Consider the following 112,823-nt stretch of genomic DNA (forward strand, 5'->3'; position numbering starts at 1 on the left):
CCAGCTCGCAGGCGGCGAGGCACTCGGGGGCGTAGGTCGCCGGGACCGACTCCACAGCGGCCGTCAGCTCGGCGGCGGGCAGGTCGGGGGAGAAACAGGTGCCTTCGGGAAGCGCGTCGGCGATGTCCTCGACACGTGTGAGGCGCTCCAGCTGGCGCCGGGTCACCGAGCACTGCTTGCGGACGTCCACGGCCGACGCGGTGGGCAGGTTGGAGAAGTCCTTCGGGCAGACCAGCAGCACCGTGTGATGGACGTCGGGCGCGGGATCGAGCCGGGCCGCGACCTCCTCCAGCGCCAGTACGTACACCGCGGACTGGCGGGCCGCCGCGCCCACCTTGGCAGCGTCCGCCGAACCGTCCAGCATCGGGAAGGACTTGATCTCGACGACCGTCCAGCCGCCGTCGGGGTGCACGACGACCGCGTCCGGCTCCAGGAAGGCGGGGGAGCCCGCCACCTCCAGCGCGAGCAACGGGTGGTCGAGCAGCGTCCAGCCGCCCACCGCGGTGGCCTCGCGCAGCGCCAGTGCCGTACGGGCCGTGCGCCCCTCGGGGCCGACCGCGGAGAGGTCGGGAACGGCGCCGCCCGCGGGCGGCTCGGCAGCCGCGTCCAGCTTCTCGTGCACGAGCCGCAGCAGCTCCGCGCCCCCGTCGGCCTTGACCCGCGCCTCGAAGGCGTTGCCCCGCATGAACGCGAACTGCGACTGGCCGAAGGCCGACGGCGAGCCGAGCGCGCTCGCCAGCACCGCCTTGTTCACGCCCGCGCCGTCGAGGATCGCGCGCCTGCGGCATCCCGGGTTCGCCGCGAGCGCCGCGAGGGCGCGCGCGTCCAGCGGCTGCGGCGGGACGGCCGCGCCGCGCAGCTCAGCGAGCCGGTGCCGGAGTCTCGTCCCCCGCGTCGGCGGGACTGACTGCCGGTTCGGCTCCCGGCTCGGCGGTACCCGGGGTGGCTGGGACCTTGCGCTGTCGGGGAAGTCGCTCACCCGGGGCAGTCTGGCACCCTGCACTGACAATTGAGGAACCTGTGTCGTGCGAGGCGGCCGGGGCGACGACCGGGGGACTCCCGAGGGCCGGTGCGAAGGGCCGGATCCCGTACCGCGCCCGGACCTTGTCCGCGAGCCGCAGCACCGGCCGCGTGAGCAGGAACCCGGCGCCCATGACGACGAAGCCCGCGACCGCGTCGAGGAAGTAGTGGTTGGCGGTGCCCATCACCACGATGGTGGTGATCAGCGGATACAGGACCGCGGCGACCTTGGTGAGCCGGGTGCCGCCGTACATCCACAGCATCACGCCGCACCACAGGGCCCAGCCGCAGTGCAGGCTCGGCATCGCCGCGTACTGGTTCGTCATGCCGCCGAGTCCGCGCGGCGCGCTCGCCTCGCCGCCCCACCAGCCGTAGTCGCTGTACTGGGCCATCGTGTCGACGAATCCGTGGCTCGCCGACAGCAGCCGCGGCGGGCAGGTCGGCAGCAGGGTGAAACCGATCAGGCCCATGAACGTGGACGTCATGAGCCAGGTCCGGGCGGCCCGGTAGCGCACCGCACGGGACCGGAACAGCCAGACCAGGACGGCGGGCGTGACCATGTAGTGCAGCGACGCGTACCAGAAGTCCGCCGGGATGCCGAGCCAGGGCTCACGGGTGAACAGGCGGTTCAGCGGGTGCTCGGCGTTCAGGAAGAAGAACTTCTCCACCCGCAGGATCGCCAGGCCGTGGTCGACCGCATGGGTCACATCCCCGCGCGCGAGCAGCCGTCCCGCTGAGTACGCCCCGTACACCAGCAGGATCAGGGGCAGCTCGGTCCACCAACGGAGGCGGGTTCGTGGTGCCGCCTCGCTGACTGGTGCATCGGTCCGCAGCATCCGATTCCTCCCCCTCCTGCTCCCCCGCCCGCAGTGCCGCGGACCAATGTACGGTCTGTGCGCTTCCCCTGTGGGAGCGCCCCCGGTGCTCGAAGACGCTGAGATCGCCCCTCAGGTTGCCTCTCGCGCACGTGCGCGATGATGGAGTGATCCATTGAGTGACCATTCAGTGCTTCATCCAGTGATCCATCTTTCGTTCTTCTGCGGTTCACCGCTCGAGTTTCCCGGAAAGGCCCTTTCATGGCACCGCGCATCCTGCTGGCCCGGCACGGACAGACCGAATGGTCGCTGTCCGGAAAGCACACCGGCAGGACCGACATCCCTCTCCTGGACGAGGGCAGACGCGGCGCCGAGCTGCTGGGCGAGCGCCTGCGCCGCGCACCGCTGGGCGGGCTCCCCGGGGTGGAGATCCGCACCAGTCCGCTGGCACGCGCGCGTGAGACGTGTGACATCGCCGGCTTCGGCGACCGGGCGGCCCCCTGGGACGCGCTCATGGAGTGGGACTACGGCGCGTACGAGGGCATGACCCCCGAGGAGATCCGGGCCGACCGCCCCGACTGGCTGATCTGGCGGGACGGAGTGCCCCGGGGCGAGACCCTCGCCGAGGTCTCCGCGCGCGCGGACGAGGTCGTCGAGTGGGTCCGTTCCGAGGAGCGTGACGTGCTGGTCTTCGCCCACGGCCACATCCTGCGTTCGATCGGTGCCCGCTGGCTCGGCCTGGACATCGACTTCGCGGCCCGCGTCCGCCTCAACCCCACGTCCCTCTCGGTCCTGGGCTGGGCCTACGGGGAGCCCGCGATCGAGACCTGGAACGACTGCGGCCACCTGACCTCGTAGCCAGGGCGGATCCGGAATGAGCGCCCCGTGCGCTTCCGGCAGGTTCTAGGCCGGCCGCGGCAGCGCGGCGTGCCGTTCCAGGAAGTCCGACACCCCTGAGGCGCGGCGGTGCGGCAGCAGGACCCTGGCCGTCCCCGCCAGCATCGTCTGCACCCGGGACGACTGGACCTCGTCCAGCAGGTCCAGGACGCGCAGCCCGGCCGAGGCGGCCTCGTCGGGGTGACCGGCGCGGGCCAGGTCGTCGGCGAGTTCGGCCGTGTAGAGCGCGAGGTTGCGGGCGAAGTGCGGGTCCTGGAGGAGCCGGGTCGCCCGGCGTGCCTGGTGGGCCGCGCGCTGCCAGTCGCCGAGCGTCGACCAGCACTGCGCCTCCAGGCCGGCCAGTTCGGCGTCTCCGTAGAAGCTCATCCACTCCGGATCGGCGTCACAGGGACCCCGCCCGTAGAGGGCCTGCGCCCGTGCCAGTGCCTGTTCGCAGCCCGTGCGGTCGGCCAGCCCCGCCCAGCCGCCCGCCTCGCGCAGCGCGAGCAGCGACAGGAGCCTGGCCGAGCCCAGAGGGCGCGCCGCGTACTGCGCCGCCTGGGCCGCCCGTACCGCCTCGCGTGGCCGTCCCGCGTCCCGGGCGAGGAAGGACGTGTTGCAGAAGGCGTGCGCCTCCAGGGCCGGGTCTCTGGCCACCCGGGCCGTCGCGAGCGCCTCCGCGTAGTGCGAGCGGGCGTCGTCGAACCGCCCCGAGTCGTGCGCCAGCCAGCCGACCGAGATGGCCAGTTCACCGGCGCCCGTGTGCAGCCGCTCCGTGGTCGCCTGCCGCGCCGCACCGGCGTCCAGCAGGGCGTACGCGGCCCGCAGCGGAGCCGCCGCCCTCCGGTACAGCCCGTCGGCGCCGTGCCGGTCGTCCAGCAGCCGGATCTTGCGGACGGCCTCTTCCAGCGCCCCCGCCTCGGCTTCGCCGGCGCGGCGCACGGAACGCGGCGCGGCCTCGGCCGTGCCGCCGAACGCGAGCCCCCAGGGGCCCAGCGAGGCGGCCGCCACCGTGGCGGTACCGCCGCTCATGAATGCGCGACGTTGCACGTCGCTCTCCTCGTGGTTCTGATCGTCGATCTCATGCGGGTCGTACGGGTCGTACGGGGTGTGTGGGTCGTACGGGTTCTGCGGGTGGTGCGGGTGGTGCGGGTGGTCGGGGTCGTGCGTGCCGTGTGTCGTCAGATACGGCTCGCACGCCCCGTCCGTCTCATGCGGGGCGGACGGCGGGCTCGTGGTGTGTGGAGCGGGCGCCCCACCGGCGGTGCGCGCCCCCCGTCCGCGCACCGCCGAACGGGGCACGAACCCCAGGTCGGTCAGTGTCCGACCGGGGAACATGTGCAGGAACACACGCTCGTACGCGTAGTTGGGACAGCGGATCTCGCCCGCCTCGACCCGCCCGATGTAGCGCGCGTCGCAGCTGACCCGTTCGTCGATCTCCCGGGCCGCCCGCCGCACCGCGGCGGCGAACTCGCCGGGCGAGCGCTGTCCGCGCAGCCGCCGGAAGGCGAGATTCGGCCGTGGCGGCCGAGGTGACTGGGACGACGAGGTCATCGGTGACGACGCCATGGCCGGGCCCTCTCTCGCGAACCGTCGAACCACGCCGGAAACGGGGCGAGTTGATCATGTGGTTGATCGATCCGCACCTGTGTTCCGGCGGGCACGAACGTACCCGCTGTGACGAGCCCACCACGCGGGGTTTGGCTACAAAACGGATATCTCATCCCTGATCCGCCATGAACTGCCATCCTTTGCGGCCGAGTTTCGCCGTAGCCGTTGACGAGGTACAGCGTTGAACCATGTGGTGTGCTCGATCGAGGAGGGGTTCCGTGGTGGAGGCCAGGATGGAAGCCAGGATGGAGATCAGGCAGAGCATCGATTCCTGTTCACCGCCGATGCTGTCCGGTGGTGAGCGGGGTGAGGGCCCCGAGGACCCGTGCGATCTCGTCACGGTGCCGGCCCGGCAGGGGCTGGAGGCCGTCGACATCCTGCGCCGGGGCGCCGCGGCCGAGGCGGTCGGGCCCGTTCTGCACGACGACAACTGCGACACCCTCGGGTTCCTGGTGCCGCCCGGCACGGCTTCCGCCTGGGACGTCCCGGGCAGTACGTGCACCGCGACCGACGGGCGGGGGGTGCGGTTGGCGCCCGAGCCGCCTGTCGAGGGGTCGGACTGGCTGCTGCCGCCGGGGGAGGCGGACCTCGCGACGGATCCTGCGGTGCTGCGGGCGGCGTTGGGGGAGGCGGCTCGGCTGATCGAGGCCGCGGACAACTGCCGTTGAGGTGGGCGGGGGGTGCGCTTGGGCTTGGTGTCGTGATGTCGGCTGCGGGTTCGCTGTGGCTGGTCGCGCCGTTCCCCGCGCCCCTAAAGGCAAAAGATTGCGCCGTTCCCCGCGCCCCTGGGGTGGGCTGGTGCTGAGGCGGTCTTCTCCGTGCGGCCGATAATGGGGGGATGGGTAAGGGTAAGAACCGGCGTGTGGCGAGTGAAGCCGTTGTCGAGAGCGTTGATGGTGGGCTCGCCGAGCTGCTGCCCGACCGGGAGCGCGCGCGGGCGTGGACCCTGCTCATCGACGGGGCCCCGCAGTCCCACGTCGACCTCGACGATCCGGCGTATCTGAGCTTCGAGTACCAGCGCCGCCTCGGACACGTCATCGACCTGGTCGCCCCGCCCGGCAAGCCCGTGCACGCCGTGCACCTCGGCGGCGGCGCCCTCACCCTCGCCCGCTACGTGGCCGCGACCCGCCCCCGCTCCACCCAGCAGGTCGTCGAACGGGACGCGGCGCTCGTCCAACTGGTCCGGCGCGAGCTGCCGTTGGACCCGAACGCCCGGATCAGGGTGCGCTCCGTCGACGCGCGCGAGGGGCTCGCCAAGGTGCCGGACGGCTGGGCGGACCTGGTCATCGCGGACGTGTTCAGCGGGGCGCGCACGCCCGCGCATCTGACGTCCGGCGAATTCCTCACCGACGTACGCAGGGTCGTCAAGGCCGGTGGACTGTACGCCGCCAACCTCGCCGACGGCCCGCCCCTGGCGCACCTGCGCGCCCAGATCGCCACCGCGGCCGGTGTCTTCCCCGAACTCGCCCTCGTCGCCGACCCGACGGTCCTGCGCGGCAAACGCTTCGGCAACGCCGTCCTGGTGGCCTCCGACCAGCCACTCCCCGTACCGGAACTGACCCGCCGAGCGGCCTCCGACGCCCACCCGGCCAGAGTCGAACACGGCAAGGCGCTGAGGGACTTCACCGGCGGAGCGACCCCGGTGACGGACGAGTCGGCGGTGGCGTCCCCGGCACCCCCACCCTCCGTTTTCCGGTAGGGGATACCGCGTGGCCCATATCGGCCCGGGCGACAGCAGGCCCGCTGCTTCTAGGGGCGCGGGGCCTCGACATTGCGCGGCTCCGCCGCGTGGACGCGACAAGCCCCCACCGGCCCGTGAAGAACAGCGACCCACCCCTCCCGGGGCGCTCAGTAGTCGTTGACTTCGACCCGCGGCGCGGAGTCGTGCCACGTACAGAACACCGAAACCCGATCGGCCCCGGACGAGAACTCCACCCGGATCCACGTCTCCGTCTTCCACACCTGCATCGACCACCCCGACGCGGGCGTGGCGGACACCAGCGACGCGGACGTCTTCCCGAGGTCGAAGACGGCCCGCCCTCCGTCGGTGTCGTAACTCTTCACCTCGCCGGAGGCCCCCGCGTCGGGAGCCGGACTCACCGGCTTGGAGCGCGACGGCGACGGCGACGGCGAGGGCACGGCCGAAGGCGAATGGCTCGCCTCCGGCGACCTGCTCTTCGACGGCGAGGCCGTCGGTCCCGCCGGGGACTCCGGCCGGCTCGTCGAGGACGACAGCGGCTTCGCCCCCTGCGCGGCGTCCGCCGCGATCGGCAGGGCCCGCGGCGGATCGTAGGCCGTCCCGGTCATGACGGTGTGCACACCCCACCACGACAGCGTGACCGCCGCGCCCGTGGCGAGCGACCAAGCCAGTACGTGTACGAGTCCTCTGCGCATCGCGGGCCATCCTGCCCCACGAGCCCCGTGTGTGTCCCGTGTGCCCGTCGTCCTGGCAGTTGTCCACAGGTCCCGGACCCGGTCCCGCGTATTGGCGTACGGTGCGGGCCATGGCAAGTGTGCTCGTGGTCGAGGACGACCAGTTCGTACGCTCCGCCCTCATCCGGCATCTGACCGAGGCCGCGCACACGGTGCGCAGTGTCGGTACGGCCCTTGAGGCGTTGCGCGAGGTCGCCCATTTCCGTTTCGACGTCGTGATCCTGGATCTCGGCCTGCCCGACCTGGACGGGTCGGAGGCGCTGAAGATGCTGCGCGGCATCACCGACGTGCCCGTGATCGTGGCGACCGCGCGGGACGACGAGACGGAGATCGTCCGGCTGCTGAATGACGGCGCGGACGACTACCTGACCAAGCCGTTCTCGGTCGAGCACCTGTCGGCGAGGATGGCGGCGGTCCTGCGCCGCGCCCGCTCCTCGGCCGGCGAGCCGCCGCCCTCGCCGCAGCTGCGGGTCGGCGGCCTCACCATCGACCCGCTGCGCCGCCAGGCCGAACTGGACGGCGTACGACTCGATCTGACCCGGCGCGAGTTCGACCTGCTGGCCTTCCTCGCCGGGCGGCCGGGTGTCGTCGTGGCGCGCAAGGAACTGCTGGCCGAGGTGTGGCAGCAGTCCTACGGGGACGACCAGACGATCGACGTCCATCTGTCCTGGCTGCGGCGGAAGCTGGGCGAGACGGCGGCCCGGCCGCGCTATCTGCACACCCTGCGCGGGGTCGGCGTGAAGCTGGAGCCCCCGGGGCAGGGCGGGTTGCGTGGGCCCTCGGGCACGGAGCCGGCGCGATGAGGTGGGCGCTGGTCAAGGTCTGTGTGGCCGTCACCACGATGGTCGTGGTGGCCTTCGCGGTCCCGCTCGGCCTGGTGATCAGGGAGATGGCCAGGGACCGGGCGTTCTCGAACGCCGAGCGGGAGGCGGCGGCCATCGCCCCCGCGCTCTCGATCACCACCGACCGGGACGAGTTGGAGAAGGTCGTCGCCTCGGCGGCCTCGGACTCGGGAATGGCGGTGCACATACCCGCGAGCGGCGGCGCTGACGACGACAGCGGTGGCAGCGGTAAAGCCGGTGGCAGCGGCGCCGGTGCGGAGCAGCAGGCGGTCGACATCGGCAGACAGCGGGCCGCCGGCAAGGACATCGCCACGACCCGGAAGCTGGGCCGGGCCTCCACCACCGAAGTGCCGGGCGGCTCCACGCTGTTGCAGCCGGTCGCGCTCAGCTCGGGCGAGATCGCGGTCGTCGAGGTGTACGTCCCCGAGGCGGAGGTCACCAACGGGTTGGGCACGGCCTGGGCCGTCCTCGCCGGGGTCGGTGTCGCGCTCATCGTCGGCTCGGTCGCGGTGGCCGACCGGCTCGGCGTGCGGATGGTGCAGCCCGCGCAGCGACTGGTGGAGAGCGCGCACGAGCTGGGGGAGGGGAAGCTGGGCGCCCGGGTGCCCGAGGAGGGGCCGACCGAGCTGCGGCTCGCGGCGGTCGCCTTCAATTCCATGGCCGACCAGGTCGTCCAACTCCTGGCGAACGAGCGGGAGCTGGCAGCCGACCTCTCGCACCGGCTGCGTACGCCGCTCACCGTGCTGCGGCTGAACGCGGCCTCGCTCGGCGACGGGCCGGCCGCCGAGCAGACCAGGGCAGCGGTCGCCCAGCTGGAGCGCGAGGTCGACACGATCATCCGCACGGCCCGGGACGCCAAGCCGCAGACCGCGGCGGCCGGTGTGGGCGTCGGATGCGACGCGGCCGAGGTCGTCCGGGAGCGCATGGACTTCTGGTCGGCGCTCGCGGAGGACGAGGGACGCAAGGTGCGGGTGGCCGGGGTCGACCGGCCCGTACGGATACCCGTGGCCCGCGCCGACCTGGTCGCGGCGCTCGACGCGCTGCTGGGGAACGTGTTCCGGCACACGGCCGAGGGCACGGCGTTCGCGGTCGACGTGCACAACGGCGAGGACGCGGTGATCGTCCTCGTCTCGGACGCGGGCCCGGGGATAGCCGACCCGCAGGCGGCGATGGCCCGCGGCCGTGGATCCGGCGCCGACGGCTCGACCGGGCTCGGCCTCGACATCGTCAGCCGGCTCGCGGAGTCGACCGGCGGGGACGTGCGGATCGGCCGTTCCGTGCTGGGCGGCACCGAGGTCAGGATCTGGATCCAGCTGGACGGACGGGAGCCGGAGCGGCGAGGTCACCGGGGCTCGGTGCGACGGCGCAGACCCGCCAAATTGGTCTCGACCTTTAACCGTCCCCGATCCCTTCCTTAAGCGCACCCTAAGAACCGCAGGTCCCGTCCGGATCAGGCGTTTTGCCTGGTTCCGGCTCGCTAGCGTGCTGCCGCACCCCACCCTCGGTCCCGTCCACGGGAATCCGCAGCAGACCGAGGCCCCCGTGAACAGCGAAGGCAGGCACGCGATGAGCACGCACCGGCGCATGGCCAGTGGCAGGAACAAGGCGATAGGCGGCGTGGTCGCGGCGGCCGTGGTCGGCGGCGGGGCCCTCGTGTTCTCCGGTACGGCACAGGCGGCGGGCGTCGGCGCCGCGTACACCCGGACCAGCGACTGGTCGACGGGCTACACCGCCCAGTACGCCGTGACGAACGACAGCGCCGGTACGAAGAAGGACTGGACGCTGGAGTTCGACCTGCCGTCCGGCGCGAAGCTCAGCTCGCTGTGGAACGCCGAGTCGAAGGTCAGCGGCCGGCACGTCACCGTGAAGCCCCCGTCCTGGGACCAGGACGGGCTCGGCAAGGGCGAGACGGTGACCGTCGGCTTCGTGGTCGGGGGCTCCGGCGACCCGACCGGCTGTCTCGTCGACGGCACCAAGTGCTCGGTGGACGACGGCGCGACCCCGGAACCCACGGGCCGTCCGACGCAGACCTCGTCCCCTTCACCGGAGCCGACGAAGGCCACCGAGACCCCGAAGGCCACTCCGACCGCCACCGCCACCAAGACCCCGACCCCCTCCGGGACCACCGGCAGCGGTACGGCCGCGGGCGCCGGCTTCGCCCCCTACGTCGACACCTCCCTCTACCCCGCCTTCGACCTGCTCGCCCACTCCGCGGCCACCGGGGTGAAGGACTACAACCTGGCCTTCGTCACGGACGGCGGCGGCTGCACCCCCAAGTGGGGCGGTGTGACGGACCTCGGCAGCGACGCGGTCGCCGCGCAGATCGGCAAGCTGCGTGCCGGGGGAGGGGACGTGCGGGTCTCCTTCGGCGGCGCCTCCGGCTCCGAACTGGCGCTGAACTGCTCGTCGGCGGACACCCTCGCGGCGGCGTACGGCAAGGCCGTGGACGCGTACAAGCTGACGAAGGTCGACTTCGACGTGGAGGGCGGGGCGCTCCCGGACACGGCGGCGAACACCCGCAGGGCGAAGGCGATAGCGAAACTCCAGAGCGAACACCCCGGCCTGGACGTCTCGTTCACCCTCCCCGTGATGCCCGAGGGCCTCACCCAGGACGGTGTGAGCCTGCTCGCCGACGCCAAGTCGAACGGCGTCGCCATCAACACGGTCAACATCATGGCGATGGACTACGGACCGGCGTACAGCGGTGACATGGGCACCTACGCCGAGCAGGCCGCCACCGCGACCCAGGCGCAGATCAAGGCAGTCCTCGGGCTCTCCGACCCGGCCGCCTGGAAGGCGGTCGCCGTCACCCCGATGATCGGCGTCAACGACGTGGTGACGGAGATCTTCAAGGTCGAGGACGCCACCCAGCTCGTGGCCTTCGCCAAGTCGAAGGGGCTCGGCTGGCTCTCCCTGTGGTCCGCCACCCGCGACAAGCAGTGCCCCGGCGGCACCAAGCCCACCGCCGACGCGACCTGCAGCTCGGTCCTCCAGGACGCGGGCGCCTTCTCGAAGGCCTTCGCCGCCTACAAGTAGCCCCGGTCGGGCCGCCCACGGGCAGCCCCTGACCGGCAGCCCCGAACGCCCCCGCAGGAGGTCATGCCCGCGCGGGGGTCGCGCGCCCCGGCCGGCCTTCCCCCCCACCCGGCCGGGGCGCGCGCACGCGTACGCGGGGCGCGGCACTCCCCTCGCCATGTGCCGCGCCCCGCCCCCGCCCGCTTCCCCCAGGAGGGGCGTCTACTCGATCGGGTTCACCGGCGGCAGCTCGCCGGTGCGGGCCGCCTCGCGGTACCAGAGGGCGCTCGACTTCGGTGTGCGGGCCTGCGTCGCGTAGTCCACGTACACCGCGCCGAAGCGCTTGCCGTAGCCGTACGCCCACTCGAAGTTGTCCATCAGGGACCAGAGGTAGTAGCCGCGCACGTCCGCGCCGTCGGCGATCGCACGGCGGACCGCGCGCAGGTGTCCGTGCAGGTAGGCGATGCGCTCCGGGTCGTGGACGCGGCCGTCCGGGTCCGGCTTGTCGTCGTACGCGGCGCCGTTCTCCGTGATGTACAGCGGCAGGCCCGGCACCTCGCGGGTGTAGCGCATGATCAGGTCCTGCAGGCCCGACGGGTCGATCGTCCAGCCCATCTCGGTGCGCTCACCGGGGGTCTGGTGGAAGGCCACGTCGTCCGCGCCCGGCCAGGGGGAGAACTCACTCGCGCCGTGGCCGTCCGAGCGGGGGCCCGCCGCGTCCGCCGGGGCGGCCGACACCAGCGTCGGCGTGTAGTAGTTCAGGCCGAGCGCGTCCAACGGCTGCTTGATCAGGGCGAGATCGCCGTCCTGCACGTACGACCAGTCCGTCACCGAGGCCGTCGCCGCGAGGAGGGTCTCCGGGTACGCGCCGTGCAGCATCGGGCCGTGGAAGATCCCGTTGGCGAGGTCGTCGATGCGCTGGACCGCCGCCAGGTCGGCGGGGTCCTGGGTCAGCGGCCTGACCACCGAGGAGTTGAGGCTCACCGCGATGCTGTTACGGGCGGGCATCACGGCGCGCAGGGCCTTGGTGCCGAGACCGTGCGCCAGGTTGAGGTGGTGCGCCGCCCGCAGGGACGCCTCGTGGTCGGTGCGGCCCGGGGCGTGCACACCGGACGCGTAACCGAGGAACGCGCTGCACCAGGGCTCGTTGAGCGTGATCCACTGCTCGACGCGGTCCCCGAGTGCCTCGCCGACGATCTGCGCGTACTCGGCGAAGCGCAGTGCCGTGTCGCGCTCCGGCCAGCCGCCCGCGTCCTCCAGCTCCTGGGGGAGGTCCCAGTGGTAGAGGGTGACCGCGGGCTTGATGCCGTGGGAGAGCAGCTCGTCGACCAGCCGGCGGTAGAAGTCGAGCCCGCGCTGGACGGCGGGGCCGCGGCCCGTCGGCTGCACCCGGGACCAGGACACCGAGAAGCGGTACGCGGTCAGCCCCAGGTCCGCCATCATCGCCACGTCGTCGCGGTACCGGTGGTAGTGGTCGTTGGCGACGTCGCCGTTCTCACCCCCGGCCGTCTTGCCGGGCGTATGGCTGAAGGTGTCCCAGATCGAGGGCGTACGGCCGTCCTCCCGCACCGCCCCCTCGATCTGGTACGCGGAGGTCGCGGAGCCCCAGAGGAATGCGGGCGGGAAGGTCACGGGCGTTTCGGGCTCGGGCATGGAAGCGCTCCCATGGGAGGAAGGTCGTATGGGACCAGGGATATGGGGTCGGAGGAGGGAGGGGTCGAGGCGCCGGCGGCTCGACCCCCGTCGGCAGGGCACGGCGGCTCGGCCCCGTCCGGTCGGGCACGGCGGGGCCGGGTCCGGCGGGCAGGAGCGCGGGGCTCAGCCCTTGATCGCGCCCTGCATGATCCCGCCCACGATCTGCTTGCCGAACAGCAGGAAGGCGATGAGCAGCGGCAGGGTGCCGAGGAGCGCACCCGCCATGATCACCGACTGGTCGGGGATGTAGCCCGTGCCGAGCGAGTTGAGGGCGACCTGCACGGTGGGGTTCTGCTGGTTGAGCGCGATGATCGGCCACAGGAAGTCGTTCCAGGCCATCACGAAGGTCAGCAGTCCGAGCACGGCCATCGCCGGCCGCGCCGCCGGGAAGACGACGTGCCACACGACGCGCAGACTGCTCGCGCCGTCGACCCGCGCTGCCTCGATCAGCTCGCTGGGCAGCGCCTGCACCAGGTACTGCCGCATGAAGAACGTGCCGAAGGCGCTGACCACGGTCGGCAGAATGACCGTCTGCAGCTGGTTGGACCAGCCCAGCTCGCTCATCCACAGGTACAGCGGGACGATCGCCAGCTGCGGCGGGATCATCATCGTGCCGATGGTCAGCAGCAGCAGGACGTTGGAGAACTTGAAGCGCAGTTTGGCGAAGGCGAACCCGGCGAGCGTGGAGAACAGGACCGTGCCGACGGTGATGGTCCCGGCGACGATCACGCTGTTGAGCATCGCGGTGCCGAGACTGACCTCGGTCCACGCGGTCTCAAGGTTCTTGAACAGGTTCCCGCCGACCCACAGGGGCGGTGGCGTCTCGGCGAGCCGCTGGTTGGTGCGCGAGGCCGCGACCACCGTCCACAGCAGTGGCGCCACCGAGATGAAGGCGAGGACGGACAGGACGACATAGGTGAGCGGCCCCGCGTGCAGCTGCTTGCCCGCGCCCATCAGCCGGCGGCGCCCGGAACCGGTCCGGCCGACCTTCTCCGCCGCGCTCGCCTGTGCCTGAGGAGGCGTCAGTTCACGTGTGGTCATTGGGACTTCCTCAGCCGTCGGGTGATCAGCAGGTTGATCGCGGCGACGATCAGCAGGATCAGGAACATCGTCCAGGCGATCGCGGACGCCTTGCCGAGGTTGCCGATGATCCAGCCCTGGTCGTACATGTACAGGCCGAGCGTCTGGTAATCGTGCCCGGAGCCGCCCTTGGAGCCGCTGACCCCGCCGAACAGCAGCGGTTCGCCGAACAGCTGCGTCGCGCCGATCGTGGAGACGACCACCGTGAACAGGATCGTCGGCCGCAGCATCGGGATCGTCACATGGCGGAACTGCTGCCAGCGGCCCGCGCCGTCCAGGGACGCCGACTCGTACAGGTCGGCGGGGATCGCCTGCATCGCCGCGAGGTAGATCAGGGCGTTGTAGCCGGTCCACCGCCAGATCACGATCGAGGAGACGGCGAACTGCGAACCCCAGGTCGACTCACGCCAGTTGATCGGGTCCACCCCGACGAAGTGCAGCAGCCAGTTGATCATGCCGCCGTCCCACGAGTACAGCAGGACGAACACCAGGGTCGCGGCCGCCACCGAGGTGGCGTACGGGGTGAGCATCACGACGCGCCATATGGTCGAGCCGCGCAGTTTGTAGTTGAGCAGGTGCGCGATTCCGATCGCCATCATCAGCTGCGGCACGGTCGAGATCAGACCGATGGTGAAGGTGTTCTGCAGCGCGTTCCAGAAGAAGTCCGAGGACAGCAGGTTCTGGTAGTTGTCCAGGCCCACCCAGGTCTGCTGGTCCAGGTTGTTCAGCTGCACGTTGTGCAGGGAGTACCAGGCCGTGTAGAGCAGCGGGACGAGCCCGAAGGCACCGAAGAAGATGAAGAAGGGGGCGATGAACGCGTACGGCGACGCCTTCATGTCCCAGCGGTACAGCCGGCTGCGCCAGGAACCGGGGCCCGGCGGCGGTGTACCGCGACCATGAGCACGGCGCGCCGCGCCCGGCTGGGAGCCGGGCGCGGCGTCGGCGCTCGGCGCGGATCGCGCGAGAGCCTGCTTGGAGCTGGTCACTGGCCGAGCACGTCCTTGATCTCCGAGGTGGCCGCGTCCCAGCCCTGGTCCGGGGTCTTGCCCTTCTGCTCGACCTGCAGGATGCCGATGTCCGAGATGGCGGTGTTGATCGGCTGGTCCTTGATGCCGAAGATCTGCGTCGGGATGGTCTTCGCCGAGTCGGAGAAGATCTGCGTGATCGGTGCGCCCGAGAAGAACGCCGTGGTGGCGGCCTGAGGCTTCAGGCTCGCGTACGCCGACGGGGCCGACGGGAAGCTCGCCTGCTTGGCGAAGACCTTCGCCTGCTGCTCGGGTGCGGTCAGCCACTTCGCCAGCTTGACGGCCTCCTTCTGGTGCTTGCCCGCCGTGGGCACACCGATGAACGAGCCGCCCCAGTTGGCCGCGGTGGGCGCCGCCGCCACGTCCCAGTTGCCCTTGCCGGAGTCACCGGACTTCTCCTGGATGTAGCCCAGCATCCACGCGGGGCAGGCCACCGTGGCGAATCCGCCGTTGGCGAAGGCCTGGTCCCACGGCTTGTCGAACTGCTTCAGCTTCGCCGACATGTTGCTGGTCGCCACCTCCATCGAGGTGTCCCAGGCCTTCTCGACTCCGGAGGACTTGTCCCAGATGACGTTGCCGTCCTTGTCGTAGTACCGCTCGCTCTCGCCGCCGAGAGCCGCGTTGTAGACCGACGAGGCGGAGTCCACGAACTTGGTGCCCTTGGGCGCCTTCTTCATGTAGTCCTTGCCGACGTCCACGTACTTCGACCAGTCGCCCTTCCACTGCTCGGCGAGCTTGACGCGGTCCGTCTCGAGGCCCGCCTTCTTGAAGAGGTCCTTGCGGTAGCAGACCGCCATCGGACCGACGTCCGTGCCGAGTCCGATGGTCTTGCCGTCCTTGGTGGTGGCCTGTGCGGTCTTCCAGTCCAGCCACTGGGACTTGTCGACGTCCTTGCCGAGGTCGACGAACTTGTCGCCCTGCGTCTGTACGGCCTCGGCGACGTTGCCGACCTCGATCGCCTGGATGTCGTCGGTACCGGCACCGGCCTGCAGACGGGTGAGCGTCTTCGGCCAGTACACGTCCGTACGAGTGGTGACGTTCTCCTTGATCGTGATGTCCGGGTTCTGCTTCATGTACTCGTCGTAGAGGCCGGCCTGCTTGTAGCCGAAGACCCCGAAAGTGCCGATGGTCAGCGTGGTCTTGCCACCGCCGCTGCCACCGTCCGAGTCCGACGACCCGTCGTCCGAGTCCTCGGCGCAGCCGGCGAGCAGCCCCGTCGTCAGCGCGGCTACGGCCGCGAGGGCCATCAGCCTGCGGGACCCGCGGGTACTCGTGCGCATTGCGTCCTCCTGTTGCCTGACGTGCCGACCCCCCGGCCAACTGCGTTGTTGGGCCCGTTAGTTCATGCTGCGGCTCGGGCGGGGAACGTGCGGGATGTGTATGTGTCAGGTACTGTGGGAGCGCTCCCACAGGTGATGTGTTGAAGGTTCGTCGCTCGGCGCGGGGGTGTCAAGGGAGAGGACGCAGAGACATGTCTTCAGTTATCGGCCTGTTAGCTAACTCGGTCGGAGACCGGGAGAGTAGTTCTTGGACGATTGCAGGACGGCTTCGGGAAGGCTCCGGATCGGCCTCGGAGTGACCCCCCGGACGCCGGCAGGGGACGGCCGGTAAGTGGAGGCACTCTCTCCGCGAGCCCGGCCCCGATCACGGCTGTTAGATTCCAGGCCAAACGCGGTGGTGACCGCGTCGGACGGGAGGCGGACCATGGCAGTCCACGGAGCGAGGAGCCGGAGCGGCGGGAGGCCGACCCTCGAAGAGGTCGCCGCGCGCGCCGGTGTGGGCCGCGGCACGGTTTCCCGCGTGATCAACGGCTCGCCACGGGTCAGCGACGCCACCCGGGCGGCCGTGGAGGCGGCCGTCGCGGAACTGGGGTACGTGCCGAACACGGCGGCCCGGGCCCTCGCGGCCAACCGCACCGACGCGATCGCCCTGGTCGTCCCCGAGCCCGAGACCCGCTTCTTCGCGGAGCCGTACTTCTCCGACATGCTGCGGGGCGTGGGCGCGGCGCTCTCCGACACCGAGATGCAGCTGCTGCTGATCTTCGCGGGCAGTGACCGGGAGCGGGCCCGGCTGGCCCAGTACCTGGCGGCGCACCGGGTGGACGGGGTCCTGCTGGTCTCGGTCCACGCGGACGACCCGCTGCCCGATCTGCTGGCCCAGCTGGAGATCCCGGCGGTGATCAGCGGTCGCAGGTCGGCGGACGAGACGCTGCCGTCCGTGGACTCGGACAACTTCGGCGGCGGCCGGTTCGCCGTCGAGCACCTCATCGCCCAGGGCCGGCGCACCATAGCCCACCTGGCCGGACGCCTCGACGTGTTCGGCGCCCAGCGCCGCGTGGACGGCTACCGCGCCGCACTGCGTGACGCGGGCCACGAGGTCGACGAACGCCTCATCGTGCCGGGGGACTTCACCGAGGAGGGCGGCCGTCGCGCGATGACGGAACTGCTCGCCGTCTGCCCGACCCTGGACGCGGTCTTCGCCGGGTCGGACGTGATGGCGGCCGGCGCCCGGCAGGTCCTGCGCGAGGTGGGCCGCCGCATACCCGAGGACGTGGCCCTCGTCGGCTACGACGACTCGGCGATCGCCCGCCACATGGACCCGCCCCTGACGAGCGTGCGCCAGCCGATCGAGGACATGGGCCGCGCGATGCTCGGCCTGCTGATGGACGAGATCGCGGACCGCCGCCCCGCGGTCTCCCGGGGCCTGGAGCGACGGCAGCTGGTCCTTCCCACGGAGCTGGTGGCGCGGCGCTCGTCGTAGACGCGGGCGCGGGGGTGACGGCCGTCGTCCCTGGCGAGCGTCCGGAAAGCGTCAGAGGCCCGAACCGCTTTCGCGGTTCGGGCCTCTGATCATTCAGGGTGAGTGACGGGACTTGAACCCGCGGCATCCTGGACCACAACCAGGTGCTCTACCAGCTGAGCTACACCCACCATGACCGGCGATTCTGCGTGTGGTTCACCAAAAGTGGTTCACCGACCGGCCGAGAAAAAGTGTACAGGGTCCGAAGGGGTGCTCGCTCCCGCCTTTACGGCGGGGACTACCGCGCAGGCAGGACGTGCTTCGAGGCGATGGAGCGGGCCGTGTCCGAGTCGGGTCCGGGCTGCGGGACGAAGATCGCCTCGCGGTAGTAGCGGAGCTCGGCGATCGACTCGCGGATGTCGGCCAGCGCGCGGTGGTTGCCGTTCTTGTCGGGACTGTTGAAGTACGCCCGGGGGTACCAGCGGCGGGCCAGCTCCTTGACGGAGGAGACGTCCACGATGCGGTAGTGGAGGTAGCTCTCCAGGGTCGGCATGTCCCGGAGGATGAAGCCCCGGTCCGTGCCCACCGAGTTCCCGCACAGCGGGGCCTTGCCCGGTTCCTTGACGTGCTCACGGATATAGGAGAGGACCTCCTCCTCGGCGGCGGCCAGGGTCGTGCCCGCGGCCAGCTCGTCGAGGAGACCGGAGGACGTGTGCATGGTGCGCACCACCTCCGGCATCGTCTCCAGCGCGGCGTCCGGCGGACGGATCACGATGTCCACCCCCTCGCCCAGCACGTTGAGCTCCGAGTCCGTCACCAGCGCGGCCACCTCGATGAGCGCGTCGTCCGACAGCGAGAGACCGGTCATCTCGCAGTCGATCCACACCATGCGATCGTTCATGGGCTCACCCTACGGCCCGCTCACCCGCCCGGGCAGGCCCGGGACCTCGGCAGTCGCGACCGGCGGTGCCTCGGAGCCGCGACCCGCGAGGCGCGGCCCCGCGAAACCAGGGTCCGGGAACGGCGCCGGCCCCGGACCGCAGCGGGTCCGGGGCCGGCGCGCAACGCCACTGCACGGTGCTACGGCGCGCTCCGCTGGCCAGGCAGGCTGTGCCGCCCGGCCACGTACAGCTCCGCGCCCGGCCGTCCCGCGTCCGTGGAGAGGGACGACGTCGCCGGGCCGACCGCGTGGGCGGCCGCCGTACGACGGGTCTGGAACGGTACGGGCGGCTCGTGCTGGGGCACCGGCGGCGGTGGTGGCGGCGAGCCGTCCGGGTCGGTCTGCTTCTCACCCTGCGGGCGGCGCGCCCGGTACGCGGCACGGTACGCCGCGGGGGAGGAGCCGAGCTGGCGGCGGAAGTGCCCGCGCAGCGCCACCGGCGAACGGAACCCGCAGCGGCCCGCGACCTCGTCCACCGAGTAGTCGGACGTCTCCAGGAGCCGCTGCGCCTGGAGCACCCGCTGCGTGATCAGCCACTGCAGGGGAGCGCTCCCGGTGAGCGAGCGGAACCGGCGGTCGAACGTACGCCTGCTCATGTACGCGCGTGCCGCCAGCGTCTCCACGTCGAACTGCTCGTGGAGGTGCTCCAGTGCCCAGGCGACGACCTCCGCGAGCGGGTCGGCGCCGATCTCCTCCGGTAAAGACCGATCGAGATAGCGCTCCTGGCCGCCACTGCGCCGGGGTGGCACCACCAGACGGCGGGCCAGCGCTCCGGCCGCCTCGTTCCCGTGGTCCGTCCGCACTATGTGCAGACAGAGGTCGATCCCGGCCGCGGTGCCCGCCGACGTCAGCACGTCGCCGTCGTCCACGAACAGCTCACGGGGATCGACGTGCACCGACGGATAGCGCTTGGCCAGCGTCGGTGCGTACATCCAGTGTGTCGTCGCGGGACGGCCGTCCAGCAGTCCCGCCGCGGCGAGCACGAAGGCGCCGGTGCACAGCCCGACTATGCGGGCGCCCTCCTCATGTGCCCGACGCAGTGCGTCGAGTGCCTCCTCCGGTGGCGGTGAGGTGATCGACCGCCAGGCGGGCACGACAACGGTGCCTGCCCGGGAGATCGCCTCCAGCCCGTTGGGCGCGGTGAGTTCGAGGCCTCCTGTGGTCCGCAGTGGGCCTTCCTCACCGGCGCACACCAGTAGTCGATACCGCGGCACGCCGGCGTCCTGGCGGTCGATACCGAACACCGACAGCGGTATGGAACTCTCGAAGATGGGGCCGCCGCTGAACAGCAGCACCGCGACGATCTCCTTGCGGCGTCGCCCGGAAAGTTTCCGGGCCGCGGCTTCCGGCGCGGCAGTGGAGTCGTGGCTCATCCTGCTAAGCCCCCCTCGGTGGTCGCGGCTCCTCGGTTGTGTCGCTCCTGCACGTTTCCCCTCGGTCCTGCACGAGTCCCCCGCCGTAAGACGTCAAGATCGAATCTACTGTGTCGTGTGGTGCCGAGGTGGCCAGTTCAGCACTCGGCAGATTGTCGACATGGCAACTTGGCGTGAAGCATTCGATCACGAAGCGTTGCACTCGTGGGCCGCACAGGGAAGTGCGCCTCGTCCCCGTGGCCGGTCCCAGTAGGGTGCGGGCACCCTACTGGACCCTTTCGGTGCAGGTCGAACGGGGGTTGGGGGCCTGTTCGGCCAAGGGATGCGCAGGGCATAGAAGTTGGCTGAAAAGCAGCGGGCGCGTGCGCACAAACCGGTCAGTCAACCGGCGTATTTCCACCGGCGTGACGGCCTCCGCGACGGTCAACGGCACCGGCCCCGTCGTGCTGCACGTGCAGCACATGATGCGGTGTCGGCTCCGCGGTGCGCAGGGGCGCCGCGCCGCGCTCGGACCGGCGCAGCAGCACCCGGCAGGCGCCCGTCACCGCGGCGAGGCCCAGGGCCGTGCCGGCCGCGCCCGCCAAGGAGGCCCCGTACCCCACGAGGATCACCGGAACCAGGACACAGCTGAAGGCCGCCCAGCGGACCAGGTCGGTCACCGTGTCCTGCGCGGTGCCCTTGCCGGCGGGAGGGTGGGGTGCGGTCGTGGGGCGTCCGGGCACGGTGGGGCTCCTCCCTGAGCGGTGGCTTACCGGGGTTCAACGCGTGTTCGAGCGGGCGGTCACGGGGGGCGTCCCGGGGGTGTGCCCGGAGCTTTCCGGGCACACCCCCGGGACGCCCCCGGGGGGTGTGTCTCGGGGCGTCCCGGTGGGGGCTGGTCGCGCCGTTCCCCGTGCCCCTTCGGGGGCTGCGCCGCCCAAAGGATTGCGCCGTTCCCCGCGCCCCTTCGGCGGTTGCGCGGCCCAAAGGATTGCGCCGTTCCCCGCGCCCCTTCGGCGGTTGCGCGGCCTGTTGCGTCGTCCCTGTGACCCTTGAGGGCTGTGCCCCCTCGAACGGGGGAGGCTGTGCAAAACGGCTGTACGGGGCAGCAACCATTGCGTTATGGGCGTCCTCTCGGGCATGCTCCGGGGAACCCTCCCGCGTCGAGAGCGGGATCTGGGCAGAGGAGGCGTGCCGCCGTACCCTTGGGGGTATGGGGTTGGGAAGATGATTCCCGGACACAGCTCCGCAGCTCCTGTCGGCCCACCCAAGAGGATCCGAACGCCGAGACACCCATGGCCGGTCACGAATTCGAACCCGCGGACCGCAAGCGCCCCGTCGCCGATCCCACGGCGGCCGAGCCCTTGGCGGCGGAAGAGGCACGCCAGTCCTGCGACCCGGCGTTCAAGCACGGTGTCGTCGTGGGCTTCGACGGCTCGACATCGAGCGAGCGCGCCCTCGCGTACGCGATCGGCATGGCCTGCCGCTCCGGATCGGGCCTGATCATCGTGCACGTCGCGAACCGGCTGCCCACCACGGTGTGGGCCGGCTGCGAGCCCCCGGTCTTCGTCGACGTGCCGGACCACCGCACCGAGGTGCTCGGGCTGGAGCTCGCCTGCGCGGAATACCTGGCCGAGGTCCCCTGGATCCTCGTCGAGCGCGGCGGCGACATCTGCCACGAACTCGAAGAGGTGGGGCGGGAGTACGAGGCCGACGCGATCGTGGTGGGGTCGACCCACGGGATCGTCGGGCGCATCTTCGGCTCGGTCGCGGGGCGGCTGGCCAAGCGGGCGCAGCGGCCTGTGGTCGTCATTCCGTAACCTGGTCCGCGGCTCGGTTCCGTCCCAGGTGGAGTGTGTGCCGGGGCGTGCCCAACTCCCTTTCCCGGCACGGGAAAACTACTCGTGCGTAGATGTGTTCGTGTACTTGTGAAGGGCATATAGGGGGCAGGTTTGCCGTCGCAGGACGGCATGCTGCCGGCCGGAGCGTGACGGTTACCGGTAGTTGGCAGCCGGCCGGGGTTTTGGGCGGCCCCGGTGAATGAACGGACCCCCGCGTGTCTGGTGGCTACACGTGGGGGTCCGTTCTGTTGCGGTGCCTCTGCGGGTGGGTGGGGGCTGGTCGCGCAGTTCCCCGCGCCCCTGGAGGCAAAAGACCGCGCCGTTCCCCGCGGCCCTGATGGGGCCTATTCCACTGTTACCGACTTCGCGAGGTTGCGGGGCTTGTCGATGTCCCTGCCCAGGGCCAAAGCCGTGTGGTAGGCGAGGAGTTGGAGGGGGATGCCCATCAGGATCGGGTCCAGTTCGTCCTCGTTCTTGGGGACGAGGATCGTCTGGTCGGCCTTCTCCTGGTGCTGGTGGGCCACGGCGAGGATCTTGCCGCTGCGGGCCTTGATCTCCTCCAGGGCCGCGCGGTTCTTCTCCAGCAGGTCGTCGTCCGGGACGATCGCGACCGTCGGCAGCGCGGGCTCGATCAGCGCGAGCGGGCCGTGCTTCAGCTCGGAGGCGGGGTAGGCCTCGGCGTGGATGTACGAGACCTCCTTGAGCTTCAGCGAGGCCTCACGGGCCACCGGGTAGCCGCGTACCCGGCCGATGAAGAGCATCGAGCGGGCCTCGGCGTACTGCTCGGCCAGCTTCTTGATCTCGTCCTCCTGGTCGAGGATCTCCGTGATCTGGCCGGGCAGCTTGCGCAGGCCCTCGATGATCCGCTTGCCGTCGGAGACCGACAGGTCGCGGGTGCGGCCCAGGTGCAGGGCGAGCAGCGCGAAGGCGACCGTGGTGTTCGTGAAGCACTTGGTGGAGACCACGCACACCTCGGGCCCGGCGTGCACGTACATGCCGCCGTCGGCCTCGCGGGCGATGGCGGAGCCGACGACGTTCACGATGCCGAGGACCCGGGCGCCCTTGCGCTTCAGCTCCTGCACGGCGGCCAGCACGTCGTACGTCTCACCGGACTGGGACACCGCCACGTACAGCGTGTCGGGGTCGACGACGGCGTTGCGGTAGCGGAACTCCGAGGCGGGCTCGGCGTCCGCGGGGATACGGGCCAGCTCCTCTATCATCTGGGCGCCGATCATGCCCGCGTGGTACGAGGTGCCGCAGCCGAGGATCTTCACGCGGCGGATCTTGCGCGCCTCGCGGGCGTCCAGGTTCAGCCCGCCGAGGTGCACGGTCGAGAACCGGTCGTCGATCCGGCCGCGCAGCACCCGGTCCACGGCCTCGGCCTGCTCGTGGATCTCCTTGTGCATGTACGTGTCGTGGCCGCCCATGTCGTAGGAGGCGGCCTCCCACTCCACGGTGGTCGGCTCGGCCGTCGTACGGGTGCCCTCGGTGGTGTACGTACGGAAGTCGTCGGCCTTCAGCGTCGCCATCTCGCCGTCGTCGAGCGTGACGATCTGACGGGTGTGGGTGACGAGCGCGGCGATGTCCGAGGCGACGAACATCTCCTTCTCGCCGATGCCGAGGACGACCGGGGAGCCGTTGCGCGCGACCACGATGCGGTCCGCGTGGTCGGCGTGCATCACGGCGATGCCGTACGTGCCCTCGATCAGCCGGAGGGTCTCGCGGACCTTGTCCTCCAGCTTCTCGGCCGGGGAGCGGGCGATGAGGTGCGTGAGAACCTCGGTGTCGGTCTCCGAGAGGAACTCGACGCCCTCCGCCTCCAGCTTCTTGCGCAGGTCGGAGGCGTTGTCGATGATGCCGTTGTGGACGACCGCGACCTTGTTGTCGGCCGACATGTGCGGGTGCGCGTTCTCGTCGGAGGGGGCGCCGTGGGTGGCCCAGCGGGTGTGCGCGATGCCCGTGGTGCCGGCGAAGCGCTTGGGGACGCGGGCCTCCAGGTCACGGACGCGGCCCTTGGCCTTGACCATCTTCAGACCGGCCGTCTTCGGCGACGTCACGACGAGACCGGCCGAGTCGTAGCCGCGGTACTCCAGGCGCTGCAGGCCTTCCAGGAGAAGCGGCGCCACGTCGCGCCTGCCGATGTATCCCACGATTCCGCACATACAGAAAAGTTCCTAGCCGTAGACGATGCGGCGTACCTGCCGGAGCGTGAGCTCCGGCGGTGCGACCGCGCGGTATTTGAGATCCGCCGTGATCCGTTCGAAGATCGCCGAGTTGACCAGGCCCTGTGCCTGGAGCTCCCGGTGGCGGCGACGGACGTAGTCCTCCGTCGTCTCGTCGAAGTAGGCGAGCACGTCCTGGATCACCCGCAGCGCCTCGCCCCGGCTGAGCGCCGAGGAACGCGTGAGATGGTCAACAAGGTCGTCGTGCACCCGTTGATCCTGAGGTAAAGCGCGGGCAATCGCAAGAATCCTGCCCGATTTCGGGCAAGGGGCTGTTGAAACTCTTATGGGAGCCTGTTCGGGGCCTGTTCACCCTGCGGCCCGCGGACAGATGGTTGCCGGGAGCACCTTTCAAGCCATGGACATTCCACGTATGGGGATCCCGGAGCAGCTCGCCGAGCGGATGAGCATGGCCGAGCAGCACGAGTATCTGCACTCCAGATTCTCCCGGCGCACGATGATCAGAGGCGGGGCCGTCACGATGGGCGCCGTCGTGGGTGGCGCGTTTCTGCCGGGGGTGAGTGCGCAGGCGGCCGGCCGCAGCGTTGTCACTGCGCCCGCTTCCGCCGCGGAGAGGGTCGACGGGGCGCTGGTCGCACCGTTCGGCCGCCACCTCGCGTACGGGGCCGACGCGCGGACCGAGATGACCGTCTCCTGGCAGGTCCCGGTCGCGGTGCGGAAGCCCTACATCCGGATCGGTGCGCACCCCTGGGACCTGTCGCGGAAGATCGAGGCCGAGGTGCGTACCCTCTTCACCCCGGCCGGGGTGGGGGCGAGCGGCGACCACACGCAGTACTACCTGCACGCCGAGCTGAGCCGGCTGCGGCCCGGGCGCACGTACTACTACGGTGTCGGGCACGAGGGCTTCGACCCGGCGGAGCCGCGGTTCGCGGGCACGATCGGGACCTTCACCACCGCGCCCGACCGCGCCGAGCCGTTCACCTTCACCGCCTTCGGCGACCAGGGCGTCAGCTATCACGGGCTCGCCAACGACAGCCTGATCCTGGCGCAGGGGCCCGCCTTCCACCTGCACGCCGGGGACATCGCGTACGCGGACCCCGTCGGCATGGGGAAGAAGGAGGACACCGGGTTCGACTCGCGTGTCTGGGACCAGTTCCTCGCGCAGACCGAGTCGGTCGCCAAGCAGGTGCCGTGGATGGTGTCGTACGGCAACCACGACATGGAGGCCTGGTACTCGCCGAACGGCTACGGCGGCGAGGAGGCCCGCTGGCGGCTCCCCGGGAACGGGCCCGACAAGAAGAACCTGCCGGGCGTCTACACCTTCGTGCACGGCAACACGGCGGTCATCTCGCTGGACGCCAACGACATCTCCTTCGAGATCCCGGCCAACCTCGGGATCTCCGGCGGCACGCAGAGCAAATGGCTGGAGGCGCAGCTCAAGAAGTACCGGGCCACGAAGGGGATCGACTTCGTCGTCGTCTTCTTCCACCACTGCGCGTACTGCACGTCGACGGCGCACGCGTCCGAGGGCGGGGTGCGGCAGGAGTGGGTGCCGCTGTTCGAGAAGTACACCGTCGATCTGGTGATCAACGGGCACAACCATGTGTACGAGCGGACCGATGTGCTCAAGGGCAACAAGGTCGCCAGGGAGTTGCCGATCGGGGGGACGGCGTATCCCGAGACGGACGGTGTCGTGTACGTGACCGCGGGGGCGGCGGGGCGGAGTCTGTACGCGTTCAGTGCGGACGAGTCGTACGAGGGGCATGAGAAGGAGAACGACTCGGTGTCGTCGTTCGTGTGCCTCGCGGACGGGGGGCGGGAGACGGAAACCGTCGCGTGGTCGCGGGTTCGGTACTTGGACTACTCGTTCCTGAGGGTGGATGTCGTGCCGGCTGCCAGGGGGCGGCTTGCGACGCTCAAGGTCACGGGGATCGCCGAGACCGGGGAGGAAGTGGATCGGTTCACTGTGGCGCGACGGGTTCGCTCCGCGGGGTGAGGCTGATTGTGGGGTGCGGGTGGGTGGGGGCTGGCCGCGCCGTTCCCCGCGCCCCTGGGGGGTGGGGGCCGAGGTGTGATGTCATCCGTACCCCCCGACCCAAGAGCAGGGGCGCAGCCCCGCTTTCGAGGGGCGCGGGGAACGGCGCAGTCTTTTGTCTTTGGGGGCGCGGGGAACGGCGCGGCCCGCCCTCACCGGCCCGCACCCAGCTGGTCTTCAGGGGCGCGGGGAACTGCGCAGGCAGCCCCCGCCGGGCCGCGCCCCGCCCCGCCTACATGCCCCGTAGGATCGCCTGCTTGGCGAGGGTGAACTCCTCGTCCGTCAGGACGCCCGCGCTGCGTAGGTCGCCCAGTTCGCGGAGGCGGCGGAGCAGGGCGTCGTGGTCCGGCGAAGGGGGCGCCGCGAGTCGGGGCGTCTCCGCCGGAGTCGCGGGCGGGGACGACGGGTGGGGAAGGCGGGCCTGGACCGCCGCCGCGACGAGCGCCATCAGCGGGTCCTTCTTGAAGCCCCACAGCTCAATGGCGTTCGGGTCGTACTTCGGCGGGGCTTTCGTCGGTGCGCCCCGGACGGCGAAGCGCAGATGCCCGTTCTCCAGGCCCACCGCCGGCTGCCACTCCACCGACTGGATGTCGGCCAGCGCGAGCGTGCGGGCGCCCGCCGCCGACTTCGCCTCCTCCGTCTTCCAGTTCCACTCCAGCCGCACATGCTCCCCGTCGAAGCTCGCGGTGCCGTCACCGGCGGAGACCGACAGGGGCACGGCCGGCCCCGGCAGCAGATAGCGGTCGACCGCGGTGGCCGGTACCTCGTCCAGGAGCAGCGCGTTGCGGATCTCGTCCACGAAGTACTCGGCGACGCCGTACCGGTCCGAGTCGACGGTCAGCTGGTAGGGATCGGAGGAGTCCGTGAGCCGCCCGCCGGTCGCGTGCAGCAGCGGGTCGGCGCCGTCCCGCAGCCGCATCCTGAGCCGGCCCGACTTCTTGCCCTGCTCGAACGAGATGCCCGCCAACGCCCCCAGCGGCACCGCCAGTTCACCCAGGGACTTGCGCAGTACGCCCACGTTCTTGTCGCGGCCCGGCACCAGCCGCAGGGCGTCGCCGTCGAAGGTCCACGTGCCGTCCCGTTGGATGATTTCCGCCATGAGGGGGATTGTTTCACCGCCTCTGCGGGAGAGTGGTCTATACCCATTCGAAGGGAGCGCATGTGAGACAGCACAGAACGCCCCGTCTGCTCGGTACGCTGCTGCTCGTGGCAGCCGCCGGCATCTCCGCGGTCGGCGCGGCACCGTCCGCGCCCGACCGACCCGACCGAACAGTCACTCCGCTGAACCAGGTCGTACCGGCCCCCGCCTCGGTCGACCCGGGCGGCGCCCCGTACCGGATCACGAGCGGTACGCGTATCCGCGTGGACCGGTCGAAGGGGGTCCATGACGTCGGCTCGTATCTCGCCGACGTGCTGCGGCCGTCGACCGGTTACCGGCTCCCCGTCACCGGCGACCCGGGCGGCGACGGCATCCGGCTCCGGATCAGCGACAAGGGCACCGGCAGCCTCGGCGCCGAGGGCTACCGGCTGACCAGCGGCAAGGGTGCTGTCACCATCACCGCCCGCGCGCCCGCCGGGCTCTTCCACGGCGTGCAGACCCTGCGCCAGCTGCTGCCCGCCGCCGTCGAGAAGGACTCGAAGCAGCCGGGCCCCTGGGCGGTCGCCGGGGGCACCATCACGGACACCCCCCGCTACGGCTACCGCGGCGCGATGCTGGACGTCTCCCGGCACTTCTTCACCGTGGACAAGGTGAAGCGCTACATCGACCAGCTGGCGCTCTACAAGATCAACACCCTGCACCTGCACCTCAGCGACGACCAGGGCTGGCGCATCGCCATCGACTCCTGGCCGCGCCTCGCCACGTACGGCGGCTCCACGCAGGTCGGCGGCGGGAGCGGGGGCCATTACACGAAGGCCCAGTACAAGGACCTCGTCCGGTACGCCGCCTCGCGTCATCTGGAGGTCGTGCCCGAGATCGACATGCCCGGGCACACCAACGCGGCGCTCGCCTCGTACGCGGAGCTGAACTGCGACGGTGTCGCCCCGCCGCTCTACACCGGCACCGAGGTCGGCTTCAGTTCGCTGTGCGTCGACAAGCCGGTGACGTACGACTTCGTGGACGACGTGATCCGGGAACTGGCCGCGCTCACACCGGGCAGGTACCTCCACATCGGCGGCGACGAGGCGCACTCGACGAGCCATGAGGACTACGTGGCCTTCATGGAGAAGGTCCAGCCGATCGTCGCCGAGTACGGGAAGAGCGTGATGGGCTGGCACCAGCTGACCGGGGCGACTCCGGCGAAGGGCGCGCTGGCCCAGTACTGGGGCCTGGACGGCACGAGTGCCGCCGAGAAGGAGCAGGTCGCGGCGGCGGCCCGGAACGGCACCGGGATCGTCCTCTCACCGGCCGACCGGGTGTACCTCGACATGAAGTACACCGCCGACACGCCCCTCGGCCAGGCCTGGGCAGGGCTGGTCGAGGTGAAGCGGTCGTACGACTGGGATCCGGGCAACTACCTTCCCGGTACGCCGAGTTCGGCCGTGCGGGGGGTCGAGGCGCCGCTGTGGACGGAGACCCTGTCGACCTCGCGGCACATCGAGTACATGGCGTTCCCGCGGCTGCCGGGCGTGGCCGAGCTGGGCTGGTCGCCGGCCTCGACGCACGACTGGGACACCTACAAGGTGCGGCTCGCGGCGCAGGCAGCCCGGTGGGACGCGCTGGGCATCGACTACTACCGGTCGCCGCAAGTGCCTTGGCCCGCGCGGTAGTCACTGATCACGGCTGAGTACGACGGCGGGCGCCCCCTGGGACCGTACATAGGGGACGCCCGCCTGCTGGTGGGGCCGTGCGACCGGTGTTCGTGCGAACCGGCGACTACAGCCCGACTATGGGGTTCTTCAGGGTGCCGACGAGCTGGAGGGCCCCGGCGGGATCGGAGAGGTCGACCATCTGCTCGTTGTCGCGCAGCTGGAGCCGGTTGAGGCAGGACAGCGCGAACTCGGGCGCGAACATGTCGTACTGCCGGAACTTGTCCGCGAGTTCGGGCGCGGACGCCTGATAGTCGCGTACGCAGTCGGCGACGGTCCGCCAGAAGTCGTCCTCCTCGATGACGCCCTCGCCCGCCAGGTTCGCCGCCAGGAAGCGGAAGAAGCAGTCGAAGACGTCCGTGAAGATCGACAGGAGTTTTTTGTCCTCGGGGACGTCCACGCGCAGCCGCTCGACCGTCGGCGGGAGCACCGCGTCCGGGTCCATGACGGCGATCTCCTCGGCGATGTCCTTGTAGATCGCCCGCTCGACCACCCCGTCCTTGAGGACGAGGATGACGTTCTCGCCGTGCGGCATGAACACCAGGTCGTACGCGTAGAAGCTGTGCAGCAGCGGGGTGAAGTAGGCCCGGAGGTAGCGGCGGAGCCACTCGGCCGGCGTCAGGCCCGAGCGCTCGATCAGGGAGGCCGCGATCGAGGAGCCGTCGTGGTCCACGTGGACGAGCGAGGCCATGGTGGCCAGGGACTCGCCGTCCTGGAGCGAGGGGACGGGGCTCTCGCGCCACAGGGCGGCGAGCATTTTCCGGTACGGGGAGTAGCGGTCGGTGGCGGCCTCGTACTCCAGGTGCCGGTAGCCGACGGCCGCCCGCTCGCGGATGATCGACAGGCCGGTCGACTTCAACAGCGGGTCGTTGTCGATGAGTTGGGCGAGCCAGTCGTTGATGGCCGGGGTCGCCTCCATGTACGCGGCGGACAGGCCGCGCATGAAGCCCATGTTGATGACCGACAGGGCGGTCTTCACATAGTGCTTCTGGGGCTCGCTCTTGTTGAAGAACGTCCGGATCGACTGCTGGGCCAGGTACTCGTCGTCGCCCTCGCCCAGGCACACGAGGTGTTGCCGGGCGATCTCGGCGGCGAAGGTGACCGTCAGTTTGTTCCACCACTGCCAGGGGTGGACCGGGATGAAGAGGTAGTCGGCCGGGTCGAGGCCCTGGTCGCGGAGCGTGCCGTGGAAGCGGTCCACGGTCTCCTTGCCCAGCTCGTCCCGCAGGAACGACTCGTACTCGATGCCCACGCCCGCCGTGAACGCGGCCCGCGAGCGGTGCGCGGCCAGCCAGATGAGCCGTACCGGGCTCGCGGTCTCGGGCGCGTACGAGAGGTACTCGTGGATGCCGAAGCCGAGCCGGCCGTTGTTGGCGACGAAGCAGGGGTGGCCCTCGGTCATCCCCGTCTCGATCTCCTGGAAGCCGCTTCTCGCGAGTTCGGGGGAGGTGAGCTGGGGCTTGGTGAGCTTGTAGCAGGTGCCGGAGAGGGTGGAGGAGATCTCCTCCAGGTAGACCGGCAGCACCTGGTCGCTCAGGCCGAGTGATTTTTTCAGCTCGATGAAGAAGTCCAGTGCGGCGAGCGGGAGTTCGGCGCCGTCGCGGCTGCGGGTGATCGACTCGGCGTCGACCTGCCAGTGGTCGAGGGCGCGGCGGGTGGCGGTGAAGCGGTAGCGGGTCAGGCCGTCGTCGCTGCGGACGGCGTACTCACCTTTTTTGCCGCTGAGGCCGCCGTTGCCGTCCTGGCCGCCGTCGCCGTCGACCGTCTCGGGGGTGATGAGGCGTTCGTGGGCGAACTCGGCGAGGGCTTTGCGGATGAGGAGGCGGTTGGCCCGGGCCCAGCGGTGGGGGGACAGATGCGCCACGGCGTCGGACAGGGTCACAGGGAAACTCCTCGGGTGGCCGAACTGTGCCGGTTCAGGAACTGCTCGCGCGTGCAGAAGGACAGCAGCGCGCGCTTCTCCGGCTTCTCGATCTCGCGCTCCGGGACGAAGCCGACGGCCTCGTTCAGCGCGTGTACCGCCTCGTTGGTGACATCGGGCTCGACGACGACCCGGCGGGTGCGGGGGTCGGCGAACAGCTCGGTCATCACGGCGGTGATGACGGCCCGGGTGAAGCCGTGCACGGGCCGGTCGGTGGGGGCGACCAGGAAGTGCATGCCGACGTCACCGGGCTCGGGCTCGTACAGCCCGACCAGCTCGATGTACCGGGGGTCGTACTTCTCCATCAGGAACGCGGGCCGGCCGTCGTGCAGGCCGAGATACGCGTGGTGGTGCTCGTTGGCCGCGATGGCCATGTACTCGCGCTCCACGTCCTGGAGTTTCGCGTCCTGCATCATCCAGAACGCGGCCTTGGGGTCGGTCACCCAGGAGTGCAGCAGCTCGGCGTCCTTGAGGGGGTCGAGCGGGCGGACGGTGAGGACACCGACCTCGCTCCCGGCCCCCGTGGAGGCTCCGGCGGCGCTCATACGGCGAACTCCTGGAACGCGATGGACTTCTCCACCGGGTAGTACTCGGTGCCGAGCAGTTCCCGGATGATGTACGCGTTGCGGTACGCGCCCATGCCGAGGTCCGGTGACGTGATCGAGTGGGTGTGGACGCCGGCGTTCTGCAGGAAGATCCCGCGGCCGGTGGTGTCGATGGCGTAGTTGCGCGCCACGTCGTGGTTGCCCTGCTCGTCGTAGCGGATCCGGTCGCGCACGGGCTTCAGGAACTCCGGCTCCACGTACTGGTAGCCGGTCGCCAGGATCAGGCCCTCGGACTGCAGCTCGTAGTCCGTCTCCTGCTCCTCCTGACGCAGCCCCAGGGTGTACGTGCCGTTCTCGTAACTCGCCTCTTTCAGGGCCGAGTTGGAGAGCAGGCGGGTGGGGACCGGGCCGCCGAGGTTCTTCTGGTAGAGCAGGTCGAAGATCGAGTCGATCAGCTCCCCGTCGATGCCCTTGAACAGGCCCTTCTGCTCCGTCCGGAGGCGGTAGCGGGTCCGCTCGGGCAGCGCGTGGAAGTAGTCGATGTACTCCGGGGAGGTCATCTCCAGCGTGAGCTTGGTGTACTCCAGCGGGAAGAACCGCGGGGAGCGCGTGACCCAGTTCAGCCGGTAGCCGTGGACATCGATCTCGCTCAGCAGGTCGTAGTAGATCTCGGCGGCTGACTGCCCGCTGCCGACCAGCGTGATCGACTTCTTGGCCTGCAGCTCCCGCTTGTGCTGCTGGTAGCGGGAGTTGTGGATGAAGTCCCCGCCGAGGTCCGCGCAGGCCTCCGGGATGTACGGGGGAGTGCCGGTGCCCAGGACGAGGTGCCGGGCACGGTACTCGTCACCGGCGGTGGTCCGGACGACGTACACCTCGTTCCCGTCCTCGTACGTCACCTCCGCGACCGTCGTGCTGAAGCGGACGCTGGAGAGTTTCGAGGCGGCCCAGCGGCAGTAGTCGTCGTACTCGACGCGCAGCGGGTAGAAGTTCTCGCGTATGTAGAACGAGTACAGACGGCCCGATTCCTTCAGGTAGTTGAGGAAGGAGTACGGGGACGTCGGGTCGGCCAGGGTGACCAGGTCCGACATGAACGGGGTCTGGAGGTGCGCGCCCTCCAGGAACATCCCGGAGTGCCATTCGAAGTCCGGCTTGGACTCCAGGAAGACACCGTCGAGTTCGTCGATCGGCTCGGTGAGGCAGGCGAGGCCGAGGTTGAAGGGGCCCAGCCCGATGCCGATGAAATCGTGCGTCCGCGAGAGGGAATCAGAGGCCTCGACGGACTCAGCGGGTTCAGGAAGCGCGGTCAAGGGACTCTCCAAGGTACTGCTCGGCGTGGCCGGCGATCAGGTCGAGCACGGCGGAGATGTCGTCCGTCGTGGTCTCGGGGTTGAGCAGGGTGAACTTCAGGAAGTGACGGCCGCCGACCTTCGTACCCGCGACCACCGCGTCGCCGGAGGCGAACAGCGCCTTGCGGGCGTACAGGTTGGCGCGGTCGATCTCGGCCGGGTCGGTGACGGCGGCCGGGATGTAGCGGAAGACGAGGGTGGAGAGGGACGGCGCGACCACCACGTCGTACCGCGGGTCGGCGGCGAGCAGCTTCCAGCCCTCCTCCGCCAGGTCGCAGACCTCGTCGAAGAGCTGGCCGATGCCGTCGGCGCCCATCACCCGCAGCGTCATCCACAGCTTGAGGGCATCGAAACGGCGGGTGGTCTGCAGGGACTTGTCGACCTGGTTGGGGATGCGCTCCTGCACCATGCGCTGCGGGTTGAGGTACTCCGCGTAGTAGGTGGCGTGGCGCAGAGTGGCCGCGTCGCGGACCAGGACGGCGGACGAACTCACCGGCTGGAAGAAGGACTTGTGGTAGTCCACGGTCACGGAGTCGGCGCGCTCGATGCCGTCGATACGGTCCCGGTTCTTCAGGGACGCGAGCAGCCCGCAGCCGTACGCCGCGTCCACGTGCAGCCAGGCGCCGAACTGCTCGCACAGCTCGGCGATCTCGGGCAGCGGGTCGATGGAACCGAAGTCGGTGGTGCCGGCGGTGGCGACGACGGCCATCGGGACCAGGCCGTCGCGCCTGCAGCGCTCCAGCTCGTGGGCGAGCGCGACCGTCTGCATGCGCTTGTCGCTGCCGACGGGGACGGTGACCACGGAGTCCTGGCTCAGGCCGAGGAGTTTCGCCGACTTCTTGACGCTGAAGTGGCTCGCCTCGGAGGCGAAGATGCGCAGTTTGGCGAACGAGTCGGTCTTCGCCTCCTCGCGGGCGAGCAGCAGCGCCTGGAGGTTGGACTGCGAACCGCCGGAGGTGAACACGCCGTCGGCGGAGCAGCCGAACCCGATGCGCTCGTTGGTCCAGTCGATGAGCCTGCGCTCGATGAGGGTGCCGCCGGCCGACTGGTCCCAGGTGTCGAGGGAGGAGTTGACGGCGGAGAGGACCGCCTCGCCGACCACCGCGGGTATGACCACCGGGCAGTTGAGGTGGGCGAGGTAGCGGGGGTGGTGGAAGTAGATCGCGTCCCGGAGGTAGACGTCCTCCAGCTCGTCGAGCACCGCGCTGGTGTCGTGCAGCGGCTTGTCGAGGTCGATCCGGTCGATGCGGGGGGCGAGGGTGTCGACCGTGACACCGGTGAACGGACGGTCGGTGGTGGCGAGTTTGGCCGCCACCCGCTCTATTCCTTCGGTCACGGAACGGCGGTACCGATCCGCGGTCGTGTCATTGAGCAGGTGCGAGCGCATGGGGGAGTCCTCCGGGGGCAGGAGAGGGACGGGCGCAGACGGGAGACGTGGGGGGCTGCGATGAACTTAGGTTAGCCTAACCTAAGTTCCTGTGTGAACCCTGCCCCCACTCGTCACTCTGTGACGCATACCTCTCTCTGAGTCACGCGGCTCCGCGTCGTGCGGCTCTGCCTCATGCGGATGCGCGCTGCCCGTCGGTGTGTCACACGAGGGCTAGGCGGCCTGTGCGCGCAGTTGCTCCTCGCTGAGCCCGCGCCGCCAGTAGCCGACGAACGTGACCCGCGTGCGGTCGAACTCCCGCTCCCGTACGAGGTGGCGCCGCAGCTCCTTCACGCAGCCTGCCTCGCCCGCGATCCAGGCGTACGGGGCGTCGGCCGCGGGGAGTCGGGCGGCGCGGATGGCCTCCACCGCGCTGGGGGCGCCCTCGTCGCGTACGAGCCAGGTGATCTCGGCGTCGACCCCGGCGGGGGGGCGCGTGGCGGTCGCCCGCGTGCGGGACCTCCAGCCAGACGCGGGCCCTCGTCCCGGCCGGCAGGGTCTCCAGGATGGCCGAGGCGGCGGGCAGGGCCGTCTCGTCGGCCCAGAGGAGGACGAGGTCGGCGTCGGCGGGCGGGCGGAAGCGGATGGCTCCGTTGTCGGCGACGGAGGGGCCGAGTAGTACGGCCCGGTCGCCGGGGCCCGCGTCGGCCGCCCAGCGTGAGGCCGGGCCCGCGGGGGTGGCGGCGCCGGGCTCCGTGCCGTGCAGGACGAAGTCGATGTCGACCTCGGTGGTGGTTCCGTGGGCGTCCTGGCGCAGAGCGCGGAGCGTGTACGAGCGCATGACCGCGCGGATGTCTTCGGGGGTGTCGATCCAGGCCTGGCGCCAGCCGTCGCCGTACTCCACGGGAGGCATGACGGGCTCGGTCTGCCCCGGGCGGGGGAGGAAGAGGGTGAGGCTCTGGTCGCGGCCGTCCGAGGCGAAGGCACTCAGCTCCGGGCCGGTGAAGGTGACGCGGAGGAGGGAGGGGGTCAGGCGCCTCGTCCTTGCCACCTGGAGGGTGAACATGCGGTATGGGGTGGCTGTGGCCGTGGGCATGCGTACTCCTTCGCTCCGCGGGGGGTGGGGTTTGGGGGCGCGGGGTGCGTTGCTCGGCTGCGGACCGGTGAGGGCTGGTCGCGCCGTTCCCCGCGCCCCTGCGGGCTGCGCCCCCTAAAGGCGAAAGACAAAAGATTGCGCCGTTCCCCGCGCCCCTGAAAGCTGAAAGGCAAAAGATTGCGCCGTTCCCCGCGCCCCCAAAAAAAAGGGACTCAGGCGACCTTCTTGGCCTTTTCTATGGCCTCGGCGAGGTTGTTGAGCATGGGGGTGCACTTGGCGTAGGAGAGGATCGGCTCGGGGGTGCGGCCGATGACCTGGCCGGCCTTCACGGCGGGCAGCTTCTTCCAGGTCGCCTCGGTGATGTCGGCGGGCTGGATGGTCGCGGTGCGGTCGTCCATGATGATGATGTCGGCCGGGTACTTGTCGACGTTCTCCCAGCTCAGGTTCTCGAACCAACCGCCGCTGGCCTTGAGGACCTTGGCCGGCGGCTCGACGATGTTCACCCCGAGGGCCTTGAAGTACTCCAGGTCGATGGAGAGGTTCGAGCCGGACACGTAGAAGATGTCCTGGCTGGCGGAACCGGCGAGAACCTTGATCTCCGGGCGGGCCTTGGCGGCGGCGCGCAGACGCTCGGCGGCCTTCTCGAAGTTCTTCTTCGCCTCGACGGTCTTGGCGGCCTTCACATCGGCGCCCAGCGACTCGGCGAGCGCGTACATGCGCTCCAGCGGCTTCGGCAGCTGGCGGTCGTAGACGGAGATGCCGACGCTCGGGGCGAGCTTCGCGATTTTGTCCTTGGACTCGGCGGGGACGTACCAGAGGGTGCCGGCGTCGTCGAACATCGTGGTGAGCAGGACGTCCGGGGCCAGCGTCGCGTACTTCTCGACGTTGAACGCGCCGTACACGTTGCCGAGGACCGTCAGCTTGCTGACGTCCATGTCGCCGGCCTGGACGTCAGCCTTGCCGTCCTCGGTCTTGGTCGGGCCGAAGACGCCCTTGACCTCGATGCCGTAGTCGAAGAGGGCGGCGGCGACACCGGTGAACGCGACGATGTTCGCCGGGATCTTGTCGAGCTTCACGGTCTCGTCGCGGTCGTCCTTGAACGTCCAGGGACCGGACTCGGCGGCCTTCGTCCCGTCCGCCGAGCCACCGCTTTTCGCGTCGTCGTCACCGCAGGCGGCGAGAACGGCACCGAGGCCGAGGGCGCCGCCGGCGGCGAGGATGCCGCGGCGGGAGAGACGGGTGGCACGGGCGTTGGACATGGCGTGGCTGCTTTCGAACAGGGCGGATGACCCACCGGGACAGGTGCGAAGGTAGGTTAGCCTAACCTTTGTCTATGTCCAGGAGGTGGGGTTCCACCTGCAGAAACGCCTGCGCGGCTCGCGGGAGTTGCCTATGAGCGGGCTGTGCGAACCGGGATGGGGGAGCTGCGCCATCCCTGCCGGCTTCGGCGGCTACATGTCCGCGAACAGCTCTTCCATGCCGGTGGCTGTGACCGCCCGGTCGAACCAGACGCCGAGGGTCTCCAGATCGGTGCAGCCGGTGATGCGCTCGTGGGCGGCCTCGGGGACGTCGATGCCGCGGAGGGTGAGGAGACGGAGGATGTCCTCGGTCCGGCTCTGAGCCACCCCTTTGTTGATGGACTCCTCAATGATGGTTCCGCTGCCGGGGAAGCGACTGGTGTATGTGGCCATCAAGTTCCTCCATAGTGCGCGCGTCCGGGGGTCGCCCAGACCGATCTCGATGAATTCCGCCCAGTCCTTCGCGGCTTGGCCGCCGGTGTCGACGAGTGCCGTCGCCAGAGCGTCCAGTATCGCAGGGAGAGCGGGATCCTTGGCGTGGGTAGTACTGAGAAGGCCGAGAGGCCGAGGTCTTGTGCCGCCTCGTCCGGGTCGATGATCGCGGGGAGGTTGTCAGGCCCCAGGACCAGTGGGAAGACAGCGATGCTGGTGTGAGTGGACGGGCCGATACGGATGGGCTCGGCCGCCCAGGATGCGGTGGACTTGTCTTGGCAGATGACAAGGAGGACCGGGGGCAGCTCGTACTTGGCGTATAGATGTGCCAGGTAGTACGTCCAGCTGTTGAGCTTGTCCGGGTCCCGGCGTCCCTGCATCTCGATGGCGAGCAGGTAGCTTCCGCTGTTCGCCGTGTCGACCCGTAACAGGGTGTCCACGCGTCGTTCGAGCGGCCTGATCTCGGTGAGATCGGTGTCCAGGAGCTGGACGTCCGTGGGTTCGGGGAGAGTGATGCCGGCCTTCGGGAGGGCCCGGGCGAACAGCCGGGGGTCCTCCCTGAAGATCTGATGCAACGCCTCATGTGGTGAGCTGACCATGCGACGGAACGTAGCGAGCTGCGCTGCCGGCGGACGGGTGAATGGCGTGCGTTCAGTCGTACGCGTGATTTTGCCTCTGGCCTATGCCAAGCATGCGTATCAGGGCGGCGAGCTGGCGGGGGCCGGTGGTGAGGATGGTTTCCGGGTCGTCGCTCTCCCGGAGGAGGATCGTTCCGGTGGTGGGGGTGGCCAGGTAGACACAGGAGGACCCCGTCTCGCTGTACGTGGACTTCTGCCATTGCGGGGTGGACACGGGGCGACTTCGAGCTGGACACGTCCGGGTTCTTCGTCCGCGCGGCCGACGGGAACGCGGAAGGCGCGCGGGGCGCGTGAAGGCCGGGTGCCGACGGTCCGCGTAGGAGATCGACGCGGACCGAGTGGGACGGGTCAGCCCGTCAGGCCCAGCTCCCTTGCGATCAGCATGCGCTGGACCTCGCTCGTGCCCTCGCCGATTTCCAGGATCTTGGAGTCGCGCCACATGCGGGCCACCGGGTACTCGTTCATGAAGCCGTAGCCGCCGTGGATTTGGGTGGCGTCACGGGCGTTGTCGACGGCGATCGTGGAGGAGTGGAGCTTGGCCAGGGCCGCCTCCTTCTTGAAGGGCTCGCCCGCCACCAGGCGGGAGGCCGCGTCGCGCCAGGCCAGGCGGGCCGTGTACGCCCGCATCTCCATGTCCGCGATCTTGAACTGGATCGCCTGGTTCGCGCCGATCGGGCGGCCGAAGGCGTGGCGTTCTTTTGCGTATTTCACCGACTCGTCCACGCAGCCCTGGGCCAGGCCTGTCGCGAGCGCCGCGATGGCGATGCGGCCCTCGTCCAGGATGCGGAGGAACTGCGCGTAACCGCGACCCTCTTCGCCGAGCAGGTTCGCGGCCGGGACGCGGACGTCCGCGAAGGACAGTTCGCGGGTGTCCGAGGCGTTCCAGCCGACCTTGGAGTAGGGGGCGGCCACCGTGAAGCCCGGGGTGCCGGACGGGACGATGATCGAGGAGATCCGCGGCCCCCCGTCGGGCTTGCGGCCCGTCACCGCCGTGACCGTCACCAGGCCCGTGATGTCCGTGCCCGAGTTGGTGATGAAGCACTTGGAGCCGTTGATCACCCATTCGTTCGTCGCCTCGTCCAGGCGGGCCGTCGTGCGCGTCGCGCCCGCGTCCGAGCCGCCGTCCGGCTCGGTCAGGCCGAACGCGCCCAGCAACTCGCCCGAGCAGAGGCGGGGCAGCCACTCCGCCTTCTGTTCCGGGGTCCCGAAGAGGTGGATCGGCATCGCGCCGAGCGAGACCCCCGCCTCCAGGGTGATCGCCACCGAGGAGTCCACGCGGGCCAGTTCTTCCAGGACGATGCCCAGCGCCAGGTAGTCGCCGCCCATGCCGCCGTACTCCTCCGGGAACGGCAGCCCGAACAGGCCCATCCGGCCCATCTCACGGACGATCTCGTACGGGAACTCGTGCCGCTCGTAGAAGTCCCCGATCTTCGGTGCCACGACATCGCGGGCGAACTCGGCGACCGTGCGCCGCAGTTCGTCGAGTTCGGGGGAGAGGCGGTGGTCCAGAGGCATGGTGGTCACTCCTTGTGGGAGAGGGCGCGGACGGTGCGGGACGGGCTGGGTCGGCCCAGTCGTTCGGCCATCCACACGCTTGTGGCGGTGAGGAGGGCGAGGTCGACCCCGGTGTCGATGCCGAGGCCCGTCAGCATCCATACGAGGTCTTCGGTGGCGAGGTTGCCGGTGGCGCTCTTCGCATACGGGCAGCCGCCGAGGCCGCCCGCGGAGGCGTCCACGGTCGTCACGCCGTGCTGGAGCGCGGCCAGGGTGTTGGAGAGGGCCTGGCCGTAGGTGTCGTGGAAGTGCACGCCGAGGGAAGGGGTGGGGATGTTCTCTTCGTTGAGCGCCGTCAGGAGCGCGGTCACGTGTCCCGGCGTCGCCACGCCGATCGTGTCGCCGAGGCTCAGCTCGTCACAGCCCAAGTCGAGCAGGGCCCGGCAGACCCGTACCACCTGGGCGACCGGCACCGGGCCCTCCCACGGGTCCCCGAAGCACATGGAGAGGTAGCCGCGCACGTGGGCGTCCTGCGCCTTGGCCCGGGTCACCACCGGCTCGAACATCGCCAGTGCCTCGTCGACGGTCCGGTTGAGGTTGGCCTTGGCGAAGGACTCCGTGGCGCTGGCGAAGACCGCGATACGGGTCGCGCCGAGAGCCAGGGCGCGGTCCAGGCCGCGTTCGTTCGGTACGAGGACGGGGAGGTGCGGGGCCGCCTCCTTCACGAGGGGGAAGAGCTGCTCCGCGTCCGCCAGTTGGGGCACCCACTTGGGGTGGACGAAGCTCGTCGCCTCGATGGTGGTGAGGCCCGCGGCGGCAAGGCGGTGGATGAACTCCGCCTTCGTCTCCGTCGGGACGGTCGCCTTCTCGTTCTGCAGGCCGTCGCGGGCGCCGACCTCGTGGATACGGACCCTGGCGGGCAGGCCTTCGGCGGGTACGGCCATGGGCAGGCCGAGTTCGGGGGTCGTCATGCCCGCTCCTCCTGCGATGCCGCCGGTTCCTGCGATGTCGCCGGTTCCCGCGGCGCGATCACGGCCAGGACCTGGTCCATGGCGACCGTCGTGCCCGGGGTGACGTCCAGCTCGGTGACGGTGCCCGCGTGCGGGGCGGAGATGACGTGCTCCATCTTCATCGCCTCCACCACCAACAGGCTCTGCCCGGCGCTCACTTCGTCCCCGACGGTGACCTTCACGACGGTCACCGTGCCGGGCATGGGGGCGGTGAGGGAGTCCGCGCCGGCGTGCGCCGCACCGGTGAGGGAGGCGGCGACGGGGTCGTGGTCCTGCACGTTCCACGCGTCGCCTTCACGGCCGATCCAGGTGTCGGAGTGGTGGAAGGTGTGGGTCTGGCCGTCCAGGTGCAGGGTGAGGGTGGAGGGGCTTTTTTCTTCCCCAGCCCCGCCCCTTCCCGAAACCGGGGGCAAGCCCCCGGACCTCCAAAGAGCTTGGGCTGCGCCGCCCGTCACCCAGTGGGTATCGGCTGCGGTCGCAGCCCCGCCGATCGGCCCCGCCGCGTCGCCGGTGCCCGCGCTGTCCAGTCTGACCTCTGTGCCGGCCCCCGTGCTTCGTACTCTGACCGTCACCGGGTCATGCCCAGGCACCCGTACATGGTGCACCGTCCAGGCCGCCTCGCCGCCCAGGCGCCAGCCGCTCGGCACGGAGAACGGATCGGTCCACCCATCCAGCCCGTCCGGCGTTTGAGGACGAGGCCGTTCAGGCCGAAGGGGGGTCCGGGGGCGCAGCCCCTGGTTTCGGGAAGGGGCGGGGCTGGGGAAGAGAGCCGCCTGCCGCAGCAACCCACCCGCCACGTACACCTCACCGGGGACCGACGCCGAGACCAGCCCCTCCACCTCCCGCTCCACCAGCCCGGTGTCCAGCTCGCCCGCCACCACCGCCGGATGCGCCAGCAGCCTCCGAAGGAACCCCGCGTTCGTCTGGACGCCCAGCGTCACCGTCCGCGCCAGGGCCGCGCGGAGGCGGCGCAGGGCCGTCGCCCGGTCCGGCCCGTACGCGATGACCTTGGACAGCATCGGGTCGTACAGCGAGCCGACCTCCGTGCCCTCGGTGAGGCCCGAGTCGGTGCGGACGCCGTCGCCCTGGGGCTCGTACAGGCGCAGGACCGTGCCGCCGGACGGCAGGAAGCCCCGCGCGGGGTCCTCCGCGCAGATGCGGGCCTCCACCGCGTGCCCGGTGAACGTCACGTCCTCCTGGGCGAAACCGAGCCGCTCGCCCGCCGCCACTCGCAACTGCCACTCCACCAGGTCGATCCCCGTGATCAGCTCGGTCACCGGGTGCTCGACCTGGAGGCGGGTGTTCATCTCCATGAAGTAGTAGGAAGCCGGGTCGTTGCCGGGGACGATGAACTCCACCGTGCCCGCGCCCGAGTAGCCGCAGGAGCGGGCCGCCTGGACGGCCGCCTCGCCCATCGCGGCACGGGTCTTCTCGTCGAGGAACACGCTCGGCGCCTCCTCGATGATCTTCTGGTGCCGGCGCTGGAGGGAGCACTCGCGCTCGCCCAGGTGCACCACGTTCCCGTGGCCGTCCGCCAGGACCTGGATCTCGATGTGCCGGGGGCGGTCGACCCACCGTTCGACGAGGAGGGTGTCGTCGCCGAAGGAGGCGCGGGCCTCGCGGCGCGCGGCGGCGATCTCGTCCGCGAGCAGGGCGGCGTCCCGCACCAGGCGCATGCCCTTGCCGCCACCGCCCGCCGACGGCTTCAGCAGGACCGGCATGCCGATCTCCCGCGCGGAGTCGGCCAGTTCGGCGTCCGTGAGCCCGCTGCCCGACGAGCCCGGTACCACCGGGACCCCGGCCGCCCGCACCGTCTCCTTGGCGCGGATCTTGTCGCCCATGAGCGAGATCGCGTCCGTCGGGGGGCCGATGAAGACCAGGCCCGCTTCCGTGCAGGCCCGTGCGAAGTCCGCGTTCTCCGCGAGGAAGCCGTAGCCCGGGTGCACCGCCTGGGCGCCCGAGCGCGCGGCGGCCTCCAGCAGGCGCTCCGCCGACAGATAGCTCTCGGCGGCCGGGGCCGGGCCGATCCGTACCGCCGTGTCCGCCTCGCGCACGTGCCGGGCGTCGGCGTCCGCGTCGGAGAAGACGGCCACCGAGCGCACGCCCAGCGACCGCAGTGTCCGGATGACCCGGACGGCGATCTCGCCCCGATTGGCCACAAGCACCGTGTCGAACATCGTCGCGGGTCCCCTCATATCCGTACCCATCCGTCCCCTCACATCCGGAACACGCCGAACTGGGGGTCACCCAGCGGCGCGTTCGCACAGGCGGTCAGGGCGAGTCCCAGTACCTGCCGGGTCTCCATCGGGTCGATCACACCGTCGTCCCAGAGCCGGGCCGTCGCGTAGTAGGCGTTGCCCTGGGTCTCGTACTGGTCGCGGATCGGGGCCTTGAAGGCCTCTTCCTCGTCCGCCGGCCAGGACTCGCCCCGGCCCTCCAGCTGGTCGCGCTTGACCGTCGCGAGGACGGAGGCGGCCTGCTCGCCGCCCATCACGGAGATCTTGGCGTTCGGCCACATCCACAGGAAGCGGGGCGAGTACGCCCGGCCGCACATCGAGTAGTTGCCCGCGCCGTACGAGCCGCCGACCACGACCGTCAGCTTCGGTACGCGCGTGCAGGCCACCGCGGTGACCATCTTCGCGCCGTGCTTGGCGATGCCCCCGGCCTCGTACTGGCGGCCCACCATGAAGCCCGAGATGTTCTGCAGGAAGACGAGAGGGATGCCGCGCTGGTCGCACAGCTCGATGAAGTGGGCGCCCTTCTGGGCGGACTCGGAGAACAGGATGCCGTTGTTGGCGACGATCCCGACCGGGTGCCCGTGGATGTGGGCGAAGCCGGTGACGAGCGTCTGGCCGAACTCCGACTTGAACTCCGCGAAGCGTGAGCCGTCCACCACGCGCGCGATGACCTCGCGTACGTCGTAGGGGGTGCGGGAGTCGACCGGCACCGCGCCGTACAGCCCGGCAGGGTCCACCTTCGGCTCGACGCCCTGGGTGACCGACCAGGGCAGGGGGCCTCGGTCGGGGAGGGTGGAGACGATCGTGCGGACGATGCGCAACGCGTGCGCGTCGTCCTCCGCCAGGTGGTCCGTGACGCCGGAGATCCGCGAGTGGACCTCGCCGCCGCCCAGCTCCTCCGCCGTGACGACCTCGCCGGTCGCGGCCTTCACGAGAGGCGGCCCGCCCAGGAAGATCGTGCCCTGGCCCCGCACGATGACGGCCTCGTCGCTCATCGCCGGGACGTACGCCCCGCCGGCCGTGCACGAGCCGAGGACCGCCGCGATCTGGGGAATGCCCGCGCCCGACATCCGGGCCTGGTTGTAGAAGATCCGGCCGAAGTGCTCGCGGTCGGGGAAGACCTCGTCCTGCATGGGGAGGAAGGCGCCGCCCGAGTCCACCAGATAGACGCAGGGGAGGCGGTTCTCCAGCGCCACCTCCTGGGCGCGCAGGTGCTTCTTCACCGTCATCGGGTAGTACGTGCCGCCCTTGACCGTGGCGTCGTTGGCGACCACCACGCACTCGCGGCCCGCGACCCGGCCGATACCGGCGATGACGCCCGCCGCCGGGGCCTGCCCCTCGTAGAGCCCGTCGGCCGCCAGCGGGGCCAGCTCCAGGAACGGTGAGCCGGGGTCCAGCAGTGTGTCCACGCGGTCGCGCGGCAGCAGCTTGCCGCGGGCGGTGTGCCGGGCGCGGGCCCGCTCACCCCCGCCGAGCCGGGCCGCGGCGAGCTTGTGGCGCAGCTCGTCGACGAGCGCCCGATGTGCCGCCTCGTTGCCCCGCCAGGCCTCCGACGCGGGATCGGCCGCGCTGTGGAGCTCCGGTGCCTCGTGCATCCTGCGGTCCCCTCACCCGGTGGTCACCGGTCACTGAACCAAGTCGGATCGAAATCGTCTGAACGGTCGCCGCCGCAAGTTAATGAGCGTTAACGCGTTTCGTTCAGGTTAACGAGCGCTAACCGTCCTGTCTAGAATTGCCTCCATGGCCACAAGAACCGACGCCCCCACCCGCCGCGAGCAGATCCTCAAGGAAGCCGCCCGGCTCTTCGCCGAACGCGGCTTCCACGGGGTCGGTGTCGACGAGATAGGTGCGGCGGTCGGCATCAGCGGGCCCGGCCTGTACCGCCATTTCGCGGGCAAGGACGCGATGCTCGCCGAGCTGCTGGTGGGGATCAGCGAGCAGCTGCTGACCGGCGGCAAGCGCCGGGTGGCGGAGTCCGACGGGAGCCCCGAAGCGCTCCTCGACTCGCTCATCGAGGGACACATCGACTTCGCGCTGGACGACCGCCCGCTGATCACCCTGCACGACCGTGAGCTGGACCGCCTGCGGGACAGCGACCGCAAACTCGTACGGCAGCTGCAGCGCCAGTACGTCGAGCTGTGGGTGGCGGTCGTGCGCGAGATCCACCCCGCGCTGGCCGAACCGGGGGCCCGCTCTGCCGTGCACTCGGTCTTCGGGCTCCTGAACTCCACCCCGCACCTGGGGCGGCCCGGCGCGCTCCCCGGACGGGCGGGCACGGCGGAACTGTTGCACCGTATGGCGAGGGGCGCCTTCGCGGCGGCCGGTGCGGATGGTGCCGCCGGGCCGGGCCGGGCGTGACGAGCGTCTCGGGCCGCTTGCGGGTCCTGGTCTGGACGATCGTCGTGACCGGCCGGTAACGTAGGCCTGAGCAAGCGCTTAGGTATGCGCTCGGACAGAGAAACTTGAGCCAGGCGGAGGTGGCGGCGGTGCGCCGTACGGTGTTCAGCGAGGATCACGAGGCGTTCCGGGAGACCCTGCGCGCCTTCATCGAGGCCGAGGTCGTACCGGTCTACGACGAGTGGTTCGCGGCAGGCCAGGCGCCCCGCGACTTCTACTACAAGCTCGCCGAGCTGGGTGTCTTCGGCATCCGCGTGGACGAGGAGTTCGGCGGCGCCGGCATAGATTCGTACAAGTTCGAGGCCGTGATGTACGAGGAGACCGCCCGCGCGGGCGTGTCCTTCGGCGGCTCCGGTGTGCACGTGCTGCTGGGCCTGCCCTACATCAAGGCGCTCGCCACCGACGAGCAGAAGAAGCGCTTCCTGCCGAAGTTCGTCTCCGGTGAGGAGATGTGGGCCCTCGCGATGACCGAGCCGGGCACCGGCTCCGACCTCGCGGGCATGAAGACCACCGCGAAGCTCTCCGAGGACGGCACGTACTACGTCCTCAACGGCGCCAAGACGTTCATCACCGGTGGCGTGCACGCCGACCGCGTCATCGTCTGCGCCCGCACCTCCCCGTCCACGGCCGAGGACCGCCGCTTCGGCATCTCCCTCTTCGCCGTCGACACCAAGGCCGAGGGCTACTCGGTGGGCCGCAAGCTCGACAAGCTCGGCCTGAAGACCTCCGACACCGCCGAGCTGGCGTTCGTCGACGTGAAGGTCCCCGTCGAGGACCTCCTCGGCGAGGAGAACAAGGGCTTCTACTACCTCGGCGGCAACCTGCCCTCCGAGCGCTGGGGCATCGCGTTCGGCGCGTACGCCCAGGCCGCGGCGGCCGTCCGCTTCGCCAAGGAGTACGTGCTTGAGCGCACGGTCTTCGGCAAGCCGGTCTCGCACTTCCAGAACACCAAGTTCGAGCTGGCCGCCTGTCAGGCCGAGGTGGACGCCGCCCAGGCGGTCGCCGACCGTGCCCTGGAGGCCCTCGACCAGGGCGAGCTGTCGGCGGCCGAGGCCGCGTCCGCGAAGCTGTTCTGCACCGAGGTCGCGCACCGCGTCATCGACCGCTGCCTCCAGCTGCACGGCGGCTACGGCTTCATGAACGAGTACCCGATCGCCCGCCTGTACGCGGACAACCGCGTCAACCGCATCTACGGCGGCACCAGCGAGATCATGAAGTCGATCATCGCCAAGAACATGGGCCTCTGAGGCCCGGGAAAACCTCCGGGAAACGACTGCACGGTACAACTGACGCATGAGTCAGGCACTTGAGGGCCTGCTCGATCTGCTCGATCTTGAGCGGATCGAGCAGGACATCTTCCGCGGTCAGTCACGCTTCGCCGTCGTCCCGCGCGTCTTCGGCGGGCAGGTCGCGGCGCAGGCACTGGTCGCCGCGGGTCGCACGGTCCCCGCGGACCGGCTCGCCCACTCCCTGCACGCCTACTTCCTGCGCGCCGGGGACGCGGGCGCGCCCATCGTCTACACCGTCGACCGGATCCGCGACGGGCGTTCCTTCACGACCCGCCGGGTGGTCGCCGTCCAGCACGGACAGCCGATCTTCCATCTCTCCGCGTCGTTCCAGACGTACGAGGAGGGCATGGACCACCAGGCCGACATGCCGCCCGCGCCCGACCCGGAGACCCTGCAGACGACCGCGGAGATGCTGCCGTGATACCTGGAGGCGTACGGGGACGAAGGCGTCGCCCAGCGGATGCTGGAAGCCCGCGCCGCGGTCGACCTCCGTTACGTCGACGCGCCGCCGTTCGCCAGCGTGGGGAAGCCGCGGGAACCCCGCTCGCAGGTGTGGTTCCGCACCAACGGCAAGCTCGACGGCGCCATCGACGAGCCGCTGCTGCACGTCTGCCTCGCCACCTACGTCTCCGACATGACGCTCCTGGACTCCGTGCTGCTCGCCCACGGGCGCGGCGGCTGGGTCACCGGGGACGTCGTCGGGGCCTCCCTGGACCACGCGATGTGGTTCCACCGGCCGTTCCGCGCCGACGAATGGCTGCTGTACGACCAGGAGTCGCCGTCCGCGTCCGGCGGGCGGGGCCTTGGGCAGGCCCGTATCTACACACGGGACGGGCGACTGGCGATCACGGTCATCCAGGAGGGCGTGGTCCGCATCCCGCGGGACTAGGCACTCACTCGTTGCCGGTCAGGCCGGCCGCGTCCAGCAGGTAAGCCGTCATCGGGTCGTAGTGGCGGGGGCTCGTGACGTGGTCGTCCATGGGGACGGTCACCTGGACGGTGCCCTCGGACTCGGCGAGGAACAGGGCCGGGTCGTTGCAGTCCGCGTAGCCCACGGAGTCCACGCCCAGCTGGCCCGCGCAGCCCGCCCAGCCGTGGTCCGCGACGACCAGGTCGGGCAGCGGGCGGCCCTCGCCCTCCAGGCCCTTCAGGATCGCCCGCATCGGCTCGCCCGAGTGGGTGTGCCACAGGGTCGCGCCGTGCTCCAGGACCGCGACGTCGGCGAACTGGAAGACGTACCCCTCGTCCGTGGTCAGCCCGTCCGGGATCACCACGATCTCGCAGCCGGCCGCGCGCAGGGCGGCGGCGGTGGCGCGGTGCACGTCGAGGAGCCCACCGGGGTGGCCCGTCGCGAACAGCACGCGCTGTCTGCCGGCGGCGGCCTTGCGGAGGCGGCCCGCCATCCGCTCCAGCGCGTCGACGGTCAGCTCCGGGTCGATGGTGTCCTGGCCGTACCGGTACTCCGGGTCGTCGTTCACGCCGCACCGCTCGGCCATCACCGCGAGGACGTCCTGCTCGTCGGTCCAGCGGTCGCCGAGCTCCAGGCCGAGCCAGTAGTTGCGGTCGCCGTTGGCCAGCTTGCGGTAGTGGGAGAGGTTGTTCTCGCGGGGGGTGGCCACGTTGCCCGCGATACGCGTCTGTACGAGGTGGTCGAGGAGGTCGGCGCGGCTGGGGGTCCCGGGTATCGGCATACCCCCATTCTGCCGGTGCGCTCCGCCGGGTGGCGCCGGGTATCGAACCGTGGGATTTGAGTCACTCGGGGGTTTGGGGGCGGGGTGCGGTTTTTGTCGGCCGAAGGCCGACGGGGTCTTGCCGCGCAGTTCCCCGCGCCCCTATGGGACGGGGCTGCGCCCCGGGCCCGGCGGGTGGGTCGGCCGGCGGCGGGTGGGTGGCTGGTTGCGCAGTTCCCCGCGCCCCTGGGGGGGGGTGGGGGTGGGCCCGGGTGTCGGGTGCGGGCCGTGTGTGGGGCCGTCGCGAAGTTCCCCGCGCCCCTGTCGCGCTTGCGCGCTCGTCCTCAAACGCCGGACGGGCTGAAACGTATTCAGCCCGTCCGGCGTTTGAGGACCGGGGGTTCGGGGGCCGGCCCCCGAGTCAGTGACGGGACGGGTAGGGGCGGCGGGGGCGAGGAAAGGCTTACGCGTGACGTAGGGCGAACCACAGCTCCATGCGGACGTCCGGGTCGTCCAGATCCACGTCCAGGAGGACCCCGCAGCGGGCCACCCGTTGCCGGACCGTGTTGCGGTGGACGGAGAGGGCCACCGCCGTACGGTCCCAACTCCCGTGCAGGGAGAGCCAGGTGCGAAGCGTCTCCGTGAGGGCGGAGTTCCCGGCGACGGGCGCCAGGACCGCCCGGGCGTGCGCCGCCGCCTCGGCCGACGGCACGAGACCGGCCAGCCCCGGCCGCTCACCGTGACGGACCAGATCCGCACGGGTGGCCCGCGCCCGCGACAGCGCACGAGCGGCCTGCGTGTCGGCCACCCCCCACTCACCCGGCACGACGGCCGCGCTCACCCCGCACGTCCACCCGGGCTGGGCGACGGGTTCACGGTGACCGGCGGGGACGAGGACCCGTACGACGTCACCGTGCACGTCGACCAGCGGGGAGCCGAGCGCCGCCCCGAGCGCGGACGCGGCGACGGCGTCGGGCGCGGGCCCGTCCGGCCGCGCGTGCACGACGACCCACAGCTCGCCGGCGTCCAGCAGCGGAGCGACCTCCTCCGGCGCGGCCCCCAGCAGCATGCGTACGAGCGCCGAGGAGCGGGCCGCGCCCGTGCTGCTCTGGTGCTCCCCGGTGAGCAGGGAGAGCAGGACCGCGCCGACGGAGGCGATCGTGTGGTCGCCCGGGTCCCGGCGCGGCGCCGCAACGCCCAGCACGAAGCCCTGCCCGGTGCCGAGGGCGTACGCGGCGAGATGGACGCCGGCCACCGTGTCACTCGCGGAGGACGGAGTGGGTCCGCCGGAGCCGCCGTCGGCGGGCCGCACCACGCCCGCCAGCCCGGCCAGCGCCGCGCCCACCTCCGCTCCCGCCCCGGGGCCCGGCAGCCGCCCCGCCGATGCGACCTCGCCGCCGTCCGGGGCGTACAGCGCGGCGCGTCCGCCCACCCGCTGGGCGAGCTGCCGCAGGACCGAGGGGACCGGGTCCGGGCGGGCCGCGGCGGCGGCCAGGCTCTGCTGGGCCTCCGTGACGCGGCGCAGCTCGGTGTGCCGGGCCTGCGCCATGAGCTGCCAGACCGCCCGGGCCACCCCTGAGAAGGTGGTGCGGGGCGGCACCTCCACGAGCGGCAGCCCGTAGTGGTCGCAGGCCTCGACCAGGGCCCGTGGAACCGTGTCGTGCACCGGCGCCACCCCGAAGCCGAGCGCGGAGCCCCCCGCCTCGACGATTCGGGACACATAGGCGTCGAAGTACGTGCCGGACCCGGCGGCCTCCGGAATGTGCACCCCCGCCGTCAGCAGCAGCTCCCCGCCCAGCAGGTACGGGTACGGGTCCGCCATCTCCGAGGTGTGCGCCCAGTGGATCACCGTGGCCGATTCCCGGGGTCCCGCGATCTGCCGCAGCCCGAGGTCCTCCCGGGCCAGCAGGGCGGCGAGGGGCACCGGCGGGGTGGGCGGGACGGCAGGGGTGGCTGGGGCGACAGCGTCCGGCATGGTGGACGTTTCCTCCATCAGATCCGGTGGCAATGGATGAAACGTACACTTCAGCGTTGCTTTCCGGCCACCTAGTGTCATGGCGACCGAAGGCCGCGGGTACGGGCGGATGTCCCCGCGGACCGCATGTGAAGCAGCCATCGGCGACACCGACCGGCGACACCCATCGGCGACAGCCGTCGGTGATCGGCCGAGCACCCCGCACGACACGCCACCGACAGCGCGAAGGAGGGCCTCATGGCCGTCGACTACACAGTGATCGTCGTCTACCTCGCCGGGATGCTGGCCATGGGCTGGTGGGGCATGCGCCGCGCCAAGTCCAAGAGCGACTTCCTGGTCGCCGGACGGCGGCTCGGCCCGACGATGTACTCCGGCACGATGGCCGCGATCGTCCTCGGCGGCGCGTCCACCATCGGCGGTGTCGGCCTCGGCTACCAGTACGGGCTCTCCGGCGCCTGGATGGTCTTCACCATCGGCCTCGGACTCCTCGCCCTGTCCCTCTTCTTCTCGGCGCGCATCGCCCGGCTGAAGGTCTACACGGTCTCCGAGATGCTCGACCTGCGCTACGGCGGACGGGCCGGAGTGATCTCGGGCCTGGTCATGTGGGCGTACACCCTCATGCTCGCGGTGACGTCGACCATCGCGTACGCCACGATCTTCGACGTCCTCTTCGACATGAACCGCACGATCGCGATCGTCCTCGGCGGCTCGATCGTCGTCGCGTACTCGACGCTCGGCGGCATGTGGTCGATCACCCTCACCGACATGGTGCAGTTCGTCGTGAAGACGATCGGTGTGCTGCTGCTCCTGCTGCCCATCGCCGTCGTCAAGGCCGGCGGGTTCAGCGAGATGAAGGCGCAGCTGCCCACCGAGTACTTCGACCCGCTCGGCATCGGCGGCGAGACGATCTTCACCTATGTGCTGATCTACACGTTCGGCATGCTGATCGGGCAGGACATCTGGCAGCGCGTCTTCACCGCGGGCAGCGACCGCACCGCCAAGTGGGGCGGCACCGTCGCGGGCACCTACTGCCTGGTGTACGCGCTGGCCGGCGCCGTCATCGGCACGGCGGCCAAGGTCCTCTACCCGAAGCTGGCCAGCCCGGACGACGCCTTCGCCACCATCGTGAAGGACGAACTGCCCGTCGGTGTACGGGGACTGGTGCTCGCCGCCGCCCTGGCCGCCGTGATGTCCACGTCCTCCGGCGCCCTCATCGCCTGCGCGACCGTCGCCAACAACGACATCTGGTCGCGGCTGCGCGGAGCCGTGCGCCCCGGGAGCGACGGGGGCGAGGGGAGCGGTGACGGCGGTGCCAAGGACCATGACGAGGTCAGGGGCAACCGCATCTTCATCCTCGTCATGGGGATCGCCGTGATCTGTACGGCCATCGTGCTGAACAACGTCGTCGAGGCCCTGACCGTCGCCTACAACCTGCTCGTCGGCGGCCTCCTCGTGCCCATCCTCGGCGGCCTGCTCTGGAAGCGCGGCACCGCCCAGGGTGCCCTCGCCGCCGTCGCGGTCGGCGGCCTCGCGGTCGTCGGACTGATGGCCACGTACGGAATCCTCGCGAACGAGCCCATCTACTACGGGCTCCTCGCCTCCCTCGCCGTGTACGTGATCGTCTCCCTCGCCACGCCCGCGACCGACGCGGCGGTCCTCGCCGCCTGGCGCGAACGGCTCGCGGGCCGCGGCTCCGGCCCGGCGGCCGACTCCGCGGACGGGACCACATCCGGGACCGTTCCCGCCCACCAGTAAGGTCGGAAGAAGACGTACATACGCGATGAAGCGTGTGAACCGTAGGAAAGAGAGCGCTACCCGATGAACAGCAACGAGACGCCCCGCGGACCCGTCGACTCGTCCCGCATACCGCGGTACGCGGGACCGGCGACCTTCGCCCGGCTGCCCCGCCTCGACGAGGTCGGCACCACCGATGTCGCCGTGGTCGGTGTGCCGTTCGACGCGGGCGTCTCGTACCGGCCCGGGGCCCGCTTCGGCGGGAACGCGATCCGCGAGGCGAGCAGGCTGCTCCGGCCGTACAACCCGGCGCAGGACGCCTCGCCCTTCGCCCTCGCGCAGGTCGCGGACGCCGGTGACATCGCCGCGAACCCGTTCGACATCCACGAGGCCGTGGAGACCATCGAGGGCGCCGCCGACCAGCTGCTCGGCACCGGCGCCCGGCTGATGACCCTCGGCGGCGACCACACCATCGCGCTGCCCCTGCTGCGCGCGGTCGCCCGCAAGCACGGCCCGGTCGCGCTGCTCCACTTCGACGCGCACCTCGACACCTGGGACACGTACTTCGGGGCCGAGTACACGCACGGCACCCCGTTCCGCCGGGCCGTCGAGGAAGGCATCCTCGACACCGAGGCGCTCTCCCACGTCGGCACCCGCGGCCCGCTGTACGGCCGCCAGGACCTCACCGACGACGAGAAGCTGGGCTTCGGCATCGTCACCTCCGCCGACATCTACCGGAGGGGCGCCGACGAGGTCGCCGACCAGCTGCGCCAGCGCATCGGCGACCGCCCGCTGTACATCTCCATCGACATCGACTGCCTCGACCCGGCCCACGCGCCCGGCACCGGCACCCCCGAGGCCGGCGGCATGACCTCCCGCGAACTGCTGGAGATCCTGCGCGGCCTGGCCTCCTGCAACCTGGTCTCCGCCGACGTCGTCGAGGTCGCCCCCGCGTACGATCACGCCGAGATCACCTCCGTCGCCGCGTCCCACACGGCGTACGAGCTGACGACCATCATGTCCCGCCAGATCGCACAGGCCCGCGTCGACGCTGCCCGGGCGCCCGAGGAGGCCGACGCCAAGTGACCCACGACCACGACCTCGTGCTCCGCCCGACCGCCGAGCAGACGAAGGCCGCGCTCGACCCGCCGCCCGGCCGCAACGGCGGAGACCTGGTCGTGGAGACCCTCACCGGTCTCGGCGCGACCACCGTCTTCGGCCTGCCGGGACAGCACGCGCTCGGCATGTTCGACGCGCTGCGCCGCTCCGACCTCGCGTACATCGGCCTGCGGGTCGAGAACAACGCCGGATTCGCGGCGGACGCGTACGGCCGCGTCACCGGCGAGGCGGCCCCGCTGCTGCTGTCGACCGGCCCTGGCGCCCTGACCTCGCTGGCCGCGCTCCAGGAGGCGGCGGCGGCGAGCGCCCCCGTCCTCGCCATCAGCAGCCAGATCCCCACCGCGGGACTCGGCGGCGGCCGGCACGGCTACCTGCACGAACTCCCGGACCAGCAGGCCTCGTTCAGGGGTGTGGTGAAGTCCGTCCACACCGTTCGTACGCAGTCGCAGATCCCCTCCGCGATCGCCGAGGCCTGGGAGTCGGCGCTCACCGCCCCGCACGGGCCGGTGTGGGTGGAGATCCCGCAGGACGTGCTGCTCGCCGAGACGGCCCTGCCCGCCGTCACGGCCGTGGACGCGGCGCCCCACGACCTGCCCCCGCGGCCCGAACTGACCGCCGTGGCCGCCGACCTGCTCGCGAACGCGGCCCGCCCGGTGATCATCGCGGGCGGCGGAGTCGTACGCGCCGACGCGTCGGGCAAACTGAAGCAGCTCGCCGAACGGCTGAACGCGCCCGTCGTCACCACCTTCGGCGGCAAGGGCGCCTTCCCCTGGAACCACCCGCTCTCGCTGCAGTCCTGGCTGGAGGACCGGCACACCACGGACTTCCTGGAGGACGCCGACGTGCTGCTCGTCGTCGGCTCGGGGCTCGGCGAACTCTCCTCGAACTACTACACGTTCAAGCCCCGCGGCCGGGTCGTCCAGATCGAGGCCGACCTCGGCAAGCTGGAGTCCAACCACCCGGCCCTCGGCATCCACGCGGACGCCCGCCTCGCCCTGTCGGCGCTTCTCGAAACGCTGCCGGAGACCGTCCCGGAACGGCAGGACACGACCGCCGCCGAGCGCGTACGGGCCGTGCTCGACCTCGTCCAAGAGCGGATCGACGGCCAGGAACTCACCCTGGAACAGCAGGTGCTGGCGGCCGTCCGGGAAGCCCTGCCGGACCGGTCGGCCAGCTTCTGGGACATGACGATCCTCGCCTACTGGGCCTGGTCCGCCTTCGACGCCCGGCGCCCCAACACCATGCACTCCGCGCAGGGTTCGGGCGGCCTCGGCTACGCCTTCCCGGCGGCCATCGGCGGCGCGGTCGCCGACCCCACCCACCCGGTCCTCGCGGTCTCCGGCGACGGCGGCGCGCTCTACTCCATCGCCGAACTGGCCACCGCCAGGCAGCACGACCTCGACGTGACCTGGCTCATCGTCGACGACGGCGGCTACGGCATCCTGCGCGAGTACATGACGGACGCCTTCGGCGAGGCCACCGCCACGGAACTGTCCCGGCCGGACTACGTGGCGCTCGCGGAGTCCTTCGGCGTGCCCGGCGTACGGACCACGGCGGACACCCTCGCCGCCGACCTCGCCAAGGCCCTCGCCACGCCCGGCCCTTCGGTGGTCGTGCTGCCGGCCCTGCTGCGGATGTTCGCGCCGACGCACCTGGACTGAACCGACTCCGACCTGGAGATCTGGCCCGGACATGAGGGTGGGGCGGCACCTGGCCGCCCCACCCTCATGTCCGTGGACCCATTGCTCAGCGCAGGTACGCGCCGAAGTGGGCGACCGTGGCGGGGGCGCCGAGGGTGCCCGCGCCGAACGCGAACGACGAGGTGGCGGTGAGGCCGCTCGCCGTGCCGTTCAGGATCCAGACCGCGCCGTTCTGCTCGTTCTCGGCGGTGGAACCGGCCGCGAGGTCGCGGTGGCCGTCACCGTTGAGGTCGAGCAGGGCGGTGGTCACACCGAACTCGTCGCTGTTCTCGGCGACTCCGGGGACACCGGCGGTGTTCTGGTGGAAGACCTGCGTCCCGGCGCCCGTGGCACCGGAGGCGCTGCCGGGGACGAGGGCGACCGAGCCCGTGTCGTAGATGTCGCCGACGTCCTCGCCCGGGATGCCGAGCGCGATGTCGGCGAAGCCGTCACCGTTGACGTCCCCGACCGAGACCGACCCGCCGATCTCGTCCTCTTCCTCCTCGGCACCGGGGAACCCGGGCGAGTCCTGGTTGAAGGTCTGGACGCGGTCCTCGGACAGGCCGGTGGCCGAACCGAGGGCGACCTTGACCTTGCCGCTGCCCCAGTCGTTGCCGACCACGACGTCGTCGAAGCCGTCCTTGTTGACGTCCCCGACGCCGGTGCCGGTCCTGTTGCCGGCGGCCTCACCGGGGACCCAGCCGCTCTTGAAGCCGGTGCTGCCGCCGCCGAGGAGCAGGCGGTTGCCGTAGACGCCGTCGCCCTTGTACTCCCAGACGACGATGTCGTCCTTGCCGTCACCGTTGACGTCACCGGTCTCGGCGGAGGTGTAGGGACCGCTGATGGAGTCGGCGTCCTCCTCGCAGCCGCCGTTGGTGGCGCAGGAGGCGTCGTCGGCGTCGTAGCCCCACCACAGGGACTTGTCCAGGACGGGCAGGACGGCGGCGGGCGTGCCGGTCCGCGAGATCGGGCCCTTCCACACGGCGGCGGCGCTGCTGGGGGCCTCGTCGCCGAAGGAGGTCACCTGCTCGAACAGCGCGAGGTCCGTCTTGCCGTCGCCGTCGAAGTCACCGGTGGTGGGGGTCTGGCCGTATCCGGGTATCGCCGTGCCGCCGGTGAGTCCGGAGGTGGAGCCCCACAGGACGACGGAGCCGGCCTTGCCGCCCGAGATGACCAGGTCGGTGAAGCCGTCGCCGTCCAGGTCGCCCTTGGAGAAGTTGGCCCCGAAGTACTGGCTCGCGGTGGCGGAGCCGGGAACGCCGCTGGTGGAGCGGCTGATGAGCTTCTTGTTGGAGGCGGAGACGCCACTGGCGGAGCCGTACGTGACGGCCACGTAGCCCGCCTTGGCCTTGCTCGAAATCGTGGCGTTCGGGGCGCCCACGACCAGGTCGGCGTAGCCGTCGCCGTTGAAGTCGTCCTGCGCGTCCGCGGACCCGGTGGCCGCCTGCGCCGAGGCCCCGGTGAGGGCCATGGCGCCGAATCCCCCGGCGAGCAGCACCGCGGCTGCCAGGGGTGCGGTGAGCGCGGTACGAGTTCTGCGGTGTGCTCGGGACATACGTGAGCCTTTCGAGTCGGTCGTCTGTCATCGGATTCCGCTTCTGCGTGCGGAACGCCGCGTTCACAGAGTTCGACTCGATCGGGGCGCCCCCGGTTGTGCGCCCCAATGTCATGGATTCGTAACCGAGGAGACAGGTGTGGCGCTGAACTCCCCTTTGGTGACTGGGGGTTCAGCGCCACTCACTGTCGGTCCAGTGCTGCCCGTGCGGGCCTACCAGATCGCCTCGACCCACTCCGGGTGGTCGATGAACGGGTTCCGGTTGTGCTGGTAGTTGCTGTAGATCAGTTCGTTGCGGCGGGTCTCGGAGGTGCTGGGCGGGTCCTCGTCGTTCCACTGCTTCAGCACCGAGAGACGGCCGTGGTACGGGACGCTGCCGTTGGTGACGGCGTCGTTGGGCTCCAGGTCGGGCCAGGAGTCGTCGCCCTCGTAACGGACGGCCATGTAGAGGATCATCCGGGCCACGTCGCCCTTGACGGCGTCGCGCGGCTCGAAGGAGTTCGAGTCGGTGAGGCTGCCGCCGCTGTTGGTGAAGCTGCTGCCGCCGTTGTCGAAGTCCTTGTTGCCGCGGATGCTGTTGACCTGGACGTCCTCGGGCCGCAGGTGGTGCAGGTCGGTGCCGGGGCCCGCGGAGGTGCCGAAGTCGCCGTGGGACTGGGCCCAGGTGTGCTCGCGGTTCCAGTTGCCGGTGCTGCCGCCGTTGAGCGTCTTGCTGCGGGAGATGCCGGAGTAGAGCAGGACCACGTTGCTGCTGTTGTTCGGGTCCTGGTCGGTGACCTTGAGCGCCTCCCAGACGGCGGAGTACGAGATCTTCGTCTGGCTGCTGATGATCGTGTGCAGCGAGCCCTTCAGGGCCGTGCCGGTCTTGCCGATCGCGTTGGCGTAGTACGTGTCGTCGTACGCGGTGGTGGTGGCCGCGGCGGGGGTCGCGGCGACCGTCGGGAGGGTGAGGCCGACGAGGACGGCGGAAACGCCGGCCGCCAGCACCTTCCACTTGCCTGCGTGCGTTACGGACATGGGGGTGCCCTTTCCCGAGAACGGCACGCGCCGGGACGCGGGGCCCGGAGCAACGAGCCCGCGTTCTACGCGTGTTGACACTTCGGTCAATCGGGAGAGTGGCATGGACATGAGGTCTGTCTGGTGACGATGAGGAGTCGGTTGTGTGACGTTCTCGCATACGACGCAACCCCCGGCCGTTTCCGGTCCAGGGGCTGCGAAGCGCCAGGGTTTTCCCCAACTGGCTTAGGGGAGGCCCTAGTTGACGTCGGAAGCGTCGAGGCGGTAGAGCGACTGGGTGTTCTGCGAGTCGGCGGAGTCGGTGGACTTGGAGGAGCCGGAGGACCCCGAGGACTTGGCGGAGCCCGAGGATGCCGACGAGTCGTTGCTGTACTCGCTCGCCTTCACCGCCGTCGCGTGCTTCTGCACCCAGGCGGTCACCTCGGCGCTGACGCTGTCGGAGTCGCCGCCGCCCATGCCGCCGCCTCCGCCCATGCCTCCGCCGCCGAGCACGATGTAGTGCAGCTCGCCCTTCTTCACGAGCTCCTTCAGCTTGGCGAGGGTCATGGCCTTGTCGCTGCCGGACCAGCCCCACATGGAGATGACGGGCTGCTTCGTGCTGACGATCATCTGGGCGGCGCTCTGCGAACTGGACACCGCGACGAACCACTTGGCGCCGTCCCGGTGCTTCTCCAGATAGGAGGTCATGGCGCTGTCGGCGCCGCCACCCATGCCACCGCCGCCCATACCGCCGCCCGCGCCGCTCGGCGGGGTGTCGGTCTGACCGCCCTGCTCCTGGCCGGTCGGGGCGCCGCTGGGGGCTCCGCCGGGAGGTGTGCCCATCTGGCCGCCGCCCGGGGCCTCGCCACCGGCTTCCGCACCGCCCTGCTGGGCACCCTGCTGGCCGCCCTGTTGCTGGCCCCCGGGGGCCTGGCCGCCGCCGGGGAATCCACCCCGGCCGCCACCGCCACCGCCCCCTCCACCGGGTCCGCCGCCCATGCCGCCACCGGTGGTGGGGCCGGCCGTCGGGTTCGTACCGCTCATGCCGCCGCCCGAACTCGCGGGCACCGAGGCGGCGTAGGCCGCGGGCCCGGCGAGGGAGGCGACGACGGCCGCGGCCACGGCGCCGGTGAGGAAGCGCGCCCGGCGCCCGGAGCGGAAGAGGAACAGCCCGGCGATCGCCAGGACCATCACCACCGCGACGGCCGGCCACAGCCAGGTGTTCCAGCCGGTGGCGCGCCGCAGCAGGACGACGGCCCATACGCCGGTGGCGGCGAACGCCACGGGCAGCACCCAGGACCAGACCCCGGACCGGCGCTTGGCGTCACCCGTGCGGAAGGCGCGCAGCAGCATCGCCCCGCCGCCTCCGCACAGTGCCGCGATGCCGGGCGCGAGCGCGGTCGTGTAGTACGGGTGCATGGTGCCTTCGGCGAGGCTGAAGGTGAGGTAGTGCAGCACGGTCCAGCCGCCCCACAGGACCAGCGCGGCGCGCGTGAGATCCGTACGGGGGGCGCGTCCGCGCAGGACGAGGCCGCCGACGAGGGCGATTCCGGCGAAGGGCAGCAGCCAGGAGATCTGGCCGCCCAGCACCTCGTTGAACATCCGGCCGATCCCGGCGGTGCCGGAGAAGCCGCCTCCGCCGCCACCGCCTCCGCCACCGTTGCCGTCGCCGCCGAGGACCCGGCCGAGGCCGTTGTAGCCCATGATCAGGTCCCAGGCGCTGCCGTCCGTGGACCCGCCGATGTACGGGCGCTCGGAGGCGGGCACGAACGACACGGCGGCGGCCCACCAGAAGCTGGAGATCGCGAGGGCGACGGCGGCGACGGCGAGGTTGCGTACGCGACGGAGGAGGCCGCCCTGGGCCGCGTACAGGTACACGGCGAAGACGGCGGGCAGGGCGATGTAGCCCTGGAGCATCTTGGTGTTGAAGGCGAACCCGAAGCACACGGCCGCGCCGACGAGCGGCAGCAGCTTGCCGTTGCGGACGGCGCGCAGGGCGAGGGCGGCACCCCCGACCATGAGCAGGACCAGGAGGGTGTCGGGGTTGTTGTCGCGGTTGATGGCGACGGTGATCGGGGTGAGCGCGAGGACGAGCGCGGCGACGGCGGCCGGGCCGTGTCCCCAGAAGCGCTTGACCGAGGAGTGCAGGATCCAGATCGTGCCGAGGGCGGCGGCGACCAGCGGCAGCATCATCTGCCAGGTGCCGTACCCGAAGACGCGGCAGGACAGGCCCATCACCATCAGTACGAAGGGTGGCTTGTCCACGGTCATGAAGTTCCCGGCGTCCAGCGAGCCGAAGAACCAGGCCTTCCAGCTCTGCGTGCCGCTGAACACGGCGGCGCTGTAGAAGCTGTTCAGGCTGGACGAGGAGAGGTTCCAGGAGTACAGCACGCCGGCCAGGACGAGGATCGCGGCCAGCACGGGCAGCGACCAGCGGGGCGCCTTGTCCGGCCGCGCGACCGGCTCGGCGGGCTGCGGCGAGGCGATGGCCTCGGGGGCGTGGGGGTAGGGATCGGTGGCAGATGTCACGAGGTCATCGTGCGCGGCCGGATTTGGCGCGGGCTGTGCCCAACCTGGGCCTCACCTGTGAGCGGGGAAGCCTCCGGCTTTGACGGAGGTGATGAACGAGGCCCATCCGGGCGCCGGGATGAGCAGCACGGGCCCGTACGGGTTCTTGGAGTCCCGCACGGGAACCCCGGCCGGGTGGCCGTCGAGCACTTCCAGGCAACTGCCTGCCTCGGGGCCGCTGTAGGACGACTTGCGCCAGCTGTTCGCTATGACGCCGTCGGGAATGCTCTGGTCAGGCATCGTGTCCGAATTCCTTCGCTACCGCTTTCAGCACGGCGAGAGACTCCTTCAGTGACAGCGCGTCGCTCAGGGCCAGATGGTAGGCGCTCTGGAGCCGGGTGACCACGGTGGGAGAGTCGTGCAGTTTGCCCACCTGGACGCCTTCCGAGTACGCCACCGGCGGTTGGTCCTCGAACCACAACAGCGTGAGCATGCCCTGAAGCAACTGGTAGGCGCCGGCTCCGTACGGGACGACATGCACGCGTACTCGCCCGCTTTCCACCAGGCGGACCAGGTGGGTGAGTTGCTCCGCCATGACGTCCGGGCTGCCTACGACCCGGCGTAGGACCGCCTCGTCCAACAGCGCCCACACCGCCGGGGTCACCGGATCGTCGAGGATTTTCGCCCGCTCAAGGCGTGTGACAAGGCGCCTGTCACATTCCTTTTCACCCACCGGAGGGAACGACGTGCCCAGAACCGCACGTGCGTACCTTTCCGTCTGGAGGATGCCCGGGACGAACGACAGGGCGAACTCGCGGATCATCACCGCCTGTTGTTCGAGCAGGCGCGCCGCCTCGAAGTAGTCGGCGACCGCCGCGTCCTCCGCGGGCAAGAAGCTGCTCAGTACATTTCCCGTGTTCAGGACCCTGTCCAGGCGCCGCGCGTCCTCCTTCGACGGGATGCGGCGCCCCGCCTCGATGTGCGAGATGTGCGAACGCGTCATGACCGCCGCGTCCGCCAACTCCTGCTGCGTCAGCCCCGCCGTCTCGCGCTGCTGCTTGAGCCAGTCACCGTACGTGCTGGTCATGGCCACTCCTTTGTGACAAATGCCTGGTCACATCGCACCCCCTGGCGAGGCTAGCCGAGCACACGTCACGCTGTGACGAGTTCGCTACACACAGCGATACCCCCGCGGCCGAGCGACCGGTCCGGGGGCGTGGTCACCAACCGGCACAAGGAAGTTGATGACATGAAGCACCGTATCGGCCGGATCGTCGAGCCGCTGCTGCGATGGCTTTTTCCCGGCTCGGGGCGGCACCGGCTGGTAGCAGTCCAGGCGGCGTCCCGGCGCGGGCGGCATCGCGCCTCCGCAGGCGCGCAAGGGGCGACCACCCATCGCACCGGCTGCCCCCCTCTGCATGGCGAGGACCACGTGATGGTCCGCCCCTACCTCGTGGAGCACGAGCAGCATGTGCGCCGCGAGGAAGCGCGGCGGCAGCGGGCCCGCCGACGTGCCCTGTGGCTCGCCACGCGCGGCGTCGACATCGGGCCCCGGCTGATCCACGGCGTGGAGGTGTCCGCGTGACCGGCGACCGGACCGGAACGACCCCGTCGATGCGGCTGCTGCCGTGGGCCGGTGAGGAGGGCAAGCCCTGTTACCTCGTCGGGGACGGGACGGGCCCGCTCTCCCGGGCAGCCGACCGCATCGAGAGCGTGCAACTGGGGATGGCGGCCGAAATCCTCACCCACGCGGCCGATCTGCTCGCCGACCGCAGGGCCACCGCGGACCAACTCCGTTACCTGGCCGCCCGCTTGGCCGAAGCGCTGACAGACGTGCACCGCATCGCGGAGAGCCGGGGCGCCCGCCTCCCCGCACCCGTCCACGAGGATGCGTACAACTTCCAGCCACCCCGGTGAGTCAAGGGTGGCGAGTGCGCCGGGGGCGCACTCGCGCGTACTCAACGGGGATGGGAAGAATTCATGACTCACCGGATATCGCGGCGCAGCCGTGTGCTCTGCGCGGGCCTGGGCGCAGGCGTGCTCGTACCGCTGGCGGTGGCCGCGACACCGGCCGCCGCGGCCACGACTCCGCAGGTCACCTGCACGTCCAGCAAACCGGCCCTGGCGGTCAAGCTCCAGAAGGACATCACCACGGCCCTCGCGAACCGCAGAGGCGCGGTCGCCGTCGGCCTCCACGACCGTACGACCGACACCACCTGCACCCTGAGTCCGACCAAGGCCTACGATTCGGCCAGCGTCGTCAAGGTGACCGTCCTCGCCACGCTGCTCCGGGACGCCAAGAAGCACAACCGCTATCTCACCCAGCGCGAGGCCGACCTCTCCACGGCCATGATCACCAAGTCGGACAACGCGGCCACGACCAAGCTGTGGAACCAGCTCGGCGTCACCAAGATCAAGGGCTTCCTCGCCGCGGCCGGCATGACGCAGACCAAGCCGGGCGCGGACGGCTACTGGGGCCTCACCCAGATCACCGTCCGGGACGAGCAGAAGCTCCTCTCGCTCCTCACCGCCAAGAACACGGTCCTGAGCGACAACTCCCGCGCGTACGTGCTGAAGCTGATGAACAAGGTCATCTCCTCCCAGCGCTGGGGCACCCCCGCGGGAGCCCCCGCCTCCGTCTCGGTGCACGTCAAGAACGGCTGGCTCTCCCGCTCCACCCACGGCTGGCGCGTGCACAGCGTCGGCACCTTCAAGGGCGGCGGCCACGACTACACGATCTCGGTCCTCACCCAGGACAACAGCACGATGAACTACGGCGTCACCACGATCCAGGCCGTGGCCCGCGCCATCCACAAGGACCTCGTGCCGACCGCCGCTCGGCGCTACACGCCGACGACCACGCCGAAGGAGGCGTTCCCGGCGGTCCCGCCCGCCTGACCCGCCGGCCCGACCCCTCCTCCGGCGCTCACCGAAGAGGGCCGGAGGAGCCGCTGTCCGGAATTCACGGCCCGTACCCTCCCCCTCAACCGGCGTCCCCCTACCGTGACGCCATGCGTCTGAGATCCGTACTCGCCACCCTCACCGCCGGCCTGGCGGCAGCCACGTGTGTCACTGCCGCCGGGCCCGCCGGCGCCCTGAGCGGGACCGCCGACTCCCGCGGCGCCAACGCCTGTTCCCCCGCCGTCTCCATCGAGAGCTTCTCCGACGCCCTCGACAAGACGACGTACGAGGGCGCGTTCGTCGGCAACTTCTCCGCGCTGGCCGTGGACCGCGACGGGGCGATCGCCGCCCTGTCCGACCGGTCCTCCCTCTTCACCCTCGACCCGAAGACCCTGAGCCCGCGCTCCACGGTGCCGCTGGCCGACGAGAGCGGCGCCGCGCTGGACTCCGAGGGGCTCGTCGTCGACCGCGACAGCACCCGGCTGGTGTCGTCCGAGACCGAGCCGTCGGTACGCCGGTACGGCCGCGACGGCACCCTCCTCGGCCGCCTCCCCGTGCCGGACGCCCTGCGCGTCGCCCCGGCCGGCCGCGCCGCCTCGAACCAGACCTTCGAGGCGCTGACCCTCCTCCCCGGCGGCCGTACCCTGCTGGCAGGCATGGAGGGCTCCCTGTCCGGCGACACGGCGGGCATCGTGCGCCTCCAGACCTGGCAGCGCCAGAGCGGTCGGAGCAGCCGGAGCGACCAGCACAGCCATGGCCGCCGCGACTTCCGGCTCGGCGCCCAGTACGGGTACCGCACCGACACCGGCCTCGGGCTCGTCGAGGCCGCCGCGACCCCCGACGGCCGCCTCCTCGTCCTGGAGCGCGGCTTCACGGCGGGCGTCGGCAACACCGTCCGCCTCTATCTGGCCGACCTCCGCCACGCCACCGACACCACCCGCGTCGACACCCTGACCGGCCAGGACGGCGTACGCCTCGTCCGTAAGACCCTCCTCGCCGACATCGCGGACTGCCCCTCCCTCGGCGCCACCGCCAAGCAGCCCCAGCCCAATCCCCTCCTCGACAACATCGAGGGCATGGCCGTCACCGGCACCACCCGGGGCGCCCTGCGCGTCCTCCTCGTCAGCGACGACAACCAGGGCGCCACCCAGACCACCCGCTTCTACTCCCTCCGGGTGCGCCCCTGATTGTTGCGGAGGGATGAAATCCGGTTCCATCCGTGTTGGTGCCTTCCGGACGATCAGGACCGGCTGAGCGGCCGACGGACGGGAAGGCACCAGGAGTGACAACGCAGCGGGGATGGGCACGGCGGCTGGCCGGGTACGCGTGGCGGTACCCGAAGGACGTCGTGCTCTCACTGGGCGCCTCGCTCGCCGGCATGGCCGTCATGGCCCTCGTCCCCCTGATCACCAAGGTGATCATCGACGACGTGGTGGGGGACCACACCCGCGACATGGGCCCCTGGGCCGGCGCGCTCATCGGCGCCGGTGTCCTCGTCTACGTCCTCACCTACATCCGCCGCTACTACGGCGGACGTCTCGCGCTCGACGTCCAGCACGACCTGCGTACGGACATGTACGAGACGATCGTCCGCCTCGACGGCAGGCGCCAGGACGAGCTGTCGACCGGGCAGGTGGTGGGCCGCGCGACCAGCGACCTCCAGCTCATCCAGGGCCTGCTCTTCATGCTCCCGATGACCGTCGGCAACGTCCTGCTCTTCCTGATCTCGCTGGGGATCATGGCCTGGCTGTCGCTCCCGCTCACCCTGGTCGCGCTGGCCGTGGCCCCCGCCCTCTGGTTCATCGCCCGGCGCAGCCGCTCCAAGCTCCACCCGGCGACCTGGTACGCGCAGGCGCAGGCCGCCGCGGTGGCCGGTGTCGTCGACGGCGCCGTCAGCGGCGTACGGGTGGTGAAGGGCTTCGGGCAGGAGGACCAGGAGACCGGGAAGCTCCGGGAGATCGGGCGCCGCCTCTTCGCGGGGCGGATGCGGACCATCCGGCTCAATTCCAAGTACACGCCCGCGCTGCAGGCCGTTCCGGCGCTCGGCCAGGTCGCCATGCTGGCGCTCGGCGGCTGGCTCGCGGTGAAGGGCGAGGTCACCCTCGGTACGTTCGTCGCCTTCTCCTCCTATCTCGCCCAGCTCGTGGGGCCCGTGCGGATGCTCGCCATGGTCCTCACCGTCGGCCAGCAGGCCCGGGCCGGCGCCGAACGCGTCCTGGAGCTGATCGACACCCGGCCGTCGATGGAGGACGGCACCAAGGACCTCCCGGCCGACGCGCCCGCGACCGTCGAGTTCGACGGCGTGTCCTTCGGCTACGACGACGACCGCCCGGTCCTGGACGGCCTCAGCTTCGAGATCCGCTCCGGCGAGACCCTCGCCGTCGTCGGCTCCTCCGGCTCGGGAAAGTCCACGGTCTCGCTGCTCCTGCCCCGCTTCTACGACGTGTCCGGCGGCGCGGTCCTCATCGGCGGCCTCGACGTGCGCGAGCTGACCCTCGACTCGCTGCGGGCCGCGATCGGACTCGTACCCGAGGACTCCTTCCTCTTCTCCGACACCGTCGAGTCCAACATCGCGTACGGCCGCCCCGAGGCCACCCGCGAGGAGATCGAGACCGCCGCCCGGGCCGCCCAGGCGCACGGCTTCATCTCCGCGCTGCCCGACGGCTACGACACCAAGGTCGGCGAGCACGGCCTCACCCTCTCCGGCGGCCAGCGCCAGCGCGTCGCCCTGGCCCGCGCGATCCTCACCGACCCGCGCCTGCTGGTCCTCGACGACGCCACCTCCGCGGTCGACGCCGGCGTCGAGCACGAGATCCACGAGGCCCTGCGCGGTGTCATGGCGGGCCGCACCACCCTCCTCATCGCCCACCGCCGCTCCACCCTGAACCTCGCCGACCGCATCGCCGTCCTCGAAGACGGCCGCCTCGCCGACATCGGCACGCACGAGGAGCTGACCGAGCGCTCACCGCTCTACCGCCGCCTGCTCACCGACCCGGACGAGCTGGGCGGCACCTCGCCCGGCCACACCCCGCCGGTGTATCCGGCACAGGACACGTCCGTACGGGACGAGCTGGACGCGGAGTTCGACGCCGAGCGCGGGGTCACCCCGCACCTGTGGACCGGCGACCGCGAGCCCAAGGACACCGCGCTGGCCGGCATGCCCGCGACCCCCGGGCTCCTCGCCCAGGTCGAGGCACTGCCGCCCGCCACCGACACCCCCGCCATCGACGAGGCGCGCGCGGTCACCCCGGAGGAGTCCTACGGGCTGCGGCGCCTGCTGCGGGGCTTCGGGCTCCCGCTGCTCGTCAGCCTCGGTCTGGTCGCCGTCGACGCGGGCATGGGTCTGCTGCTGCCGGTCCTGATCCGGCACGGCATCGACGAGGGCGTCTCCGAGATGGCGATCGGCGGTGTGTGGGCGGCCTCGGTGATCGCCCTGATCAGCGTGTTCGTCCAGTGGGCGGCGCAGGTCGGCGAGACCCGGATGACCGGCCGCACGGGCGAACGGGTCCTGTACTCGCTCCGGCTGAAGATCTTCGCGCAGCTCCAGCGGCTCGGGCTCGACTACTACGAGCGCGAGCTGACCGGCCGGATCATGACCCGGATGACGACGGACGTGGACGCGCTGTCCACCTTCCTCCAGACCGGCCTGGTCACCGCCTTCGTCTCGGTCGTCACCTTCTTCGGCATCATGGCCGCGCTGCTCGTGATCGACGTACAGCTCGCGCTCGTCGTCTTCCTCACGCTGCCGCCGCTGATCATCGGCACGTTCTTCTTCCGCAGGTCCAGCGTGAAGGCGTACGAACTGGCCCGTGAGCGGGTGTCCGTGGTGAACGCGGACCTCCAGGAGTCGGTGTCGGGGCTGCGGATCCTCCAGGCGTTCCGCCGCGAGGGCTCGGGCGGCCGGCGCTTCGCGGAGGGCAGCGACAGCTACCGCCAGGCGCGCATCCGCGGGCAGTGGCTGATCTCGATCTACTTCCCGTTCGTACAGCTGCTGTCCTCGGTGGCCGCCGCCTCCGTGCTCGTCGTGGGCGCCGGGCGGGTCGACGCGGGCACCCTCACCACCGGCGCGCTGGTCGCGTACCTCCTCTACATCGACCTGTTCTTCGCCCCCGTGCAACAGCTCTCGCAGGTCTTCGACGGCTACCAGCAGGCGACCGTCTCCCTCGGCCGGATCCAGGAGCTGCTCCAGGAACCGACGTCGACGAAGGCCGCCGCCGAGCCCCTCGAGGTGCTCTCCCTGCGGGGCGAGATCGCCTTCGAGGACGTCGACTTCGCGTACGGCGGCTCCGGCGACCCGGACGCCGAGGCGGAGGAGGCGCTCAGTGCGGTGCGGCTGAGCATCCCCGCCGGGCAGACCGTCGCGTTCGTCGGCGAGACCGGCGCGGGCAAGTCGACCCTCGTCAAGCTGGTGGCCCGCTTCTACGACCCGACCGGCGGCCGGGTCACGGTCGACGGCACGGATCTGCGCTCGCTCGACCTGACCTCGTACCGGCACCGGCTCGGTGTCGTCCCGCAGGAGGCGTACCTCTTCCAGGGCACCGTCCGGGACGCCATCGCCTACGGCCGCCCCGACGCCACCGACGCCCAGGTGGAGGCGGCGGCCCGCGCGGTCGGCGCCCACGACATGATCGCCACCCTGGACGGCGGCTACCTCCACGAGGTCGCCGAGCGCGGCCGCAACCTCTCCGCCGGACAGCGCCAGCTGATCGCGCTGGCCCGCGCCGAGCTGGTCGACCCGGACATCCTGCTCCTCGACGAGGCCACCGCGGCGCTCGACCTGGCCACCGAGGGCCTGGTCAACCAGGCCACCGACCGCATCGCGGGCCGCCGCACCACCCTGGTCGTCGCCCACCGGCTGACCACGGCCGCCCGGGCGGACCGGGTCGTGGTGATGGCCGACGGCCGGGTCGCGGAGGACGGCACGCACGACGAACTGCTCGCACGGGACGGCCGGTACGCGCGGCTGTGGCGGACGTTCGCGGGGGAGCCGGACCCGGTCCGCAGCGTGACCTGACGGCCCCGGCCGCACTTCGAACACGCTCCGACCGCACTCCGACACGGCCCGGGTACGCCACGAACACGCAGAAAAGCCGCAACCGACGGGTAGGGCAACCGTTCGACGTACGCCATGCGTCCGTACAGCAGTACGTCGAAGCAGTACGTCAGTCGCCGGGGCCGTGGAGGGACACCAGTGGACATGGGTGCGATACGCCGACGCCTCACGCTCGGTACGGCCGTGCTGACGGCGTCCGGGCTGCTGGTGCTCGCGGGCCCGGTGGGCGAGGCCTCGGCGGGGGCGCCGTGCGCCGGGCGGAAGGTACGCACACTGCCCTTCTCCACCGGTCATGTGGACGTCCACAAGAAGAGCGGTTACGTGTGCGCGGTGACCTATGCCAAGAAGGTGGGCGCCCGCCGCTACATGATGGTGAGCGTGCAGGCCCGGGGGAGCGAGCGGGTGCCGAACGCGGGCCGGTTCGTGCGGTACGCGGGTCCGGTGCGGGTGCACGCCGGCCATCGCTGCGTACGGATCAAGGGGGCCGTCGGCTCGGGCTCGGTCAGCACGGGCTGGATCCTCTGCTGAACCCCCGAGTCGTGCAGTCTTCGTACCGACCTGACGGTAATGTCCACAACATCCCCTGGTGCGACAGCTGTTGCTCCGCTAGGTTCCGGCGGACATCTGCGTATTCAGGGGAGAACGCATGCGCAAGACGCTCAGATGGCTGTTGTCTCTCACGGTGCTCATAGGCACCGTGAGCACGGCCGGGGCGGCCACCGCCGCCCAGCCGGACGCCACCGGCACCATCACCGGATCCACACTCGTCACGGACGAGGCCGCGGACATCAAGGACCGGCTCCTCGCGATACCGGGCATGAGCCTGATCGAGGAGAAGCCCTACACGGGCTACCGCTTCTTCGTCCTCAACTACACCCAGCCGGTCGACCACCGGCACCCGTCCAAGGGCACCTTCCAGCAGCGCATCACCGTGCTGCACAAGGACACCGCCCGCCCGACGGTCTTCTACACCGGCGGCTACAACGTCTCCACGACGCCGAGCCGCCGCGAGCCGACCCAGATCGTGGACGGCAACCAGATCTCGATGGAGTACCGCTACTTCACTCCGTCCCGGCCCGCGCCGGCCGACTGGTCGAAGCTCGACATCTGGCAGGCGGCCAGCGACCAGCACCGCATCTTCAAGGCCCTCAAGCCGGTCTACGACAAGAAGTGGGTCTCCACCGGCGGTTCGAAGGGCGGCATGACCGCCACCTACTTCGAGCGCTTCTACCCGCGTGACATGGACGGCGTCGTCGCGTACGTCGCCCCCAACGACGTGGTGAACAAGGAGGACTCGGCGTACGACCGGTTCTTCGCGAAGGTCGGCACCAAGGAGTGCCGCACCCGGCTGAACGCCGTGCAGCGCGAGGCACTCGTCCGCCGTACCGCGCTGGAGAAGAAGTACAAGGACGTGGCCGCCGCCGAGGGCTACACCTTCAACACCATCGGCAGCCTGGACAAGGCGTACGAGGCGGTCGTCCTCGACTACGTGTGGGGCTTCTGGCAGTACAGCCTGCTCGCCGACTGCGACACGATCCCGGCGGACGCGAAGAACGCGACGGACGACGAGATCTGGACGTCGATCGACACCATCTCCGGCTTCTCGTTCTACACGGACCAGGGACTGTCGCCCTACACGCCGTACTACTACCAGGCGGGCACGCAGCTCGGCGCGCCGACGATCAACTTCCCGCACATCGAGAAGAAGTACATCCGCTACGGCTACCAGCCGCCGCGGAACTTCGTGCCGCGCGACATCGAGATGAAGTTCCAGCCCGGTGTCATGCGTGACGTCGACTCCTGGGTCAAGCACAACGCGAACCGGATGCTGTTCGTGTACGGGCAGAACGACCCGTGGGGTGCCGAGCCGTTCAGTGTCGGCAAGGGTGCCCGTGACTCGTACGTCTTCACGGCCCCGGGTCTGAACCACGGCGCCAACGTCGCGGGTCTCGTCCCCGAGCAGAAGGCCCTCGCCACGGCCCGCATCCTGCAGTGGGCGGGCGTCGCCCCGGCCGCGGTCCAGGCGGACCCGCAGAAGGCGAAGCCGCTGGCCAAGTACGACTCGAAGCTGGACAAGCGCACGGTCGAGCGCCAGCTCCGTCCGTAGCGGTCCCGGCCGCACCTCCGGTGCCGCGCCCGTCCGTCGAGCCCCCGGGTCACGAACCCCCGGGCGGCAGCGGGCGGGCGCAGCCCACCGGCATCGGCCCGCCGAGCTCGACGTACAGCTCGGTCGAGGCGGGGCAGCCGGAGCGCTTCTCCACGGCCGCGGTCACCTTGTACTCGGGGGCCTTCTCGCCCTCGCTGTCGCACGACGTCTCGCGGACCTCGCCCGCACCCGCGCTGTGGACGCAGTCGCCGACGATGGTGCGGGGGCCTCCGCCGCCGCCCGGGTCGCCGGGGTGCGGGGCCTCCAGGTTGCGCATACAGGCGTAGCCCTGCGGGACCGCGCCGTCGCCGTCCTCGTCGGCTGAGGGCTTCTGCTCACTGATGTGCAGTACGAAGTCCGTCGTGGCGGGGCAGGGCGGCCCCACCTTGCCGTCGTGCCGCGCGACCACCCGCGCCGCCGCCCGCTCGCTGGTGCACGGCACCTCGGTGAACGACTCGCGCCCGAACGAACTGCACTCGTCGATCCCGAGGAACACCACCCCGTACCCCGAGGCCCGGGTGGGGGCCGGGGCCGTCTCCCGCGTGTCGTCGTCGGACCCCGACGCGAGCCGGCATCCCGAGAGAGCCGCCGACAGCAGCAGCAGCGAGCCCACCACTCCCGCGAACCCCGCACGGTGTGCGCCCACGCCTCGTGCCTCGCGCATGACTCCCCCCGATCCCCCCGCCCAGCGTGACCCGCCACGGCGGGCCCCGCCAGGCGTGCGGGATGCTTTGCGTCACTTGGGGGTGGTGCGCGGGGAGCGCGTCGTAGACCGGATACGCCGGACCCGTACGCGCGCCCCGTACATCGGAGCCGGACAGGGCCTAGTACCTCAGGCCGTGTCCCACGGGGTACAGCACCCGCGTCGGATCGTCCGCGCGCTGCACCGGCACCGGCAACCTGCCGGTCGGGCCGACCCTGCCCGCCACCACCCGGACCGCGGCGCGCAGTTCGACGTCCGTCCAGGAGTACGACGCCAAGCAGGCCTTGACGCCCGGTAGTTGGGCCACGTCGTACGGATTGCGGATGGCGAGCGCGACCACCGGGCGGCCGGTCGCCAGCAGTTGGTCGACGAGGGTGCGCTGGCTGGAAGAGGCGGTGACGTTGTACGTCCCCACCAGCACCGCGTCCACGTCCTGGGCCGCCGCGACGGCCTTCGCGACGGTCGCGGCCGAGGGCGCCGTGCCCGTGGACAGCACCGTCGCGGTGAACCCCAGTTCGGTGAGCGCGTTCGCCAGCACGGTCGTGGGCGGGCCGGTGGTGCCGGACGGCGAGGCCGGGTCGGCGCCGACGACGAGCACCTTCGGATGCGTACGCCGGGACAGCGGCAGCAGCCCGCCGGAGTTGACCAGCAGAGTCGTGGTCCGTTCGGCGATACGGTCGGCGGACTTGAGATGCGACGCGATCCCGACCGTACGGTCCACACCCCGCGCCGTGACGTACGGATCCTTCAGCAGCCCCAGTTTCGCCTTCAGCCGCAGGACGCGCAGGATCGACTCGTCGAGGCGGGCCTCCGTCAGCTCGCCGCCTCGGACGGCCTGGAGGACCGCGTTCCAGGCGATGTCCAGCTTCGGCGGGTTGAGGAGCTGGTCGACACCGGCCTTCAGGGCGAGCACGGGCACGCGGTCGTCGCCGTACTTCGTGCGGACGCCCTCCATGCCGAGGGAATCCGTCACCACGACCCCGTCGTAGCCGAGCCGCTCGCGCAGGATGCCGGTGAGGATCGGGCGCGAGAGGGTGGCCGGGTCGCCGGCCGGGTCGAGCGCCGGGACCATGATGTGCGCGGTCATGATCGAGTCGATGCCGGCGGCGATCGCGGCCCTGAACGGGGGCGCGTCCAGCTCGGCCCACTGCGCCTCGGTGTGCTCGATGACCGGGAAGCCGTAGTGGCTGTCCGTCTCGGTGTCGCCGTGCCCCGGGAAGTGCTTGGAGGTGGCCGCGACCCCGGCGCTCTGATAGCCCTTCACCTGGGCGGCGACCAGGCCCGCCACGGCCTCGGGGTCGGCGCCGAAGGAGCGCACGCCGATGACCGGGTTGGCCGGGTTCACGTTCACGTCGGCGACCGGCGCGTAGTCCTGGAGGATGCCCATCGCGCGCAGCTCGTCGCCGCCGATCCGCCCTGCGGTACGGGCGTCGGTGCGTGAGCCTCCGGCGCCGAGTGCCATCGCGCCGGGGAAGAGCGTCGCGGGAATGCCCACCCGAGCGACTATCCCGTGCTCCTGGTCGGTGGAGATGAGCACGGGGAGGCCCCGGGGCTGTGCCAGCGAGGCCTTCTGGATGCCGTTGCTCAGCTCCGCGATCTGGTGCGGCTCACGGGTGTTGTGCGCCCACCCGAAGTAGATGATCCCGCCGACCCGGTACTTCGCGATCAGCTCGGCCGCCGTCCGTACGCCGATCTCCGCGAGGTTGGCGTCGATGTCGGCCTGGTCGGGCGCGGTCGCCGAGTGCCCGTACACCCGCATGACGAAGAGCTGCCCGACCTTCTCTTCGAGCGTCATACGGGAGATGAGGGCCCGGAGCCGCTTGTCGTCACGCTTCGATGCGGTGCCGCTGCCGGTGCCGGCCAGTGCGGGGGTGGCGCCGACGCCGGCGACGGCCGCCGCCGCGCCCGCGGTCGCCGCGAGCAGCGTACGTCTGGAGGTGTGCACGTGCGCTCCTTCCGGGAGAGGGCCCGAAGGACCCGTGGAGGGGCGAGTATGAAGGAAACTGCCAAGGAGTCACGGATATCCGGGAAATTTCTGCCAGTCAATAGCGCGGACAGAGGACACCGTGGGGTGTGGCGGGGTTCGCGTGGGGGAGGGGCCGCCACCGGCGCTGTTGGAGGGGGGCGCGCCGGTGACGGCGTGCTGCCGGCCGCAGGCGGCGGAGAGGGTGGTCAGCATTCGCAGCCAGCAGCGAGGCCGACACCGCACCGCGGAGACTCTCCGGCAGCATGCGAATTGGACGAGGGCTGGCGGGAATGGGTTCCCCGGATTTCGTTGATTCCCGTAAGTCGGTACGAGAGCGGACGCGAGTGCGCCCCGTGGTCCACGGGGCACGCTTTCGGGCCCCGCCGTCTCCAGGGGCGAGCCCTTCCCACTCCCTGCGGCCCGGTGGAGGTGGGCCGCGCAGTTCCCCGCGCCCCTAAAGGATTGCGCCGTTCCCCGCGCCCCTGAGGGGTCGGGGTCCGCCGTCTTTGGGGGCGCGGGGAACGGCGCGGCCGGCCTCGACGGGCCTGCACCTGCCCATCGCCGGACGGCCCGAGCCCCCGTCCCGCGCGGCCCGCGCCTACGCCGCGTCGTTCAGCAGGCGGGCCAGGTAGTCGCGGCCCTCGCCCAGCAGGCCCTCAAGCGGCGCGGCCCCCTCGTACCACCGCTTCTCGTACTCCCAGCACAGCCACCCGTCCCACCCCTCCCGGGAGAGCAGGTCGACGCACTCGGTGAGCGGCAGGACCCCCGCACCGAGCGGCAGCGGAGTCGTGTCGTCCGGGGACGCGATGTCCTTGACCTGGACGTAGCCGAGGAACGGCGAGAGCGCCGCATAACTGGCGGAGGGCTGCTCGCCACCGAGCCACGTGTGCATGACGTCCCAGAGCGCCCCCACCTGCCGGTGCCCGACGAGACCGAGGACACGGATCGCGTCGGCGCCCGTGCGATGCGAGTCATGGGTCTCCAGCAGGATCCGTACACCCAGGTCCGCGGCGTACTCGGCCGCCGTGCCCAGCCGGCGGGCGGCCGTCGCGTCGGCCTCCTCGGGGCTCTGGTCGGAGCCGCCGCCGGGGAAGACCCGGACGAAGGGCGCGCCCAGATCCCGGGCCAGGCCGAGGAGTTCGCGGATCTCGTCGATCACGGGCTCGTCGGCGCCCGGCGCCGCCACGCGCGCGTACCCGGCCAGGCCCAGGATCTCGACGCCCGCCGTCTTGAACTCGGCGGCCACGTCGGCCCGTGCTGTGAGATCGAGACCGGTGTGCACGGGCTCCTCGGGATGCGCGCGCAGCTCGACCCCGTGATAGCCGTGGGTGACGGCGAGCCGCAGCACGTCGCTGATCGGGAGTCCGGGTACACCGAGGGTGGAGAAGGCCAGTTTCACGAAATCGCACCTTCGTCGTCGAGTTCCGGGCGCGGGTATTTCCGGCCGGGGGTCCCGGGAGCCCCCGGGACGGCACCGCATGAAACGGACCCTACCCGCCGCTCGCGTTCTCTCACTTCTGTGTCACTCCTGTGTGCCGTGCAGGTCCAGACGCCAGTCCTGGCCGATCAGATCGGCGCCGAAGGAGCGGTGCGGTTTCTCGTCGAGGAGGACGAATCCATGGCGCTGGTAGATGCGGCGGGCGGCGGACAGCACGTCGTTCGTCCACAGGAGCACCTCGCGGTAGCCGACGCCCCGGGCGAACTCGACGCAGGCGCCCACCAGCCGGTCACCGATGCCGAGCCCGCGCGCGTCCGGCTCGACGAGCAGCAGGCGCAGCCGGGCGGCGCCGGGCGCCTCGTCCCGTACGCACATCACGCAGCCCGTCGGGCGGCCGTCCAGCTCTGCGATCCACACCCGCTCCAGATGCGGGTCGTGGTCCTCGGCGAAGTCGGCGACGATCCGGGCGACCAGACCCTCGTAGTCCGTGTTCCAGCCGTACTCGGCGGTGTAGAGCGCCGCGTTGCGCTGCACGATCCAGCCGAGGTCGCCCGGGCCCGGCGTGCGCAGCAGGACGTCCTCGCGGCGCGGGGGCCGGCGCCGGCCGTCGGAGAGGATCTCGCGGATGTCCCGCATCGCCCCGGCGAGCCGGGGCCGGTCCTCGGGCGGCACGGTGGAGAGCAGTGAGCCGACCGCTTCCCGCGACCGCTCGTCCAGCAGGTCGGCGGTCCCTCGGCCACGGTCCGTGAGCGTGACCCTGCGGCGCCGGGTGTCCTTCTCCGAAGGAGCCCGCTCGATCAGCCCGTCCTTCTCGAACTTCGCCAGCAGCCTGCTCAAGTACCCGGAGTCCAGGCAGAGTTCGGTACGGAGGTCGGCGGCGTCCGTACGAGGGGAGTGGGCGAGCTCGTACAGCACGCGGGACTCCGTGAGCGTGTACGGCGCGTGCAGTTGGCGGCTGTAGTCCAGCGCGCCGATGAGGTTCGTGTAGAAGCGGTTGAAGGCGCGGATCTCCTGGACGGTCATGACACGCGACACCTGCCTCGCAGTGACGATAGGCGAAGATAGCTGACTCAGTCAGAGATTATGCCTGCCGTGGGCAGTTTTCGACACGGCTTTCACCGGTTTCCGGCACGACGGCCCGGATAGCCTTCCGAGGTGCTGCAGTACGACGATCTGACACCTCCGGAACGTGCCGTCTGGGATGCCTTTCCCGAGGGCCTGCTCGTGGACCTGCGCAGCGGGGCCGCCGAGGAGGACGACGCCGTCGGCGGCCCGGCGTGGGGCCCCGGGCGCACGGTCAGGGCCGAGGTCCTGGCCGCCCTGCTGCTGGGGGCGAACTCCGTCCGGCCGGGAGCCGTCGCGGCCCTGAACCTCACCGGCGCGCGGATCGTCGGCCGCCTCGACCTGGCGGGCGGCGACATCGCCCACACGGTCCAGCTCGCGTCGTGCAGGCTGGAGGAGACCGTGAACCTGCGCGGCAGCGCCACCCGCACGATCCGGATGACGGACTGCCGGGTGCTGGACGTCAAGGCGCAGATGGCCCGGATCGAAGGCCGCCTGGACCTGAGCGGAACGACCCTGCGGGGCGGCCGGCTCGCGCTCACCAACGCCCATGTCTCCGGGGAACTGGACCTGAACGGGGCGACGCTGGAGTCCGACGGCAAGTGGGCCCTGTTCGCCGGCGGGCTCGTCATGGAGGGCGCGGTGTTCTGCAGCAGGGGGTTCTCCGCCAGGGGAGGGCTGCGGCTGCTGGGGGCCCAGCTGTCCGGCGGCCTCTTCCTGGCCGGAGCGCGGCTGGAGAACCCGGCGGGCGAGGTGCTGCTCGCCGACACCGCCACCGTGACGACGCTGGAGCTGACCGACGGTTTCAGCACCACAGGTGTGGTCCGGCTGCGTGGCGCGCACGTCACCAACCGGCTGTCGCTGCGGGGCGCCGCCCTCGGTGAAGCGGGCGCCGCCCTGGACCTCGCCCGGCTGCAGGTCGCCGAGCTGGATCTCACGCCCGCGGTCGCCCCGCCCGGCGGCATCGACCTGCGCAGCGCACGCGTCGAGGTCCTGCGCGACAACGAGACCGCCCGGACCGCACGCGTACGGCTGGAGGGCCTGGTCTACACCTCCCTGCACGCGGACGACGCGCCGTCCGCGGGGCTCGGCGAACGCGTCGGGGCAGCCCGCAGGGTCGCGTGGATCCGCCGCTCACCCGGCTACAGCCCGCAGCCGTACGAGCAACTCGCCGGCTGGTACCGCCTCATCGGCCACGACGACGACGCCCGCCTGGTGCTGCTGGAGAAGCAGCGGCACCGGCGCGGCACCCTCCACCCCGTCGCCCGGATCTGGGGCCGTGTCTTCGACGCCACGGTCGGCTACGGCTACCGCCCCTGGCGGGCGGGCGGCTGGCTGATCCTGCTGTCGCTGATCGGGACGCTGGTCTTCGGCGCCCACACGCCCGTACCGAACAAGCAGGGTGAGGGGCCGCCGTTCAGCGCCCTGGCCTACACGCTGGACCTGCTGATCCCGATCGGCGGATTCGGCCAGCGCGGGGCCTGGCACTGGAAGGACCCCGGCGTCATGGGACTCTCGTACGCGCTGATCGCCGCGGGCTGGCTGCTGACCACCGCGGTGGTCGCGGGCGTCACCCGCTCCCTCAACAAGACCTGACCCCCGACCACGGACCGGCGGGGCCCGACCCCGGCCGCGGGTATGTCGTGGTCACCCGCGCCGTTCCCCGCGCCCTTGAAAGCGGCCCGGTCTCGGCTGCGGGCCCGTCGTGGTTGCTCGCGCCGTTCCTCGCGCCCCCGAAGGGGCACGGCGACACCGGCCCGCTTCCAGGGGCGCGGGGAACGGCGCAATCTTTTTTGGGGGCGCAGTCCCCAGGGGCGCGGGGAACGGCGCGCTCGGCCCCCACCCGGCCGCAGACGAAGACCCGGCAAACAGGCCACCCACCCAGGGGCGCGAGGAACTGCGCAACCCGCCCCCACCGGCCCGCAGGCGGAGAAACCCCCTAAGCCCCCTTCGGCACCCCCGTAGACCCCCGCACCATCAACTCCCCCCGAATCGTGGCGATCCCCCCGGGCGGAACCTCCTCCCGCCCCATGGCGATCCGCCCCGCCCGACCCCCCGCGTCAGCCAGCGGCAACCGCACGGTAGTCAGCGCCGGCACCGCGTCGATGCTGAAGGGCAGATCGTCGAAGCCGACGACGGACACGTCGTCAGGAATGCGCAGACCCGAGTCGCGCAGAGCCGCACACGCCCCCAGCGCGACCGTGTCGTTGGCGGCCACGACAGCCGTCAGGTCCGGTTCACGGCGGAGGAGTTCGAGCGTCGCCTCGTACCCCGCCCGCCGGTCGTACCGCCCATGGACGGTACGGCCGGGATCGTCCGCGATGCCGTGCGCGGCGAGCGCGTCCCGGTGCCCCTCCAGCCGGTGCCGCGTGGTCGTCCGCTCCTCCGGCCCCGCGATGTACCCCATGCGCCGGTGCCCGAGCCCGATCAGATGCTCGGTGAGCTGCTTCCCGCCGCCCCGGTTGTCGAAGGTGAGGGCCACCGCCTCGGTGTCCGCCGGCGCGGGGGGCCGCCCGCACAGCACCACCCGGGTCCCCGCCTCACCGAGCTTGCGCAGCTTCGTCGCCACGGCCGTGGCGTGCGCGGTGTTCTCCACGGCCCCGCCCGTCAGGACCACCGCGGCCGCGCGCTGGCGCTGAAGGAGCGTGAGGTAGGTGAGTTCGCGCTCCGGAGAGCCGCCGGTGTTGCACACCACGGCGAGCCGCTCCCCGCCCGCCCGGCCGCCGGGGCCCCCGATCTCGGACTGGATCGCCCCCGCCATGATCCCGAAGAACGGGTCGGCGATGTCGTTGACCAGGATCCCGACCAGGTCGGAGGTGGCGGCCGCGAGCGCGCTCGCGGGGCCGTTCAGTACGTAGTCCAGTTCGTCCACGGCCCGCAGCACCCGTTCACGGGTGGAGGCCGCCACGGGGTAGTTCCCGTTCAGCACGCGCGACACCGTCGCGGGCGAGACCTGCGCGCGGGCCGCCACGTCCGCCAGGGTCACCGTCATTTCGTTGTCCTCCGGTCGCGCATCTCGTCGTCGTCCTCAGAGCCGTATCCCAGCCGTACCACCGCGGTGCCGTACCACCGCAATGCCGTGCCACCGCGGTTCCGTATCCCCGCAATGGCACCGCAGTGCCGTATCCCCGCAGTGCCGTATCTCCGCAGTGCCGTATCTCCGCAGTGCCGTCCGCTCCACTGCCGTACCGCTTCACCCTCGGCGCCGCACCCCCGCCCCGAGTGGTGCAGACCTTACGGTCAGGGGGCGACGCGGCCCGCACGGCCCCGGGCTCGTGCAGACCCTATGGCCGCGAGCCCGTTCTGTTCGCCCCCTCGAACAACTCGTAACCCCCGCGGTCTTGTCCGATCCGCTGCACAGAGGCTAGCTTCTCCTTACATAGAAAGCGCTTGCTGCAACGCTCACCAGTTACCGAGGTACACCGGCGGGGCGTACGCGGCGCGGGACGCGTACGAAGGGAATGACGTGACACGCAAGACGGTGCGCATCGCCATGAACGGCGTGACGGGACGCATGGGCTACCGCCAGCACCTCGTCCGCTCGATCCTCGCCCTGCGCGAGCAGGGCGGTCTCGACCTCGGCGACGGTGCCGTGCTGTGGCCCGAACCGGTCCTCGTCGGCCGCCGCGAGCACGCCCTGAAGGCGCTCGCCGACCAGCACGGCATCGAGCACTGGTCCACCGACCTGGACGCCGTCCTCGCCGACCCGACCATCGACATCTACTTCGACGCGCAGGTCACCTCGGCCCGTGAGGAGGCGCTGAAGAAGGCGATCGCGGCCGGCAAGCACATCTACACGGAGAAGCCGACCGCGACCGGCCTCGACGGAGCCCTCGCTCTCGCGCGTCTCGCGGACCAGGCGGGCATCAAGCACGGTGTCGTCCAGGACAAGCTCTTCCTCCCCGGACTGCTCAAACTAAAGAGGCTCATCGACGGCGGCTTCTTCGGCCGCGTCCTGTCGATCCGCGGCGAGTTCGGCTACTGGGTCTTCGAGGGCGACTGGCAGTCCGCCCAGCGCCCCTCGTGGAACTACCGGACCGAGGACGGCGGCGGCATCGTCGTCGACATGTTCCCGCACTGGGAGTACGTGCTGCACGAGCTGTTCGGCCGCGTGAAGTCGGTCCAGGCACTCACCGCCACCCACATCCCGCAGCGCTGGGACGAGGGCGACAAGCCCTACGACGCCACCGCCGACGACGCCGCCTACGGCATCTTCGAACTCGACGGCGGCGCGATCGCCCAGATCAACTCCTCCTGGGCGGTCCGCGTCAACCGCGACGAACTCGTCGAGTTCCAGGTCGACGGCACCGAGGGCTCGGCCGTCGCCGGGCTGCGCAACTGCCGTGTCCAGCACCGGTCCTCGACCCCCAAGCCGGTCTGGAACCCGGACATCCCCGCCGCCGAGGTCTTCCGCGACCAGTGGCAGGAGGTGCCCGACAACGGCGAGTTCGACAACGGCTTCAAGGCCCAGTGGGAGCTGTTCCTCCGGCACGTCTACGCCGACGCGCCCTACCACTGGGACCTCCTGGCCGGTGCCCGTGGCGTCCAGCTCGCCGAACTGGGCCTGAAGTCCTCGGCCGAGGGCCGCCGCTTCGACGTCCCGGAGGTCTCCCTGTGACCATCGAACTCCCGGGCGCCGACGGCAGGCTGCGCACCTACACCCCACGCGCCGAACCCCTCGCCGTCACCACCGGCGCCCCCTTCACCGCCCGTACGGTCTTCTCGGCGGCGCACGTGGTCGCCGACCCGTACGCCGACACGACCCCCGACTCACCCGCCGCCGTCGACTGGGACGCCACCCTCGCCTTCCGCCGCCACCTGTGGTCCCACGGACTCGGCGTCGCCGAGGCGATGGACACCGCACAGCGGGGGATGGGCCTCGACTGGGCGGGCGCCGCCGAACTGATCCGCCGCTCGTCGGCGGAGGCCAGGTCGGTCGGCGGCCTGATCGCCTGCGGCGTCGGCACCGACCAGCTGCCGGCCACCGAGGCCGGTTACCCGTACACCCTGGACGAGGTGCGGGCGGCTTACGAGGAGCAGCTGGCCCTCGTGGAGGAGTCGGGTTCGCGGGTCATCCTGATGGCCTCGCGCGCACTGGTGGCCGTCGCCAAGGGGCCGGAGGACTACCTGGAGGTCTACGGCCACCTGCTGCGCCAGGCCGCCGAGCCGGTGATCCTGCACTGGCTGGGCCCCATGTTCGACCCGGCCCTGGAGGGCTACTGGGGCAGCACCGACCTGGACGCCGCCACCAGCACCTTCCTCCAGGTCATCGCCGCCCACCCCGACAAGGTCGACGGCATCAAGGTCTCGCTCCTGGACGCGCAGCGCGAGATCGACCTGCGCCGCAAGCTCCCCGACGGCGTGCGCTGCTACACCGGCGACGACTTCAACTACCCCGAGCTGATCGCGGGCGACGACCAGGGCTTCAGCCACGCCCTCCTCGGCATCTTCGACCCGCTGGGGCCCCTGGCCGCAGAAGCCGTACGAGTCCTGGACACGGGCGACACGGCCGGCTTCCGCTCCCTCCTCGACCCCACGGTCGAACTCTCCCGCCACCTCTTCCAGACCCCCACCCGCTTCTACAAGACGGGCGTGGTGTTCCTGGCCTGGCTCGCGGGCCACCAGTCCCACTTCACGATGGTCGGCGGCCTCCAGTCGGCCCGCTCCCTGCCACACCTCGCCCGCGCGTACGAACTCGCCGACGGCCTGGGCCTGTTCCCCGACCCGGCGCTCGCCGAGACCCGTATGAAGAACCTGCTCTCCCTGTACGGAGTGACCCAGTGAGCACAAGCAGCGCCGGAGCGCTCTCCCGCTTCAGCATCAACCAGATGACGGTCAAGCAGTTGTCGATGCCGGAACTGGTGGACGCATGCGTGGAGTTGGGCATCCCGGGGGTGGGCCTGTGGCGGGCCCCGGTCCAGGCCCACGGCCTGGACCAGACGGCCAAACTGCTCCGCGACGCGGGCCTGACCGTCACCACCCTCTGCCGGGGCGGCTTCTTCACGGCGATCGACCCGGCCGAGCGAGCGGCGGCGCTCGACGACAACCGCCTGGCGATCGACGAGGCGGCCACCCTGGGCACGGACACGCTCGTCCTGGTCTCGGGCGGCCTCCCGGCGGGCTCCAAGGACCTGCACGGCGCCCGCGAACGGATCGCCGACGCACTGGGTGAACTGGGCCCGTACGCCGAGGAGCGCGGGGTACGCCTCGCCATCGAACCGCTCCACCCGATGTACGCCTCCGACCGCTGCGTGGTCTCCACCCTCACCCAGGCCCTGGACCTCGCGGAACGCTTCCCCGCGCACCAGGTCGGCGTGGCGGTCGACACGTACCACATCTGGTGGGACGACCGGGCTCCGTCGCAGATCGCCCGCGCCGGCGCCGACGGCCGCATCCACACCTTCCAGCTCGCCGACTGGACGACCCCGCTGCCCGAGGGCGTCCTCAACGGCCGCGGCCAGATCGGCGACGGCGCGATCGACATGCGCGAGTGGAAGGCGTACGTGGAGGCGGCGGGCTACACGGGCCCCATCGAGGTCGAACTCTTCAACGACGGCCTGTGGGCCCGCGACGGCCGAGAGGTCCTCGCGGAAACGGCGGCGCGGTTCGTGGAACACGCGGCGTAGGGGGTCGGCGGGCGACAGGAGGGCGGCCTGCCCACGTGTCATGGGCGGGCCGCCTCCGTGGGGTCGATGCGATGCTCAGGGCGATGCGACCCTCATGGGGCCGGGTGTGGTGTCCCGGCCGGCGGGCCGTCCTGGGTGAGCTGGGCCCGTACGCCGCGAGGCACGCGCATGCCGTGACCGCGCAGGTCGCCGATGAACCGTGCGGCGAGCGGATCCGGTTCGGCGGACGTCACCGCCACCAACTGCCTGACCCACCGGGGAGAGAACGAGCGCACCGCTCCCGGAAAGCCATGGCTGACCGCGCTCACGGGGCACACGGCGATTCCCAGCCCGGCAGCCGCGAGCTGGGGTGCCGCAGCGGTCACCGATGTCCGCATCACCGTCTCCGGGTGGACTCCGGCGCGGGCGAAGGACTCGTCGAGCCACGTGCTGAGGCCGTTGTCCGGTGAGAAGTGGACGAGCGGCACACCGTCGAGGTCCTCAAGGCGTACGGCCGACTGCCCGGCCAGCAGATGGTCGGCGGGGGCCGCCAGCACGATCTCCTCCTCGGCGATGGCGGTGACCGTGAAGCGGCCGGCCGCGGGAGCGGTCAGCACCGCCACGTCGACTTCGTCGGAGTCGACGAGACCGAGCGCCTCATCCATCGCCGTGGACTCGCGCAGCGTGATCGCGACCTCCGGGTAGCGGCGGTGCCAATGCCGGATGACCGCGGCGAGCAGCGGCACCGTGAGGCTCTGCGCACAGGCCAACCGCAGGACCCCTCCGGCCGCTTGACCCGCCGCACGTGCCGACCTGACCGCGGAGGCGGCCGCCTCGACCGCTCGCCTGGCGTCCGCGACGGCGGCACGCCCCGCGGGAGTGAGCGTGACCCCTCGGGGCTCGCGGCGGAGCAGGACCGTTCGGGTCTCCCGTTCCAGCGAAGCGAGCTGATGGGAGACAGCGGGCTGCGACGAATGCAGCAGCAGTGCGGCCTGCGTGATCGAGCCGGAGTCCGCCACCGCGACGAGGCACTCCAGTGCCCGAAGAGATGCCATCCAAAAATTTTATCGCAGACCGTCGAAGCATGAATGCCTTCGAGGGAAGACCTCCGGACCTCTGCTTGCTCCAACCAACGACACCTTCTCGCCCAAGGCAGGCACGGCAGGCGAGAGGGCTCGTACAGAGCGAAGGAGAGGTTCATGGCACAGGCGTTCGTCACGGGCGGTTCGGGGTTCATCGGTCAGGTGCTGGTGCGCCGGCTCCTCAAGGAGGGGCACTCGGCCCGTGTCCTGGTTCGGAGTGAGACATCGGCCGCGAAGGTCTCGGCGCTGGGCGCGGAGCCCGTGCGGGGCGAGTTGACCGACCCGTCCACCTGGCGTGACGAGTTGACGGGCAGTGATGTGGTGTTCCATCTCGCCTCAGAGACGGATGTCGCCGCCGATCGTGAGCGGCATGAACTGGTGACGGTTCGCGGCACCCGGGCAGCCGTCGACGCCGCCCGCTACGCGCGGGTTCCACGGTTCGTCCACTGCGGGAGCGAAGCCGCGCTACTTGCCGGCGCCCCGCTCGTGGACGTCGACGAGAGCGCGCCGCTGCGGCCCGACTCGGAAGCCGCTTACAGCGCGGTGAAGGCCGTGGCGGAGAAGATCGTGCTCGACGCGAACACCCCGGACTTCGCCACGGTGTCGATCCGCCCGCGGTTCGTCTGGGGTCCCGACAGCTTCCTCGTCGAAGGCCTGGTCGCGGCGGCGAAGGCGGGGCAGTTCGCCTGGATCGGCGGAGGCCGGCACACGACCGAGATCACGTTCGTCGAGAACGCCGTCGAAGGTCTCGTGCTCGGGTGGCGGCGCGGCCGACCGGGGCAGGCCTATTTCGTCACCGACCGGCACCGCGTCACCGTGCGCGAGTTCCTGGAGACCCAGTTCGAGATCTATGGCGTCGATGTGCCGATCCCCGACCTGGACGCCGAGACGGCAGCCCGCGAGATCCCCGTTCCCTTTCGATGGTTCCTCGGACAGGAGTGCACCCTGCGGACGGACAAGGCCGTGGCCGAACTCGGATACCAGCCCGTTGTTTCACACGCTGCGGGTCTGGACGCCGTCAGGAACTCGGTGGCCGTCAGCGGCCGACTCTGATCTGGAGATTTCCATGTTCGAAGCAGTAAATTGGCCGGAGACCCTGGCCCCCAGTCGCTCCCCGATCCATTTCACCAACGAGCTCGAAGTCGCAGCCTCACCTGAAACGATCTGGTCCCTGCTCGTGGACCCCGAGAACTGGCCCAGCTTCTACCCGGGCGTCGAACACGTCCGACTGCTCGACGGCCATGACTCGCTGCGCCTCGGGACTCGATTCGAGACGAACCTGGCAGGCCAGGACGTCTTCGCAGCCGTGCGGGAGTTCCAGCCTGTGACGCGTATCGCCTGGGGTGGTCACCCCACGGCGTCGGAGGAATCCAGGGCCTACCACGCCTGGATCATCACGCCCACGCCGAAGGGGAGTCACCTCTGGACCGAGGAGACGATGCAGGGCCCGCTCTGGATCGAACTGGCAAAGCAGGATCCGGAAGTTTTCTGGCGCACACACGAGAACCTTCTCGCTGCGCTCGCCAAGGTGGCGACCAAGCATGAGAGGCGCGCCGGTGGACGTTGTCTTCAAAACGTTCCGAAAGGTGAAGCAACGGATGTATGACAAGGTCAATTGGCCCGAACGGTACGACCCGAGAACGTCGGCCCTCTACGCGCTCAACGATATCGACGTGAAGGCGCCGCCTGAAGTGGTGTGGAGGCTGCTCGTCGACGCCGAGAACTGGGCGAGCTATTTTCCTCCCGAAGATCACGTGAAGATCCTGAGCGGTGAGCCGGTACTGGCGCTCGGAACCAAGTACAGCCGGGTGACCGTCGGATTTCCCATGACTCTCGAAGTGACCGAGCATGAGCCCTTCACCAGGCTCTCGTGGGAGACGACGGTCGACGGCGACGAAACCGGTTCGAGCGCGTACCACGGCTGGGTCATCACGCCCACGGACCACGGCTGTCACGTGCTGACCGAGGAGACGCAGCAGGGCCCCTTCTTCGTCGAGGAGCTCGGGCGCAAGCACCCCGGTGCGCTCTACCGCTATCACCAGGACTGGGTCGAACGCCTCGCCCGAGCCGCAGAGGCGGAAGCGGCGAAGCCTGCGGCCTAGTCCGACACCGGACACGGTGAGTCCGCGTTCGGCACAGTGGGCGGCCATCTTCCCGACCCCGCGGCCGACGCCGAGAACAGGCCCGAGCCCTCTCGCGGCGACCCGTCCGCCCGGCCGGGGAGGGAGGCTCGAAAAAACCTCAAAAAAATCTCAAGCAACCGTGCAACCCTCTCCCCACCTCGCGGGTCGTACGTGGCATCAGGACCTTTGGAGGGGGATCCGGGGGGATCGCGGGGGTCCTGATCTGGGGGAGGGGAACCGAGGGGCCCGGTCGACGGACCGGGCCCCTCGAAATATTTCCGGCCGGTCAGGCGCGGTCGTTCCGGTGTCGTTGCCACAGCCGTGCGGCAGCGAGCAGACTCCTCGTCCAGTCGTCCGGGGCGGTTCCCGCGATCTCGGCCCAGAGGTTGGCGCCGGCGAGGGCGAAGGCGTCCACGGCTCGTGGGGGCGCTGATGCCCAGGCGGGGAGGCGCGCGGTCAGCGCCTCGGCGGCGGCCGGTGGGTGGCCTGCCGCGATGAGCCAGATGATCCAGTGCGCGGGGTCGAGCCAGGCCGCGCCACGGGTGGCCCAGCCCCAGTCGACGAGGTGGGCCCGGTCTTCGGTGACGAGGACATTGTGGTTGTTCCAGTCGGTGTGGAGCAGCGCGTCGCCCCGGAAGGCGTCCGCGTCGCCGGGGTGGTCGACATAGGCGGCCAGGCGTTGTTCGGCGTGGCGCAGTTCGACGTCCGGGCAGGGGAGCGAGGCCAGTTCCCGCAGTGCGTCCGAGACCTTGGGCAAGTCGGGGGAGCCCGGGGAGTAGTCGGCATGGTGGCCGTCGACGCTCTCGAAGCCGAGGACGTCCCAGCCGTCGGCGATGACGTGGAAGAGCAGGCGCGGGGCGAGCGGGGTCACGTACGGGTTGATGTCCGCCTCGCGTCGCTGCGTCCAGACCCAGCGGTGGTCGGCGCGCAGACCCTTGAGGAAGACGACTCCGCCGGTGGTGTGCGCGAGTGCGGAGAGGGAGCTGTTGAGACCGGTACTGACGTCATCGACCTTGAGGATCGGTCCGCTCTCGGCCTCGACGGCGGCGCGGGTGCCGGAAGGGAGTCCGTTGAAGGTGATGGGGGGCGCGGGCATGGTCGTCAGGTTTCCAGATGTACGCGCAGGCAGAGGGCTTCCGGCACGAGGTGCTGCCAGAAGCCCTCCGACCGGGCGGTCAGTTGTACGGGTTGTCGTCCCCACAGCCGGGCGTGGTGGCTGCCGCGAAGGCGTCCAGGTCTTCGATAAGGATGATCTCCTCATCGGGCTCGGATGCCGGGCGGATGGGGGCGATCTCGACTGCTACGGCGGTCATGATTCAGCTCCTTGTTGTCGCGTGTTGGCAGTACCTGTCCAGTGGTGCCTTCGCCTCCTGGTAGACCTTGGCCAGCGGTCGGCAGACCCGGCAGGTGCCGGAGAGCCGGCAGCCGGTGCAGCCACCGGTGCGAAGCATCAGGGAGTCGGCGATGCCGCCGAGGCGGCTCAGTCCCTCGACTCCCGTGGTCATGAGGGGGATCGCTTCGTCGCGGCCGACCTTGCAGATGGAAACCAGGCCGTGCGGGTCGACGTGGAAAAAGGTGTGGCCGGCGTTGCAGCCATTGAAGGGATCGCGATCTGAGAGGTGGTCCGGGGCTTGGGCGGCGAGTGTGTCGGCGCCGCCGTAGATGGTCGGCGACATGTGGGTGTACTCGCGGTACGGAAGCCTGTAGCGATCGGCGAAGACACGCATCAGGTCGGCTTCATGGGCGTTGTGCCGCGTAATGATCAAGGCCAGATCGAGAGGTAGTCCGGCTTCATGGGCCGCGTCCAGTCCTCTGATGAACATGCGGTACGCGCCCCGGCGTCGGGTCAGCCCGTCGTACGACTCCGCGGTGGCCCCGTACAGGCTGAGTGTGATCCGGTTCGGCCTCAAGCGAGTCAGCAGGGCGAGGTTCTTCGGCGCGGCAAGGCGCGAGCCATTGGTGAGGATCTCGACCATCATGCCCAGTTCGTACGCCAGTCGGTACGTCTCGGGGAACAGCTTGTCGATCATCGGCTCACCGCCCGTGAGCTGGATCCAGAGCACCCCGGAATCCCGGATGGCATGCAGCAGGCGCTCCCGCTCAGGCCAGTCCAGGCCGGCGAATTGCTTCAGGCCGAGGTAGCAGTGCTCGCAGTCGTAGTTGCAGCCGAGGTTCAGCTCGTACGAGGCGCGTCCGTATCCGTAGGGGGAGCGGGCGCGGACCAGCACGGTCTCACCGAGACGGCGGTGTCTCAAATCGATTTTCCAGGCCCGGTGAGTCACGTCGGCCAGCCAGGTGGGCGCCGTTGAGGTGCTCGGCGTGGTGCGCAGTTCTTCGTACCGATGGACAGGGAGGCGTGCTGCCTTGGGACTGCCCGGCCGAACGAGGAGGTGGTGATCGAGGTACGGGGCTGCGATCAGCTCATGCATGCGGACTCCTCATTCGGGCTGTTGAGGATCAAGCGGGCCCAGACGGTCTTGCCGATGGGGTGGCGGTCATGGTGGCCGGTCTCCGCAGAGAGCCGATCGACGAGAAGTAGGCCTCGGCCGCCTTCGTCGTCTTCTCCGGCCTTGATCCGGCGGGGCGGGGTTCGGTCCGCATCGGAGACCTCGACCAGGCAGCTCGGGCCGTCAACAGTCAGCCGAACTTCGAAGAGGCGCCCTTGCCTGCAACCGTGCTCGACGGCATTGGCGGAGAGCTCTCCGCAGACGAGGACCACCCGCTCGATGTCCTCCTGGTCGTATCCCCAGTTCGCGAGCGTCTTGGAGACAAGGCTGCGGGCCAAGGGCACGCACTTGCGTACCGGGCTGAACTGCATCCGCCACCGCAGCGGAGCGGTCTGTCGGTCGTGCGTCGTCATCGCGTGCATCGCGTCCCCTCGTCACGGGCGGGCTGTGGGACACAAGTGCACCGCTGCGGCGATCACAGAATCAGGCCACAGTGATTACCCAACGTGGTTAATCTCGTCAGCAGCTGGTCCTGAGCCAGTCCGTCCGGACGGCGAGTGAGGGGGATGAGTGGCACGCTCGCAGGCCCACCGGGCTCTGCCCGTCGAACTGCTGGCCAGTGCGGAATGGCAGGAAGCCTGTCGCGGCCGGGACTTCGCCCGTATTTTCCGGCTGGTCAAAGGCAAGGCCGGGATCTACCCGTCACGGATCGCCGCACTGTGCGGCATGACGCCGAGCAGAGTCGGCGAGATCATGGCGGGACGGCGCTGCTTGGCACACATCGACGTGATCGAACGCGTCGCCGACGGCCTGCGCATCCCCGGTGCAATGCTCGGCCTGGCTCACCGGTCCTGGGAGATCCCTGTCCCACCCCGCATCGGGGACAGGCCGCCCGAGCGCCTTCCCGCTGTATCGGGCGGACCTCAACGCATGGAAACGGCAGAGGAATTGGACGACCTTCTCGCCCTGGTCGACGGCCGTGCCACCCGTTCCACCCTCACGGCCCTGCGCTCCTCGGTACAGGACTACTGGCGGCGGGACAACGCACACGGCGGCGCGACTCTGCGGCCGGCCGTCGTGGGGCACCTGCGATATGTCGGCCGTCTCCTCGACTCTGCCGAGGCCGGCTTGCGCTACGACCTTCAAGGGGTCGCAGCCGAACTGGCACGGCTCTCCGGCTGGGCATACTTCGACGCTCGCCAGTACAGCACCGCTCGCACCTACTTCACCCAGGCGCTCAAGCTCTCCCACATGCAAGGCGACAGCCTCTTCATGGCCAATGTGCTGTCCTGTATGAGCTTGTTGGCCACCTACGACGGCAACCCGAACGATGCCTTGGCCCTTGTGTGCCGCGCCCAGGATGCGGCCCGCGCCGCCGGTGGACAGCCGCTCGTCATGTCGATGCTGCACCTGCGTGAGGCGTTCGCCCACGCCACCCTTCGAGACGCCCAAGCCTGCCACCAGGCCGTGGATCGCTCCCGTGACCAGTACGAACGCTCGCGTGGACACGAAGTCGAAGCGCCTGTCTGGGTCCATTACTTCGACGAGACGAAACTTCTCGTCGACACCGGCATCGCCTACGCGCGCCTTGGCGAACCGGCCCGCGCAGAACCCCTCATCACGGAGGGCCTGCGCCGAGAAAATGCCGACCAGCAGCGAGGTCGAGCCTTCCATGCCTACTGGCTGGCCAGCGCCCAACTCCAGTTGGGCAAGCTCGACGAGGCATGCACCAGCGCCGGCCTCGCCCTCGACCTCACCTCAGTCATTGACTCGCCACGGGTGAGCGGCCATGTTCAAGAACTGCATGGCCGGATGTTGCCCTACGCACGCGAGGCCGCGGTCCTCGCCTTCGAACAACGTATGCGCGATGCCCTCGGTTGACCCCTACGAGCTGCCGGTCGCCTCGTCCAGCAGCAGATACAGCAGGCCGACGAGACTGCCGCTGCTGACCACCTCACGGCGGTCGATCATGCCTCGGATCTCAGAGATCGGAATCCACTCGATCCGGTCAGACTCGTTCACCTCGGTCGGCGGGCCCGCGTACGAGGCAGCCTCAGCGCGGAAGACGAAGTGCTCGGAATCCGTGATGCCGTTCGCGGGTTGCGCGTAGACCAGTGACTTGACGCTCTCCACCTGCCAGCCCGTCTCCTCCTCCACCTCGCGAGCGGCAGCCTGCTCAGGGGTCTCGTCGGCCTCGATCAGCCCCATCGGGAGCTCCCAGCCCCAGGTGTCGGTGATGAACCGGTGCCGCCACATCATCAACACGCGCTTCCGGTCGTCGACCACGGCCGCAACGGCCAGGTGCCGCATCCGGACCACATGGTGTTCCCACCGTCGGCCGTCAGGTTGCTGAACGTCCACGAGCCAGAGGTTCACCCACGGGTTGTTGTAGATCTGCCGCTCGCCATGGACGGTCCACTGCATGAGCCCAACTCCCTTGTCCCAGTGAAGCATCCAGCATGTCACTCTGACGAGAATCCGTCCGTCGGGTCGGGCATCATCGCCCACGCCGCGAGGAGAGGCACTTCGGAGTCAGCAAGAGCGACTGCTGGCGTGCTCGACCTGGTAGCAATTGTGCTGCTCGACTTCCAGAGCGGCACGATCAGCGTCCGACGCCGACGGCTGGCCCTCGGCCACGCGTTCGCAGCGATCACTCCATGGATCTACGCCCGGTTGTGACCTTGGAAGTCTCCTAGAAGAACACCCCGCACCGCAGCAGCACATTCGCGTACGGCCGCGCCTCGCCCGTGCGCACGATCAGGTGGGCGCCGGCCGACAGGGTCTTCAGCTCCTCGTGGGAGACGTGGGTCAGCGTGGTCGGGAAGTGGGTCGTCAGCAGCGCTGAAGCCGCCGGGTTCGCCTCCCGTATCTCCGCCGCCGCCGTCGCCCCTTCCACCACCAGTTCCTCCAGCAGGCCCTCCAGGACCTGCTCGAAGGACGGCACTCCGGCGCGGAACGCCAGGTCCACCACGCGGGGACCGGCCGGTATCGGCATGCCAGCGTCGCAGATCAGTACGCCGTCGCCGTGGCCCAGTTCGGCCGTCGCGCCCGCGAGGTGACGGTTCAGGATTCCGGACTTCTTCATACGGCGGCGACCTCTTCGGCAGTGGGGAAGGACGCCTGCGCGCCCTGACGGGTGACGGCGACGGCGCCCACACGGGCCGCGTACGCCGCCGAGTCCGCGAGGGACTCCCCGGCGCCGAGGCGCCACGCCAGCGCCGCGGTGAAGGAGTCGCCCGCGCCGGTCGTGTCCACGGCGGTCACCTTGACCGCCGGGACACGAGTGGCGCCCGACGCGTCGGCGACCAGCGCGCCCTCCTCGCCCAGGGTGATGACCACCGAATGCGGGCCCAGCGCGAGCAGCGCCCGCGCCCACTCCTCGGGCGTCGCGCCCGCGCCCGCGCCGAGCACCACCCGCGCCTCGTGCTCGTTCACGATCAGCGGGTCGCAGGCGGCGAGCACCGAGGCGGGCAACTCCCGCGGCGGGGAAGGGTTCAGGACGAAGCGGGTGCCGGGGCGCAGGCCTCGTACCACCTCCTCGACCGTCTCCATGGGGATCTCCAGTTGGGTGGAGACGACCCGGGAAGCCGCGAGCAGGGCCGCCGCCGAGGGCTCGCGGATGTCGGCCGGGGCGAGGCGCCCGTTCGCGCCGGGGGACACGACGATGCTGTTGTCGCCCGACGGGTCCACCGTGATGAGCGCGACCCCGGTGGGCGCGCCGCCGACCAGGACCCCGGCCGTGTCGACCCCGGCCGCCCGCTGCGAGTCGAGCAGCAGCCGGCCGTGCGCGTCGTCGCCGACCCGGGCGAGGAGCGCCGTACGCGCCCCGAGCCGGGCGGCGGCGACCGCCTGGTTGGCGCCCTTGCCGCCGGGATGCAGGGCCAGGTCGGAGCCGAGCACGGTCTCCCCGGCGCCCGGCCGCCGCTCGACACCGATGACCAGGTCGGCGTTGGCCGACCCCACCACCAGCAGGTCGTACTCGAACATGGACTGTCTCCCTACGGAACGGACGTGAATACGACGGGCGGGGGTCAGCCGGTGAAGTCGGCCACGTTCTTCGACGTGACCACCTTCACCGGGACCTTCACCGTCTGCTCGGTCTTCTTGCCGTCGGCCGCCCGCAGCGCGTTCTCCACGGCGATCCTGCCGAGTTCCTTCGGCTGCTGGGCCACGGACGCGTACATCGTGCCGTCCGCGACGGCCTTCAGTCCGTCCGGCGTGCCGTCGAAGCCGATGACCTGGACCGACTTCCCGGCCTTGGAGCGCAGCGCCTTGATCGCGCCGAGCGCCATCTCGTCGTTCTCGGCGAAGACGCCCTGGACGTCCGGGTGGGCCTGGAGCAGGTTCGTCATGACGTCGAGACCCTTGGTGCGGTCGAAGTCGGCGGGCTGCCTGGCGACCACCTTGATGTCCGGGTAGGCCTTCAGACCCTCCTCGAAGCCCGCGCCGCGCTCACGGCTCGCGGACGTACCGGCCAGTCCCTGCAGGATGACGATCTTGCCCTTGCCGCCCAGCTTCTCGGCCAGCGCCTTGGCGCCGAGCTGCCCGCCCTCGACGTTGTCGGAGGCCACGAGCGCGGCCGTCTTCGCCTTGTTGACGCCACGGTCGACACCCACGACGGGGATGTCGGACTTGTTGGCGGAGCGCACCGAGGGGCCCGCCGCGTCCGAGTCCACCGGGTTGACGATGATCGAGTCGACGCCCTCGCTGGTGAAGTTCTGCAGCTGGTTCGCCTGCTGCGAGGCATCGTTCTGCGCGTCCGTGACGGTCAGGTCCGCCCCGAGCTTCTTCGCCTCTGCCTGAGCGCCTTCCTTGATCTGTACGAAGAAGGGGTTGTTCAGGGTGGAGAGGGACAGGCCGACCTTCGGGTTCGCGGACGAGGACGAGCCGTTGTTGAAGATGCTCAAGCCCCCCACTACGGCCGCCACGAGGACGACCGCGAGCCCGTACTTGACCATCTGCGGGCCCTTCTTGCCCGCCGCGCCCCCGGCACCGGACGTGACCGGAGTCGCGCCCGCCTTGCGGCGCACGGTGTCGAGCAGCACCGCCAGCGCGATGACCACACCGATGACGACCTGCTGCCAGAACGCCGACACGGACAGGAGGTTGAGGCCGTTGCGCAGCACCGCCAGGATCAGCGCGCCGATCAGCGTCCCGGACGCCTTGCCCGTACCGCCCGCGAGGGAGGCGCCGCCGATGACGACCGCGGCGATCGCGTCCAGCTCGTAACCCTGCGCGGCCTGGGGCTGCGCGGAGGAGAGGCGGGAGGCGAGCACGATGCCCGCGGCTGCCGCGAAGAGCCCCGAGAGCGCGTAGATGGCGAGCTTCTGCCGCTTCACCCGCAGTCCGGAGAGGCGGGCAGCCTCCTCGTTGCCGCCGATCGCGTACATGGAACGCCCGATGTACGTACGCCCGAGGATCACGGCCGTGACCAGGCCCAGGACGATCATCACGAGGACCGGGACCGGCAGCCAGCCACCGAGCGTGTCACCCAGGTGGGAGACCGAGTCGGGGAAGGCGATCGGGGAGCCCTGCGAGATCACCAGGGACAGACCGCGGCCCACCGACAGCATCGCCAGCGTCGCGATGAACGGCGGCAGCTTCCCGTACGAGATCAGGACGCCGTTGACCAGTCCGCACGCTATGCCGGTGGCGATCGCGAGGATCACCGCGATCCAGACCGGTACGCCCTCCGAAGTGGCCGTCCAGGCAAGGACGGTGGCGGAGAGGGCCGCGACCGAGCCGACCGAGAGGTCGATGCCCGCCGAGACGATCACGAAGGTGACGCCGAAGGCGAGGATGGCGGTCACGGCCGCCTGGACGCCGATGTTGAGCAGGTTGTCCGTCGTCAGGAAGTCGCCGGACAGGGCCGACATCGCGATGACGAGGATGATGAGCGCGGTGAGCGCGCCGTTGTCGAGCAGGAGCCGGCGCAGGCCGCCCGGGGCGCCGCCGCCCGGAGCGCCACTGGCGCCCGTTGTGCTCTTGAGCGTGTCAGTGGCCACGGGGTTCCTCCACAGCGGAATCAGCGTCAACAGGGTTGGTGGTGGTCGATGCGGTGCTCGGTGATGTGGTTGATGCGGTCGGGGTGCTGACGGCCAGGGCCATCACGGAGTCCTGCGTCGCCTCGTCGGCGGCCAGTTCACCGGCGATCCGGCCCTGGGCCATCACCAGCACCCGGTCGCTCATGCCGAGCACCTCGGGCAGATCGCTGGAGATCATCAGGACGGCGTGGCCGGCGGCCGTGAGCTCGTTGACCAGCTGGTAGATCTCGACCTTGGCGCCCACGTCGATACCGCGGGTCGGCTCGTCGAGGATCAGCACCTTGGTGTCGGCGAGCAGCCACTTGCCGATGACGACCTTCTGCTGGTTGCCGCCGGACAGCGTGCGCACGTGCTGGCCGAGCCCGGCCATCCGTACGCCGAGCTGCTCGGCGATCCTCGCGGCGGCCGTCCGCTGCCCCTTGAGGTCGACGAGCCCGCCGCGGGTCGCCGCCCGCAGCGTGACGAGTCCGAGGTTCTCCTCGACGGAGGCGTCCAGGAGCAGTCCCTGGCCCTTGCGGTCCTCGGGCACGAGCCCGATCCCGGCGGTCATCGCCGCGTTGACGTCGTGGCGGGGCAGCCGCTCTCCGGCGACCGCTACCGACCCCTTGTCGTACGGATCGGCGCCGAAGACGGCCCGCACGACCTCGGTCCGTCCCGCGCCGACCAGGCCCGCGATCCCGACGACCTCACCGGCCCGCACCTCGAAGCTGATGTCGTGGAAGACACCGTCCCGGGTGAGGCCGTCGACGCTGAGCAACGCGGCCCCGGTGTCGGCCCGTTCACGCGGGTACTGCAGCTCGATGGAACGGCCCACCATCATGCGTACGAGATCGTCCTCGGGCGTGGAGGCGGGCACCTGGCCCACGCTCCGGCCGTCCCGGATGACCGTGACCCGGTCTCCCAGGGCGGCGATCTCCTCCAGGTGGTGCGTGATGAAGACGATGCCCACGCCGTCCTCGCGCAGCTTGCGCACGATCGCGAAGAGCTTCTCGACCTCCGTGGAGGTGAGCACCGCGGTCGGCTCGTCCATGATCAGGACGCGCGTGTCCAGGCTGAGCGCCTTCGCGATCTCGACCATCTGGAGGCGGGCGATGCCCAGTTCACGCACCCGGGCGCGGGGCGAGACATTGACGCCCACCCGCTCCAGGAGCACGGCGGCGTCGGCCTCCATCTTCTTCCGGTCGATCATCCCGAGGCGGCGCGGCTGGCGGCCCAGGAAGATGTTCTCGGCGACGGTCAGATCGGGGACCAGGTTGAACTCCTGGTAGATGGTCGCGATCCCGAGGCGCGCGGCGTCCTGCGCGCCGTGGATGCGTACCTTCTCGCCGTCGACCACGATCTTCCCGGCGTCCGGCCGGTAGGCGCCGGACAGCATCTTGATGAGGGTGCTCTTGCCGGCACCGTTCTCACCGAGCAGTACGTGCACCTCGCCGCGGCGCAGGTCGAAGTCGACGCTGTCGAGCGCGACCACACCGGGGAAGGTCTTGCGTATCCCTTCGATACGCAGCAACTCGTCCGGGCTGCTGCTCACGGGTTGCTCCTTTGAGTGACGTTCGTGTGGGGGGCTCTCACCGCTGGTGGCGGTGTCGGCGGGGGTTCGCCGCAGGAACGGCGGACGACGAGGGTGGCGGCGAGGGTCACCGACTGCGGGGGCCGCCCCTCGATGCGGTCGACCACGGCGCGCACGGCGGCCCGGCCCAGGTCGGGGGTCGGCTGGGCGATCGCCGTGACCGGCGGATCGGTGTGCACGAACCACGGGATGTCGTCGAACGCCGCGAGCGCGATGTCGTCGGGCACACGGAGTCCACGGGCGCGTACGGCGTCCAGGGCGCCCAGGGCCATCAGGTTGTCGGCCGCGAAGACGACCTCGGGCGGCTCGGCCAGGTCGAGGAACTCCTCGGTGGCCCGCCGGCCGCTGGCTGCCTGGAAGTCGCCCTGCCCGATGTACGCGTCGGGCAACGGCAGCCCGTACTCGCGCAGGGCGTCCCGGAAGGCGTCCACGCGCTCGCTGCCGGTGGTGGTGGCCGCCGGGCCCGCGATGATGGCGAGCCTGCGGTGGCCCAGGCCGTAAAGATGGGCGACCAGATCGCGTACGGCGGCGCGGCCGTCCGCCCGGACGACGGGCACGTCCACGCCCGGTATCCACCGGTCGACGAAGACCATCGGGGTCCCCGAGCGGGCGGCGTCCAGCATCAGCGGGGAGGCGCCGTCCGTGGGGGACACGAGGAGGCCGTCGATACGGCGGTCGAGCAGCGTACGGACGTGGTGGTCCTGCAACTCGGGGCGCTCGTCGGCGTTGCCGATGATGACGCTGTACCCGAGGGCGCGGGCCTCCTCCTCGACGGAGCGGGCCAGCTCGGTGAAGTACGGGTTGAGCACGTCGCTGATGACCAGGCCGAGGGTGCGGGTCTGGTCGGTGCGCAGGGAGCGGGCGACGGCGTTCGGGCGGTAGCCCAGCGCCTCGACGGCGGCCAGTACGCGGGTGCGTGCGGCGGGGCTGACCGAGGGGTGGTCGTTCAGGACCCGCGAGACCGTGGCGACGGAGACACCCGCCTCGGCGGCGACGTCCTTGATGCTCGCCATCGACGCTCCACCTCCTTGTGGATCATCTTGTGGACCGACACGTGGAATCGATTACATCCACGTGTACGGAAGCGATTGGAATCGATTACATGGAGCTTGACAACCCCCTGAGACCGGATCGTGATGTCGGGGGTCGGGGGTGGGCCCGTACCCCGCCCCGCACCCTCCCCGGGAGCCTCGCGGGGGGTCCCGCAGTGTGACGGCCGGGTGAATTCCAGCGGAATGGGAAATTGATCGCGCGTTTACGATTTCACGCCGCGCGTTTATCCGTGAGTTGGTGCACAACCAACTGTGGGCCCCGCCCGTCACACGAGGCGAAAGGAATCACAGCTGCCCCATGGAGGTTTTGCAATGTCTTATCGTCACGGTGGTCGTCGTTCGGTGCGCGCCTTATCTCTGCTGGCGCCGATTGTCGGCATCGGGCTGGCCGTTCCGCTCGCGCTGGCCGGGTCGGCGGGCGCCGCGGAGTCGACGGCCACCGCCGTGGTCAACGAGTACGGCTGGCAGCTCAAGTACACGGCCGCCCCCGGTCAGGCCAACCGGGTGGACATCACGCAGTCGTACAGCGACGACCACGCGCAATTCATCTATTCAATCGACGACGTCGTCCCGATAACCGCCGGAAACGGCTGCGGCTATCCCGACGGCGCGGACAGGACGAAAATCTCCTGCGTGGTCGAGAACGTCGAGAGCCAGTCGCCGTATGCGGCTCTGGAGGCGGATCTCGGCGACGGGAACGATTCCGGCTCCGTAGAGAATCGCACCGACCAGACTTTCTCCTACACCCACATCGAGCTGGGCATCGGCAACGACAAGTGGATCAGTGACTCCGGCGACCTGGTCGACGGCAGCACTGTCACGGGCGGCGCGGGTGACGACGTCATCACGGTGGACCAGTACGGATCCACGTGGGGTGGTGACGGCGCCGACACCCTCACCGCCACCGGCGGCGGCGAGATCGTGCAGGGCGGCGCGGGCGACGACGTGCTGCGCGGCGGCGCGGGCGAGCAGATCATCCAGGGTGACGACGGCAACGACAAGGTGTACGGCGGCGCCGGCGACGACGACCTGTACGGCGGCAAGGGCGACGACATCGTGTACGGGGAGGCCGGCGACGACGTCATCTGGGGCAACAGCGGCAACGACAAGCTGTACGGCGGGTCCGGCACCGACACGATCTCCGGCGGAGCCGGGACGAACGTGATCGTCCAGGACTGACGGTTTCCCACCGGCTGGGACGGGGACTGCGCGGGTCCCTTCGCGCAGTCCCCGTGGCGGGGCCGCCCGAGGCTCAGAGGAGGTGGTCCGCCTTGCCGGCCTTGATGTCGAGGATGAGGGTGCGGAGGGCTTCGCGGGTGTCGGTGAGGGGGGTGTCTTCGGCGCCTGCGACGGCTATGTAGGCGTTGCCGTCGGGGTCGGTGCCGAGGCGGAAGCAGTTGTTGCCTTCGCCGCAGAAGGGGGCTTCCCAGGTGATGTGGTTGGCCATGGGTGTGCTCCTACTGGTTCGCGGTCAGAGGAGGTGGTCCGCCTTGCCGGCCTTGATGTCCAGGATGAGGGTCCGGAGGGCTTCGCGGGTGTCGGTGAGGGGGGTGTCCTCGGCGCCGGTGACGGCTATGTAGGCGGCGCCGTCCTGGTCGGTGCCCAGGCGGAAGCAGCTTGCTCCCTCGCCGCAGAACGGGTCTTCCCAGGTGATGTCGGCCATGTGAATGCTCCTCACAGTTCGCGGGCGATGCCGTGGATGAAGTCACGTGACGCGTCCGGTGTCATCGCGAGGCGCTCCATCCAGTCGAGGTGGGCTCGGTACTTGGTCAACTGCGCCTCGCCGCACAGGAATTCCGGGCCGTGCGAGCTGTCGACCTGCGCGGTGTCCAACTGCCGCACAGGGCCTTCTAGGTAGTTGACTGTCTGCCCGGCCCCGGGGAACGTGCCCGCGGTGAACGGGAGGATCAGCAGTCGGACGGCAGGACGCTCGCAGATGACGAGCAGGTGATCGAGCTGGGCGCGCGCGACCTTGCGGCCGCCGAACTGCATGCGCAGCGCCGCCTCATGGACGATGCCCACGTATTCGGCGGGATTCTCGCCCGCCAAGACCTGCTGCCGTTCGGCGCGGTAGGCGAGGCGCAGTGCGATCTCATGGTCGGGGAGCGGAGGCAGCACCGCCCTGAAGAGTTCGAGCGCGTGGTCGCTGGTCTGGAACAGGCCTGGAATGTGTGCGGTGTGCGCCGTGCGCATGCGGACCGCGTGAGACTCCAACTCGGCGATGTCCAGGAGACCGGGGGAAAGAGATCCGCGGTACCGCTCCCACCAGCCGCGTCCGACGGGTCTGGCCATGCTCACCAGGGCCTCGACATACGTCTGGTCCGAGCAGTCGCAGTTGCAGGCGAGGGTGCGCAGCCTCTCCGTACTGATGGTGCGGATGCCGGTTTCGATGTTGGAGATTTTCGCCCGATCGAGACCGAGCAGGCCGGCCGCCTGGTCTGCCGTTATCCCCGCGGCCATCCGCATCTTGCGCAGCTCGCTGCCCAGGCGCCGCTGGCGCTCTGTGGTGGCTGTCCTCGGTGGCATGGCCGTCCTTCCGCGATCGTGGTGAGCAGTCTGCCGCCTCACGGATCCGCCGGACCACGAACGGGTTGATTTCAGCGAGTTCGTGGCAATGAAACCATGCAGTGCTCTACGTTAAGTAACGCACCCGCTACACACGGCAGTCGGCAGTGCATCGCGCGAGCCCGCCCGGAACCTCCTGCCCTGGGAGGGATCGGCCCGCGTCAGGGAGACGAGCCACCGACCGCCGCGCACCGTCAACCGTCCGGCGAGGAGTACCCCATGCCCGAAACCGTCTCCGCCTGCCCCGTCCCACCCCTTCCCGCCGCCTGGGGCTGCCACCTGCACCTCACCAACGACCCCCGGGCCCCACGCATCGCCCGCCGGACCGTCCGCACCGCACTGCACGGCTACGTGCCCGAACTCATCGACACCGCCGAGCTGTTGACGTCCGAGCTGGTCTCGAACGCGGTGCAGCACTCCGACGGCCCGGTGACCGTCAGACTCCGTACCCGCGACGGAGTCGTCCGCGTCGGGGTCATGGACAACCACCCCGAACTTCCCGACCCCTTGCCCTGCACGCCGGACCAGGGCTTCGGCCGGGGTCTGTTCCTCGTCGACGCCCTGGCGGACACCTGGGGCCGCTACCCCCTCACCACCCGCTCCCGGACCGTCGGCTGGAAGGTGGTGTGGTTCGAGCTGGTTGCCGGGCCGTCAACTACGGTCTTTCGCAATTGAGTTGATGTGGAAGGCTGTCGGCAGCGGTTCGCGGGCAGAGGGCCTGGCGGTCGGTGGTCGAGGGGAGTGCAGCGTGGGTCAGGACGGCTTCCGTGCCGAGGAGATCGACACCAGCAGGCCGCATCCCGCGCGGATCTACGACTATCTGCTGGGCGGCAAGGACAACTACGAGGTGGACCAGCGGGCCGGCGACGAACTCGCCGCCGTCGCACCCGAGATACGGATCGGCGTCCGGGCCAACCGCGCCTTCATGCGGCGCGCCGTCCGGTACGTCGTCGGCAGCGGCGTCCGCCAGATCCTCGACATCGGCACCGGCCTGCCCACCTCGCCGAACGTGCACGAGATAGCCCACGAGGTGACGTCGGACGTGCGCGTCGCGTACGTCGACAACGATCCGATCGTGAGCGCACACGCCGACGCGCTGCTCAGCGGTTCCGGCGTCAACAGCATCGTGCTCGCCGACCTGCGCGACCCGCGGGCCATCGTGGACCACCCCTACGTCCGCCGGGTCATCGACTTCGACGAGCCGGTCGCCGTGCTCCTCGTCGCCATCGTCCACTTCCTCACCGACGCGGACAAGCCCGAACAGATCGTCGCCACCCTGCGCGACGCGCTTCCGGCCGGAAGCTTCCTGGTGCTCTCGCACGCCACGGGCGACTTCGCCGATCGCAGCGACGCCCAGGCCGTCTACAGCAAGGCCACCGCCTCGCTGAACCTGCGGTCCCGTGCCGAGGTCGAGCGTTTCTTCGACGGCTTCGAACTGGTCGAGCCGGGCCTGGTCCAGGCCCCGTTCTGGCGTCCGGACGCCCCGCCGCCGGCCAGGTCCGGCGAGATCGGCTTCTACGGAGGCGTGGCCCGCAAGAACGGCTGACACACGGCGGCTACCTCTCGCCCGCCGCGGGCTTGGTCCCCGCGTAGGAGTCCATGCCGATGAAGAAGTGACCGAACCGCCAGCAGCCGTCGTGCTCACGGCGCAGGCGGGCGCTGTAGATGACGCTGGCGCCCAGGCTCAGCCCGTCCGCGGCGACCGTCACCACGCTGAAGGCCAGGGCGGAGGCGGTCCCCGCGGCGAGGTCCAGCTCGTCCACCAGGACGTTGCTGATCAAGTGCCGCCGCTGGTCGCCCTGTTCGGCGACGATCCGGGTGAGCCGGTCGAACAGTTCGGCCCGGCCCTCGAACCGGGTGAAGGGCTCGGCCTGCCCCTGCGCGACCTCGAAGACGGTGTCCTCGGTGAAGCAGGACACCACGACATCGATACGCGCCTCGTCGTGGGCGATGCCGAACCGGTGGAAGGCGTCCGCGATCCGGGCCCGGGCTGCGAGTGCCTCCGGACCGAAATCGGCCGGCTCCAGGGGCCGCATGTCGACCTTCCCCTGGCGATGGGCCCAGGCCTGGAGGGGCAGCGTGGGGGTGAGGGCCGGCTTCTGCTTCTGCTCCTGCGGCTTCGTCTCGTTCATGCGGCCTCGATCGACGTGGAGGGGTGCGTTAAGTGTCGACACTATCCCGCGTAAACGGTGCATTGCGAGGGAAGCGGCACCGAATACTTCCTCCCTGTCGACAGGGCCGTCGACGGTGCCTCGGTGTCAGACGGGGGCGGTAGCGTCGGATCATGTCCAATCAAGGGGCGGGGCAAGGGGCGGCGGGCGAGGTCCGGAACCTCGCGGTACTCGAAGGCGTGCTGGAGCGGATCACGTACGCCAATGAGGAGAACGGGTACACGGTCGCGCGCGTCGACACCGGTCGCGGCGGCGGCGATCTCCTCACGGTCGTCGGCGCGCTGCTCGGCGCCCAGGTGGGCGAGTCCCTGCGCATGGAGGGCCGTTGGGGCTCCCATCAGCAGTACGGCAAGCAGTTCACCGTCGAGAACTACACGACCGTGCTGCCCGCCACCGTCCAGGGCATCCGCCGATATCTCGGATCCGGCCTGGTCAAGGGCATCGGACCGGTCTTCGCCGACCGCATCACCACGCACTTCGGGCTGGACACGCTCCAGATCATCGAGGAGGAGCCGAAGCGGCTCATCGAGGTGCCCGGCCTCGGCCCCAAGCGCACCAAGAAGATCGCCGAGGCCTGGGAGGAGCAGAAGGCGATCAAAGAGGTCATGCTCTTCCTCCAGACCGTCGAGGTGTCCACGTCCATCGCGGTCCGCATCTACAAGAAGTACGGCGACGCGTCGATCTCGGTCGTCAAGAACCAGCCCTACCGCCTCGCGTCCGACGTCTGGGGCATCGGCTTCCTCACCGCCGACAAGATCGCCCAGTCCGTGGGCATCCCGCACGACAGCCCGGAGCGGGTGAAAGCAGGTCTCCAGTACGCCCTTTCGCAGTCCAGCGACCAGGGCCACTGCTTCCTCCCGGAGGAGCGGCTGATCGCGGACGCGGTCAAACTGCTGCAGGTGGACACGGGCCTGGTCATCGAGTGTCTGGGGGAACTGGCGGCGCCGCCCGAGGAGGGCGAGGACCCGGGGGTCGTACGGGAGCGGGTGCCGGGGCCGGACGGCGGGGAGCCGGTGACGGCCATCTACCTCGTCCCCTTCCACCGGGCCGAACTGTCACTGTCCGCCCAGCTGCTCAGACTCCTGCGCACCGACGAGGACCGGATGCCCGGCTTCCGTGACGTGACCTGGGACAAGGCGCTGGCCTGGCTCAAGGGGCGTACGGGGACGGAGCTGGCCCCCGAGCAGGAGCAGGCCGTCCGGCTCGCCCTCACCGAGAAGGTCGCCGTGCTCACGGGCGGGCCCGGCTGCGGCAAGTCCTTCACGGTCCGGTCGATCGTGGAGCTGGCGCGCGCGAAGAAGGCGAAGGTCGTGCTGGCGGCGCCGACGGGCCGGGCCGCCAAGCGGCTCGCCGAACTCACCGGGGCGGAGGCCTCGACCGTGCACCGGCTCCTGGAGCTACGGCCCGGCGGCGACGCGGCGTACGACAGGGACCGTCCGCTCGACGCCGACCTGGTGGTCGTGGACGAGGCGTCGATGCTGGACCTGCTGCTGGCCAACAAGCTGGTCAAGGCGGTGCCTCCGGGTGCGCACCTGCTCTTCGTGGGGGACGTCGACCAGTTGCCCAGCGTCGGAGCGGGCGAGGTGCTGCGCGATCTGCTGGCCACGGGCGGGCCGGTGCCGGCGGTCCGCCTGACGAAGGTCTTCCGCCAGGCCCAGCAGTCGGGGGTGGTCATGAACGCCCACCGGATCAACGCGGGCCGGCAGCCGGTCACGGACAAGCTCAAGGACTTCTTCCTCTTCGTGGAGGACGACACGGAGGAGGCCGGGCGGCTCACGGTGGATGTGGCCGCGCGGCGCATTCCCGCGAAGTTCGGGCTCGATCCGCGGCGTGACGTGCAGGTGCTGGCGCCGATGCACCGCGGCCCGGCGGGTGCCGCCGCGCTCAACGGCCTGCTCCAGCAGGCCGTCACACCGGCGCGGCCCGACCTGCCCGAGAAGCGGTTCGGCGGCCGGGTCTTCCGGGTCGGCGACAAGGTCACGCAGATCCGCAACAACTACGAGAAGGGGGAGAACGGGGTCTTCAACGGCACCGTTGGGGTGGTGACTTCCCTCAACCTCGACGACCAGCGCCTCACCGTCCTGACGGACGAGGACGAGGAGGTCCCCTACGAGTTCGACGAACTCGACGAGCTGGCGCACGCGTACGCGGTGACGATCCACCGCTCGCAGGGAAGTGAGTACCCGGCGGTGGTCATCCCTGTGACCACCGGAGCCTGGATGATGCTCCAGCGCAACCTCCTCTATACGGCGGTCACGCGGGCGAAGCGGCTGGTGGTGCTGGTGGGTTCGCGCAAAGCCTTGGCGCAGGCGGTCCGCACGGTGTCGGCGGGCCGCCGGTGCACGGCCCTGGACCACCGCCTCGCCGGCAACCGGATACCGGCCTGAGCCGGATTGCCGGCTGCGGCCCGGTGGGGCCGGTCGCGCAGTTCCCCGCGCCCCTTCGAGGGGCGCGGGGAACTGCGCAATCTCTTAGGGGCGCGGGGAACGGCGCGGGCAACCCCAACCGGGCCGACACGCACGAACTCGGCGCAGGCCCACCCCCCAGGGGCGCGGGGAACTGCGCGACAAGCCCTCACCGGGCCGCACCCGACGACCCGGCCGGCGGCACCCCCGCCCGACCCGGCGAAAAAATGATCGATCAAACGAGTCGGAAACGTCACACGGCACTTTCGGAAGGCGGGGGAAGCGGGCAGGATGAACAGGTTGGCGGCACTGAGTGCCGCCAATAGGCCCAATGGTCGACCCCGAGTGCACTCTCCTGCGCCAAATGGGGGATGGTAGAGACAGTCAGGGCACCTCGAAGAAGAGGCACAACGTCGGTGAGGGATGACGTGAGCGACAACTCTGTAGTACTGCGGCACGGCGACGGCGAGTACACCTACCCGGTGATCGACAGCACCGTCGGCGACAAGGGCTTCGACATCGGGAAGCTCCGCGCCCAGACCGGTCTGGTGACGCTGGACAGCGGTTACGGGAATACCGCCGCCTATAAATCCGCCATCACCTATCTCGACGGCGAGCAGGGCATCCTCCGCTACCGCGGTTACCCGATCGAGCAGCTCGCCGAGAGCTCCACCTTCCTCGAAGTGGCCTCGCTGCTGATCAACGGCGAGCTGCCCACGGTCGACGAGCTCTCCACGTTCCAGAACGAGATCACGCAGCACACCCTGCTGCACGAGGACGTCAAGCGGTTCTTCCAGGGCTTCCCCCGCGACGCCCACCCGATGGCCATGCTGTCGTCGGTGGTCTCCGCGCTGTCGACGTTCTACCAGGACAGCCACAACCCGTTCGACGAGCAGCAGCGCCACCTCTCGACGATCCGGCTTCTCGCCAAGCTTCCGACCATCGCGGCGTACGCGTACAAGAAGTCGATCGGTCACCCCTTCGTCTACCCGCGCAACGACCTGGGCTACGTCGAGAACTTCCTGCGCATGACCTTCTCGGTCCCCGCGCAGGAGTACGAGCTCGACCCGGTCGTCGTCTCCGCGCTCGACAAGCTGCTCATCCTGCACGCGGACCACGAGCAGAACTGTTCGACCTCCACCGTGCGTCTGGTGGGCTCGTCGCAGGCGAACATGTTCGCCTCGATCTCCGCCGGCATCAGCGCCCTCTGGGGCCCCCTGCACGGTGGCGCCAACCAGTCGGTCCTGGAGATGCTCGAAGGCATCAAGGCCAACGGCGGCGATGTCGACTCCTTCATCCGCAAGGTGAAGAACAAGGAGGACGGCGTCCGCCTGATGGGCTTCGGCCACCGGGTGTACAAGTCCTTCGACCCGCGCGCAAAGATCATCAAGGCTGCCGCGCACGACGTCCTCTCGGCCCTCGGCAAGTCCGACGAGCTGCTGGACATCGCGCTCAAGCTGGAGGAGCACGCGCTCTCCGACGAGTACTTCGTCTCGCGCAACCTCTACCCGAACGTCGACTTCTACACCGGCCTGATCTACCGGGCCATGGGCTTCCCGACCGAGATGTTCACGGTCCTGTTCGCCCTTGGCCGGCTGCCGGGCTGGATCGCCCAGTGGCACGAGATGATCAAGGAGCCCGGTTCGCGTATCGGGCGTCCGCGGCAGATCTACACGGGTGTTGTCGAGCGGGACTTCATTCCGGTCGAGCAGCGCTAGCGCTCCGCTCGGCCGCAGGTCTTCATCCGAGGGCCGGTGAGGGCGGGCCTCAAGGATCGAGCAGTTCCCCGCGCCCCTGAGGGGCGCGGGCACCTCGCCCCGAAGCCCCGGAGCAGTCCCCGGAGCAGCAAGGCGGACAAGGCAATAAAGAAGGCGCCCCGCTGCCGGTCCCCCCACGGGCCGGAGTCGGGGCGCCTTCCCATGTCCCGGTGCGGATTCCCCCCACGGGATCCGGCCGGGCGTCTGAAGGCAGCGCCTGAATCGCTGCGAGCAAAACGAGCAGAATGAGTAAAAATCCTGCCTTCTGCGTACTACCTACTGCGTGTGCGGTCTGCCGGGACCCGTACGTACGGGAGGGCCGCTCAAAGCTCCCCGCCGTACGCGTCCCGGCAACGCATTTCCGAGAACGTCCCCCAAGACGTCCCCAGATGTCAGAAACGCCCCCCAAGACGTGTCTGACATCGTCAATCTAGACTCACGAACCCCTTCGATGGTTACGTTCACATCACTGTGACCTGCGTCTCTTGCGAATGTCCTGAAGATACGCAAGAGCCCCGATATGACTATCGGAGCCCTAGCGTAAGGATGATGCGCGAGCCTTGTGAAGAGCTTATGTGAAGACGTGTGCCGGACTCTAGGGGACTCCTACCTCTTCGTCATGAAAATGCCCTCAGACGAAGGCTGTTCGTCACCACGAACACCGAGGAGAACGCCATGGCGGCGCCCGCGATCATCGGATTCAGCAACCCGGCCGCGGCGAGCGGCAGTGCCGCCACGTTGTAGCCGAAGGCCCACACGAGGTTTCCCTTGATCGTGGAGAGGGTCCGCCGGGACAGCCGGATCGCGTCGGCGGCCACCCGCAGGTCCCCGCGGACGAGCGTCAGATCGCTCGCCTCGATCGCCGCGTCCGTGCCCGTGCCCATCGCCAGGCCGAGATCGGCGGTGGCGAGCGCGGCCGCGTCGTTGACGCCGTCGCCCACCATCGCCACGGCCCGGCCTTCGGCCCTCAGCCGCCTGATCACATCGACCTTGCCCTCGGGCAGCACCTCGGCGATCACGTCGGCGGGGTCGATGCCGACGGAGCGGGCCACGGATTCGGCGACGGTCCGGTTGTCCCCGGTCAGCAGCACCGGTGTGAGCCCCAGGGAGCGCAGCGAGCGGACGGCCTCCGCGCTGGTCTCCTTGACCGCGTCGGCGACGGTGACGACACCGTGCGCCGCTCCGTCCCAGGCGACGGCCACGGCGGTACGCCCCTCCTCCTCGGCCCGCGTCCTGAGGGCGAGGAGGCTGTCGGGCAGCGTGATTCCGGCCTCTTCGAGGAGGCGGGCGCGGCCCACGAGGACCGCGTGGCCCTCGACCGTGCCGCGGACACCGAGACCGGGCACGTTCTCGAAGCCGCTCACGGCCGGCAGGGCGCCGATCCGCTCCTCGGCGCCCGCTGCCACCGCCCGGGCGATCGGATGCTCCGAGGCGTGCTCCAGGGCCCCCGCGAGGCGCAGTACGCGCGTCGTGTCGGTGCCGTCGGCCGCGTACACCTCCTGGAGGGTCATGCGGCCGGTGGTCACCGTTCCGGTCTTGTCCAGGACGATCGTGTCGACGCGGCGGGTGGACTCCAGGACCTCGGGGCCCTTGATGAGGATGCCGAGCTGGGCGCCGCGGCCCGTGCCGACCATGAGGGCGGTCGGGGTGGCAAGGCCCAGGGCGCACGGGCAGGCGATGATCAGCACCGCGACGGCGGCGGTGAACGCGGCGGCCGTGTCGCCGGTGACGCCCAGCCAGACCCCGAAGGTGCCGGCCGCGATCAGCAGCACGACGGGTACGAAGATGCCGGAGATCCGGTCGGCGAGGCGCTGTACCCGGGCCTTGCCGTTCTGCGCGTCCTCCACGAGCCGCGCCATCCGGGCGAGCTGGGTGTCGGTGCCGACCCGGGTCGCCTCGACGAGCAGCCGCCCGCCGGCGTTCACGGTCGCTCCGGTGACGGCCGAACCCACCGTCACGTCCACCGGCACGGACTCGCCGGTCAGCATCGACGCGTCGACCGCCGAGGTCCCCTCGACGACGGTGCCGTCGGTGGCGACCTTCTCGCCGGGCCGCACGACGAAGTGGTCGCCCACGGCCAGCGCGGTCACCGGGACGCGGACCTCGCGGCCGTCCCGTACGACGGAGACGTCCTTCGCGCCCATTTCCATGAGGGCGCGCAGGGCGGCGCCCGCCTGCCGCTTGGAGCGGGCCTCCAGATAGCGGCCGAGGAGGATGAGGGCCACGACCCCGGCGGCGACCTCCAGGTATATCGCCGAGGCGCCCTGCTCGCGGGAGACGGTGAGGGAGAAGCCCTCGTCCCGCATGCCCTCCATGCCCGCGTCGCCCCGGAACAGCGCCCACAGGGACCAGCCGAACGCGGCCAGCGTGCCGGTCGACACGAGGGTGTCCATGGTCGCGGCGCCGTGCCGGGCGTTCGTGAGCGCGGCCCGGTGGAAGGGCAGTCCGCCCCAGACGACGACCGGCGCGGCGAGCGTCAGCACGAGCCACTGCCAGTTGTCGAACTGGAGCGCCGGGATCATCGACAGCAGGACGACGGGGGTGGCGAGGAGCGCGGAGACGACGAGGCGTTCGCGCAGTGCGGCCAGTTCGGGGTCATGTGCTCCGGCCGAGCCCCCGTCGGCGGAGCCCTGCGGGGACCGCGCTGCTTCCAGGGGCTCCGGGGGCTGTGGCGGCGGGGGTTCCTCGGCCGTGTAGCCCGTCTTCACCACGGTGGCGATCAGGTCGGCGACCCGCACCCCGTCCGCGTACGAGACCTTCGCCTTCTCCGTCGCGTAGTTCACCGTGGCGGTGACGCCGTCCATGCGGTTGAGCTTCTTCTCGACCCGGGCCGCGCAGGAGGCGCAGGTCATCCCGCCGATGGCCAGTTCGACCTGCGACGCCGCGTCGGTCGCTGTGGTCCCGGTGGCGGGAGGGGCCGGAGTGGTCGGATCGGTCGCTGCGGTGGTGCTGGTCATGTCCGTGCTCCAGGGAACGAACCGGGCCGTACGGAGCCAGTATCAGCTGGTCGGTACGGCCCGGGGCGGAGTAAAGGGAGGGGCCGGGCCCCAGGAGCCTCAGGCCTTGCCGGCGAGCTCGAAGCCCGCTTCGTCGACGGCGGCGCGCACGGCCTCCTCGTCGAGCGGGGCGGCGGAGATCACGGTCACCTCGCCGGTGGAGGCGACGGCCTTCACCGAGGTGACACCGGTGATCCCGGAGATCTCACTGGAGACCGAGCCTTCACAGTGCCCGCAGCTCATCCCGCTCACCTGGTAGACGGTGGTGACGGAGCCCGGGGTGTCGGTCTGGGCGGTCATGTCGTTCTCCTCGTCGAGACGTATGGGGCGTGGGCGGCGTGGGATACAAGAGACGTGTGCGGCCCACGGGCTTCCACGGTACCCAGAGTATACCCCTAGGGGGTACTTTCAAAGAGTCGGTGACAGCGGAGGGGCGACGGCATGCGCGCAGTGGTGTTCGAGCGGTTCGGGGAGCCCGCCGACGTACGGGAGGTGCCGGACCCGGCGCCCGCGCCGCACGGGGTGGTGGTGCGCGTCGAGGCCACCGGACTGTGCCGCAGCGACTGGCACGGCTGGCAGGGCCACGACCCGGACATCGCGCTGCCGCACGTGCCCGGACACGAACTCGCCGGAACCGTCGAGGCGGTGGGCGCCCTGGTCACCCGCCACCGCCCCGGCGACCGCGTCACGGTGCCCTTCGTGTGCGCCTGCGGGAACTGCGCCTCCTGCGCGGCGGGCGACCAGCAGGTGTGCGAGCGGCAGACCCAGCCCGGGTTCACCCACTGGGGGTCCTTCGCCGAATACGTCGCCCTGGACCACGCCGACGTCAACCTCGTCGCCGTGGCGGACGAGCTGTCCTTCGGGACGGCGGCCTCGCTGGGCTGCCGGTTCGCCACGGCGTTCCGCGCGGTGGTCGCGCAGGTGCGGGTGGCGGCGGGGGAGTGGGTGGCCGTGCACGGCTGCGGCGGAGTCGGACTGTCCGCGGTGATGATCGCCGCGGCCGCCGGGGCGCGGGTCGTCGCGGTCGACCTCTCGCCGGGAGCCCTGGACCTGGCACGGCGGTTCGGCGCCGCGCACTGCGTGGACGCCTCCCGGGCCGACGACACTGCCGCGGCGGTCCGCGACCTGACCGGCGGCGGCGCCCATCTCTCCCTCGACGCCCTCGGCTCCCCGGTCACCTGCGCGGCCTCGGTCGCCGGCCTGCGCCGCCGCGGCCGGCACGTCCAGGTGGGCCTCCTGCCCGAGGACCCGAAGGTGCCCATGTCCCGTGTGATCGGCCTCGAACTCGAACTCCTCGGCAGCCACGGAATGCCCGCGCACGCATACCCGCCGATGCTGGAGTCCGTACGGGCCGGGCTCCTGCGCCCCGACCTCCTGGTAACGTCCACGATCCCCCTGGCGGCGGCCCCGGCGGCGCTTGCGGCGATGGGGACGGCGGGGGCGGCATCGGGGGGTGCGCCGGGGTCGGGAGTGGCGATGGGGGCGGGTGTCACGGTCGTCGAACCCTGGGCGTGAGGGCCGCGAACCGGCACGGACGATCCGAGGGGCCCCGCGCGGTGGACGTGCGGGGCCCCTGTTCATGACGGGTGTGGGCGAGGAGCGCGGCGGGGCGGTCAGCCTCCCCCGCGGCCTCTGTTGCCCGGCCGGGCGGCGACCCACGCGCGGACGGTGTCGGCGTACCAGTACGGCTTGCCGCTCTCCACGTGGTCGGGCGCGGGCAGCAGCCCGTGTTTGCGGTAGGACCGCACAGTGTCCGGCTGCACCTTGATGTGCGCCGCGATCTCCTTGTACGACCAGAGCCTTCGGTCGGTCATCTGAAGCACCTCCCTGCGCGCGCCACAGCGGCGGCCGAGGGGCGGCCGCCGGGGGAGCCGGGCACTGCGCTGGCGATCACAAGCCTGTGCTCGGTGAACGACAGAGCGTGACAACGCGGCTGGGGCTGTCGCGTGGGTGTGACGCAAGACCCGCGTACACGGGACATGTGTGACAGGAGTAGGTCTTTTGTGACACGAGTGACGCATTGCGCAACAGGCGCACTTCGCCGGGCCCGGCAGGCGTGCGGCGCACATGTCTCACTGGGAAACATGTCCCACTGGGACATGAAGGAGTATTCTTGACGGCATGGAGGCAACGGAGCCCAGCACCACCACCGAGGACCGCCGGCGGCGCAAGGCCAGGCAGACCCGCAACGCCCTGGCGACCGCCGCCGTCGACCTGATCCTGGAGCGCGGCCTCGCCGCCACCACGGTCGAGGCGATCGCGGAGCGGGCGGATGTCACGCGCCGCACCTTCAGCCGGCTCTTCACCGGCAAGGAGGACGCGGCCCTCGACTTCGTACGAGGCGACGGCGACCGCATCAACGCACTGCTGCGCGACCGGCCCGCCGCCGAACCGCCGCTGCTCGCCTACCGCCGGGCCGTGCGCGACTGGCTGGCCGACCGCGAGGACCCGGCCTGGCACCTGCGCCCCCGCATGCGGCGTCTGCTGGCCCTGCTCGACCGCGAGCCGGCCCTGTTCGCGGCGTACGAACGCATCCGGGTCGACGCCCAGGACGAGTCGGTCCGCATCCTCGCCGACCGGCTCGGCACCGACGACGCGCGCGACCTGCGCCCCGCCGTCGTGGTCGACGCCGCCGCCGGAGTCCTCACCGCCGCGCTGCGCGTCTGGGCGCGCGGCGCGGCAGACGACGACTCGGCCGCCGCGGACCTCGCCGCCCTGGTGGAGCGGGCCTACGACGCCCTGACCCAAGAGGCCGCGTCCGCGGTCTCGTACGACACCCCCGAAAAGTGAGAGCACCATGAGCACCACTCCCGTCAGCGGCACCACCCCTGTCACCGGCACCACTCCCGTCACCGACTACGCCACCGAGTTCGCCGGGAAGACCGTGCTGGTCACCGGCGCGGCCTCCGGTATCGGCCTGGCCACCGCCCGTCGCCTCGGCGCCGGTGGCGCCGACGTCGTGATCGCCGACTACAACGCCGAGGGTGCCGAGAAGGCCGCCGCCGACCTGCGGGCAGAGGGTGTCGGAGCCGCCGCGGTCGAGGTGGACGTGACGCGCGCCGACTCCGTGGCGGCGGCCGTCGCCTTCGCCGTCGACACCTTCGGCGGGCTGCACCTGGCCGTGAACAACGCCGGCATCGGCGGCCCGAGCGCGCCGACCGGCGAGTACGACATCGAGGCCTACGACCGCGTGGTGCTCACCAACCTCAACGGCGTCTTCTACTCCCTGCGCCACGAGCTGCCCGCCATCGAGGCGGCCGGGGGCGGCGCCGTCGTGAACGTCGCCTCCATCCTCGGCTCGGTCGGTTTCGCGGGCTCCTCCGCGTACGTGGCCGCCAAGCACGGCGTGGTCGGACTGACCAGGACCACCGCCGCCGAGTACGCCGCCAAGGGCATCCGCGTCAACGTGGTCGGCCCCGGCTTCATCGAGACCCCGCTGCTCCGGAGCATGGACGAGGACGCCTACGACGGTCTGGTCGGGCTGCACCCCGCCGGCCGGCTCGGCCGCCCCGACGAGGTCGCCGAACTGATCGCCTTCCTGCTGTCCGACCGCGCCTCGTTCGTGACCGGCGGCTACCACCTGGTCGACGGCGCCTACACCGCCGTCTGAGCACAGCGGAAGCGCGAAAGACGGACAAGAAGTACAAAAGCAGTACAGGAAGTCGTACGGAAAGAAGTCAGGCCATGAAGGCACTGCAGTACCGCACCATCGGCGCGGCTCCCGAGGTCGTGGTCGTCCCCGACCCCGAACCCGGCCCCGGACAGGTCCTGTTGAAGGTCACCGCCGCCGGCGCGTGCCACTCCGACATCGCCGTGATGGGCTGGCCCGCCGAGGGATTCCCGTACGGGCTGCCGCTCACGCTCGGCCACGAGGGCGTCGGCACGGTCGCCGCGCTCGGCGCGGGTGTGACCGGGGTGCGCGAGGGCGACGCGGTCGCCGTGTACGGCCCCTGGGGCTGCGGCACCTGCGCCAAGTGCGCGGAGGGCAAGGAGAACTACTGCCTGCGCGCCGACGAACTCGGCATCCGTCCGCCGGGGCTCGGGGCGCCTGGGTCGATGGCGGAGTACCTGCTCGTGGACGATGCCAGGCACCTGGTGCCGCTGGACGGGCTCGACCCGGTCGCGGCGGTCGCGCTGACGGACGCGGGACTGACGCCGTACCACGCGATCAAGCGGTCGCTGGCGAAGCTGGTGCCGGGCTCGACCGCCGTCGTCATCGGCTCGGGCGGGCTCGGGCACGTAGCCATCCAGCTGCTGCGGGCCATGACCTCGGCCCGGGTGGTCGCCCTCGACGTGAACGAGGAGAAGCTGCGGCTGGCCCGGGAGGTCGGCGCGCACGAGACGGTGCTGTCCGACGAGCGGGCGGCCGACGCGGTGCGCGAACTCACCGGTGGTGCCGGGGCGGAGGCGGTCTTCGACTTCGTCGGGGCGCAGCCCACCCTGGCCACCGCGGGGGCCGTCGTGGCCGTCGAGGGCGATGTCACGATCGTCGGCATCGGCGGCGGGACACTCCCCGTCGGCTTCGGGCGGCTGCCCTTCGAGGTGTCGGTCAGCGCGCCCTACTGGGGCAGCCGCGGCGAACTCGTCGAGGTCCTCGCCCTGGCCCGGTCCGGCGCGGTGTCGGTGCACACCGAGACCTTCTCCCTCGACGAGGCCCCGCTCGCCTACGAGCGCCTGCACGCCGGGAAGATCAACGGGCGTGCGGTGATCCTCCCGCACGGCTGAACGGACCGATCGGCGCGGGGGAGCCGGTCAGGGGGTGAACACCGACCAGCAGATGTCGTTGCGCAGCCGCTGGTCGTCGAGTACGAGCTCGCGGATCTCCGCCGGGAGCTGCTCGCGCTGCCACCGGCATTCGAGCCGTCCGGCGAGCTCGCTCTCGCCCTTCGGGGCGGCGGCCCGTGCGGCCTTGATCGCGTAGGCGGCCGCGCCGAGGTCGTGCGCGGCGACGTGGGCGACGGCTCCGGCCTGCCCGGCGGCATACGCGGCGTGCCGTGCCGCCCCGCGCAGGTCCCGGGCCGCCCCCATCGCATGGCCGCCCGCCGCGCGCGCCTCCATCATCTTGACCTCGCCGCGAACCCAGGCCCGGGCGTGCTCGATCGCCCGGCGCGGGCGCGGGTCCCCGGGCCGGTCCGATTCGAAGAGGTGAAGGACGTGCTCCGCACACGAGGCCGCCCAGAGGGCCAGGCGACGGTGATCCTCGTCGGTGAGGGTCCCGCCCCGTCGGACCGTCACGAAGCGGGGATCCCGGACCTTGGGAAGGATCATGACCGCACTTCCTGAGACGACATCAGGCGGCCGTCCGCAGGTGCTCGATGCCGGTGTCGAGCGCCGCCTTCAGGTGGGTCGAGTCGCCCGTGGACATCATGATGGCCACGCCGCCCTGGATGCCCGCCAGCAGCGCGGCGCCCGCCCTGTCCACGTCGAGGGCCGGTGCGACCAGACCGTTCGCCTGGAGGGCGCGCATGCCGCGGACCAGTTGCCGCTGCCACTGGCGCATCAGCTCCGCCACGATCGCCCGCGCGCCCGGGCGGTCCCGGCCCACCTGAAGGAACAGTGACGCCAACGGGCAGTGGTCGCCCTGTCGTTCGTAACGCTCCACCACCACGTTCCGCCACTGCTGCCAGGACTCCCACGAGTCCAGCCGTCCCAGGTGCGGCTGCTGGTCCGCCAGCACGCGGTCCGCTTCGAACCGGGCGACCGCCAGCAGCAGTTCGTCCTTGCCGGCGGGGAAGTAGTGGAAGAGCTGGCTCTTGCTCGTACCGGTGCGGCTTCGGATGTCGTCGAGCGTGGTGAAGGCGACGCCGTGCTCGCGCAGCACCTCGGCCGCCCCTTCGACGATACGGGCCCGCGTGGCACGGCCCTTCACGGTCGCAGCTTCCGCCATCCCGGCCTCCTCCGATTCCCCGCTCCGCACCGCGCCGATCGACGATACCGAGCGTGCCCCGAGCCTACCGCCGTTCTGGACTTGCTGGTCCATTTTCTGCGGCGCACAGTGGTCCGCACACGACGAAGAGCAGGGAGATCAGGCCATGAGCGAACGGCTGCGTAACAAGACAGCGCTGGTCACGGGCTCGACCAGCAACATCGGGCAGGCGATCGTCGAGACGCTCGCCGCCGAG

General features: G+C 70.5%; 99 protein-coding genes, 1 tRNA gene and 2 pseudogenes (2 of these 102 only partly in view). 42 read left to right on the plus strand and 60 right to left on the minus strand.

Annotation, left to right across the window (positions count from 1 at the left end):
- Window positions 1–859, minus strand: partial view of a hypothetical protein gene (locus OHS59_RS28185; protein ID WP_328499395.1) — the 5' portion only. 380 nt of this gene lie to the left of the window's left edge; only the first 859 of its 1,239 coding nucleotides appear in the window; its start codon is at window positions 857–859; its stop codon lies off the left edge, out of view.
- A 1-nt stretch (window position 860) separates the two neighbouring features.
- Window positions 861–1,856, minus strand: coding sequence for a phosphatase PAP2 family protein (locus tag OHS59_RS28190; protein WP_328496150.1), 996 nt, complete (start codon window positions 1,854–1,856; stop codon window positions 861–863).
- Window positions 1,857–2,096: 240 nt separating this feature from the next.
- On the opposite strand from OHS59_RS28190, the gene OHS59_RS28195 reads away from it, so the two are divergent.
- Window positions 2,097–2,693: a histidine phosphatase family protein gene (locus OHS59_RS28195; RefSeq protein ID WP_328496151.1), complete on the plus strand. Its 597-nt coding sequence runs from the start codon at window positions 2,097–2,099 to the stop codon at window positions 2,691–2,693.
- Window positions 2,694–2,738: 45 nt separating this feature from the next.
- On the opposite strand, the gene OHS59_RS28200 is transcribed toward OHS59_RS28195, so the two are convergent.
- On the minus strand, window positions 2,739–4,280 hold the full coding sequence (locus tag OHS59_RS28200; RefSeq protein ID WP_328496152.1) for a hypothetical protein: 1,542 nt from the start codon (window positions 4,278–4,280) through the stop codon (window positions 2,739–2,741).
- 287 nt (window positions 4,281–4,567) lie between these two features.
- Here OHS59_RS28200 and OHS59_RS28205 point away from each other — a divergent pair, with 287 nt between their 5' ends.
- Together OHS59_RS28205 and OHS59_RS28210 are read left to right on the plus strand one after the other, a co-directional pair.
- Window positions 4,568–4,990 (plus strand): hypothetical protein, encoded by a 423-nt coding sequence (locus OHS59_RS28205; RefSeq protein ID WP_443061654.1) that lies wholly within the window; start codon window positions 4,568–4,570, stop codon window positions 4,988–4,990.
- A gap of 170 nt (window positions 4,991–5,160) precedes the next feature.
- A complete protein-coding gene (locus OHS59_RS28210) occupies window positions 5,161–6,021 on the plus strand; it encodes a spermidine synthase (RefSeq protein WP_328496153.1) in 861 nt (286 codons plus the stop codon).
- A gap of 149 nt (window positions 6,022–6,170) precedes the next feature.
- Here OHS59_RS28210 and OHS59_RS28215 read toward each other — a convergent pair whose 3' ends face one another.
- Complete coding sequence (locus OHS59_RS28215) at window positions 6,171–6,716, minus strand: hypothetical protein (protein ID WP_328496154.1); 546 nt, start codon at window positions 6,714–6,716, stop codon at window positions 6,171–6,173.
- 110 nt (window positions 6,717–6,826) lie between these two features.
- On the opposite strand from OHS59_RS28215, the gene OHS59_RS28220 reads away from it, so the two are divergent.
- The 3 genes from OHS59_RS28220 (at window position 6,827) to OHS59_RS28230 (ending at window position 10,633) form a co-directional block, all read left to right on the plus strand.
- Complete coding sequence (locus OHS59_RS28220) at window positions 6,827–7,558, plus strand: response regulator transcription factor (protein ID WP_328496155.1); 732 nt, start codon at window positions 6,827–6,829, stop codon at window positions 7,556–7,558.
- The gene (locus OHS59_RS28225; RefSeq protein ID WP_328496156.1) at window positions 7,555–9,015 is read left to right on the plus strand and encodes a sensor histidine kinase; all 1,461 of its coding nucleotides are present in this window, start codon (window positions 7,555–7,557) and stop codon (window positions 9,013–9,015) included. Before OHS59_RS28220 ends, OHS59_RS28225 begins: the two co-directional genes overlap by 4 nt.
- Before the next feature lie 148 nt (window positions 9,016–9,163).
- Window positions 9,164–10,633 carry a glycoside hydrolase family 18 protein gene (locus OHS59_RS28230; protein WP_328496157.1) on the plus strand — a complete coding sequence of 490 codons (1,470 nt, stop codon included), beginning with the start codon at window positions 9,164–9,166 and terminating at the stop codon, window positions 10,631–10,633.
- Between the two features lie 201 nt (window positions 10,634–10,834).
- Here the strand turns inward: OHS59_RS28230 and OHS59_RS28235 are convergent, their stop codons facing one another.
- From OHS59_RS28235 to OHS59_RS28250, 4 genes are all read right to left on the minus strand, one after another.
- A complete protein-coding gene (locus OHS59_RS28235; protein WP_328496158.1) occupies window positions 10,835–12,265 on the minus strand; it encodes a GH1 family beta-glucosidase in 1,431 nt (476 codons plus the stop codon).
- Between the two features lie 165 nt (window positions 12,266–12,430).
- The gene (locus OHS59_RS28240; protein WP_443061513.1) at window positions 12,431–13,348 is read right to left on the minus strand and encodes a carbohydrate ABC transporter permease; all 918 of its coding nucleotides are present in this window, start codon (window positions 13,346–13,348) and stop codon (window positions 12,431–12,433) included.
- Complete coding sequence (locus tag OHS59_RS28245) at window positions 13,345–14,373, minus strand: carbohydrate ABC transporter permease (protein WP_328496159.1); 1,029 nt, start codon at window positions 14,371–14,373, stop codon at window positions 13,345–13,347. Before OHS59_RS28245 ends, OHS59_RS28240 begins: the two co-directional genes overlap by 4 nt.
- On the minus strand, window positions 14,370–15,692 hold the full coding sequence (locus OHS59_RS28250) for an ABC transporter substrate-binding protein (protein ID WP_328496160.1): 1,323 nt from the start codon (window positions 15,690–15,692) through the stop codon (window positions 14,370–14,372). Before OHS59_RS28250 ends, OHS59_RS28245 begins: the two co-directional genes overlap by 4 nt.
- Before the next feature lie 424 nt (window positions 15,693–16,116).
- Here OHS59_RS28250 and OHS59_RS28255 point away from each other — a divergent pair, with 424 nt between their 5' ends.
- Window positions 16,117–17,172, plus strand: a complete 1,056-nt coding sequence (locus tag OHS59_RS28255; protein ID WP_328496161.1) for a LacI family DNA-binding transcriptional regulator — start codon at window positions 16,117–16,119, stop codon at window positions 17,170–17,172.
- Window positions 17,173–17,269: 97 nt separating this feature from the next.
- Here the strand turns inward: OHS59_RS28255 and OHS59_RS28260 are convergent.
- The 4 genes from OHS59_RS28260 to OHS59_RS28275 form a co-directional block, all read right to left on the minus strand.
- Window positions 17,270–17,342: transfer RNA gene (locus tag OHS59_RS28260), tRNA-His, on the minus strand.
- Window positions 17,343–17,449: 107 nt separating this feature from the next.
- Window positions 17,450–18,052, minus strand: coding sequence for an oligoribonuclease (orn, locus tag OHS59_RS28265; protein WP_328496162.1), 603 nt, complete (start codon window positions 18,050–18,052; stop codon window positions 17,450–17,452).
- A 179-nt stretch (window positions 18,053–18,231) separates the two neighbouring features.
- A complete protein-coding gene (locus tag OHS59_RS28270; RefSeq protein WP_328496163.1) occupies window positions 18,232–19,464 on the minus strand; it encodes a helix-turn-helix domain-containing protein in 1,233 nt (410 codons plus the stop codon).
- 377 nt (window positions 19,465–19,841) lie between these two features.
- Entirely contained in the window at window positions 19,842–20,186 is a 345-nt protein-coding gene (locus OHS59_RS28275; protein WP_328496164.1) for a hypothetical protein, read from the minus strand.
- 552 nt (window positions 20,187–20,738) lie between these two features.
- Here OHS59_RS28275 and OHS59_RS28280 point away from each other — a divergent pair.
- Entirely contained in the window at window positions 20,739–21,263 is a 525-nt protein-coding gene (locus tag OHS59_RS28280; protein WP_269247318.1) for a universal stress protein, read from the plus strand.
- A gap of 365 nt (window positions 21,264–21,628) precedes the next feature.
- Here the strand turns inward: OHS59_RS28280 and glmS are convergent, their stop codons facing one another.
- Both glmS and OHS59_RS28290 read right to left on the minus strand, forming a co-directional pair.
- Window positions 21,629–23,446, minus strand: coding sequence for a glutamine--fructose-6-phosphate transaminase (isomerizing) (gene glmS, locus OHS59_RS28285; protein ID WP_328496165.1), 1,818 nt, complete (start codon window positions 23,444–23,446; stop codon window positions 21,629–21,631).
- Window positions 23,447–23,458: 12 nt separating this feature from the next.
- Window positions 23,459–23,716: a hypothetical protein gene (locus OHS59_RS28290; RefSeq protein WP_189775796.1), complete on the minus strand. Its 258-nt coding sequence runs from the start codon at window positions 23,714–23,716 to the stop codon at window positions 23,459–23,461.
- 163 nt (window positions 23,717–23,879) lie between these two features.
- On the opposite strand from OHS59_RS28290, the gene OHS59_RS28295 reads away from it, so the two are divergent.
- Complete coding sequence (locus OHS59_RS28295; protein ID WP_328499398.1) at window positions 23,880–25,463, plus strand: purple acid phosphatase family protein; 1,584 nt, start codon at window positions 23,880–23,882, stop codon at window positions 25,461–25,463.
- Window positions 25,464–25,734: 271 nt separating this feature from the next.
- On the opposite strand, the gene OHS59_RS28300 is transcribed toward OHS59_RS28295, so the two are convergent.
- Window positions 25,735–26,601, minus strand: a complete 867-nt coding sequence (locus OHS59_RS28300) for a DUF4429 domain-containing protein (RefSeq protein WP_328496166.1) — start codon at window positions 26,599–26,601, stop codon at window positions 25,735–25,737.
- A gap of 62 nt (window positions 26,602–26,663) precedes the next feature.
- On the opposite strand from OHS59_RS28300, the gene OHS59_RS28305 reads away from it, so the two are divergent.
- A complete protein-coding gene (locus tag OHS59_RS28305; protein ID WP_328496167.1) occupies window positions 26,664–28,271 on the plus strand; it encodes a beta-N-acetylhexosaminidase in 1,608 nt (535 codons plus the stop codon).
- 106 nt (window positions 28,272–28,377) lie between these two features.
- Here OHS59_RS28305 and OHS59_RS28310 read toward each other — a convergent pair whose 3' ends face one another.
- From OHS59_RS28310 to OHS59_RS28370, 13 genes and pseudogenes are all read right to left on the minus strand, one after another.
- Window positions 28,378–30,192, minus strand: coding sequence for an IucA/IucC family protein (locus OHS59_RS28310; RefSeq protein WP_328496168.1), 1,815 nt, complete (start codon window positions 30,190–30,192; stop codon window positions 28,378–28,380).
- A complete protein-coding gene (locus OHS59_RS28315) occupies window positions 30,189–30,776 on the minus strand; it encodes a GNAT family N-acetyltransferase (protein ID WP_328496169.1) in 588 nt (195 codons plus the stop codon). The genes OHS59_RS28310 and OHS59_RS28315 overlap by 4 nt, the downstream gene beginning before the upstream one ends.
- Window positions 30,773–32,083, minus strand: a complete 1,311-nt coding sequence (locus tag OHS59_RS28320; RefSeq protein ID WP_328496170.1) for a lysine N(6)-hydroxylase/L-ornithine N(5)-oxygenase family protein — start codon at window positions 32,081–32,083, stop codon at window positions 30,773–30,775. The genes OHS59_RS28315 and OHS59_RS28320 overlap by 4 nt, the downstream gene beginning before the upstream one ends.
- Window positions 32,067–33,509: a lysine decarboxylase DesA gene (gene desA / locus OHS59_RS28325; RefSeq protein ID WP_328496171.1), complete on the minus strand. Its 1,443-nt coding sequence runs from the start codon at window positions 33,507–33,509 to the stop codon at window positions 32,067–32,069. Before desA ends, OHS59_RS28320 begins: the two co-directional genes overlap by 17 nt.
- A 213-nt stretch (window positions 33,510–33,722) precedes the next feature.
- Window positions 33,723–34,584 (minus strand): annotated as a pseudogene (locus OHS59_RS28330) (siderophore-interacting protein).
- Between the two features lie 212 nt (window positions 34,585–34,796).
- Complete coding sequence (locus OHS59_RS28335) at window positions 34,797–35,843, minus strand: ABC transporter substrate-binding protein (protein WP_328496172.1); 1,047 nt, start codon at window positions 35,841–35,843, stop codon at window positions 34,797–34,799.
- A gap of 192 nt (window positions 35,844–36,035) precedes the next feature.
- Window positions 36,036–36,275 (minus strand): hypothetical protein, encoded by a 240-nt coding sequence (locus OHS59_RS28340; protein ID WP_328496173.1) that lies wholly within the window; start codon window positions 36,273–36,275, stop codon window positions 36,036–36,038.
- Window positions 36,275–36,913 (minus strand): hypothetical protein, encoded by a 639-nt coding sequence (locus OHS59_RS28345; protein ID WP_328496174.1) that lies wholly within the window; start codon window positions 36,911–36,913, stop codon window positions 36,275–36,277. The genes OHS59_RS28340 and OHS59_RS28345 overlap by 1 nt, the downstream gene beginning before the upstream one ends.
- 52 nt (window positions 36,914–36,965) lie before the next feature.
- Window positions 36,966–37,166, minus strand: coding sequence for a DUF397 domain-containing protein (locus tag OHS59_RS28350; RefSeq protein ID WP_328496175.1), 201 nt, complete (start codon window positions 37,164–37,166; stop codon window positions 36,966–36,968).
- 134 nt (window positions 37,167–37,300) lie between these two features.
- A complete protein-coding gene (locus tag OHS59_RS28355) occupies window positions 37,301–38,461 on the minus strand; it encodes an acyl-CoA dehydrogenase family protein (RefSeq protein WP_328499399.1) in 1,161 nt (386 codons plus the stop codon).
- Window positions 38,462–38,472: 11 nt separating this feature from the next.
- On the minus strand, window positions 38,473–39,417 hold the full coding sequence (locus OHS59_RS28360; protein WP_328496176.1) for a hydroxymethylglutaryl-CoA lyase: 945 nt from the start codon (window positions 39,415–39,417) through the stop codon (window positions 38,473–38,475).
- The gene (locus OHS59_RS28365) at window positions 39,414–41,633 is read right to left on the minus strand and encodes an acetyl/propionyl/methylcrotonyl-CoA carboxylase subunit alpha (protein ID WP_328496177.1); all 2,220 of its coding nucleotides are present in this window, start codon (window positions 41,631–41,633) and stop codon (window positions 39,414–39,416) included. Before OHS59_RS28365 ends, OHS59_RS28360 begins: the two co-directional genes overlap by 4 nt.
- A 38-nt stretch (window positions 41,634–41,671) precedes the next feature.
- The gene (locus OHS59_RS28370) at window positions 41,672–43,288 is read right to left on the minus strand and encodes a carboxyl transferase domain-containing protein (RefSeq protein ID WP_328496178.1); all 1,617 of its coding nucleotides are present in this window, start codon (window positions 43,286–43,288) and stop codon (window positions 41,672–41,674) included.
- A 145-nt stretch (window positions 43,289–43,433) separates the two neighbouring features.
- Here OHS59_RS28370 and OHS59_RS28375 point away from each other — a divergent pair, with 145 nt between their 5' ends.
- The 3 genes and pseudogenes from OHS59_RS28375 to OHS59_RS28385 all read left to right on the plus strand — a co-directional run bounded on the left by OHS59_RS28375 (window position 43,434) and on the right by OHS59_RS28385 (window position 46,268).
- Entirely contained in the window at window positions 43,434–44,051 is a 618-nt protein-coding gene (locus tag OHS59_RS28375) for an SACE_7040 family transcriptional regulator (RefSeq protein ID WP_328496179.1), read from the plus strand.
- A gap of 128 nt (window positions 44,052–44,179) precedes the next feature.
- Window positions 44,180–45,337 (plus strand): acyl-CoA dehydrogenase family protein, encoded by a 1,158-nt coding sequence (locus OHS59_RS28380; protein WP_328499400.1) that lies wholly within the window; start codon window positions 44,180–44,182, stop codon window positions 45,335–45,337.
- A 46-nt stretch (window positions 45,338–45,383) separates the two neighbouring features.
- Window positions 45,384–46,268 (plus strand): annotated as a pseudogene (locus tag OHS59_RS28385) (acyl-CoA thioesterase).
- 4 nt (window positions 46,269–46,272) lie between these two features.
- On the opposite strand, the gene OHS59_RS28390 reads toward OHS59_RS28385, so the two are convergent.
- Window positions 46,273–47,070: a phosphatase gene (locus tag OHS59_RS28390; protein ID WP_328496180.1), complete on the minus strand. Its 798-nt coding sequence runs from the start codon at window positions 47,068–47,070 to the stop codon at window positions 46,273–46,275.
- A gap of 442 nt (window positions 47,071–47,512) precedes the next feature.
- Window positions 47,513–49,024, minus strand: a complete 1,512-nt coding sequence (locus tag OHS59_RS28395) for a PucR family transcriptional regulator (RefSeq protein ID WP_443061514.1) — start codon at window positions 49,022–49,024, stop codon at window positions 47,513–47,515.
- 237 nt (window positions 49,025–49,261) lie between these two features.
- Between OHS59_RS28395 and OHS59_RS28400 the strand changes: the two genes are divergently transcribed.
- The 3 genes from OHS59_RS28400 (at window position 49,262) to OHS59_RS28410 (ending at window position 53,538) form a co-directional block, all read left to right on the plus strand.
- Window positions 49,262–50,779: a sodium:solute symporter gene (locus OHS59_RS28400; protein WP_328496181.1), complete on the plus strand. Its 1,518-nt coding sequence runs from the start codon at window positions 49,262–49,264 to the stop codon at window positions 50,777–50,779.
- A 63-nt stretch (window positions 50,780–50,842) separates the two neighbouring features.
- Window positions 50,843–51,844: an agmatinase gene (gene speB, locus OHS59_RS28405; protein WP_328496182.1), complete on the plus strand. Its 1,002-nt coding sequence runs from the start codon at window positions 50,843–50,845 to the stop codon at window positions 51,842–51,844.
- Complete coding sequence (locus OHS59_RS28410; protein ID WP_328496183.1) at window positions 51,841–53,538, plus strand: thiamine pyrophosphate-binding protein; 1,698 nt, start codon at window positions 51,841–51,843, stop codon at window positions 53,536–53,538. Before speB ends, OHS59_RS28410 begins: the two co-directional genes overlap by 4 nt.
- 85 nt (window positions 53,539–53,623) lie before the next feature.
- Here the strand turns inward: OHS59_RS28410 and OHS59_RS28415 are convergent, their stop codons facing one another.
- The 5 genes from OHS59_RS28415 to OHS59_RS28435 form a co-directional block, all read right to left on the minus strand.
- Window positions 53,624–55,111 (minus strand): FG-GAP-like repeat-containing protein, encoded by a 1,488-nt coding sequence (locus OHS59_RS28415; RefSeq protein WP_328496184.1) that lies wholly within the window; start codon window positions 55,109–55,111, stop codon window positions 53,624–53,626.
- A gap of 213 nt (window positions 55,112–55,324) precedes the next feature.
- Window positions 55,325–56,128, minus strand: a complete 804-nt coding sequence (locus OHS59_RS28420) for an endonuclease I family protein (protein ID WP_328496185.1) — start codon at window positions 56,126–56,128, stop codon at window positions 55,325–55,327.
- Between the two features lie 237 nt (window positions 56,129–56,365).
- Entirely contained in the window at window positions 56,366–58,636 is a 2,271-nt protein-coding gene (locus OHS59_RS28425) for an ArnT family glycosyltransferase (RefSeq protein WP_328496186.1), read from the minus strand.
- A gap of 51 nt (window positions 58,637–58,687) precedes the next feature.
- Window positions 58,688–58,915: a DUF397 domain-containing protein gene (locus tag OHS59_RS28430; RefSeq protein WP_328496187.1), complete on the minus strand. Its 228-nt coding sequence runs from the start codon at window positions 58,913–58,915 to the stop codon at window positions 58,688–58,690.
- Window positions 58,908–59,702, minus strand: a complete 795-nt coding sequence (locus OHS59_RS28435) for a helix-turn-helix domain-containing protein (protein WP_328496188.1) — start codon at window positions 59,700–59,702, stop codon at window positions 58,908–58,910. Before OHS59_RS28435 ends, OHS59_RS28430 begins: the two co-directional genes overlap by 8 nt.
- A gap of 162 nt (window positions 59,703–59,864) precedes the next feature.
- Here OHS59_RS28435 and OHS59_RS28440 point away from each other — a divergent pair, with 162 nt between their 5' ends.
- From OHS59_RS28440 to OHS59_RS28470, 7 genes are all read left to right on the plus strand, one after another.
- Window positions 59,865–60,200, plus strand: coding sequence for a hypothetical protein (locus tag OHS59_RS28440; RefSeq protein WP_328496189.1), 336 nt, complete (start codon window positions 59,865–59,867; stop codon window positions 60,198–60,200).
- Between the two features lie 29 nt (window positions 60,201–60,229).
- Window positions 60,230–60,532, plus strand: coding sequence for a hypothetical protein (locus OHS59_RS28445; protein WP_328499402.1), 303 nt, complete (start codon window positions 60,230–60,232; stop codon window positions 60,530–60,532).
- A gap of 63 nt (window positions 60,533–60,595) precedes the next feature.
- On the plus strand, window positions 60,596–61,513 hold the full coding sequence (locus OHS59_RS28450) for a serine hydrolase (protein ID WP_328496190.1): 918 nt from the start codon (window positions 60,596–60,598) through the stop codon (window positions 61,511–61,513).
- 113 nt (window positions 61,514–61,626) lie between these two features.
- Window positions 61,627–62,703 (plus strand): esterase-like activity of phytase family protein, encoded by a 1,077-nt coding sequence (locus tag OHS59_RS28455; protein WP_328496191.1) that lies wholly within the window; start codon window positions 61,627–61,629, stop codon window positions 62,701–62,703.
- 95 nt (window positions 62,704–62,798) lie between these two features.
- Complete coding sequence (locus tag OHS59_RS28460; RefSeq protein WP_328496192.1) at window positions 62,799–66,530, plus strand: ABC transporter ATP-binding protein; 3,732 nt, start codon at window positions 62,799–62,801, stop codon at window positions 66,528–66,530.
- A gap of 183 nt (window positions 66,531–66,713) precedes the next feature.
- Entirely contained in the window at window positions 66,714–67,097 is a 384-nt protein-coding gene (locus tag OHS59_RS28465) for a hypothetical protein (protein WP_443061515.1), read from the plus strand.
- 118 nt (window positions 67,098–67,215) lie between these two features.
- Entirely contained in the window at window positions 67,216–68,676 is a 1,461-nt protein-coding gene (locus OHS59_RS28470) for a S28 family serine protease (protein WP_328496194.1), read from the plus strand.
- A gap of 49 nt (window positions 68,677–68,725) precedes the next feature.
- Here OHS59_RS28470 and OHS59_RS28475 read toward each other — a convergent pair whose 3' ends face one another.
- The 4 genes from OHS59_RS28475 to OHS59_RS28490 all read right to left on the minus strand — a co-directional run bounded on the left by OHS59_RS28475 (window position 68,726) and on the right by OHS59_RS28490 (window position 73,845).
- A complete protein-coding gene (locus tag OHS59_RS28475) occupies window positions 68,726–69,379 on the minus strand; it encodes a hypothetical protein (RefSeq protein WP_328496195.1) in 654 nt (217 codons plus the stop codon).
- Window positions 69,380–69,539: 160 nt separating this feature from the next.
- Entirely contained in the window at window positions 69,540–71,363 is a 1,824-nt protein-coding gene (locus OHS59_RS28480) for a glycoside hydrolase family 3 protein (protein WP_328496196.1), read from the minus strand.
- Between the two features lie 619 nt (window positions 71,364–71,982).
- Window positions 71,983–72,783 (minus strand): sugar phosphate isomerase/epimerase family protein, encoded by an 801-nt coding sequence (locus OHS59_RS28485; protein WP_328496197.1) that lies wholly within the window; start codon window positions 72,781–72,783, stop codon window positions 71,983–71,985.
- A gap of 123 nt (window positions 72,784–72,906) precedes the next feature.
- Window positions 72,907–73,845 carry a bifunctional helix-turn-helix transcriptional regulator/GNAT family N-acetyltransferase gene (locus tag OHS59_RS28490; RefSeq protein ID WP_328496198.1) on the minus strand — a complete coding sequence of 313 codons (939 nt, stop codon included), beginning with the start codon at window positions 73,843–73,845 and terminating at the stop codon, window positions 72,907–72,909.
- A gap of 132 nt (window positions 73,846–73,977) precedes the next feature.
- Here OHS59_RS28490 and OHS59_RS28495 point away from each other — a divergent pair, with 132 nt between their 5' ends.
- A complete protein-coding gene (locus tag OHS59_RS28495; protein ID WP_328496199.1) occupies window positions 73,978–75,480 on the plus strand; it encodes an oxidoreductase in 1,503 nt (500 codons plus the stop codon).
- Window positions 75,481–75,823: 343 nt separating this feature from the next.
- Here the strand turns inward: OHS59_RS28495 and OHS59_RS28500 are convergent, their stop codons facing one another.
- Complete coding sequence (locus OHS59_RS28500) at window positions 75,824–76,876, minus strand: LacI family DNA-binding transcriptional regulator (protein ID WP_328496200.1); 1,053 nt, start codon at window positions 76,874–76,876, stop codon at window positions 75,824–75,826.
- Window positions 76,877–77,350: 474 nt separating this feature from the next.
- On the opposite strand from OHS59_RS28500, the gene OHS59_RS28505 reads away from it, so the two are divergent.
- The 3 genes from OHS59_RS28505 to OHS59_RS28515 are packed head-to-tail and all read left to right on the plus strand — an operon-like array spanning window position 77,351 to window position 80,510.
- Window positions 77,351–78,502 carry a Gfo/Idh/MocA family protein gene (locus OHS59_RS28505; RefSeq protein ID WP_328496201.1) on the plus strand — a complete coding sequence of 384 codons (1,152 nt, stop codon included), beginning with the start codon at window positions 77,351–77,353 and terminating at the stop codon, window positions 78,500–78,502.
- Window positions 78,499–79,668, plus strand: coding sequence for a dihydrodipicolinate synthase family protein (locus OHS59_RS28510; RefSeq protein ID WP_328496202.1), 1,170 nt, complete (start codon window positions 78,499–78,501; stop codon window positions 79,666–79,668). The genes OHS59_RS28505 and OHS59_RS28510 overlap by 4 nt, the downstream gene beginning before the upstream one ends.
- Window positions 79,669–79,712: 44 nt before the next feature.
- Window positions 79,713–80,510: a sugar phosphate isomerase/epimerase family protein gene (locus OHS59_RS28515; protein ID WP_328499403.1), complete on the plus strand. Its 798-nt coding sequence runs from the start codon at window positions 79,713–79,715 to the stop codon at window positions 80,508–80,510.
- 92 nt (window positions 80,511–80,602) lie between these two features.
- Here the strand turns inward: OHS59_RS28515 and OHS59_RS28520 are convergent, their stop codons facing one another.
- Window positions 80,603–81,544: a LysR family transcriptional regulator gene (locus OHS59_RS28520; protein WP_328496203.1), complete on the minus strand. Its 942-nt coding sequence runs from the start codon at window positions 81,542–81,544 to the stop codon at window positions 80,603–80,605.
- Between the two features lie 144 nt (window positions 81,545–81,688).
- Here OHS59_RS28520 and OHS59_RS28525 point away from each other — a divergent pair, with 144 nt between their 5' ends.
- From OHS59_RS28525 to OHS59_RS28535, 3 genes are read left to right on the plus strand one after another with little or no spacing between them, the layout of a single operon-like run.
- Entirely contained in the window at window positions 81,689–82,624 is a 936-nt protein-coding gene (locus OHS59_RS28525; RefSeq protein ID WP_328496204.1) for an NAD-dependent epimerase/dehydratase family protein, read from the plus strand.
- A gap of 13 nt (window positions 82,625–82,637) precedes the next feature.
- Window positions 82,638–83,177 carry an SRPBCC domain-containing protein gene (locus OHS59_RS28530; RefSeq protein ID WP_328496205.1) on the plus strand — a complete coding sequence of 180 codons (540 nt, stop codon included), beginning with the start codon at window positions 82,638–82,640 and terminating at the stop codon, window positions 83,175–83,177.
- Window positions 83,113–83,673, plus strand: a complete 561-nt coding sequence (locus OHS59_RS28535) for an SRPBCC domain-containing protein (protein WP_328496206.1) — start codon at window positions 83,113–83,115, stop codon at window positions 83,671–83,673. Before OHS59_RS28530 ends, OHS59_RS28535 begins: the two co-directional genes overlap by 65 nt.
- 307 nt (window positions 83,674–83,980) lie before the next feature.
- Here OHS59_RS28535 and OHS59_RS28540 read toward each other — a convergent pair whose 3' ends face one another.
- From OHS59_RS28540 to OHS59_RS28555, 4 genes are all read right to left on the minus strand, one after another.
- Window positions 83,981–84,790 (minus strand): aminoglycoside phosphotransferase, encoded by an 810-nt coding sequence (locus tag OHS59_RS28540; RefSeq protein ID WP_328496207.1) that lies wholly within the window; start codon window positions 84,788–84,790, stop codon window positions 83,981–83,983.
- Window positions 84,791–84,869: 79 nt separating this feature from the next.
- Complete coding sequence (locus OHS59_RS28545; protein ID WP_328496208.1) at window positions 84,870–85,007, minus strand: hypothetical protein; 138 nt, start codon at window positions 85,005–85,007, stop codon at window positions 84,870–84,872.
- A gap of 3 nt (window positions 85,008–85,010) precedes the next feature.
- On the minus strand, window positions 85,011–86,123 hold the full coding sequence (locus OHS59_RS28550; RefSeq protein ID WP_328496209.1) for a radical SAM protein: 1,113 nt from the start codon (window positions 86,121–86,123) through the stop codon (window positions 85,011–85,013).
- On the minus strand, window positions 86,111–86,563 hold the full coding sequence (locus tag OHS59_RS28555) for an ATP-binding protein (RefSeq protein WP_328496210.1): 453 nt from the start codon (window positions 86,561–86,563) through the stop codon (window positions 86,111–86,113). The genes OHS59_RS28550 and OHS59_RS28555 overlap by 13 nt, the downstream gene beginning before the upstream one ends.
- A 148-nt stretch (window positions 86,564–86,711) precedes the next feature.
- On the opposite strand from OHS59_RS28555, the gene OHS59_RS28560 reads away from it, so the two are divergent.
- Complete coding sequence (locus OHS59_RS28560; RefSeq protein WP_328496211.1) at window positions 86,712–88,022, plus strand: hypothetical protein; 1,311 nt, start codon at window positions 86,712–86,714, stop codon at window positions 88,020–88,022.
- Window positions 88,023–88,025: 3 nt separating this feature from the next.
- Here the strand turns inward: OHS59_RS28560 and OHS59_RS28565 are convergent, their stop codons facing one another.
- Window positions 88,026–88,565 (minus strand): NUDIX hydrolase, encoded by a 540-nt coding sequence (locus tag OHS59_RS28565; protein ID WP_328496212.1) that lies wholly within the window; start codon window positions 88,563–88,565, stop codon window positions 88,026–88,028.
- A 129-nt stretch (window positions 88,566–88,694) separates the two neighbouring features.
- Between OHS59_RS28565 and OHS59_RS28570 the strand changes: the two genes are divergently transcribed.
- Window positions 88,695–88,820 carry a hypothetical protein gene (locus OHS59_RS28570; protein WP_328496213.1) on the plus strand — a complete coding sequence of 42 codons (126 nt, stop codon included), beginning with the start codon at window positions 88,695–88,697 and terminating at the stop codon, window positions 88,818–88,820.
- A gap of 13 nt (window positions 88,821–88,833) precedes the next feature.
- On the opposite strand, the gene rbsD is transcribed toward OHS59_RS28570, so the two are convergent.
- The 5 genes from rbsD to OHS59_RS28595 are packed head-to-tail and all read right to left on the minus strand — an operon-like array spanning window position 88,834 to window position 94,768.
- A complete protein-coding gene (gene rbsD, locus OHS59_RS28575) occupies window positions 88,834–89,226 on the minus strand; it encodes a D-ribose pyranase (RefSeq protein ID WP_328496214.1) in 393 nt (130 codons plus the stop codon).
- A complete protein-coding gene (locus OHS59_RS28580; protein ID WP_328496215.1) occupies window positions 89,223–90,128 on the minus strand; it encodes a ribokinase in 906 nt (301 codons plus the stop codon). Before OHS59_RS28580 ends, rbsD begins: the two co-directional genes overlap by 4 nt.
- Window positions 90,129–90,172: 44 nt before the next feature.
- Window positions 90,173–92,146: an ABC transporter permease/substrate-binding protein gene (locus OHS59_RS28585; protein ID WP_328496216.1), complete on the minus strand. Its 1,974-nt coding sequence runs from the start codon at window positions 92,144–92,146 to the stop codon at window positions 90,173–90,175.
- On the minus strand, window positions 92,136–93,716 hold the full coding sequence (locus OHS59_RS28590) for a sugar ABC transporter ATP-binding protein (protein WP_328496217.1): 1,581 nt from the start codon (window positions 93,714–93,716) through the stop codon (window positions 92,136–92,138). Before OHS59_RS28590 ends, OHS59_RS28585 begins: the two co-directional genes overlap by 11 nt.
- Complete coding sequence (locus OHS59_RS28595; RefSeq protein WP_328496218.1) at window positions 93,713–94,768, minus strand: LacI family DNA-binding transcriptional regulator; 1,056 nt, start codon at window positions 94,766–94,768, stop codon at window positions 93,713–93,715. The genes OHS59_RS28590 and OHS59_RS28595 overlap by 4 nt, the downstream gene beginning before the upstream one ends.
- Before the next feature lie 381 nt (window positions 94,769–95,149).
- Between OHS59_RS28595 and OHS59_RS28600 the strand changes: the two genes are divergently transcribed.
- Window positions 95,150–95,986, plus strand: coding sequence for a calcium-binding protein (locus OHS59_RS28600; RefSeq protein WP_328496219.1), 837 nt, complete (start codon window positions 95,150–95,152; stop codon window positions 95,984–95,986).
- Between the two features lie 73 nt (window positions 95,987–96,059).
- On the opposite strand, the gene OHS59_RS28605 is transcribed toward OHS59_RS28600, so the two are convergent.
- The 3 genes from OHS59_RS28605 to OHS59_RS28615 are packed head-to-tail and all read right to left on the minus strand — an operon-like array spanning window position 96,060 to window position 97,333.
- Window positions 96,060–96,254, minus strand: a complete 195-nt coding sequence (locus OHS59_RS28605; protein WP_328496220.1) for a hypothetical protein — start codon at window positions 96,252–96,254, stop codon at window positions 96,060–96,062.
- Between the two features lie 24 nt (window positions 96,255–96,278).
- Complete coding sequence (locus tag OHS59_RS28610; RefSeq protein WP_107016123.1) at window positions 96,279–96,470, minus strand: hypothetical protein; 192 nt, start codon at window positions 96,468–96,470, stop codon at window positions 96,279–96,281.
- An 11-nt stretch (window positions 96,471–96,481) separates the two neighbouring features.
- Window positions 96,482–97,333, minus strand: a complete 852-nt coding sequence (locus tag OHS59_RS28615; protein ID WP_328496221.1) for a helix-turn-helix domain-containing protein — start codon at window positions 97,331–97,333, stop codon at window positions 96,482–96,484.
- Between the two features lie 258 nt (window positions 97,334–97,591).
- On the opposite strand from OHS59_RS28615, the gene OHS59_RS28620 reads away from it, so the two are divergent.
- Together OHS59_RS28620 and OHS59_RS28625 are read left to right on the plus strand one after the other, a co-directional pair.
- Window positions 97,592–98,047, plus strand: a complete 456-nt coding sequence (locus OHS59_RS28620) for an ATP-binding protein (protein ID WP_328496222.1) — start codon at window positions 97,592–97,594, stop codon at window positions 98,045–98,047.
- 73 nt (window positions 98,048–98,120) lie between these two features.
- A complete protein-coding gene (locus tag OHS59_RS28625; RefSeq protein WP_328496223.1) occupies window positions 98,121–98,918 on the plus strand; it encodes an SAM-dependent methyltransferase in 798 nt (265 codons plus the stop codon).
- A gap of 10 nt (window positions 98,919–98,928) precedes the next feature.
- Here the strand turns inward: OHS59_RS28625 and OHS59_RS28630 are convergent, their stop codons facing one another.
- Window positions 98,929–99,504: a nuclear transport factor 2 family protein gene (locus OHS59_RS28630; RefSeq protein ID WP_328496224.1), complete on the minus strand. Its 576-nt coding sequence runs from the start codon at window positions 99,502–99,504 to the stop codon at window positions 98,929–98,931.
- A gap of 152 nt (window positions 99,505–99,656) precedes the next feature.
- Here OHS59_RS28630 and recD2 point away from each other — a divergent pair, with 152 nt between their 5' ends.
- Window positions 99,657–101,930, plus strand: coding sequence for an SF1B family DNA helicase RecD2 (gene recD2 / locus OHS59_RS28635; protein WP_328496225.1), 2,274 nt, complete (start codon window positions 99,657–99,659; stop codon window positions 101,928–101,930).
- A gap of 446 nt (window positions 101,931–102,376) precedes the next feature.
- Window positions 102,377–103,666: a citrate synthase gene (locus tag OHS59_RS28640; RefSeq protein ID WP_328496226.1), complete on the plus strand. Its 1,290-nt coding sequence runs from the start codon at window positions 102,377–102,379 to the stop codon at window positions 103,664–103,666.
- 656 nt (window positions 103,667–104,322) lie between these two features.
- Here OHS59_RS28640 and OHS59_RS28645 read toward each other — a convergent pair.
- Both OHS59_RS28645 and OHS59_RS28650 read right to left on the minus strand, forming a co-directional pair.
- Window positions 104,323–106,662, minus strand: a complete 2,340-nt coding sequence (locus OHS59_RS28645) for a heavy metal translocating P-type ATPase (RefSeq protein ID WP_328496227.1) — start codon at window positions 106,660–106,662, stop codon at window positions 104,323–104,325.
- Window positions 106,663–106,761: 99 nt separating this feature from the next.
- Window positions 106,762–107,001: a heavy-metal-associated domain-containing protein gene (locus OHS59_RS28650; RefSeq protein ID WP_328496228.1), complete on the minus strand. Its 240-nt coding sequence runs from the start codon at window positions 106,999–107,001 to the stop codon at window positions 106,762–106,764.
- A gap of 141 nt (window positions 107,002–107,142) precedes the next feature.
- Here OHS59_RS28650 and OHS59_RS28655 point away from each other — a divergent pair, with 141 nt between their 5' ends.
- Complete coding sequence (locus OHS59_RS28655; protein ID WP_328496229.1) at window positions 107,143–108,216, plus strand: zinc-dependent alcohol dehydrogenase family protein; 1,074 nt, start codon at window positions 107,143–107,145, stop codon at window positions 108,214–108,216.
- Between the two features lie 98 nt (window positions 108,217–108,314).
- Here OHS59_RS28655 and OHS59_RS28660 read toward each other — a convergent pair whose 3' ends face one another.
- Window positions 108,315–108,515, minus strand: coding sequence for a helix-turn-helix transcriptional regulator (locus tag OHS59_RS28660; protein ID WP_328496230.1), 201 nt, complete (start codon window positions 108,513–108,515; stop codon window positions 108,315–108,317).
- Between the two features lie 307 nt (window positions 108,516–108,822).
- Between OHS59_RS28660 and OHS59_RS28665 the strand changes: the two genes are divergently transcribed.
- The 3 genes from OHS59_RS28665 to OHS59_RS28675 all read left to right on the plus strand — a co-directional run bounded on the left by OHS59_RS28665 (window position 108,823) and on the right by OHS59_RS28675 (window position 111,426).
- Entirely contained in the window at window positions 108,823–109,491 is a 669-nt protein-coding gene (locus OHS59_RS28665; RefSeq protein WP_328496231.1) for a TetR/AcrR family transcriptional regulator, read from the plus strand.
- A 7-nt stretch (window positions 109,492–109,498) separates the two neighbouring features.
- The gene (locus OHS59_RS28670; RefSeq protein WP_328496232.1) at window positions 109,499–110,311 is read left to right on the plus strand and encodes an SDR family NAD(P)-dependent oxidoreductase; all 813 of its coding nucleotides are present in this window, start codon (window positions 109,499–109,501) and stop codon (window positions 110,309–110,311) included.
- Between the two features lie 74 nt (window positions 110,312–110,385).
- Entirely contained in the window at window positions 110,386–111,426 is a 1,041-nt protein-coding gene (locus OHS59_RS28675; RefSeq protein WP_328496233.1) for an NAD(P)-dependent alcohol dehydrogenase, read from the plus strand.
- A gap of 27 nt (window positions 111,427–111,453) precedes the next feature.
- Here OHS59_RS28675 and OHS59_RS28680 read toward each other — a convergent pair whose 3' ends face one another.
- Both OHS59_RS28680 and OHS59_RS28685 read right to left on the minus strand, forming a co-directional pair.
- A complete protein-coding gene (locus OHS59_RS28680; protein ID WP_328496234.1) occupies window positions 111,454–111,969 on the minus strand; it encodes a putative immunity protein in 516 nt (171 codons plus the stop codon).
- Window positions 111,970–111,991: 22 nt separating this feature from the next.
- Complete coding sequence (locus tag OHS59_RS28685; RefSeq protein WP_328496235.1) at window positions 111,992–112,588, minus strand: TetR/AcrR family transcriptional regulator; 597 nt, start codon at window positions 112,586–112,588, stop codon at window positions 111,992–111,994.
- 145 nt (window positions 112,589–112,733) lie between these two features.
- Here OHS59_RS28685 and OHS59_RS28690 point away from each other — a divergent pair, with 145 nt between their 5' ends.
- Window positions 112,734–112,823, plus strand: partial view of an SDR family NAD(P)-dependent oxidoreductase gene (locus OHS59_RS28690; protein ID WP_328496236.1) — the start only. It continues 681 nt past the right edge of the window; the window shows 90 of its 771 coding nt (coding positions 1–90); the start codon lies at window positions 112,734–112,736; its stop codon lies beyond the right edge, outside the window.

The sequence above is a fragment of the Streptomyces sp. NBC_00414 genome (assembly GCF_036038375.1).
GTDB lineage: Bacteria > Actinomycetota > Actinomycetes > Streptomycetales > Streptomycetaceae > Streptomyces.

What these genes read in the sequence shown, in the direction of transcription:
- OHS59_RS28190 (WP_328496150.1), bottom strand. Translation starts at nt 1,856, where the DNA reads ATGCTGCGGACCGATGCACCAGTCAGCGAGGCGGCACCACGAACCCGC.
- OHS59_RS28195 (WP_328496151.1), top strand. Translation starts at nt 2,097, where the DNA reads ATGGCACCGCGCATCCTGCTGGCCCGGCACGGACAGACCGAATGGTCG.
- OHS59_RS28200 (WP_328496152.1), bottom strand. Translation starts at nt 4,280, where the DNA reads ATGGCGTCGTCACCGATGACCTCGTCGTCCCAGTCACCTCGGCCGCCA.
- OHS59_RS28205 (WP_443061654.1), top strand. Translation starts at nt 4,568, where the DNA reads ATGGAGATCAGGCAGAGCATCGATTCCTGTTCACCGCCGATGCTGTCC.
- OHS59_RS28210 (WP_328496153.1), top strand. Translation starts at nt 5,161, where the DNA reads ATGGGTAAGGGTAAGAACCGGCGTGTGGCGAGTGAAGCCGTTGTCGAG.
- OHS59_RS28215 (WP_328496154.1), bottom strand. Translation starts at nt 6,716, where the DNA reads ATGCGCAGAGGACTCGTACACGTACTGGCTTGGTCGCTCGCCACGGGC.
- OHS59_RS28220 (WP_328496155.1), top strand. Translation starts at nt 6,827, where the DNA reads ATGGCAAGTGTGCTCGTGGTCGAGGACGACCAGTTCGTACGCTCCGCC.
- OHS59_RS28225 (WP_328496156.1), top strand. Translation starts at nt 7,555, where the DNA reads ATGAGGTGGGCGCTGGTCAAGGTCTGTGTGGCCGTCACCACGATGGTC.
- OHS59_RS28230 (WP_328496157.1), top strand. Translation starts at nt 9,164, where the DNA reads ATGAGCACGCACCGGCGCATGGCCAGTGGCAGGAACAAGGCGATAGGC.
- OHS59_RS28235 (WP_328496158.1), bottom strand. Translation starts at nt 12,265, where the DNA reads ATGCCCGAGCCCGAAACGCCCGTGACCTTCCCGCCCGCATTCCTCTGG.
- OHS59_RS28240 (WP_443061513.1), bottom strand. Translation starts at nt 13,348, where the DNA reads ATGACCACACGTGAACTGACGCCTCCTCAGGCACAGGCGAGCGCGGCG.
- OHS59_RS28250 (WP_328496160.1), bottom strand. Translation starts at nt 15,692, where the DNA reads ATGCGCACGAGTACCCGCGGGTCCCGCAGGCTGATGGCCCTCGCGGCC.
- OHS59_RS28255 (WP_328496161.1), top strand. Translation starts at nt 16,117, where the DNA reads ATGGCAGTCCACGGAGCGAGGAGCCGGAGCGGCGGGAGGCCGACCCTC.
- orn (WP_328496162.1), bottom strand. Translation starts at nt 18,052, where the DNA reads ATGAACGATCGCATGGTGTGGATCGACTGCGAGATGACCGGTCTCTCG.
- OHS59_RS28270 (WP_328496163.1), bottom strand. Translation starts at nt 19,464, where the DNA reads ATGAGCCACGACTCCACTGCCGCGCCGGAAGCCGCGGCCCGGAAACTT.
- OHS59_RS28280 (WP_269247318.1), top strand. Translation starts at nt 20,739, where the DNA reads ATGGCCGGTCACGAATTCGAACCCGCGGACCGCAAGCGCCCCGTCGCC.
- glmS (WP_328496165.1), bottom strand. Translation starts at nt 23,446, where the DNA reads ATGTGCGGAATCGTGGGATACATCGGCAGGCGCGACGTGGCGCCGCTT.
- OHS59_RS28295 (WP_328499398.1), top strand. Translation starts at nt 23,880, where the DNA reads ATGGGGATCCCGGAGCAGCTCGCCGAGCGGATGAGCATGGCCGAGCAG.
- OHS59_RS28300 (WP_328496166.1), bottom strand. Translation starts at nt 26,601, where the DNA reads ATGGCGGAAATCATCCAACGGGACGGCACGTGGACCTTCGACGGCGAC.
- OHS59_RS28315 (WP_328496169.1), bottom strand. Translation starts at nt 30,776, where the DNA reads ATGAGCGCCGCCGGAGCCTCCACGGGGGCCGGGAGCGAGGTCGGTGTC.
- desA (WP_328496171.1), bottom strand. Translation starts at nt 33,509, where the DNA reads ATGCGCTCGCACCTGCTCAATGACACGACCGCGGATCGGTACCGCCGT.
- OHS59_RS28335 (WP_328496172.1), bottom strand. Translation starts at nt 35,843, where the DNA reads ATGTCCAACGCCCGTGCCACCCGTCTCTCCCGCCGCGGCATCCTCGCC.
- OHS59_RS28340 (WP_328496173.1), bottom strand. Translation starts at nt 36,275, where the DNA reads ATGGCCACATACACCAGTCGCTTCCCCGGCAGCGGAACCATCATTGAG.
- OHS59_RS28345 (WP_328496174.1), bottom strand. Translation starts at nt 36,913, where the DNA reads ATGGTCAGCTCACCACATGAGGCGTTGCATCAGATCTTCAGGGAGGAC.
- OHS59_RS28360 (WP_328496176.1), bottom strand. Translation starts at nt 39,417, where the DNA reads ATGACGACCCCCGAACTCGGCCTGCCCATGGCCGTACCCGCCGAAGGC.
- OHS59_RS28365 (WP_328496177.1), bottom strand. Translation starts at nt 41,633, where the DNA reads ATGTTCGACACGGTGCTTGTGGCCAATCGGGGCGAGATCGCCGTCCGG.
- OHS59_RS28370 (WP_328496178.1), bottom strand. Translation starts at nt 43,288, where the DNA reads ATGCACGAGGCACCGGAGCTCCACAGCGCGGCCGATCCCGCGTCGGAG.
- OHS59_RS28375 (WP_328496179.1), top strand. Translation starts at nt 43,434, where the DNA reads ATGGCCACAAGAACCGACGCCCCCACCCGCCGCGAGCAGATCCTCAAG.
- OHS59_RS28390 (WP_328496180.1), bottom strand. Translation starts at nt 47,070, where the DNA reads ATGCCGATACCCGGGACCCCCAGCCGCGCCGACCTCCTCGACCACCTC.
- OHS59_RS28395 (WP_443061514.1), bottom strand. Translation starts at nt 49,024, where the DNA reads ATGCCGGACGCTGTCGCCCCAGCCACCCCTGCCGTCCCGCCCACCCCG.
- OHS59_RS28400 (WP_328496181.1), top strand. Translation starts at nt 49,262, where the DNA reads ATGGCCGTCGACTACACAGTGATCGTCGTCTACCTCGCCGGGATGCTG.
- speB (WP_328496182.1), top strand. Translation starts at nt 50,843, where the DNA reads ATGAACAGCAACGAGACGCCCCGCGGACCCGTCGACTCGTCCCGCATA.
- OHS59_RS28415 (WP_328496184.1), bottom strand. Translation starts at nt 55,111, where the DNA reads ATGTCCCGAGCACACCGCAGAACTCGTACCGCGCTCACCGCACCCCTG.
- OHS59_RS28420 (WP_328496185.1), bottom strand. Translation starts at nt 56,128, where the DNA reads ATGTCCGTAACGCACGCAGGCAAGTGGAAGGTGCTGGCGGCCGGCGTT.
- OHS59_RS28430 (WP_328496187.1), bottom strand. Translation starts at nt 58,915, where the DNA reads ATGCCTGACCAGAGCATTCCCGACGGCGTCATAGCGAACAGCTGGCGC.
- OHS59_RS28435 (WP_328496188.1), bottom strand. Translation starts at nt 59,702, where the DNA reads ATGACCAGCACGTACGGTGACTGGCTCAAGCAGCAGCGCGAGACGGCG.
- OHS59_RS28440 (WP_328496189.1), top strand. Translation starts at nt 59,865, where the DNA reads ATGAAGCACCGTATCGGCCGGATCGTCGAGCCGCTGCTGCGATGGCTT.
- OHS59_RS28445 (WP_328499402.1), top strand. Translation starts at nt 60,230, where the DNA reads ATGCGGCTGCTGCCGTGGGCCGGTGAGGAGGGCAAGCCCTGTTACCTC.
- OHS59_RS28450 (WP_328496190.1), top strand. Translation starts at nt 60,596, where the DNA reads ATGACTCACCGGATATCGCGGCGCAGCCGTGTGCTCTGCGCGGGCCTG.
- OHS59_RS28455 (WP_328496191.1), top strand. Translation starts at nt 61,627, where the DNA reads ATGCGTCTGAGATCCGTACTCGCCACCCTCACCGCCGGCCTGGCGGCA.
- OHS59_RS28465 (WP_443061515.1), top strand. Translation starts at nt 66,714, where the DNA reads ATGGGTGCGATACGCCGACGCCTCACGCTCGGTACGGCCGTGCTGACG.
- OHS59_RS28470 (WP_328496194.1), top strand. Translation starts at nt 67,216, where the DNA reads ATGCGCAAGACGCTCAGATGGCTGTTGTCTCTCACGGTGCTCATAGGC.
- OHS59_RS28475 (WP_328496195.1), bottom strand. Translation starts at nt 69,379, where the DNA reads ATGCGCGAGGCACGAGGCGTGGGCGCACACCGTGCGGGGTTCGCGGGA.
- OHS59_RS28490 (WP_328496198.1), bottom strand. Translation starts at nt 73,845, where the DNA reads ATGACCGTCCAGGAGATCCGCGCCTTCAACCGCTTCTACACGAACCTC.
- OHS59_RS28500 (WP_328496200.1), bottom strand. Translation starts at nt 76,876, where the DNA reads ATGACGGTGACCCTGGCGGACGTGGCGGCCCGCGCGCAGGTCTCGCCC.
- OHS59_RS28515 (WP_328499403.1), top strand. Translation starts at nt 79,713, where the DNA reads ATGACGGTCAAGCAGTTGTCGATGCCGGAACTGGTGGACGCATGCGTG.
- OHS59_RS28520 (WP_328496203.1), bottom strand. Translation starts at nt 81,544, where the DNA reads ATGGCATCTCTTCGGGCACTGGAGTGCCTCGTCGCGGTGGCGGACTCC.
- OHS59_RS28525 (WP_328496204.1), top strand. Translation starts at nt 81,689, where the DNA reads ATGGCACAGGCGTTCGTCACGGGCGGTTCGGGGTTCATCGGTCAGGTG.
- OHS59_RS28530 (WP_328496205.1), top strand. Translation starts at nt 82,638, where the DNA reads ATGTTCGAAGCAGTAAATTGGCCGGAGACCCTGGCCCCCAGTCGCTCC.
- OHS59_RS28535 (WP_328496206.1), top strand. Translation starts at nt 83,113, where the DNA reads ATGAGAGGCGCGCCGGTGGACGTTGTCTTCAAAACGTTCCGAAAGGTG.
- OHS59_RS28540 (WP_328496207.1), bottom strand. Translation starts at nt 84,790, where the DNA reads ATGCCCGCGCCCCCCATCACCTTCAACGGACTCCCTTCCGGCACCCGC.
- OHS59_RS28545 (WP_328496208.1), bottom strand. Translation starts at nt 85,007, where the DNA reads ATGACCGCCGTAGCAGTCGAGATCGCCCCCATCCGCCCGGCATCCGAG.
- OHS59_RS28550 (WP_328496209.1), bottom strand. Translation starts at nt 86,123, where the DNA reads ATGCATGAGCTGATCGCAGCCCCGTACCTCGATCACCACCTCCTCGTT.
- OHS59_RS28555 (WP_328496210.1), bottom strand. Translation starts at nt 86,563, where the DNA reads ATGCACGCGATGACGACGCACGACCGACAGACCGCTCCGCTGCGGTGG.
- OHS59_RS28565 (WP_328496212.1), bottom strand. Translation starts at nt 88,565, where the DNA reads ATGCAGTGGACCGTCCATGGCGAGCGGCAGATCTACAACAACCCGTGG.
- rbsD (WP_328496214.1), bottom strand. Translation starts at nt 89,226, where the DNA reads ATGAAGAAGTCCGGAATCCTGAACCGTCACCTCGCGGGCGCGACGGCC.
- OHS59_RS28580 (WP_328496215.1), bottom strand. Translation starts at nt 90,128, where the DNA reads ATGTTCGAGTACGACCTGCTGGTGGTGGGGTCGGCCAACGCCGACCTG.
- OHS59_RS28595 (WP_328496218.1), bottom strand. Translation starts at nt 94,768, where the DNA reads ATGGCGAGCATCAAGGACGTCGCCGCCGAGGCGGGTGTCTCCGTCGCC.
- OHS59_RS28605 (WP_328496220.1), bottom strand. Translation starts at nt 96,254, where the DNA reads ATGGCCAACCACATCACCTGGGAAGCCCCCTTCTGCGGCGAAGGCAAC.
- OHS59_RS28610 (WP_107016123.1), bottom strand. Translation starts at nt 96,470, where the DNA reads ATGGCCGACATCACCTGGGAAGACCCGTTCTGCGGCGAGGGAGCAAGC.
- OHS59_RS28615 (WP_328496221.1), bottom strand. Translation starts at nt 97,333, where the DNA reads ATGCCACCGAGGACAGCCACCACAGAGCGCCAGCGGCGCCTGGGCAGC.
- OHS59_RS28620 (WP_328496222.1), top strand. Translation starts at nt 97,592, where the DNA reads ATGCCCGAAACCGTCTCCGCCTGCCCCGTCCCACCCCTTCCCGCCGCC.
- OHS59_RS28630 (WP_328496224.1), bottom strand. Translation starts at nt 99,504, where the DNA reads ATGAACGAGACGAAGCCGCAGGAGCAGAAGCAGAAGCCGGCCCTCACC.
- recD2 (WP_328496225.1), top strand. Translation starts at nt 99,657, where the DNA reads ATGTCCAATCAAGGGGCGGGGCAAGGGGCGGCGGGCGAGGTCCGGAAC.
- OHS59_RS28645 (WP_328496227.1), bottom strand. Translation starts at nt 106,662, where the DNA reads ATGACCAGCACCACCGCAGCGACCGATCCGACCACTCCGGCCCCTCCC.
- OHS59_RS28650 (WP_328496228.1), bottom strand. Translation starts at nt 107,001, where the DNA reads ATGACCGCCCAGACCGACACCCCGGGCTCCGTCACCACCGTCTACCAG.
- OHS59_RS28655 (WP_328496229.1), top strand. Translation starts at nt 107,143, where the DNA reads ATGCGCGCAGTGGTGTTCGAGCGGTTCGGGGAGCCCGCCGACGTACGG.
- OHS59_RS28660 (WP_328496230.1), bottom strand. Translation starts at nt 108,515, where the DNA reads ATGACCGACCGAAGGCTCTGGTCGTACAAGGAGATCGCGGCGCACATC.
- OHS59_RS28665 (WP_328496231.1), top strand. Translation starts at nt 108,823, where the DNA reads ATGGAGGCAACGGAGCCCAGCACCACCACCGAGGACCGCCGGCGGCGC.
- OHS59_RS28670 (WP_328496232.1), top strand. Translation starts at nt 109,499, where the DNA reads ATGAGCACCACTCCCGTCAGCGGCACCACCCCTGTCACCGGCACCACT.
- OHS59_RS28675 (WP_328496233.1), top strand. Translation starts at nt 110,386, where the DNA reads ATGAAGGCACTGCAGTACCGCACCATCGGCGCGGCTCCCGAGGTCGTG.
- OHS59_RS28680 (WP_328496234.1), bottom strand. Translation starts at nt 111,969, where the DNA reads ATGATCCTTCCCAAGGTCCGGGATCCCCGCTTCGTGACGGTCCGACGG.
- OHS59_RS28685 (WP_328496235.1), bottom strand. Translation starts at nt 112,588, where the DNA reads ATGGCGGAAGCTGCGACCGTGAAGGGCCGTGCCACGCGGGCCCGTATC.